This is a genomic window from Sphingomonas sp. R647 (assembly GCF_020177055.1).
In the GTDB taxonomy this organism is placed as follows: Bacteria; Pseudomonadota; Alphaproteobacteria; order Sphingomonadales; family Sphingomonadaceae; genus Sphingomonas.
In genome coordinates this window covers 57,672-173,014 of record NZ_JAIQXT010000003.1, presented here as the reverse complement: position 1 = coordinate 173,014, position 115,343 = coordinate 57,672, and the positions used below count along the sequence as shown (strand labels likewise).

Annotated in this window: 91 protein-coding genes (1 of these 91 only partly in view); 52 read left to right on the top strand and 39 right to left on the bottom strand. The window is 63.7% G+C overall.

Annotation, left to right across the window (positions count from 1 at the left end):
- The 4 genes from K9B35_RS07745 to K9B35_RS07730 form a co-directional block, all read right to left on the bottom strand.
- Window positions 1-1,773 carry the 5' portion of an ATP-binding protein gene (locus tag K9B35_RS07745; protein ID WP_224921260.1) on the bottom strand. Its footprint begins 270 nt before the window's first position, so the window shows 1,773 of its 2,043 coding nt (coding positions 1-1,773); it begins with the start codon at window positions 1,771-1,773; its stop codon lies beyond the left edge, outside the window.
- A 359-nt stretch (window positions 1,774-2,132) separates the two neighbouring features.
- A complete protein-coding gene (locus K9B35_RS07740; protein WP_224921259.1) occupies window positions 2,133-4,085 on the bottom strand; it encodes a hypothetical protein in 1,953 nt (650 codons plus the stop codon).
- A gap of 1 nt (window position 4,086) precedes the next feature.
- Window positions 4,087-9,507 (bottom strand): DEAD/DEAH box helicase, encoded by a 5,421-nt coding sequence (locus K9B35_RS07735; protein WP_224921258.1) that lies wholly within the window; start codon window positions 9,505-9,507, stop codon window positions 4,087-4,089.
- 14 nt (window positions 9,508-9,521) lie between these two features.
- Entirely contained in the window at window positions 9,522-12,587 is a 3,066-nt protein-coding gene (locus tag K9B35_RS07730; protein ID WP_224921257.1) for a hypothetical protein, read from the bottom strand.
- A gap of 161 nt (window positions 12,588-12,748) precedes the next feature.
- On the opposite strand from K9B35_RS07730, the gene K9B35_RS07725 reads away from it, so the two are divergent.
- The 7 genes from K9B35_RS07725 (at window position 12,749) to K9B35_RS07700 (ending at window position 19,301) form a co-directional block, all read left to right on the top strand.
- On the top strand, window positions 12,749-13,786 hold the full coding sequence (locus tag K9B35_RS07725) for a phospholipase D family protein (RefSeq protein ID WP_224921256.1): 1,038 nt from the start codon (window positions 12,749-12,751) through the stop codon (window positions 13,784-13,786).
- A gap of 108 nt (window positions 13,787-13,894) precedes the next feature.
- On the top strand, window positions 13,895-14,155 hold the full coding sequence (locus K9B35_RS07720; RefSeq protein ID WP_224921255.1) for a hypothetical protein: 261 nt from the start codon (window positions 13,895-13,897) through the stop codon (window positions 14,153-14,155).
- Between the two features lie 2 nt (window positions 14,156-14,157).
- Window positions 14,158-15,336: a DNA cytosine methyltransferase gene (locus K9B35_RS07715; protein WP_224921254.1), complete on the top strand. Its 1,179-nt coding sequence runs from the start codon at window positions 14,158-14,160 to the stop codon at window positions 15,334-15,336.
- 14 nt (window positions 15,337-15,350) lie between these two features.
- Window positions 15,351-16,400, top strand: coding sequence for a DNA cytosine methyltransferase (locus K9B35_RS07710; protein ID WP_224921253.1), 1,050 nt, complete (start codon window positions 15,351-15,353; stop codon window positions 16,398-16,400).
- A gap of 191 nt (window positions 16,401-16,591) precedes the next feature.
- Window positions 16,592-17,797 carry a restriction endonuclease gene (locus K9B35_RS07705; protein WP_224921252.1) on the top strand — a complete coding sequence of 402 codons (1,206 nt, stop codon included), beginning with the start codon at window positions 16,592-16,594 and terminating at the stop codon, window positions 17,795-17,797.
- A gap of 62 nt (window positions 17,798-17,859) precedes the next feature.
- Window positions 17,860-18,342, top strand: coding sequence for a hypothetical protein (locus K9B35_RS20355; protein ID WP_412103458.1), 483 nt, complete (start codon window positions 17,860-17,862; stop codon window positions 18,340-18,342).
- A gap of 656 nt (window positions 18,343-18,998) precedes the next feature.
- A complete protein-coding gene (locus K9B35_RS07700) occupies window positions 18,999-19,301 on the top strand; it encodes a hypothetical protein (RefSeq protein WP_224921251.1) in 303 nt (100 codons plus the stop codon).
- A gap of 1 nt (window position 19,302) precedes the next feature.
- Here the strand turns inward: K9B35_RS07700 and rtcA are convergent, their stop codons facing one another.
- From rtcA to K9B35_RS07675, 5 genes are all read right to left on the bottom strand, one after another.
- The gene (gene rtcA, locus K9B35_RS07695; RefSeq protein WP_224921250.1) at window positions 19,303-20,316 is read right to left on the bottom strand and encodes an RNA 3'-terminal phosphate cyclase; all 1,014 of its coding nucleotides are present in this window, start codon (window positions 20,314-20,316) and stop codon (window positions 19,303-19,305) included.
- The gene (locus tag K9B35_RS07690) at window positions 20,313-21,107 is read right to left on the bottom strand and encodes a nucleotidyltransferase domain-containing protein (RefSeq protein WP_224921249.1); all 795 of its coding nucleotides are present in this window, start codon (window positions 21,105-21,107) and stop codon (window positions 20,313-20,315) included. The genes rtcA and K9B35_RS07690 overlap by 4 nt, the downstream gene beginning before the upstream one ends.
- Window positions 21,104-21,538 carry a hypothetical protein gene (locus K9B35_RS07685; RefSeq protein ID WP_224921248.1) on the bottom strand — a complete coding sequence of 145 codons (435 nt, stop codon included), beginning with the start codon at window positions 21,536-21,538 and terminating at the stop codon, window positions 21,104-21,106. Before K9B35_RS07685 ends, K9B35_RS07690 begins: the two co-directional genes overlap by 4 nt.
- A 35-nt stretch (window positions 21,539-21,573) precedes the next feature.
- Window positions 21,574-22,800, bottom strand: coding sequence for an RtcB family protein (locus K9B35_RS07680; RefSeq protein WP_224921247.1), 1,227 nt, complete (start codon window positions 22,798-22,800; stop codon window positions 21,574-21,576).
- A gap of 636 nt (window positions 22,801-23,436) precedes the next feature.
- Window positions 23,437-24,987 (bottom strand): TROVE domain-containing protein, encoded by a 1,551-nt coding sequence (locus K9B35_RS07675; RefSeq protein WP_224921246.1) that lies wholly within the window; start codon window positions 24,985-24,987, stop codon window positions 23,437-23,439.
- 297 nt (window positions 24,988-25,284) lie between these two features.
- Here K9B35_RS07675 and rtcR point away from each other — a divergent pair, with 297 nt between their 5' ends.
- The 6 genes from rtcR to paoC all read left to right on the top strand — a co-directional run bounded on the left by rtcR (window position 25,285) and on the right by paoC (window position 31,300).
- Window positions 25,285-26,883, top strand: coding sequence for an RNA repair transcriptional activator RtcR (gene rtcR, locus K9B35_RS07670; RefSeq protein WP_224921245.1), 1,599 nt, complete (start codon window positions 25,285-25,287; stop codon window positions 26,881-26,883).
- A complete protein-coding gene (locus K9B35_RS07665; protein ID WP_224921244.1) occupies window positions 26,859-27,134 on the top strand; it encodes a hypothetical protein in 276 nt (91 codons plus the stop codon). The genes rtcR and K9B35_RS07665 overlap by 25 nt, the downstream gene beginning before the upstream one ends.
- Window positions 27,121-27,375, top strand: a complete 255-nt coding sequence (locus K9B35_RS07660) for a hypothetical protein (protein WP_224921243.1) — start codon at window positions 27,121-27,123, stop codon at window positions 27,373-27,375. Before K9B35_RS07665 ends, K9B35_RS07660 begins: the two co-directional genes overlap by 14 nt.
- 146 nt (window positions 27,376-27,521) lie before the next feature.
- Window positions 27,522-28,151, top strand: a complete 630-nt coding sequence (gene paoA, locus K9B35_RS07655) for an aldehyde dehydrogenase iron-sulfur subunit PaoA (protein WP_224921242.1) — start codon at window positions 27,522-27,524, stop codon at window positions 28,149-28,151.
- Window positions 28,148-29,098: an FAD binding domain-containing protein gene (locus K9B35_RS07650; RefSeq protein ID WP_224921241.1), complete on the top strand. Its 951-nt coding sequence runs from the start codon at window positions 28,148-28,150 to the stop codon at window positions 29,096-29,098. Before paoA ends, K9B35_RS07650 begins: the two co-directional genes overlap by 4 nt.
- 3 nt (window positions 29,099-29,101) lie before the next feature.
- The gene (gene paoC / locus K9B35_RS07645; RefSeq protein WP_224921240.1) at window positions 29,102-31,300 is read left to right on the top strand and encodes an aldehyde oxidoreductase molybdenum-binding subunit PaoC; all 2,199 of its coding nucleotides are present in this window, start codon (window positions 29,102-29,104) and stop codon (window positions 31,298-31,300) included.
- Between the two features lie 25 nt (window positions 31,301-31,325).
- Here the strand turns inward: paoC and K9B35_RS07640 are convergent, their stop codons facing one another.
- Window positions 31,326-32,249 carry a LysR family transcriptional regulator gene (locus K9B35_RS07640; protein WP_224921239.1) on the bottom strand — a complete coding sequence of 308 codons (924 nt, stop codon included), beginning with the start codon at window positions 32,247-32,249 and terminating at the stop codon, window positions 31,326-31,328.
- Window positions 32,250-32,442: 193 nt separating this feature from the next.
- Here K9B35_RS07640 and K9B35_RS07635 point away from each other — a divergent pair, with 193 nt between their 5' ends.
- From K9B35_RS07635 to K9B35_RS07625, 3 genes are read left to right on the top strand one after another with little or no spacing between them, the layout of a single operon-like run.
- Window positions 32,443-33,567: a cobalamin-independent methionine synthase II family protein gene (locus K9B35_RS07635; protein WP_224921238.1), complete on the top strand. Its 1,125-nt coding sequence runs from the start codon at window positions 32,443-32,445 to the stop codon at window positions 33,565-33,567.
- Complete coding sequence (locus K9B35_RS07630) at window positions 33,564-33,953, top strand: nuclear transport factor 2 family protein (protein WP_224921237.1); 390 nt, start codon at window positions 33,564-33,566, stop codon at window positions 33,951-33,953. Before K9B35_RS07635 ends, K9B35_RS07630 begins: the two co-directional genes overlap by 4 nt.
- A gap of 14 nt (window positions 33,954-33,967) precedes the next feature.
- Complete coding sequence (locus tag K9B35_RS07625) at window positions 33,968-34,717, top strand: IclR family transcriptional regulator (RefSeq protein ID WP_224921236.1); 750 nt, start codon at window positions 33,968-33,970, stop codon at window positions 34,715-34,717.
- Window positions 34,718-34,751: 34 nt separating this feature from the next.
- Here the strand turns inward: K9B35_RS07625 and desA are convergent, their stop codons facing one another.
- Together desA and K9B35_RS07615 are read right to left on the bottom strand one after the other, a co-directional pair.
- Window positions 34,752-36,143 carry a syringate O-demethylase gene (gene desA, locus K9B35_RS07620; RefSeq protein ID WP_224921235.1) on the bottom strand — a complete coding sequence of 464 codons (1,392 nt, stop codon included), beginning with the start codon at window positions 36,141-36,143 and terminating at the stop codon, window positions 34,752-34,754.
- Between the two features lie 19 nt (window positions 36,144-36,162).
- The gene (locus tag K9B35_RS07615; RefSeq protein WP_224921234.1) at window positions 36,163-36,882 is read right to left on the bottom strand and encodes an alpha/beta fold hydrolase; all 720 of its coding nucleotides are present in this window, start codon (window positions 36,880-36,882) and stop codon (window positions 36,163-36,165) included.
- A 116-nt stretch (window positions 36,883-36,998) separates the two neighbouring features.
- Here K9B35_RS07615 and K9B35_RS07610 point away from each other — a divergent pair, with 116 nt between their 5' ends.
- From K9B35_RS07610 to K9B35_RS07600, 3 genes are all read left to right on the top strand, one after another.
- Window positions 36,999-37,886 carry a methylenetetrahydrofolate reductase gene (locus tag K9B35_RS07610; RefSeq protein ID WP_224921233.1) on the top strand — a complete coding sequence of 296 codons (888 nt, stop codon included), beginning with the start codon at window positions 36,999-37,001 and terminating at the stop codon, window positions 37,884-37,886.
- Entirely contained in the window at window positions 37,883-38,737 is an 855-nt protein-coding gene (purU, locus tag K9B35_RS07605; RefSeq protein WP_224921232.1) for a formyltetrahydrofolate deformylase, read from the top strand. Before K9B35_RS07610 ends, purU begins: the two co-directional genes overlap by 4 nt.
- Window positions 38,738-38,802: 65 nt before the next feature.
- The gene (locus K9B35_RS07600) at window positions 38,803-42,225 is read left to right on the top strand and encodes a PAS-domain containing protein (RefSeq protein WP_318245961.1); all 3,423 of its coding nucleotides are present in this window, start codon (window positions 38,803-38,805) and stop codon (window positions 42,223-42,225) included.
- On the opposite strand, the gene K9B35_RS07595 is transcribed toward K9B35_RS07600, so the two are convergent.
- Entirely contained in the window at window positions 42,199-42,825 is a 627-nt protein-coding gene (locus K9B35_RS07595) for a response regulator transcription factor (RefSeq protein ID WP_224921231.1), read from the bottom strand. The genes K9B35_RS07600 and K9B35_RS07595 overlap by 27 nt on opposite strands.
- A 458-nt stretch (window positions 42,826-43,283) precedes the next feature.
- Here K9B35_RS07595 and K9B35_RS07590 point away from each other — a divergent pair, with 458 nt between their 5' ends.
- From K9B35_RS07590 to K9B35_RS07560, 7 genes are all read left to right on the top strand, one after another.
- Complete coding sequence (locus K9B35_RS07590; protein WP_224921230.1) at window positions 43,284-46,409, top strand: TonB-dependent receptor; 3,126 nt, start codon at window positions 43,284-43,286, stop codon at window positions 46,407-46,409.
- On the top strand, window positions 46,409-47,659 hold the full coding sequence (locus tag K9B35_RS07585) for an alginate lyase family protein (protein WP_224921229.1): 1,251 nt from the start codon (window positions 46,409-46,411) through the stop codon (window positions 47,657-47,659). The genes K9B35_RS07590 and K9B35_RS07585 overlap by 1 nt, the downstream gene beginning before the upstream one ends.
- A 16-nt stretch (window positions 47,660-47,675) precedes the next feature.
- Window positions 47,676-49,628 (top strand): sialate O-acetylesterase, encoded by a 1,953-nt coding sequence (locus tag K9B35_RS07580; protein WP_224921228.1) that lies wholly within the window; start codon window positions 47,676-47,678, stop codon window positions 49,626-49,628.
- Between the two features lie 90 nt (window positions 49,629-49,718).
- Window positions 49,719-50,087, top strand: a complete 369-nt coding sequence (locus K9B35_RS07575; RefSeq protein ID WP_224921227.1) for a response regulator — start codon at window positions 49,719-49,721, stop codon at window positions 50,085-50,087.
- Window positions 50,084-52,309: a sensor histidine kinase gene (locus K9B35_RS20285; RefSeq protein WP_224921226.1), complete on the top strand. Its 2,226-nt coding sequence runs from the start codon at window positions 50,084-50,086 to the stop codon at window positions 52,307-52,309. Before K9B35_RS07575 ends, K9B35_RS20285 begins: the two co-directional genes overlap by 4 nt.
- Window positions 52,306-52,959 carry a response regulator transcription factor gene (locus tag K9B35_RS07565; RefSeq protein WP_224921225.1) on the top strand — a complete coding sequence of 218 codons (654 nt, stop codon included), beginning with the start codon at window positions 52,306-52,308 and terminating at the stop codon, window positions 52,957-52,959. Before K9B35_RS20285 ends, K9B35_RS07565 begins: the two co-directional genes overlap by 4 nt.
- A 157-nt stretch (window positions 52,960-53,116) precedes the next feature.
- Window positions 53,117-53,278 (top strand): hypothetical protein, encoded by a 162-nt coding sequence (locus K9B35_RS07560; protein WP_224921224.1) that lies wholly within the window; start codon window positions 53,117-53,119, stop codon window positions 53,276-53,278.
- 11 nt (window positions 53,279-53,289) lie between these two features.
- Here the strand turns inward: K9B35_RS07560 and K9B35_RS07555 are convergent, their stop codons facing one another.
- Together K9B35_RS07555 and K9B35_RS07550 are read right to left on the bottom strand one after the other, a co-directional pair.
- The gene (locus K9B35_RS07555) at window positions 53,290-54,882 is read right to left on the bottom strand and encodes an MFS transporter (RefSeq protein ID WP_263622416.1); all 1,593 of its coding nucleotides are present in this window, start codon (window positions 54,880-54,882) and stop codon (window positions 53,290-53,292) included.
- 126 nt (window positions 54,883-55,008) lie between these two features.
- Entirely contained in the window at window positions 55,009-56,310 is a 1,302-nt protein-coding gene (locus K9B35_RS07550) for an Hsp70 family protein (protein ID WP_224921222.1), read from the bottom strand.
- Between the two features lie 267 nt (window positions 56,311-56,577).
- On the opposite strand from K9B35_RS07550, the gene K9B35_RS07545 reads away from it, so the two are divergent.
- Genes K9B35_RS07545 through K9B35_RS07530 form a run of 4 tightly spaced genes read left to right on the top strand, consistent with a single transcriptional unit; the run spans window position 56,578 to window position 59,382 of the window.
- Window positions 56,578-57,183: an SRPBCC family protein gene (locus K9B35_RS07545; protein WP_224921221.1), complete on the top strand. Its 606-nt coding sequence runs from the start codon at window positions 56,578-56,580 to the stop codon at window positions 57,181-57,183.
- Window positions 57,183-58,379, top strand: a complete 1,197-nt coding sequence (locus K9B35_RS07540) for a zinc-dependent alcohol dehydrogenase (protein ID WP_224921220.1) — start codon at window positions 57,183-57,185, stop codon at window positions 58,377-58,379. Before K9B35_RS07545 ends, K9B35_RS07540 begins: the two co-directional genes overlap by 1 nt.
- 5 nt (window positions 58,380-58,384) lie before the next feature.
- Complete coding sequence (locus tag K9B35_RS07535; protein WP_224921687.1) at window positions 58,385-59,179, top strand: SDR family NAD(P)-dependent oxidoreductase; 795 nt, start codon at window positions 58,385-58,387, stop codon at window positions 59,177-59,179.
- A complete protein-coding gene (locus K9B35_RS07530) occupies window positions 59,176-59,382 on the top strand; it encodes a hypothetical protein (protein ID WP_224921219.1) in 207 nt (68 codons plus the stop codon). The genes K9B35_RS07535 and K9B35_RS07530 overlap by 4 nt, the downstream gene beginning before the upstream one ends.
- A 79-nt stretch (window positions 59,383-59,461) precedes the next feature.
- Here the strand turns inward: K9B35_RS07530 and K9B35_RS07525 are convergent, their stop codons facing one another.
- The 3 genes from K9B35_RS07525 to K9B35_RS07515 all read right to left on the bottom strand — a co-directional run bounded on the left by K9B35_RS07525 (window position 59,462) and on the right by K9B35_RS07515 (window position 62,832).
- Window positions 59,462-60,904, bottom strand: a complete 1,443-nt coding sequence (locus tag K9B35_RS07525) for a mannitol dehydrogenase family protein (protein ID WP_224921218.1) — start codon at window positions 60,902-60,904, stop codon at window positions 59,462-59,464.
- The gene (locus K9B35_RS07520) at window positions 60,901-62,382 is read right to left on the bottom strand and encodes a UxaA family hydrolase (RefSeq protein ID WP_224921217.1); all 1,482 of its coding nucleotides are present in this window, start codon (window positions 62,380-62,382) and stop codon (window positions 60,901-60,903) included. The genes K9B35_RS07525 and K9B35_RS07520 overlap by 4 nt, the downstream gene beginning before the upstream one ends.
- 159 nt (window positions 62,383-62,541) lie before the next feature.
- Entirely contained in the window at window positions 62,542-62,832 is a 291-nt protein-coding gene (locus tag K9B35_RS07515) for a hypothetical protein (RefSeq protein ID WP_224921216.1), read from the bottom strand.
- A 329-nt stretch (window positions 62,833-63,161) separates the two neighbouring features.
- On the opposite strand from K9B35_RS07515, the gene K9B35_RS07510 reads away from it, so the two are divergent.
- The 3 genes from K9B35_RS07510 to K9B35_RS07500 are packed head-to-tail and all read left to right on the top strand — an operon-like array spanning window position 63,162 to window position 65,258.
- On the top strand, window positions 63,162-63,449 hold the full coding sequence (locus K9B35_RS07510) for a PqqD family protein (RefSeq protein WP_224921215.1): 288 nt from the start codon (window positions 63,162-63,164) through the stop codon (window positions 63,447-63,449).
- The gene (locus K9B35_RS07505; protein WP_224921214.1) at window positions 63,439-64,383 is read left to right on the top strand and encodes an HPr kinase/phosphorylase; all 945 of its coding nucleotides are present in this window, start codon (window positions 63,439-63,441) and stop codon (window positions 64,381-64,383) included. Before K9B35_RS07510 ends, K9B35_RS07505 begins: the two co-directional genes overlap by 11 nt.
- The gene (locus tag K9B35_RS07500; protein WP_224921213.1) at window positions 64,380-65,258 is read left to right on the top strand and encodes a sulfotransferase domain-containing protein; all 879 of its coding nucleotides are present in this window, start codon (window positions 64,380-64,382) and stop codon (window positions 65,256-65,258) included. Before K9B35_RS07505 ends, K9B35_RS07500 begins: the two co-directional genes overlap by 4 nt.
- Before the next feature lie 204 nt (window positions 65,259-65,462).
- On the opposite strand, the gene K9B35_RS07495 is transcribed toward K9B35_RS07500, so the two are convergent.
- Window positions 65,463-67,247 (bottom strand): asparagine synthetase B family protein, encoded by a 1,785-nt coding sequence (locus tag K9B35_RS07495; RefSeq protein WP_224921212.1) that lies wholly within the window; start codon window positions 67,245-67,247, stop codon window positions 65,463-65,465.
- A gap of 214 nt (window positions 67,248-67,461) precedes the next feature.
- Window positions 67,462-68,505, bottom strand: coding sequence for a formylglycine-generating enzyme family protein (locus K9B35_RS07490; protein ID WP_224921211.1), 1,044 nt, complete (start codon window positions 68,503-68,505; stop codon window positions 67,462-67,464).
- 269 nt (window positions 68,506-68,774) lie between these two features.
- Here K9B35_RS07490 and K9B35_RS07485 point away from each other — a divergent pair, with 269 nt between their 5' ends.
- The 4 genes from K9B35_RS07485 to K9B35_RS07470 all read left to right on the top strand — a co-directional run bounded on the left by K9B35_RS07485 (window position 68,775) and on the right by K9B35_RS07470 (window position 73,933).
- Complete coding sequence (locus tag K9B35_RS07485) at window positions 68,775-70,112, top strand: MFS transporter (protein ID WP_224921210.1); 1,338 nt, start codon at window positions 68,775-68,777, stop codon at window positions 70,110-70,112.
- Between the two features lie 12 nt (window positions 70,113-70,124).
- Window positions 70,125-70,976 carry a class I mannose-6-phosphate isomerase gene (locus tag K9B35_RS07480; protein WP_224921209.1) on the top strand — a complete coding sequence of 284 codons (852 nt, stop codon included), beginning with the start codon at window positions 70,125-70,127 and terminating at the stop codon, window positions 70,974-70,976.
- Between the two features lie 45 nt (window positions 70,977-71,021).
- The gene (locus K9B35_RS07475) at window positions 71,022-72,602 is read left to right on the top strand and encodes a sulfatase (RefSeq protein ID WP_224921208.1); all 1,581 of its coding nucleotides are present in this window, start codon (window positions 71,022-71,024) and stop codon (window positions 72,600-72,602) included.
- A 98-nt stretch (window positions 72,603-72,700) separates the two neighbouring features.
- Window positions 72,701-73,933, top strand: coding sequence for an ROK family transcriptional regulator (locus tag K9B35_RS07470; protein ID WP_224921207.1), 1,233 nt, complete (start codon window positions 72,701-72,703; stop codon window positions 73,931-73,933).
- A 13-nt stretch (window positions 73,934-73,946) separates the two neighbouring features.
- Here K9B35_RS07470 and K9B35_RS07465 read toward each other — a convergent pair whose 3' ends face one another.
- Both K9B35_RS07465 and K9B35_RS07460 read right to left on the bottom strand, forming a co-directional pair.
- Entirely contained in the window at window positions 73,947-74,873 is a 927-nt protein-coding gene (locus K9B35_RS07465) for an ROK family protein (RefSeq protein ID WP_224921206.1), read from the bottom strand.
- Between the two features lie 25 nt (window positions 74,874-74,898).
- On the bottom strand, window positions 74,899-78,330 hold the full coding sequence (locus K9B35_RS07460) for a glycosyl hydrolase 2 galactose-binding domain-containing protein (protein ID WP_224921205.1): 3,432 nt from the start codon (window positions 78,328-78,330) through the stop codon (window positions 74,899-74,901).
- 381 nt (window positions 78,331-78,711) lie between these two features.
- Between K9B35_RS07460 and K9B35_RS07455 the strand changes: the two genes are divergently transcribed.
- Window positions 78,712-81,855, top strand: a complete 3,144-nt coding sequence (locus tag K9B35_RS07455) for a TonB-dependent receptor (protein WP_224921204.1) — start codon at window positions 78,712-78,714, stop codon at window positions 81,853-81,855.
- Entirely contained in the window at window positions 81,855-83,150 is a 1,296-nt protein-coding gene (locus K9B35_RS07450; protein ID WP_224921203.1) for a hypothetical protein, read from the top strand. The genes K9B35_RS07455 and K9B35_RS07450 overlap by 1 nt, the downstream gene beginning before the upstream one ends.
- On the opposite strand, the gene K9B35_RS07445 is transcribed toward K9B35_RS07450, so the two are convergent.
- Window positions 83,132-83,344: a sigma-70 region 4 domain-containing protein gene (locus K9B35_RS07445; RefSeq protein WP_224921202.1), complete on the bottom strand. Its 213-nt coding sequence runs from the start codon at window positions 83,342-83,344 to the stop codon at window positions 83,132-83,134. The two genes, K9B35_RS07450 and K9B35_RS07445, sit on opposite strands and share 19 nt — an antisense overlap.
- On the opposite strand from K9B35_RS07445, the gene K9B35_RS20350 reads away from it, so the two are divergent.
- Window positions 83,344-83,568: a helix-turn-helix transcriptional regulator gene (locus K9B35_RS20350; RefSeq protein ID WP_412103457.1), complete on the top strand. Its 225-nt coding sequence runs from the start codon at window positions 83,344-83,346 to the stop codon at window positions 83,566-83,568. The two genes, K9B35_RS07445 and K9B35_RS20350, sit on opposite strands and share 1 nt — an antisense overlap.
- Window positions 83,569-83,580: 12 nt before the next feature.
- On the opposite strand, the gene K9B35_RS07435 is transcribed toward K9B35_RS20350, so the two are convergent.
- Entirely contained in the window at window positions 83,581-83,883 is a 303-nt protein-coding gene (locus K9B35_RS07435) for a hypothetical protein (RefSeq protein ID WP_224921201.1), read from the bottom strand.
- A gap of 669 nt (window positions 83,884-84,552) precedes the next feature.
- Between K9B35_RS07435 and K9B35_RS07430 the strand changes: the two genes are divergently transcribed.
- The 4 genes from K9B35_RS07430 (at window position 84,553) to K9B35_RS07415 (ending at window position 86,862) form a co-directional block, all read left to right on the top strand.
- Complete coding sequence (locus K9B35_RS07430) at window positions 84,553-84,711, top strand: hypothetical protein (RefSeq protein ID WP_224921200.1); 159 nt, start codon at window positions 84,553-84,555, stop codon at window positions 84,709-84,711.
- A gap of 108 nt (window positions 84,712-84,819) precedes the next feature.
- Window positions 84,820-85,656, top strand: a complete 837-nt coding sequence (locus K9B35_RS07425) for a hypothetical protein (protein WP_224921199.1) — start codon at window positions 84,820-84,822, stop codon at window positions 85,654-85,656.
- The gene (locus K9B35_RS07420) at window positions 85,653-86,495 is read left to right on the top strand and encodes a sulfotransferase domain-containing protein (RefSeq protein ID WP_224921198.1); all 843 of its coding nucleotides are present in this window, start codon (window positions 85,653-85,655) and stop codon (window positions 86,493-86,495) included. Before K9B35_RS07425 ends, K9B35_RS07420 begins: the two co-directional genes overlap by 4 nt.
- 67 nt (window positions 86,496-86,562) lie before the next feature.
- The gene (locus K9B35_RS07415; RefSeq protein WP_224921197.1) at window positions 86,563-86,862 is read left to right on the top strand and encodes a PqqD family peptide modification chaperone; all 300 of its coding nucleotides are present in this window, start codon (window positions 86,563-86,565) and stop codon (window positions 86,860-86,862) included.
- A 20-nt stretch (window positions 86,863-86,882) separates the two neighbouring features.
- Here K9B35_RS07415 and K9B35_RS07410 read toward each other — a convergent pair whose 3' ends face one another.
- The 5 genes from K9B35_RS07410 to K9B35_RS20345 all read right to left on the bottom strand — a co-directional run bounded on the left by K9B35_RS07410 (window position 86,883) and on the right by K9B35_RS20345 (window position 91,807).
- Window positions 86,883-88,742 (bottom strand): asparagine synthase-related protein, encoded by a 1,860-nt coding sequence (locus K9B35_RS07410; RefSeq protein ID WP_224921196.1) that lies wholly within the window; start codon window positions 88,740-88,742, stop codon window positions 86,883-86,885.
- Window positions 88,733-89,791 carry a sugar-transfer associated ATP-grasp domain-containing protein gene (locus tag K9B35_RS07405; RefSeq protein WP_224921195.1) on the bottom strand — a complete coding sequence of 353 codons (1,059 nt, stop codon included), beginning with the start codon at window positions 89,789-89,791 and terminating at the stop codon, window positions 88,733-88,735. Before K9B35_RS07405 ends, K9B35_RS07410 begins: the two co-directional genes overlap by 10 nt.
- A 167-nt stretch (window positions 89,792-89,958) precedes the next feature.
- Entirely contained in the window at window positions 89,959-90,801 is an 843-nt protein-coding gene (locus K9B35_RS07400) for a hypothetical protein (RefSeq protein ID WP_224921194.1), read from the bottom strand.
- A gap of 15 nt (window positions 90,802-90,816) precedes the next feature.
- Complete coding sequence (locus K9B35_RS07395) at window positions 90,817-91,434, bottom strand: 2OG-Fe(II) oxygenase (protein ID WP_224921193.1); 618 nt, start codon at window positions 91,432-91,434, stop codon at window positions 90,817-90,819.
- Between the two features lie 100 nt (window positions 91,435-91,534).
- Complete coding sequence (locus tag K9B35_RS20345; RefSeq protein ID WP_412103447.1) at window positions 91,535-91,807, bottom strand: DUF6538 domain-containing protein; 273 nt, start codon at window positions 91,805-91,807, stop codon at window positions 91,535-91,537.
- 711 nt (window positions 91,808-92,518) lie between these two features.
- On the opposite strand from K9B35_RS20345, the gene K9B35_RS07390 reads away from it, so the two are divergent.
- A complete protein-coding gene (locus tag K9B35_RS07390) occupies window positions 92,519-93,151 on the top strand; it encodes a tyrosine-type recombinase/integrase (RefSeq protein WP_224921192.1) in 633 nt (210 codons plus the stop codon).
- Window positions 93,152-93,339: 188 nt separating this feature from the next.
- On the opposite strand, the gene K9B35_RS07385 is transcribed toward K9B35_RS07390, so the two are convergent.
- Window positions 93,340-93,738, bottom strand: a complete 399-nt coding sequence (locus tag K9B35_RS07385; protein ID WP_224921191.1) for a VOC family protein — start codon at window positions 93,736-93,738, stop codon at window positions 93,340-93,342.
- A gap of 360 nt (window positions 93,739-94,098) precedes the next feature.
- On the opposite strand from K9B35_RS07385, the gene K9B35_RS07380 reads away from it, so the two are divergent.
- On the top strand, window positions 94,099-95,070 hold the full coding sequence (locus tag K9B35_RS07380) for an NAD-dependent epimerase/dehydratase family protein (RefSeq protein WP_224921190.1): 972 nt from the start codon (window positions 94,099-94,101) through the stop codon (window positions 95,068-95,070).
- A gap of 161 nt (window positions 95,071-95,231) precedes the next feature.
- Window positions 95,232-95,468 (top strand): hypothetical protein, encoded by a 237-nt coding sequence (locus tag K9B35_RS07375; RefSeq protein ID WP_224921189.1) that lies wholly within the window; start codon window positions 95,232-95,234, stop codon window positions 95,466-95,468.
- 344 nt (window positions 95,469-95,812) lie between these two features.
- Here K9B35_RS07375 and K9B35_RS07370 read toward each other — a convergent pair whose 3' ends face one another.
- The 4 genes from K9B35_RS07370 to K9B35_RS07355 form a co-directional block, all read right to left on the bottom strand.
- Window positions 95,813-97,126 (bottom strand): hypothetical protein, encoded by a 1,314-nt coding sequence (locus K9B35_RS07370; protein WP_224921188.1) that lies wholly within the window; start codon window positions 97,124-97,126, stop codon window positions 95,813-95,815.
- Window positions 97,095-98,147 (bottom strand): hypothetical protein, encoded by a 1,053-nt coding sequence (locus K9B35_RS07365; protein WP_224921187.1) that lies wholly within the window; start codon window positions 98,145-98,147, stop codon window positions 97,095-97,097. Before K9B35_RS07365 ends, K9B35_RS07370 begins: the two co-directional genes overlap by 32 nt.
- 399 nt (window positions 98,148-98,546) lie before the next feature.
- Window positions 98,547-98,960 (bottom strand): hypothetical protein, encoded by a 414-nt coding sequence (locus tag K9B35_RS07360; protein WP_224921186.1) that lies wholly within the window; start codon window positions 98,958-98,960, stop codon window positions 98,547-98,549.
- Window positions 98,950-102,687, bottom strand: a complete 3,738-nt coding sequence (locus K9B35_RS07355) for a CHAT domain-containing protein (protein ID WP_224921185.1) — start codon at window positions 102,685-102,687, stop codon at window positions 98,950-98,952. The genes K9B35_RS07360 and K9B35_RS07355 overlap by 11 nt, the downstream gene beginning before the upstream one ends.
- A gap of 1,049 nt (window positions 102,688-103,736) precedes the next feature.
- On the opposite strand from K9B35_RS07355, the gene K9B35_RS07350 reads away from it, so the two are divergent.
- The 3 genes from K9B35_RS07350 to K9B35_RS07340 all read left to right on the top strand — a co-directional run bounded on the left by K9B35_RS07350 (window position 103,737) and on the right by K9B35_RS07340 (window position 108,468).
- The gene (locus tag K9B35_RS07350) at window positions 103,737-104,627 is read left to right on the top strand and encodes a glycosyltransferase family 32 protein (RefSeq protein ID WP_224921184.1); all 891 of its coding nucleotides are present in this window, start codon (window positions 103,737-103,739) and stop codon (window positions 104,625-104,627) included.
- Window positions 104,628-104,707: 80 nt separating this feature from the next.
- Window positions 104,708-106,840, top strand: a complete 2,133-nt coding sequence (locus K9B35_RS07345) for a family 16 glycosylhydrolase (RefSeq protein ID WP_224921183.1) — start codon at window positions 104,708-104,710, stop codon at window positions 106,838-106,840.
- Window positions 106,837-108,468 (top strand): carbamoyltransferase C-terminal domain-containing protein, encoded by a 1,632-nt coding sequence (locus K9B35_RS07340; protein WP_224921182.1) that lies wholly within the window; start codon window positions 106,837-106,839, stop codon window positions 108,466-108,468. Before K9B35_RS07345 ends, K9B35_RS07340 begins: the two co-directional genes overlap by 4 nt.
- Before the next feature lie 157 nt (window positions 108,469-108,625).
- Here the strand turns inward: K9B35_RS07340 and K9B35_RS07335 are convergent, their stop codons facing one another.
- Window positions 108,626-109,192: a hypothetical protein gene (locus K9B35_RS07335; RefSeq protein WP_224921181.1), complete on the bottom strand. Its 567-nt coding sequence runs from the start codon at window positions 109,190-109,192 to the stop codon at window positions 108,626-108,628.
- Between the two features lie 116 nt (window positions 109,193-109,308).
- Between K9B35_RS07335 and K9B35_RS07330 the strand changes: the two genes are divergently transcribed.
- Window positions 109,309-110,448: a VIT domain-containing protein gene (locus K9B35_RS07330; protein ID WP_224921180.1), complete on the top strand. Its 1,140-nt coding sequence runs from the start codon at window positions 109,309-109,311 to the stop codon at window positions 110,446-110,448.
- Window positions 110,449-110,688: 240 nt separating this feature from the next.
- Window positions 110,689-112,224 (top strand): YfaP family protein, encoded by a 1,536-nt coding sequence (locus K9B35_RS07325; protein WP_224921179.1) that lies wholly within the window; start codon window positions 110,689-110,691, stop codon window positions 112,222-112,224.
- 129 nt (window positions 112,225-112,353) lie between these two features.
- On the opposite strand, the gene K9B35_RS07320 is transcribed toward K9B35_RS07325, so the two are convergent.
- The 4 genes from K9B35_RS07320 to K9B35_RS07305 all read right to left on the bottom strand — a co-directional run bounded on the left by K9B35_RS07320 (window position 112,354) and on the right by K9B35_RS07305 (window position 115,279).
- The gene (locus K9B35_RS07320) at window positions 112,354-112,593 is read right to left on the bottom strand and encodes a helix-turn-helix domain-containing protein (RefSeq protein ID WP_224921178.1); all 240 of its coding nucleotides are present in this window, start codon (window positions 112,591-112,593) and stop codon (window positions 112,354-112,356) included.
- Between the two features lie 587 nt (window positions 112,594-113,180).
- Window positions 113,181-114,092: a HEPN domain-containing protein gene (locus tag K9B35_RS07315; RefSeq protein WP_224921177.1), complete on the bottom strand. Its 912-nt coding sequence runs from the start codon at window positions 114,090-114,092 to the stop codon at window positions 113,181-113,183.
- 60 nt (window positions 114,093-114,152) lie between these two features.
- The gene (locus K9B35_RS07310) at window positions 114,153-114,386 is read right to left on the bottom strand and encodes a sigma factor-like helix-turn-helix DNA-binding protein (RefSeq protein ID WP_224921176.1); all 234 of its coding nucleotides are present in this window, start codon (window positions 114,384-114,386) and stop codon (window positions 114,153-114,155) included.
- Window positions 114,383-115,279 carry an ArdC family protein gene (locus tag K9B35_RS07305; RefSeq protein ID WP_224921175.1) on the bottom strand — a complete coding sequence of 299 codons (897 nt, stop codon included), beginning with the start codon at window positions 115,277-115,279 and terminating at the stop codon, window positions 114,383-114,385. The genes K9B35_RS07310 and K9B35_RS07305 overlap by 4 nt, the downstream gene beginning before the upstream one ends.
- Window positions 115,280-115,343 lie beyond the last annotated feature (64 nt).

Sequence of the window (115,343 nt, the reverse complement as noted above, 5' to 3'; positions counted from 1 at the left end):
TGAATCCGGATTGTCTAGTGCGATGAGCGTAGCGTGGGGAGGCAATTCCGAGATCACAAGCGGTGAGTGAGTTGCGATAATAAAGTGACATCCTTCGTACGCTTCGAAGGTTTCTAAAAGCAGTCCGATGTATTTGACCTGCCACTCCGGGTGCAGGCTGATCTCGGGCTCATCTATCAGAACAAGGCTTCCGTCTTGTATCTCCGACGCAAGCGACAGCAGGGCCGTCGCCATGCCGAGTTGACCCGAACTCGCGCGCTTTAGATCGGTAACCAATCCACCATTCTGCTCCACTTCGACGGCGCGCAGCTGAAGAAATCCCGACCGCCGCAATCCCTGGAAAGCGGCAAACAGATTATCAAGTTGCCCTCCGTCTCCAAAATCCGCGGTTAGGCGGATGAATCCATTTTGGGAGCGCGCTCCAACTTGGTTTATTGCATTAGCGATTTCGTCCTCCGAAAACTCTTCGGACTTCACCAGTTCGCTCGCGCGATGGAAGATCGCTCGATTTTTTATGACTCCCGGCGCCAAGATGGACTTACCAGCTGCTGCGACAGCACTAACATCCTTCGAAATTCTGACACGATAGACGACGGTAATTTTCGGAACGAGATCTAAAAATTCGAATACACGCCCAATACGGGCTCGCTTTACAGCTGGATTGCTAGACCTCTCGAACAGGCTGTTCAAAGAACGGAAGAGCAAATTTTCGATAGATGCTTTGTTGGTACGGTCCCGGAGCCCAAGATAGCGATAGCGAGACGGCTGCTCCTCTCCGCTCGAAGAGCGCGATAGTTCGGGGACGTGAAATTTATCAAACGGCGTGATCGTCAACGCTACAACTCTTTGAGGCAGTGGCGCGTCCCCTAGCTCAATCGGAGTTCCGTTCACGGTGACATCGCAGTCACCGTTAGGTTTACGGATGAGCTCGCATATCTTCTCGCCTATTCTGTATCGGAGTCGCGCTAAAGGCATTGCGCGAAGCCGATTCCGGCGTCGGGTTGCAACTAACTCCAGACCGATGAATGTATCTACGATCGCACTCAAGAGATGGCTTTTGCCAGTCCCATTTCGCCCGATCACCGCCGTTAAGTGATCGCAGTTGGGCGGCGCTGCCGCGGCGGGACGATGATCGAGTTTGATTTGAGGATGCATCCACACGGGATTTTTCCGCCACAGGGTGGCGATGTTGACCGCCGCCGCCTCCACTTCCAGCAACTCAAAATCGATGCCCTCGGAAGGCGGTGCATGCCCAAGGTCTGGCTTGTCAGAAAGATCCACATTGCCTGCGTGAACAGCGGTGTGCGCCAAAACATAATCTGCGAGTTTGTCCCTGCGAACCGCGACGGCGATTTCGCGATTCGACTTCTGCTGAGCAGCGAAGCCGCGAGTAGCGGCAAGAGCCATCGTAGCCTCGCCGATTTGAATCGATGGTGACGAGCCTAGCGAACCGTCGTGATAGGCAATATCGAATCCCGCAAAAACCTTGTAAGTCTCGCTCCAACCAAGGATGAGCGTGACGCCATGCGGTTCTCGCTCGAACGCCTGTATCCCGCTTGTGATCTGGATCCTGAATTCATCGACACTTCGCGATGCACCGCCATGGGTCGTATTCCAGATATAAGTTCGAACCTTTACCGATGAACTTCCACTTTCGATCTCAAACCGAAATGGATGCTCATCTCCTGATGAAGTCGCTGTGATTGCGCAGCCCGAGCGCTCGAGCGAGTCAACAATGATGTCCAATAATCTCTTTTTCGAGAGTCGAGCCATTTATGGATACCTTCGTCGCGGTCGGAAGGCGCCCACGACAAGCGCATCGCGTCCCCCCCCGGCTTGATGGATGCCAGATCGAGTGGCTCTTTGCCAATGGCAACAAGTTGCTGCCTTTCGCCGTTGATGGCAGCACCAACGCAGATCCATTAGACAAGGAGTGTCGTGGGCTCAGCCGTTCGCAGCCTCAAGGCAGTTCCACGGCGACCACTATGCGTAGCGCCCGTACCACCCGAACGTTGGTGCGGTCGGCATTTTTGGACCCTTGGCCCGTGTACCGTTGTCTTGTCTCCACCGAGTGCCGGCCCTGTATCATTTGCATGGGCTAGAGCGTCCGGGCGTGCCCGCCGCCCTAACCGTTAGGGCGTCCAGCTGACGATATCTGGCATGGCGCGCGCAGCACGTTCCAGCACGCGGCCAATTTCGCTGTCGCGTCGCGTCACATTCAACACAAGCGTGTCCATCGCGCGTGACAACGGAATCATCATCCATTGTGCGGCGCGTTGCCGCGCAGCCTGCTCGGGCAGCACGAGCGAATCGGCTAAGACATCGGCGCCAGCCGCCAACCGCCGCTCCCAGAAGCAGTCGAGAGCCGCGGCGATGACGGTCCAGCCTTCTAAGCCTCGGCAACTTTCATAATGTACGATGCGTGGGGCCATCACGTCGCGCGGCATGTCTCTTCGAGCATCATAGCTTGTCCCATCCCAGCAACTGAACCCTTGGCTTGCGAGAAAGCTGGCAGCCTTGCTCAGCCCATCTGCGCCAACCCGCGCAAGCTCAGGATGCACCACATACAAAAGATCGATAGGGCTGTTCCCGGCCTGTTTGGCTTCCGCAATCAAAGTATGATGAAGCGCTGCCGAGCGTAGCAGGTCGCCTTCCACAAGCAGCGCCTTACCGCCGGGCGCCTGGTCATTCGGACGCAGGTTCCAGCCGGGAACGCCGAGCTCGCCAGCCACGAAGCGCGTGAAGCTTGCCAGGTTGCTTTTCATCCGCAGGCTGTCGTGGAGTGGCTCAACCCGCACCGCACGCCCCGCCGCGCCATAGCGCCAGCTGGCGACATCGCCCCGCACCAGCTGATCGATGCCATCGGCGACGACGATCCGTTCCGGGCCGAAGATCGAGCGGATGATCTCCACCTCGCTCGGCGGCCAATCCTGCCCCTCATCGATAAGCACATGGTCGAAGAGAAAAAGATCTGGTTCGCGAGTCCGGAGCCCGGCCAGCTGCTCCTCGCTGATATCTCCAGCCGCAATAAGCTCGGCGAGCATTCGCGCACGCGCTGGATAGTCGGACAGGAGATCCTCATCCTCCCGCAAAAGGTCGAAGCGTTGCAGCACCCGGCCGACCAGCGTGATGACAGTCTCGACGCGGATCCCGCCCGCGTCATCCGCGCCAGGAATGGCCGTCAGCGCCATCAGGCGTCGAAGGTCGGCGGCCAAGGCCTGGTTATAGGTTAGCAGGAGCGAGCGGGCGCCGCGCTCATGAAAGGCGCGCGCCGCAAGATTGAGGAGCAGGCTGGTCTTTCCGGTACCGCCATGGCCACGCAGGATAAAGGCTTTCTGACCGAGATCGTCTTCAAGCGTGTCAAGCTGAGGTGCACGCTGAGCGAGGCGCTCCATGCGACGGCGGTCAAGCTTTGTCGGCTGCAACGGGATGAAAATCGGGAGCCGCTCGAGCCGGTCAGCAAGCCCGTCGTTACAGCACGACAGCGACGGCACCGTGCCGCCAGAAAGCCATGGCTGCCGCATCTCCGCCAAGGTCGTCAGGATCGACGCCAGTCCTTGGTTCCCGGCCAGGATGTTGTGCGGCCGACGTGGCAGATCCGCATCTTCGACATTCTGAAGCGCCACCAAGTTGATGACGCGCGGCCGCTCGCCAAGCCGCTGGTCGCAGTCGCTGAGAAAGGAGAACATCTGCTCGACAGCTTGCTCGGTTGCACTTTTCCAACCGTCCTGGCGGTAGCGCACCGACACTCCCAGTCCGTCAAAGCGTACGTCGCGCGGATCGTGGCTCTTGAGCTCGATGGTAAGGACCAGGTTGCGCAGACTGATATCGCCAAGATGCTCACGAGCGCCGTCGGGCGATTGGATCAAGACCTTACGGCGTGGCCGAAACCGCCTGCCGTTCAGGCGCGCAAGGATCACCAGGTCGATATCCTGCACCCGGCCGCCAAACACCTTCGCGCAGCTAGCAATCTTGATGACGTCACTGCTTTCCTCAATGTCTGGCCAAGCCTGGCGCAGCAATGCGGCAAGGCGCTCGGCATAGCGCGTCTCATCGCGGTCCTCGGGGCCTATGATCTCAATCATCTCATGGCACCGAAGGCTGGGCGAGCTTCAGGAACGCCTTCTCGGGCGAGCGGCGAAGCTGCCATAGATCGAGGAAGTCGATGGTCACATCCTCGCCTTCGGCAAGGATCGCGTTCACCGCATCATGCTGATCCCTTGTCCAATGGGCCATCTCGTTAAGGCCGCGCCAGAGCGGATGGGTCAGCACCAGCACGGACGCAGTCTCGGGGGCGCGCAAGGTCATCAACCCCGCCGCTGGTCGCGCCTCGATCGGCATTCTGTCGCTGCCGATCGTTCGCGCAAAGGCGTTGGCCTCCTCCTCCTGGAGCCCCAGCCAGCGCTGTGTTGCCAAGGGCAAGCCAGCGGCAAGATCGGCAGCGTCCAGCGCAAGCCGCCAGTCAAGCAGCGAATGAAGGAAGCGGTTATCATAGCTGCGCAAGCAATCAGGGCAGGAACTGTCGCAATTGCGCTGATGGCGTGGCGATTCGAACACCTCCGCCGATCGCATGCGCATCGCCTCAAGCACCTCTGTCATGAGCGTCGCGTTCGACAGCTGGCGTGCATAGCCAGCGCCATTTTCGAGCGCATCTGCAAGGAAGATACGTCGCGTCTGGCTCGCACCGACGCGGAGCCCCTGCAGACCCGCCTGAAGCTCCGCAGGGTCGATGTCGAGGACCGTGCCTGCTGCTCGGCGAAGCAGTTCGGTGAACGACCAGATCAGCGCGAGGCCGGCGGGCACCGCCGGGACATCGATCACATCGTCGGGCCCGGGAATACGGCTCGATCGAAGTCCAAGCAGGAGGATGTCGGTGGTCTTGATGCTGCCGATTGCGATACGCAGATCATTGCGGGCCGTGCGGTTGGTGAGATCGACCTTAGGCGAGTAGAGCGCTGGGTCCCATGCGCACAGGCTGCCATCGCGTTCCTGCGCGAGTGAGAAGAGCTGGCCATTATTGTCGTTCAGCAGCACGACCGGCACGCTTGGCATGGGCTGGAGTGCAAGCCCGCCAACCAACGTCTCGGGAGCGTCCGGCGGCATCAGCCCAAGCTGCGGCGGCGGCAGCATAGGTCCACGCTCAGCCTGCTCATCATAGTCGATCGCGCGGTAGGTAGTGCGAAACCCGCGCGGTTCATGGAGCGGCACAATCTCGGTTACGTTGCCGCATACCGTACACGGTCCGGGCTGGCTCGCATCAAGCTCGGTCGCCTCGCAGATCCTGCAGCGCGACAGCATCGCTTGGGGGCCGAGCGGGTCAATCGGCCTTACCGTGCGGCCGCTGAATTCAAAGGCTGTGAAACCACAGGCGACGTGAATCTCTTTGTCCTTCAGGGTCTCAGACCCCGGCGCGAAGCTAGAGATTGCCATGTCGAGCGGCCGATCCGAGATCTTGGCGTTATCCTCGTCACGCCTGCTACGCGGCCAATGTCCGTAGAGCGGGCGCACCCGGGTGGGGAAACCGAACATCGGCAGAAGGCCCGCAGTTGCGAGCAACTCGCTCAGTTCATCCTGGATCAGGCGAGCATCGTCCACAGCGCGATCAATATCTGCCGCCAGCTGCTCACGCGCCCATGCCGACAGCCTGACAATGCGGGCGGCAATATCGCCCGGGCTGCACGCGAGCAGGCCAGCCACGACGTCGGGCACCTCAGGCGCGCCTGACAACCATGCTGCGATCGGCGCTCGGTACTGCTGCCGCCAATCTGCGCGGCGGCCAAAGCTGCCATGATTGCTGTCCTTGGTACGGATCGGCCGTTGATCAGCGGGCAACGACAGGTAGGCACGCCGAAGTAACTCTGCAGCGATCACCCGCCGGACGATGTCGTCCTGTCGAAGGTCAAGATAGGGCTGTGGCGGTGCGTCCCCGGTCATGCGCTGGGCATTGTTGAAGTAATAGTCGTCATGGGTACGATCACGGCACAACGTCACAGCGTAGGAGAATGGCTGCCCGGCTCGGCCGGCACGACCGACGCGCTGCTGATAGTTGAAGCGCTGCGGCGGAACATTTGCCATGACGACGCTTTGCAGCGAACCGATGTCGACGCCGACCTCCATGGTGGTGGTCACGCTCAGGACATCGATGCTGCTCGTCAGGACATTCTCGCGCGGAGGATCGAGCAAGGCACCCTTGAACTGGCGCTGGCGTCGTCGTTGTTCCTCAAGCGGCTTGGTCTGCCCGGTAAGCTCCTCGACGCGAAGCCGATGTGCCGGCTGGCGCGACAACCAGCCATAATAGTCGTCCAGATCGTCCCCACGCGGGATCAACTCAAGCTCGGTGCCGTGGCAAGCGTGGTTGGTGCAGACCCCGGCGCTGCGATGGCAATGGACGCGAGCGCAACGCGTGCAGCGATAGGCAGCATCGCTCGCCGGCAGGCGAAAGGCCAGGCTGAGATCTGCGGTACGCTCAGTGCGAATTCTCCATTCTGGGCTGATAATCCCACCAGATTGCAGCGTGTCCTGGACCTCCTGCTTGAGCTGGGCCGCATCGACGCGAAGCCTTACAGCAACCGCAGCAAGATAGTCGCGCAGGCGCGTCGGCATGTCCTGGTTGACGAACCCGCCGCGTCCAGCAGTTGGATCCTCGCTAAAGCCCTTGAGCAAGCCGATGATGCGGATCGACGAGGCAAGCACCTCGGCAGCTGCGCTGCCGGGCAGCGAGATCGCGCGCTCAAGCGGCTGAACCGGCGCAAGAAATGCCGCGCCGATCGATTCCAGGTCGCGCCCCGCACGATCGAAGATCACATCAGCAAGCTCATGGGCAAGGATCAGCTGGTGCGTTCTAGCGCCCCGGCTGCTGCTGCCCGGCGGCAGCCGGCTCCATTCCCCGCTGGGAGCATCGTAGAACTGCCACCAGTCGATTCCCTCAATCTTGCGCAAGGACACTTTGGGGCCGGCAGGGTTTACGCCCAGCGACACCATCTCGCGCTCAATCTCCTGTAACACCTCACCCCAGGTCGGATCTGGCGAGGCCGCCAGTTCACGCTGAAAGGCCTCGATCAGCGCCAGTTCCTCGTCATCGGCGGCGCCGCGCGCCGCGAGCCGATAGGCAGCCCAGGCGTCGGGATTTTGCGAGCGGCCTCGTGCAAGGCGCTCTGCTTCCTCCCCTTCGAGTTGTACGCCGCTTGCCGCATCGCGCATCAACATCGCAATCGAGCGCTGCTGTCGCGGCGCGATCGCTCGGCGCAGCAGCTGGCGCAGAAGATCGCGGAAATGGTTATGCTCGAGCCCGGCGCCAACCTTTGCTGCATCATCTCGGCTGTCGGTGAAGACGATTGTTCGCGCCGCTGCGCCATTGTCGCCAAGGGTATCTACAAGCCGATCCGTAAGGATCTGGGTGACCTGCCCAGTGCCAGTGGTGTGCGCGCGGATCGGGGTTCGCACCACGCCGCCAAAATAGACCGCTGCCTCCTTGTTATAGCCAGTCTCCGAGCAATGTGGGCAGCGATCCGGGAGTGCGGGAATGATTGCCCGGTCATGCTCGGGCTGGCGCGCGACGCGGAGATAGCAGCCAGTCGGCGCCTCCGAGCGTCTGGCCTTACGAAGCAGGCCTAGCCCATGGTCCAGCATGGCATCTTCGAACGAGAAGCGAACCGGACGCTGCGCGCCCGGGGGCGTCTTGGTCCAGCTTGGCGTCGTCGGTGCCGGTCGAGGCCAGTACCACATATATTGATCGTATCGCCGCCGGAAAACGAGCTCGACCTCGCGGGCCGGCACGGATCGTGGCCCCGCGTTGAGGTACCATTGATCGGGCGTGGCTGCGCTGGCGCTATCGCTGCTGACAAAGCCGCCAAGCGACGGCTCGCCGCACTGGAAGCAATAGAGAAGCTCAAGGACACGCGCGCCGCAGCCGCAACGCGCCCGCGGAGCGGGATAGAGCTTGCCGATGCGCCGCTCCGGGCTTCGGAAGGATTCCTCCACCTGGTCGCAGTTCGGGTTAGCGCATGCCCAGAAGCCACGGATCATGCGCACCATCGCATGGGCTCGAAAGCGGGGCGCGCCAAAGCCCGCGTCGCGCTGCCCTATCGCGGCGAGCACTGCCTCCATGGCATCCACTGCCTCTGGGCCGCTCGGCACGTCGAGCAGGGCGTCGCGTACCTGGCTGATAGGCTTGGGCCGGCTGTCGCCATCGCTCAGCGCAGCGCCGGCCAGCGCTTCGATCAGCCCGTCGCTCGCAGCGGCTTGCGCCAGCGTCGCGTCGTCGGCAGTTCGCAGTGCGGCAAGCCTTGAGGTTACGAGCCGGCGGTGGGGCGGCACGGGCGCTGGATCTCCCTCGATAATCTCGAAGCTCTCCTGCGGCACGCCAAAGAATTGCTCGACATAGTCCCGGCCCGCCTGGCCATCGAGGCTAGCGCTGGTCGCGATGCAACGCAGCTGGGGTGAGGTCGGCGCGAGTCCGAGCCGCCGCAGGAGGTTGCGGACCACGAGCGCAACCTCCGTGCCTTGCGTTCCGCGATAGCTGTGCAGTTCGTCGACGACCAAGGTCAGGCAATGATCAGGGTCTGACGCGAGCCATTGCCGCGTCGAGGCGAATATCCGTTCTTCCGCGTCGCGCATCAGCATCACGTTGAGCATCGACAGATTGGTGACGAGGACGTCAGGGGCGGCCATCACCATGTCCCAGCGCGTCAGCATCTCGCCTGAGCGTGGATCGGAAAATTGCGAGACAAGCTCTGCTTCGCGCCCAGCGATGGCGCGATGTTCTGCCTCGATGCGGCGAAGGTCCGCTGCCACCTCCTGGGTTGGCGGATTGTCCAGCAGGGCCGGCAGTGTCTGCGAGCCAAGCGTGGCGCCTGTATAGCGCCCGAAGAAGAATGATGGCGCGCCGGACCGGTCTACCGATGCCTGCAACGCACGCCGTAGCCGTGACACTTGGTCCTCGACCAGCGCGTTGGTCGGATAGAGGACGATGGCGCGTACTGCGCTTGGACGATGGGATCTGCTGCGTAAGTGCGGCCACGTCCCTTGCGCAGCCGCGTCCTCCCACCAAGGCTCGATCTGCGCGGGAGTGCCCCAATGCTGCGATTCCATCAGGAGGCGTGCGAGTATCGGCAGCAGGAAGCATTCGGTCTTGCCCGAGCCCGTGCCTGTCGTGACGACGAGATTGCGGCGGCTCGCAGCAGCGGGCGCCAGCGATACCATGAGCGCTTGCGCCTGATGGGTGCGCAACCTGCGCTCGGGCGCCCCTGGAAACAGCATGTTCGACAGCTTGGAAGCAGACGCGGGATCAACGCCAGCAGCCGCGCAAGCATCGGCGATGGTCGGGCCCTCAGGATAAGGAAGCAATGTCTCCAGAAGCGGCTCCTGGAAGATGAGCCCATCCTCCTCGAGCAAGCGGCGGCGCTCGGCAACCAGCTGCGGGTCACGAAGCCAGAACGCGGTATCGAAATAGCGGAGATAGCCTTCCTTCAGCGCATTGTAGAGGCTGGTCGGCGTCGCGCGAGCCATTTGATATCCTTAGGCTAGAGACCAAGCGAGCGCTGGATATGACCAGCAACTTCGGGGGGGACGGAGAGATACTGGATTGACCAACTGTCGCGCCGTACCAAGGCTGGAGCGCCTGAGCAAAGTGTCGCGACGCGGTCGAGCAACCCGGGCAACTCGGCCCCGATCGGAACAGACAGGACGCCACCGACGGGATCATACGCGACCAGTGGCGTACCAGCTTGCGCTGCCGCAATATGCTTCGCACTCAGCGGATCCGTAATCCGCATCATGCCGTCCTCACCGTGCTGAACTACCCCGCAAAGGCGCGCATAGTGCTGGACGCGATAAGCGCCGGCGCCACGGCCGTCGCCCGCATCAATCCATTGGCGCGACCCGAGGTCGAGGCGCTCGACACGATCACCGCCGAGGCGAAACAACTCCGCTGCCGGGAGCAACGCCTCTAACGGCACAAGCCGCTGCGCCAACCGCTCTGAGAAACGCTCGCTGATCGCCACGAGGAAGCCCTGCTCCTCAAGATCGGTTACGATCTCGAGGAGCGCATCCGGGTCGTTGGGACGAATTCGGACGACGGGAAGCCCTTCTGCCTCTCCCTCGATCGACGCAGCTGTGCCAGCTGCAGCGAGCAGCGCTCCAACCAGCCGATCCGAGCGCGACCCCGCGAGAACCCAGCTAGCATCGCTTGCCTCGACCAAGGTCGCGGGCGCCACTTGCCAGCTGGCCGGCCGTTGGGTTCGCGGGTCGAGAGCAATATCGAGGTGCCCGAGCGCCGCCAACGCGCGCGCTGCTTCGGGTGCGAGATAGGGTTGATCGGGGGCAAGGGACTGGGTCATCTCGCGCAGCATCGCCCAGCTGCCTGAGCCGATATAGCTCAAGGCATCGAGCATGAGCGCCAGCGTGGGCCGCGACCAAGTTCTCGGCCCGGCGGCCGGCAGCCGCGCACGGGGGCGTTCCGGCTGCCTCAGGCCGCCAGGAGCCCGACGGAGTGAGGATCCCGCCCGGCGCATTGGACCGCTGCGCCGCCATTCCTCGCGGTGACAGTCCTGGCACTCCATATGCTTGAGCGTGTATCGGTTGTCCTCTGGTGCAGCGCGATCGATGATCCAGTGATGGTGCCCCCGCAGCGCGCATGGCATGGCGAAGGGCGCCGAGGCTGGCAGTATCTTTTCACGCGCAGGAGGAGGCGCCAGCGCGGGCGCGAGCGCCGTTGCAAGCGATGGCGCGTGCTCGGGAAAGGTTAGGGCCTCTCCCTCGAGCAACGCGCCTTGGACAAAGGGGGCATCATCGTCGAGCAGCGGGGTCGCGGTTACCAGCCCGCGCGGCGCATCGAGGAGATAACCGACCTGGCTCGCCATTTGAGAGCGTAGAGGGCGTGGATGGCTAGCGGTGCGAAGCCGGAACGCGACCTCATCCACCCGGCGGCTGCTGCCCTTCGCCTCCGCGACATCGAGGGTCGCGAGATAGTCACCGCTGGCCATGCCAAGCCCTGCGAGCGTCAAGCTGGCGCGGCCGTCCGCGACGGCCACTGGCAGTCCACCGGTTCCTTCGTCGAGGGTACGACGCTGCTCGATCGCGAGGCGCAGCGGCCGCTCCGATGCAAGCGTGGCGGCAAGCTCGGGTAGCGCATCCGCGTGCCAGGTCTGGCGCCCGAGCCGAAGCCCACCATCGAGCGTGATGACGTCAGCCCGCAACGGCGACAAAGCAGCGAGCACGCCCAACGCCTCATTCTCGGGACTGTCCGCGAGCATGACCTCGAGAAACGCGACCCAGCCATCCGGCAGCCCATCAAGCGTCCGAGAATCATGCTTCTGATAGCCTGGGCGTGCGTAGCGCTCGAGATGTGGCTCGACCTTGGCCAAGATATCGGCATGCGCGAGGACAATGCAGCGCTCCAGAAGCTGCGCCCTGGTCACCTCGTGCCACAGCGCATCGCGCTCATCATAGGTTAGCACCAGGATAGGATTAGGCGAGCGCGACACCAAGGCCGTGGCGCTCTCTTCACGTGCGAGGGTGAACGCGCCTGCGAGCAGCGCGCCCGGTAAGAGCGCGCTCCACGGTTCCAGCGCGCATAGTTCGCTGCCCCGCATCGCTGCGATCTCAAGGCGTCCGTCCGCGCGCGCAAGACCTTCGCGACCCGTCGCATCGGTTGGATCGACGATACGATAGCTTCCGATAACCCGTGACTGATCCGCCTGGCATGCAAGGAACAAATCAATCGCTGGCAACGCACCTGCAGTCAGGTCACCGCGCCACAGCAAGGGAACGCGGCCCGAGGCGCGCTCTTGGGCGACTTGCATCGCGGGACCTGCCCAAGCCTCGAGTTCGCCGCATGCGATCAGCGTGATGCGGCGCCGAACCTCTTCATTCCCCCAGAGCCGTTTCAGGCGAGTTGGTGCGCCGGAGTGCGACAGCCAGTGATCAAGATATTGCTCCATCTCGAGCGGCGCCATCCGTCGCCCCGGTCTAAGCCCATACTCCTCGAATGCATCCCCGAGACGGAGCCGATCCTGCGCGCTGACCAGTGCCTGCGAAATTGGGTATCCAATGTTCACGCGCCGATCGGTGACCTGGGCGGATGGGAGCCCGAGCTCGCCGTCCCACTGCAGCAGCCAGTCGTTGAGCAGCTGCCACAGTTCAACCGTGTCCTTGAAATGGCGCCGGATTCTCGCGGCGAGCGTGTCGCTGGGCTCTAGGAGCGCGAGCAGCCGGCTATAATAGTTATGCGCGGCGTGCTGGGTGTCCGTGACCATCGCCTCTGCGCCAAGAACCAGAACGGCCAGCAGTGCCAGGAAGGGTGGCGGCTCGCGCATCCCATCGCTGGCCCACACATCCGCTTCGGCTAGGTGCCACAAGAATGGCGTGTCGATCTGATCCCAGCCAAGCGCTCCCGATACTGAGGCGATGAGATTTGTGCGCGCATCTGGCGCCGGCACGTCGGCGAGCAATGCCGCGCTCGCGAGGAGGTCCGTCTCGAGGTAAAGATAGACAGGGGTCTGGGCTCGAGGCTCGCTGAAGAGCACCGTGTAGATGGCACCGTTCCAGCGGCGATAGCGCTCGAGCGCAGCATCGCGCAGGTTGCTCAAGGTGTGATTTCCCTCCCGCGCCTATCGTTGAGCAAGCCGCTTTGTTGTGCAACCAAAGAAATAGCCAATCGCGCTCAAGTTGTTGACTTACACTATTAAAGCATCGTCAACATTGGTCTGGGCGTAAGTGAGCGGGTTCTGCTTGCAAGGAGGATCGATCGTTGCCGGCGAGCAAGCACAGGGCGGCCGAAGCAGCTTTCCTCGCAGGGGAGAACCTCAGCGACGCGATTGGGGATATTATGGGCGGAGCCAAGGCTCGGTGCGCAGTCGCGTTCCTCGGCAAGGGAGCCGATACGCTTCTCGCCCCCGCTAGCATTCCAACCGATGCGCGGATCATCTGCGACATCTCGCTGGGGGGCACCAACCCTAAGGCGCTTACCGCCCTGGGCGCACCACGCAGTGCGAGGTTGCGTTGTCTCGATGGACTTCACGCCAAGGTCTATATCTCCGATCGCGGCATGATCGCCTGTTCGGCAAATGCATCAGGCGGCGGCATAGGCTTTGGCGTGGCCGCCTCGTTGATTGAGGCAGGAACCCTGCACCCAGCGGGGAGCGCGGCGTGGGTCGATGCAGCGTCCTGGTTCGAGGGCCTTTGGGCTCGCGCTCGCCAGGTCGGCAAGACTGAGCTCAGCAGAGCGGCAGCGCTGTTCAGCCCCGGCGCACCACCTGCCCGCGCGGCTAACCCGATGTCGCTGCTCGACGCCATCCTTGCCAGCCCGGACCGGTTTCGTGGGGTAGGCCTGGTTCTCTCCGCAGGGTCCACCTCACCACCGGCTCGGGACGAGATTGCCGCAGCCAAGATCGCTGCAGACGCAGCTGGGCCCCTCCCCCTCCTCACCCGCGCCGAGAAGGCAGCAATCCGCGCCTGGAATCCTGGCAACGTGTTTAGCAATTGGAGCCGGGTGGAGATCGATGCCTGGCCGGGCCGTTTCATCTGCGCCCATCGCGCGAGCACAGGCACTTTCCGATATTATTTCTACGAGCGTTCCTATGTTGTTGGCCTTGATGCTGATGTCGGGGCGGTTCTGGCGAGCCGGAACAGGACGATGCGCGCGAGCCTTGGTCTGAAACATGGCACCGAGGCGATGGCGCGCACCGATGCTCGGCGCCTGGAAAGGCTGCATGCCGGCAATCCGCGGCTCATCGAGACCGCAGACAAGCTTGTGGTTGAGCTTCGCGCGCTTAGCCGCAAGCGCTGATGCCCAAGGTGCATCTGTGAAGCTACATCGTGCCGGGGTGGCCATGACCGATATCGCGACGCATGCGGCGCTTGACGTAACGCTCTACAAATTTATCTGATTCACTATATGTTCTTCTATTGCACCAACCTGGTGCATAGTGCAGTAACTTGCTGCAAGTTGCAGCGGAGGATGGGCGTGGCGGTAATTGCGGAAGAGGGCGTGGCACGAGTGACTGCTTCGCTGTCGCGAGGCCAGGAACAGGCGCTCAAGGACCTTGCGCATAAGCACAAAGTGAGCGTGGCGTGGCTCATCCGGTACGCGGTCGACCAATTGGTAGAACAGGGTCGCGAAGCTCAGTTGCCGCTCGACTTCGCACGGCGCGGCTAACCATGGCGCTTCTCGATCCTCTTGCGGAGCCTCGGAGCGCCGAGGCGGGCCGCACGGCCGCGAAGCCACTTCCTCGCGGAAAAGCACGGATGCCCGTCATAGATCTTTTCGCGGGCGCTGGCGGCCTCAGCATTGGTGCGACCGACGCAGGCTGCGAGGTTCGCGCCTGCGTGGAACTGGACGCCGTTGCCTGCAAGACGCTTCGCGCGCACGAGCGCTACCATGGCGCGGTTGTCGAAGGCGATGTCGCCGCAATCACCGGGCTGGATCTGCGTCAGGCGGCTCGGCTGGCGCCCGGCGACCCCTTGATCGTTGTTGGCGGGGCCCCCTGTCAGCCATTTTCGAAAGCTGCTTACTGGGTCGAGGACGGCGAGGAATCGCGCTATCGCCGTGCCCGAGCGGCCGGCTTGCCGATGGCGAAACCATCTGCGCCAACCGAGGCGCGTCCCGATGCGCGCCGGACGCTTGTCGAGGAGTTCTGGCGGCTCATTTTTGAATCGAACGCTGATGGCTTTGTGTTCGAGAACGTGCCGAGCATCAAGCATCCACGAAACCTGCCGGTGCTCAATGGTTTTAAGCACGCGGCCGAGGCGGCTGGCTATCAAGTAACCCAGGTCACGGCCAACGCCGCGGAGCATGGCGTCGCGCAGACCCGCGAGCGCGTTTTCCTGCTCGGAGCCAAGCGTGGCGCGCCGCCAGCGCCAGAGGCGACGCACACGCTGAAGGGCGAGCTAGGCTTCAAGCCTGCGCTCACCGCCGGCGAGGCGCTTCAGGGCTTTGACAGGCCGCAATTCTTCGAGCCGGAGGAGATCGTCACGGGACGCTGGGCTGAGCATCTTCGGACCGTGCCTCCAGGTGGCAACTACAAGGCGCACACCGCGTGGGCGGGTCACCCCAACCCGACGTTCGAGACCGAGACCAGGTTCTGGAACTTCCTGCTGAAACTGTCGCCCGAGCGTCCCTCTTGGACCATCGCCGCTTCGCCGGGGCCTTGGACTGGGCCGTTCCACTGGGCAAATCGGCGCCTGCGCTCAGTTGAAATGGCCGCACTGCAGGGCTTCCCCGAGGGATATCACCTCGTCGGCAGCAGGCGCGAGCGCGTGCGCCAGATGGGCAACGCCGTGCCGCCGCCGCTCGCTCGACGGATGGTCGAGGCGGTTCTCGCCACGGTTGATAAGTAAAGGGGCGGGACGAAATGCGTAGCATCAGCTTGTTCAGCGGCTGCGGCGGCCTGGACCTTGGCCTCCACGCGGCTGGATTCGAGACCGTGCTTGCATCGGACTTCGAACCGCTTTGCGCTGAGACCTGGCGTCGCAGCTTGCCTGCCACGCCATTCATTGTCGGCCGGATGGGAGCGCTGACGCGCGCCGACATCGCTGCGCATCTCGGCGGATCTATCGGCGAGATTGATCTGGTCGCTGGAGGTCCGCCTTGCCCGCCTTTCTCGAAGAGCCGTTTCTATCGGAAGGATATGCCGCGCGCGCTTGAGGATCCTAATGGCTGGGAGACCATCAACGGCTATCTCAACATGCTCGACTGGGTTCGTCCCCGGGCGTTCATCCTCGAGAATGTGAAGGGCCTTGCCTACAAGGTTCACGCCGAAGCACTGGCGACGATCATCGAGCGGGCGGAGAAGCTTGGCTACAAAGTCACCACCGATGTTCTCAACGCAGCCAACTACGGCGTGCCTCAGATTCGCGAGCGCTGCTTCGTGGTTGGATCACTGGACGGACGGGTGACCCTGCCTCCGGCAACTCATTCGAGCGACCCGGAATCCTCACTGCTTCCCTGGGTCACCGCGGGCGAGGTGCTTGCAGATCTCGACACCGATGAGAACGCTGGCGATGAAGGGCACTTCGCTGGCGGACAGCATCATGACCTGCTCCGGCAGGTGCCGCCCGGTGACAACTATCTCTACTTCACCGAGAAGCGCGGTCACCCAAGCCCGAGGTTCAAATGGCGTGGCCGCTATTGGTCGTTCCTGCTGAAGCTCAGCCCTGACATGCCGTCCTGGACGATTCAGGCCCGGCGCTCCAACAATATGGGGCCGTTCCACTGGCGCAACAGGATCTTGAGGATCAGCGAGATCAAGCGCCTGCAGACCTTCCCCGACGGCTTTGAACTGGCTGGCACGATCGAGCAGCAATGGCGTCAGATTGGAAATGCTGTCCCGCCCAAGCTCGCCGCGGCGGTAGGCCGCAGCGTCGCGGAGGCGATCGGCGCGCCGCGTAGGGATGCTGCATGAGGCGCCTGCCATCCTTCAACGACTTTTCGCCCGGCATCATTGGCGATGTCCGGCGCCCGCTGGAGATTCTTGATCAACTCGCGCCAGACATGACGGCCGTGGTAGTGGAATGGGATAGGGCATTCTTTGGTAGCGCGGGCAACAAGCGCGCCGGCACCAACATTCCCGCAACGCTCTCGAGCCTTGGGCTGATGACGCGAACGCCCCTCGCGCTGACGGAGGCTGGCAAGGCGATCCTCGCGGCACCCGATAGCGTCGAGGCTGCCCGGCGCCTGGCGCGACATGTGGTCGATACGCGCAATGGCATGGCGATCATCGACGCTGTCCGTTCGCTGAACCTGCGTGGCGACAGGCTCAGCAAGGATAGCCTGAAGCGCGAGCTTGAGGTGATCGGTATCGAGGGCCTCTCGAACGCGACGACAGACCACACGACCTTGCTCAACTGGATGATCGAGGCTGGGCTGTTCAGCCGCGAGGGATTGTCCAATCCACAGCCCAACGAGGAGGTGATGAAGACGGCGCTTGGTATCTCGGCGTCGGAGCGATCGAGCTTCGCCGAGCTTCCGCTTGGCCAGCAAATCTTCCTTCAGGTGCTTCGGCGTGTCGCCGAAGCGAATGGCGGGGCCGAGATCCCTGCGAAGCAGATCATCGACGAATGCCTGCGCGACCATCGCGCGCGGTTCGACGAGGATCAGATTCGCGCCAAGGTCATCAAGCCGCTGGCCGATGCCGGCTGGCTCGAGGTTCCTGTGTCCGGTGCTTCAGGCGGTAGGGGCGGGAAGAGCGGCCCGATTGTCCCATCCGCCAAGCTGATGAGCATCCCGATCGAATCCGTCCTGCCCGACTTCGATCAGATCGTGCCCGCAGATCTTCGCGCGAAGATCGATCTGCCGCGAGCTGAAGTGCGACGTCTGCTTGAGAGCAAGCAGACCTATGATCGCGGACTTGGTCTGGAGCTTCTCGCGCTCAAGATGATCCTCGATATCGGCCTTGAGCCCAGGGCGTTCCGCTTGCGGAGCCGCGACACCGCCTATGCCGAGGTGGACTTGACCGCCGAAGGTAAGAACCTGCTGTTCTCCCGCTGGAACTTCCAATGCAAATGCGTCAGCGGGAAAGTGAGCCTTGGCGATGTCGCGAAGGAGGTCGGCTTGGCAATCTACTCGAAAGCCCATGTCGTAGCCGTTGTCACGACCAGCGACTTCTCGAGCGAGGCGATCTCCTACGCGCGCGAGGTTTCCAACGCGACCCACCTACAATTTCTGCTCATCAACGGGGCCGTGGTTCGCAGCTATCTCGACAAAGGCGCGGCGGTGCTGCTTGATCATGTCGCGGCGAATGCGGCGAGCGTGATGGCCCAAAAGCGTAGCCAGCCGATCGCACCGGAGGAGGGTAGCTAGTTGCTAACGCCAGAGAAGGAGGAGTTGCTCGCGCGCGTGGCGGATGCCCTCCACCTCTCGGGCTGGCAGGTGCGTGGCTCGACTATGGCCACCCGGCGAGGGTAAGCCTTTTCAGGAATGATGATGCCGCCGTTACGGTTGACGCTTGGGTTCACATTTGGAAGTTGATCCTAGGGGGACGCAGCGCGTCGCGGCCGCTCGAGCGGCGAATCCAGCCGACGGGAATCGGTAATGCCTTCCAAGCGAGCGCAACGACACGTACCCTCATTTTCGGCGGGTCGGCCGAAACGGAAGTCTTTGCTGCTTTTGATCATTCCTATCACGCCGGTATCTTTGGAAAGTCTCCGTCGCTTCAAACGGATCTTCCAGCCTTGGAAGATGCCGCTCGTGACGGCCTAGGCGTCTTCGCCAAAAGTACGGGCGAGCTCTCGATTGCCGTACGGCCCGACATGCTTGGCACGTATCTCGAACAGATGGAGGCTCTGCATGGGTCTGGAAAGGACCCTGCCCAACTCGATGTGCTTCGGCGAATGGCGACCGGTTAGACGGCAGAAGCCACTCGCCGATCCCGCAAGGTTCCGAGCGGAACATGCTCAGTACAAAATCCAAAAACAATCACGTGCGGAATCGAAAGGACAGCCGTGGACATTCGCCACAAATATCCCTATAAGTTTCATTGTCGGAAATAGAAAGGTTTGAAGGAATTGGGACTCGAACCGAACAAGCGAAGGGTTTGAGTCGTTATTTTTGGTGGCATGTGATTTGAAGATTTTTTGTGTTTGATTTTCACCATAAGCTATTGCCAGAAATTATTTAGTTCTCTTCTGGGCACCAGCCACCCATTCGCAGCATGTCGCGCGAATGGGCTAAAACCCCGGAAAACCTAGACTTTTTCCCGATCAGGGTCCCGGCACGTCCGCAATCATTCGCGTCCAATCAGGGGAATTTCTGGGGCTAGATTTTGCCGACTCCCGACGGCGTGCATGGCGCGACGGGCAAGACGGTTCTGGACCGGACTCTAGCAGGGCGCAAAAGCCAGCAGCGGAACAATGTCTTGGCCATTGCAGCGACCGGGTTGAAGCGCCCCCCACGTCGTATCCGTGCGTCCCAGAGCCGCGCGGGTGGCCCGCGTGGTAGCTTCTGGCCCGCCGGTGGCGTTCAGCCTCTTGGTCAGCTTGGGACAGCCTCGTTCTCCAGCGCCATGCCATGGCTGACGCGCGCGAGTTGCTCGCCGGCGACCTCGACCGCTGGCGCGCGCAAGATTCCGTCGATGGTCTGGCTGGGCACAATTCACCCTTCGCCGAATGAAGCGGACGAGTGGCGCAAGATTCTCGTCGAGCGCCGTTGTTCAGGCCGCCTGTTCCCAGGCGTGCTGCTTGAGACCGATTTGACTGAAGTGGTTCTTGTTCTTCTTGGGTTTTACGGGCGCCGCCTGCCCGGCGCCCCAACTGGGACGGTCGATGATGACCGCGAATTCGCCACGCCCACGCACCGACCATGCTGAGTTAGCGCCACTCCACGCGATGTGTCCCGTCCGGCTGGTCGCGAAACACGCCGTGTCGCCCGATGAAGCGTTCGATCACGTCGCGCGCGGTCAGGCTGTGCTGGCTTGGCTTGACGGTGGTGAACGCCCCGCCGCCGGCAAGCGCGAACGGCAGCAACAGCTGGTCCTGCAGATACGGTCCGGCAAAGGCGTTCGACGCCAGATATCCGGCCATGCGCCCCGCCGCCATCTTCGCCACGCGTTCGGCCGGGACGCCGAGCTGGCCAAAGCCGCTGACGACCTCCGTTACGTGGTCGAACGCCGCCTCGATCAGCACGATGTTGCCCGGTCCCTGTTCCTCGGGAAGCTCGCGCACGGCAAAGCTCTCCTCCGGCCAGTCCAGCGCCTTGCGCGCCGCGGCGATCTCGCGATCGGCGATTTCGAACGGCAGCGCGGCGAACAGCGCGGTCACGCTGCGTTCGCGCAACGCGCCGCGATCCACGCATTCGATCGGCGCAAGCGGCGCCGGGGTGATGTCCACCTCGATCCGCCCGCCGCCGCGCGGATAGAAGCCGTGGCGGATCAGTCGCGCCTCGACGGTCGGTCCCATGCGGTTGATGATCGGCAGGAACGTCTTCGCGATGAACTCGAACGGCGGAGCGAGCATGTTGTGCGTGCCGCCTTCAAGGACCAGGCGCGAGGGCGCATCGGCGAGGACGAGCGGCATCAGCAACGTCTGGAGGACGAGGCCCGTGCTGCCCGCCGTGCCGACCGCAAAGCGATATTCGCCCGGCACCACCTTGCCCGGCGTGAAGGCGATCTCGGACGCGCCGACCGCGAGGCCCTCGCACGTGGCGTTGCCCAGCGCGCACGCGGCCTCGACCGCAGTGACGTGCTGGCGCATCAGCCCCGGCTTGGAACGCTTGCCGCGCGCGTTGATGATGCGGAAGGGCTGGCCGGTGATCAGCGACAGCGCGCACGCATTGCGCACCACCTGCCCCCCGCCTTCGCCTTCCGATCCGTCGATGATGATCATTGATTTACCAGTTCCAGAAAAAGGTCATTGGCGCGCGCAGCCCATTGCTGAGAGGGCGCACGCACCGCGAGTTCGGCGGCGCGGCTGAGTTCGTCGGCGATCAGCGCGTCGAGCAGCGGCACGCGGGTACCGTTGCTGCGCTCGTTGGTCCGCGCCTTGGCCGCGACCAGATCGTTGATCGCCGCCTCGGTCTCGGCCGGCAGATCCGCCAGCGCGACCAGTACCTGCAGGTTCATCGGCGGACGCCGGTCGGGATGCAGGCGCAGCACGCGGATCGCGAGCGCCGGGCGCAGCGCATAGAAATATTTCTTCACCGGCACATCGCCGCCATCGTCGAGCCAGCGATCCGCCGCGGTCCGCCCGAGCCGCGCATAATGATGCGCGAGTGCACGCGCATCGAGCATCGCGTCCGCGAGCGCCGTGAACCGCGCCACGAACGGATCGTCGGGGCGATAGCGGATCGGCGATTCGATCCACTCGCTAACCACCGCATTCGACTTGAGCAGCAGACCGAATGCCTTGCGGATGTCCCAGCCGTTGAGGTCGATCTCATCGACGATCGGCCGCTCGATCACATCGCGGCCCGGCGATAGCGACAGATACCAATCGCGCGGCCGGACATAGATGAAGCGGACATCGTAATCGCTGTCAGGCGAGGGAAAGCCCCACGCGCGCGACCCCGACTCGACCGCCATCAGCACGCGCACGCCCTCCTCCGCCTCGATCGCTGACAGGCGGCGTTCGATCTCCTGCCGGATGGCGGAGGGGATGGCGGTGTTCAGGTCAGTCATTCGTAATTCCAATAGTCGCTCGTATCGGCCCGCATCGTGGTTGTGCCGGGTTCGGGAATGAAAAAGCGCGGCCCGATGCAGTCCTCATGCAGCGTGCCGATTTCTGCTTTGCAGCGGCATATCTGGTTTCGGCCATGAAACCCGGCCGTTCCGCAACAACCGGTCAGGCGACTGGCATCCTGAATATCGGCGACTCTTTCTGTCCGGTCGTCCGGGTTCAGCCAGAATTGCGGCGAGAAATTCAAGTGCTCGCCCTGCATCCAACCGTGCGGCACGGGCTGCACCGATCTGTAGGCCACACCCTTAATCGCGATGTCCCGCCCATCCTTCGACAATCCGCGCATGATATCTGCCTCAACAGCTGGGCGGATCTCCAGCGGCGCGCTCAGACGAATACGACAGCGATTGCAGTAGAGCGCATGCAAGGTCATCGGTTCACCGGGGGCTTGGTGGTGTCCGCCAAAAGCTAACCTTTGACGCACACCACCTGCTTCAGCGTGTGGACGATCTCCACCAGATCGGCCTGGGCGGCCATCACGGCTTCGATCGGCTTGTAGGCGCGCGGCGTTTCGTCGATCACGCCTTCGTCCTTGCGGCACTCCACGCCCATCGTGTCGGCGATATGCTCGTCGAGGCTCACCAGCTTCTTCGCCTCGGTGCGCGACATCACGCGCCCCGCACCGTGCGAACAGCTGTCGAAGCTCTCGGCATTGCCAAGGCCGCGGACGATGAACGATTTCGCGCCCATTGACCCCGGGATGATCCCCATCACGCCCTTCGCGGCACGCACCGCACCCTTGCGGGTCACGAGCACATTCTCACCGAAGTGGTTCTCGCGCTGAACGTAGTTATGGTGGCAGTTGACCGCCTCCATCTCCGCGTCGAACGGCTTGGCGATCTGGAGCCGCAGCGCCGCGATCACGTTCGCCATCATCACGCGCCGGTTCAGCGCCGCAAAGTCCTGCGCCCAGCCCACCGCTTCGACATAATCGTCGAAATGATCGGTCCCTTCCGGGAAATAGGCGAGGTCCTCATCGGGCAGGTTGATGTGCCATTTGCGCATGTCCTGCTTCGCCAGTTCGATGAAGAAGGTGCCGATGGCATTGCCCACGCCGCGCGACCCCGAATGCAGCATCACCCACACCCGCGCCTCCTGGTCGAGGCACAGCTCGATAAAGTGGTTGCCGGTGCCGAGCGTGCCGAGATGGACGAGGTTGTTCGTCTTCTCGAGCCGCGGATATTTGTCGGTGATCCGCTTGAACCGCGCCGCGAGCGTCGACCAGGCCTCGACGATATGCGCCTGGGGTTCGCCCCACGCGCCCTTGTCGCCGCGCCCGCCGCGCCCGGACGTGCGGCCGTGCGGAACCGCACGCTCGATCGCCGCGCGGATGCCCTCCAGATTGTCGGGCAAGTCATGCGCCATCAACGAGGTGCGCGCCGCCATCATGCCACAGCCGATATCGACGCCGACCGCCGCCGGAATCACCGCGCCCTTGGTCGGGATCACCGATCCCACCGTGGCGCCGATGCCGACATGCACGTCGGGCATTGCCGCGACATGCTTGAAGATGAACGGCATCTTCGCCGCGCGCGCCAGCTGCTCACGCGCCTTGTCATCGACCGGCACGCCGCGGGTCCAGCTCTTGATCGGCACGCCGCCTTCGACGTGGCTGTATTCGAAACTCTGGGTCATGGTGACCTCCTGCTTGCAATCATGGTGCCGGCGACGAGCATTGGCGAGACGTTTTCCTGAGCTACTCGGCTTGCGCCGGGGCGGACTTGAACCGACGACCTCCCGCCGTTCAGCGGGTGCTCTGACCCTGTAGTCTCACCGGCATTCGCCGGCGTTGCGTGGGTACTGGCGACGAGGGTGGCGAGACATCCGGGCCGAAGCCCGGCGGGGATTCGAACCCCTCAGCCCGAAGGCCTTTACCGATGTAGTCCCGCCGGCATTCGCCAGCTTCAGTGATGGTCACGGCGACGAAGGGTGACCGGACGGTTACGCGCTCTGCCGCTGAGCTACGGGCCCCCAATGGTGGACCCGGCGGGATTCGAACCCGCGACCTCGGGATTAGCAGTTCCATGTAGTCCGGTCGGCATTCGCCGTGATGTTCGTCCGGGCGACGAGGGGTGGCGGACTTGCTCTACCGCTGAGCTACCCGCTTGCGCGGGGCGGGATTCGAACCCGCGACACATGTAGTCCAACCGGCATTCGCCCTAAAATTGCGTGGCCGTGGCGACGAGGGGGGGGGTGAGACCTTACCGACGCGGGAGTCCCCGCAGCTTCGGTCCCTGGATGTAGTCCCACCGGCATTCGCCACGGCCTTGTTCAAACCTCCGTCTGCTTGACGATGCTGACCCAGTCGCGCGTCTCGCCACGGGCGAAGCGTGCGACGGTGTCGAACACCGCGTCGGAGAAGCCCCCGACATTGAGAATGTCCGCCCGACCGGAAGCCTGAGTGGTTCCGTAGGGCTGGATGTCGATGCACACGAGCTTTGCGCCCGGGTTGCGCCGCTTGATCTTGTCCCACTGGCGCATCGTCTCGGTCGCGCCGAGGCGGTTCTGGTCCACCCACGACTCATTGTCCGACACGATCACCACCAGGTCGACCGCCGCGTTTTCCGACACCAGCTGCGCCAGCGGTGCCGACACGCTCGTGCCGCCGCCGCCAACCGCCGCCAGCTTTGCCGCGTTGACGGCGAGCCGGGCGCGCGGATCAAGGTTCAGGCGAACCACGCGCTGCTCGAACGGCAGCACACGGGCCTTCGCATTGGTCCGCAGCATCGCCGAAGCGACCAGAGCAGCGATGTCGATGCACCGCACCTTGGTCGTGGCGCCCTTGCGGACACCGGTGACCGGCGAGCTCATCGACCCCGATACATCGGGGCACACGACCACGTTGCCGCGGATCGCGGGCACGTTGCGCAGCGACGCTTCCAGCGCATCCTCGAGCGCGCCCTGAACCTTCAGCGGCACGCCTTCCCCGACCGCGTTCAGCGCCATCAGCAACTGATAGGGGAGCACGCGCGCCTTGGTCAGCGCCTCCGGATCGGCCAGCCGCGTTGCAACCGCTTCGGTCACCCCCTTCACCCCAAACGCGCCATTGCGCGCCAGCGCGTTGAGGTTGATCCGCAGCGCCTGCCACCCCATCCGACCCGCCAGCTCGCCCCACTGCACATCGCGCAGCGGAAAGGCGGTGAGCCATTCGAACGGCACCGGCGGCAGCGCGATCCCCCGGGGATTGCGCTTCCACGTCTCGAACGCGGCGATCTCGGCCGGCAGCGCGGCGACATCATAGGGCTTGCCGATCAGCCAGCCATAAAATGCGCGCCGTTCCGCATCCGCGGGCTTGGGGTGCACCATCCGCACGATGTCGGCGAGCGAAGGCGCATTGCCCGTCGCGGCCGCCATCAGGTCGCGCATCGACGCCTGCTCCAGCCAGCGCTGGACCAGCCGCTTCGGACGCGATCCGAGGGAGGTGCGCCCGACCTGACCCGAGCGCAGGATCTGCACGAAGTTGCGCAGCATCCGGCCATTGTCGATCACGCGACCAAAGACGCGGACCGACAGATCGGGATCGGCAACCGTCAGCCATGCGGCGATCAGCGCCGGCATGTCCTTCATCGCCCCCGACTTGCGGGCATAGACCGCGACCTGCGCCGCATAGAACGGATCGACCGCGGCAAGCGCATCGAGCATCTGCTTCAGCTGCGCTTCGGCGGATGCGTAATAGGCGTCACCCATCGTGCCGGTTGCCGCAAGCTGCGCCAGCAGCGCTTCCGGCCCATAGGCATAGGCCGGCGCGTCTTCCCGATTCACCGTGTCGGGTGCCGGAAGCAGCTTTGCGATCGCCGAAGCGAACAGTCCCTTGTTAGCCATCGTCCAACTCCCTTGCTTCGAGCACCATCTGCGCCCGATTGAAATTGCTCGGGGGCGACCAGCCCATTCCGGTCGCCCCGCGTTCCGCGCGCCGGCTGGAAGGTTCGACCGCTTCCATTCGACACGGATAGCTTCGCAGGAGCCGTGCCAGTTTTGCGACATGGTGCCACGGAATGGTTTAAGACATTGATATATTTTGATTAAAATTGTCTATCGATAGCGATCGGCGAAAAGCAGCACTCACAGCTGCTGAAAATTCATATCGCAATGGATCGTATCTTATCCTACAGGATAAGCATGAAACCTTTGGTAGTGATCGGCTTTCTCGGCTCCACACTCGATGCCAGCAAGTTCGGGCCATCGCGTTGGGGCAAGTGGCGCCCCTCCGTCGCGCTGACGATGCATGAGGATCTGCGCGTCGACCGCTTCGTGCTGCTCCACAGCAGCAAGCATGGCCGCCTCGCCGACTATGTCGCGGAGGATATCGCGTCGGTCTCTCCCGAAACGCGGGTCGAGCCGCAGCGGATCGAGTTCACCGACCCGTGGGATTTCGAGGAGGTGTACGGCAAGCTGCTCGATTTCGTGCGCGGCTATCCGTTCGATCCGGAGGCCGAGGATTATCTGATCCACATCACCACCGGCACGCACGTCGCGCAAATCTGTCTCTTCCTGCTGACCGAGGCGCGTTATCTGCCGGGCCGATTGCTGCAGACCCAGCCTGCGGCCAAGCTGGAGAGCGGCAGCGCCCCGGGGCGCTGGACGGTGATCGACCTCGATCTGTCGCGCTATGACAGCATCGCGACCCGCTTTGCCGCAGTCAGCGCGGAAAGCGCCTCATTCCTCAAATCGGGGATCGAGACGCGCAACGCGGCCTTCAACCGCATGATCGACGAGATTGAGCGCGTCGCGCTGCGATCCAAGGCGCCGATCCTGCTGATGGGGCCGACCGGGGCGGGCAAGAGCCAACTGGCGCGGCGCATCTACGAACTCAAGCGGCTCAAGCACCAGGTCGCCGGACCGTTTGTCGAGGTGAACTGCGCCACGCTCAAGGGGGACGGCGCGATGTCGGCGCTGTTCGGCCATCGCAAGGGCGCCTTCACCGGCGCGGTCGCCGATCGTCCGGGCCTGTTGCGATCGGCCGACAAGGGCATGTTGTTCCTCGACGAGATCGGCGAGCTGGGTCTGGACGAACAGGCGATGATCCTGCGCGCGATCGAGGACAAGCGCTTCCTGCCCGTCGGCGCGGACAAGGAGGCGGCGTCGGAGTTCCAGCTGATTGCGGGGACGAACCGCGACCTGGGCGAAGCGGTAGGCGCGGGCGCCTTTCGCGACGACCTTTATGCGCGGCTCAACCTGTGGACCTTTCGCCTGCCGGGACTTGCCGATCGGCGTGAGGATATCGAACCCAATCTCGATTATGAGCTGGACCGGTTTGCGGAGCGTGAAGGCGACCGCGCCAGCTTCAACCGCGAGGCGCGCCAGCGCTATCTCGCGTTTGCGACCGGACCGGATGCGCAATGGCCCGGCAATTTCCGCGACCTTGCCGCGAGCATTACCCGAATGGCGACGCTGAGCCCCAAGGGCCGCATCGACAGCGAATGTGTCGATGCGGAAATCGAGCGGCTGAGACGTCTGTGGTCAGGGCAGAGCGGCGGCAATGCCGACGCGTTGACGGATCTGCTGGACCCCGAAGCGCTGGACGCGATCGACCCATTCGATCGCGTGCAGTTGGCAGAGACCGTGCGCGTCTGCCGGCGCAGCCGCTCTCTCTCTGAAGCTGGCCGTGCACTCTTTGCGGCGTCCCGCGCGCGCCGCAGTTCCGCAAACGACGCCGATCGTTTGCGAAAGTACCTCGCACGGTTCGGATTGGATTGGACCAGGGTTCAATCCAATTAAACGCTTATCTGCCACCGGATCCCGAGATCGACCAGCTACGCCGCGTCGGCACGGATGGTCGGGCGGTGCCGCTGGATACGGTTTCTCCGATCCTCTTTTCGGAAACGCTGCGCGACGTTGATCTGTTTGTCGCTGTCACCCGCGTCGCCAACGCCCCCTTGGGCCGGTTCGACGACGCGCATCGACGACCCGAAATGACGCCTTTGGTCATGTGGCGGATCGGGTTAGAAACCCGCGATGGAAAGCTCTGAATTCAAAGCTGGGCGGGCCGAGGGTCTTCGGGACGCGCTGGAAATTATCGAGGCGCTGCTGGCCGCCGAAGAGCTGAAGCTTGACCTACCCGCGCCCTACCCCACCCGCACGGCGCGGCGTACCCGGTGGCAGGCCTATCGCAATGCGGCGTCGCGGTTGCGAACGCGGCTTACCCGTGTGGCCCGCGAGACGCCAGTATCTACTCAGATCGACGCAAAGCTGAAGAAGCTGGGCCTTTAACCTTGCAGCCAGAAGCGATGCCGCGGTGAACCGCGCGGGGATAACTCTGAGCGGCACTCACCACAGCATCTTATGCAAGCCCGGTAACAATTTCCCGCTCGGTACGTTACGGCGGGGGATTGGCGTGAAACGGAGGGCTGCGAACCATGAATGAGCGGGACTTGCTCAACCTTTCCCGGCGTGGTGTTCTCGCCGCCGGAGCCGCTGGCGTGGCCGCCAGCCAGGTTCGCACCGCGGCGGCGGCACGCACTCAGGCCGTGGAGAGCAAGATGCCTGTCACTCTGACCGTCAATGGCAAGCCGCGTGAACTCGATCTCGATGTCCGCACCACCCTGCTCGACGCGTTGCGCGAGCATCTCAAGCTGACCGGCACGAAAAAGGGCTGCGACCATGGCCAGTGCGGCGCGTGCACCGTCATCGTCAATGGTGAGCGGATCAACAGCTGCCTGACGCTCGCGGTGATGCATGACGGCGACGCGGTGACGACGATCGAGGGGCTGGGAACGCCCGAGAAACTCCATCCAATGCAAGCTGCCTTCGTCAAGCATGATGGTTATCAGTGCGGCTATTGCACGCCGGGGCAGATCTGCTCGGCGGTCGCGGTGCTCGACGAGATCAAGCGCGGTATCCCGAGCCATGTCCAGGACGACGTGGCCGACAAGCCCCGCGCCACCAACATCGAGATGCGCGAGCGGATGAGCGGCAATCTGTGCCGCTGCGGTGCCTATTCGAACATCGCCGAGGCAATGGCGGACGTTGCAGGAGCCAAGGCATGAAGGCGTTCAGCTATGCGCGCGCCAGCTCACCCGCTGAAGCGGCGGCGATGGCGTCGCGGATTCAGGGTGCGCGCTTCATCGCGGGCGGCACCAATTTGCTCGACCTGATGAAGCTGGAGATCGAGGCTCCGACGCACCTGATCGACGTCAACCATCTCGGCCTCGACACGATTGCGGCGACCGACGATGGCGGGCTGCGCGTCGGGGCGATGGTGCGCAACACCGCGCTCGCCGCCGACAAGCGCGTGCGGCGCGACTATGCGGTGCTGACCCGCGCGATCGTGTCCGGCGCGTCGGGCCAGCTGCGCAACAAGGCGACGACCGGCGGCAACCTGCTCCAGCGCACCCGCTGCCCCTATTTCTACGACCCCAATCTGCCGTGCAACAAGCGCAAGCCCGGCAGCGGCTGTGCGGCGATCGGCGGATTTTCGCGGCAATTGGGCGTGATCGGCACGTCCGACGCGTGCATCGCCACCTATCCCGGCGACATGGCGGTAGCACTGCGCGTGCTCGACGCGGTGGTCGAAACGGTGAAGCCCGACGGCACGACCCGCGCAATCCCGATCGCCGACTTCCACCGCTTGTGGGGCGACACCCCGCATATCGAAACCGCGCTTGAGCCGGGCGAACTGATCACGGCGGTGACGTTACCCAAACCGCTTGGCGGCAAGCACATCTATCACAAGGTCCGCGACCGCAGCTCCTATGCCTTTGCGCTGCTATCGGTGGCGGCGGTGCTGCAGAAAGACGGCACCGGCCGCGTCGCGTTTGGCGGCGTTGCGCCCAAGCCATGGCGGGTGGAAGAAGCGGAAAGCCTGTTGCCGAAGGGCGCGCGCGCGGTCGTTGCCCGCGCCTTTGCGGATGCCCGCCCGACCGAAGAAAACAAGTTCAAGATCACCCTCGCCGAGCGCACGCTCGCGGGCGTGCTTGCCGATGCGAGGAGCTGACCCATGGAGTTCAACGCCCCGGCCGGGACCAATCTGTTCGACAAGGCCAAGATCGTCGGCAAGTCGACGCCGCGCATCGACGGCCCGCTCAAGACCACTGGCACCGCCCCCTATGCCGCCGAGCGCCACGATGTCGCCGCCAACCAGGCCTATGGCTTCATCGTCGGATCGGCGATCGCCAAGGGACGCATTACGTCGATGGACACCAGCGCCGCCAAAAGCGCGCCGGGCGTGATCGCCGTCGTCGCCGCGCCCGAGACCAAGCCGGTCGGCAAGCCGCAGTTTAACAATGCGCCCTTGTTCGGCGGCAGCGAGATTTCGCACTATCATCAGGCGATCGCCTGCGTGGTCGCCGAAACGTTCGAGCAGGCGCGCGCCGCCGCCGCATTGATCCAGACCCGCTATGATCGGGCAGAGGGCGCATTCGACCTGGAGAAGGCCGCACCCGACGCGCCGCTGGCCAAGGGCAGCGGCGACAAGCCCGACCGCAAGACTCAGGGCGATTTCGACACGGCGTTTGCGGCAGCCCCGGTCAAGCTCGACGCGCGCTACCACACCGCCGATGAAAGCCATGCGATGATGGAGCCATTCGCGACCATCGCGGCATGGGAGGGCGACCGGCTGACGATCTGGACGTCGAACCAGATGATCAACTGGGCAAAGCGGTCGATGAGCCAGATTCTGGGCATCCCTGCCGAGAATATCCGGGTCGACTCGCCCTATGTCGGCGGCGGCTTTGGCGGAAAGCTGTTCGTTCGCGCCGACGCCGTGCTCGCCGCGCTGGCGGCCAAGGCGGCCGGCCGACCGGTCAAGATCGCGATGCAACGCCCGCTGATGGCGAACAACGCCACCCACCGCCATGCAACCATCCAACGGCTGCGCATCGGTGCGGAGAAGGACGGGCGCATCACCGCGATCGCGCATGAAAACTGGTCCGGTAACCTGAATGGCGAGGATGGCGAGAACGGCACGCTGCAGACGCCTAAGCTCTATGCCGGGGCCAACCGCCTGACCGCCAACTATATCGCCACGCTCGACCTGCCCGAGGGCAATGCGATGCGCGCGCCGGGCGAAGCGCCCGGGCATATGGCGCTGGAAGTCGCGATGGACGAGCTCGCTGAAAAGCTCGGCATCGACCCGGTCGAACTGCGCATCCGCAACGAGCCGGAGACGGTGCCGAGCAACCCGCAGCGCAAATTCTCCGACCGTCACCTCACCCGCTGCCTGCGCGAAGGCGCCGACCGCTTCGGCTGGGGCAAGCGCAATGCCAAGCCGGGCGTGACGCGCGAGGGGCGCTGGCTGATCGGGATGGGCGTCGCTGCTGGCTATCGCGGTGCCCCCACGATGAAGTCGGCCGCGCGGATCAAGCTGGGCGCGGACGGACGCATTACCGTTCAGACCGACATGACCGATATCGGCACCGGCAGCTACACGATCATCGCACAGACCGCGGCGGAGACGATGGGCGTCCAGCTTGATCAGGTTTCGGTCGAGCTTGGCGATTCCGACTTCCCCGCCGCTGCCGGATCGGGCGGACAATGGGGGGCGGCGAGTTCGACCGCCGGCGTCTATGCCGCCTGCCTCGTGCTGCGCCGCGCGATCGGCGAGAAGCTCGGCTTCGATGGCGATGCCGCGGTGTTCGAGGATGGGAAGATCAAGCTCGGCAACCGCACCATCGCGCTGAGCGATGTCGGCGCGATGTCGGCGGAAGGCGAGATGAGCTACGGCGCGTTCAAGCGCGACTATGACGTCGGCACCTATGCCGGGCACTTCGCGGAGGTGGCGGTCGACGCCTATACCGGCGAGACGCGGATCCGCCGGATGCTCGCGGTGTGCGACGCGGGTCGCATCCTCAACCCGCTCTCGGCACGCAGCCAGGTGATCGGCGCGATGGTGATGTCGGCGGGCGCCGCGCTGATGGAGGAGTTGGCGGTCGACAAGCGCTTCGGCCTGTTCATCAACCACGACCTTGCCGGATATGAAGTGCCGGTCCATGCCGATATTCCGCATCAGAATTGCGTGTTCCTCGACACGCTCGACCCGGTGATCGGGCCGCTCAAGGCCAAGGGCGTCGGCGAGCTCGGTATCTGCGGGCCGGGCGCGGCGGTTGCCAATGCCGTCTACAACGCCACCGGCATCCGCGTGCGCGAGTACCCGCTGACGCTCGACAAATATCTCGACAAGCTGCCAGCGATTGCCTGAGCGCAGCGGCGCGGTGTGAACCGGGTCAGCGCGCTTGTATGGCGTGGTTGGCCCCGGTGCTGACCACCCGTTTCAGCCTCTCGCACAGCCATGCGAGGCCGCGATCCATAGCGCGGGCGCTGTGAAACTGCATCATCTCGCGCATTAGCGGGAGGGGCACCGGCGGCTCCTGAATGACCAGATTCAGTTGCGGGGCGAGTTCGCGCGCCAGCCGTTCGTGCATCAGCGCGAGACGCGTGGTGCCCGGCAGGATCCACGGCACCTGCGAGAATGCGGCACAGACGATCTCAACCCGCCGCTGCTCGCCCTGCCCGCGCAGATAATTGTCGATGAAGGTGCCGTCGCGCGACACGCTGGTCGCGACATGGCCGCTGGCGAAATAGGTCTCCGCGTCCAGCGGGCGCTGCATCGCCGGGTTGCTCGCGCACCCGACCACGACATGCCGCTCCTCGAACAGCAGTTCGCGGGGATGATCGGGGCTCAGAAACTGTTCGGGCGAGATCAGCAGGTCGATTTCGCCATCGTCGAGCAGTTCGAGAATGTCCGATCGCGGCAGCGTGATCTCGATCCGGATATGCGGCGCTTCCTTGTGCAGCATCCGCAGCGCCGGGCCGAGCAGCACGGTGGTGATGTAATCCGACGCGACGATGCGGAACGTGCGTTGCGACTGGGCGGGATCGAAGCGCATCCCACTCGCCAGGATCGCACGCATGTTGAGCAGCGCAGCGGACACGTCGGGCGCGAGCGACAGCGCCGCAGCGGTCGGCACCATCCGCTTGCCATGCTGGACCAGAATGTCATCGGCGAAGGATTCACGCAGCCGCTTCAACGCCGCGCTCATCGCCGATTGGGTGAGGTTGAGTCGCTCCGCCGCGCGGGTGACGCTCCGCTCTTCAATCAGGACATCGAACGCAATCAACAGGTTGAGGTCGAAATGATCGAGGCGCATGCATCAATTCCATTTGTGAATTTTCGCCAGAACCAATCGATATGCTGAGTCATGCCGCTTGGCTACGCATTCCGAGGGCGAACCGATCGCCGCCAGCGCGGTCACCGGCGACGCTCGGTTCAATTTCGCAAGTATGATGCTTGCACATCCATGAAATAATGCCATCACGGCCGCTCAATCAGGGAGACGGTGGATGATCGCGACGACGCATGTGGGCAGCCTTCCGCGCGGTGACGAACTGACCCCGCTGCTGCTCGCCCGCGACAAGGGTGAGCCCTATGATGCGGCGCTGTTCGACACGCGCGTTCAGGCGGCGGTCGATGCCGCGGTGGCGCAGCAGGTCGCGTGCGGGGTCAGCATCGTCAGCGACGGTGAATTGGGGAAGGTCGGCTATTCGACTTATATGATCGAACGGCTCGAGGGGTTTGGCGGGCATATCGACCGCCGCCCCGCCGCCGATCTCGCCGCCCACCCCGACCTTTCCCGCAAGCTGTCGGCGATCATGGGGTCGCAGGAATTTACCCGCGCATCGTGCATCGGCCCGGTGCGGCTGCGCACGCTCGACCCGCTGCACGACGATATCCGCCGCTTCCGCCACGCGCTCGACCAGGCTGGCGGTGGCGTGCGCGGGTTCATGAACGCGGCCTCGCCCGGCCTGATCACCGCATTTCAGGTCAACCGCCATTACCCCTCGCACGAGGCGTATCTCGCCGATCTGGTCGATGCGATGCGCCCGGAATATGAGGCGATTATCGCCGCCGGGTTCGACCTTCAGCTCGATTGCCCCGACCTTGCCATGTCGCGGCACACCGGATTTCAGGACCAGAGCGACGCCGAATTTCTGGCGACCGCCGCCGCCAATGTCGAAGCGCTCAACGCCGCCACCGCGAACATTCCCGCCGACCGGATGCGGATGCATGTCTGCTGGGGCAATTATGAAGGGCCGCATGATTGCGACATCGCGCTCGACAAGGTGATCGATATCGTCCTCGCCGCACGCCCGGCAACGGTCCTGTTCGAGGCGGCGAACCCGCGTCACGAGCATGAATGGACCGTATGGCGCGACGCAGCGCTGCCCGACGACAAAAAGCTCGCGCCGGGGCTGATCGACACCTGTTCCAACTATGTCGAGCATCCCGAGCTGATCGCCCAGCGGATCGAGCGTTACGCGCGGATCGTCGGCAAGGACCGGGTGATCGCCAGCACCGATTGCGGCTTCGGCACCTTTGCCGGCTATGGCAAGATCGATCCGGATGTGACGTGGAAGAAGCTGCGCGCGCTGCGTGAGGGCGCGGATCTGGCGGACGCGCGGCTGTGAGTCCGGACGCCGCCCGCGCGATCGAGGCGGACTGCGCCAAGCTGGTCGCACGCTACGCCAATCTCAACGATGCCGCGCGCTGGGCGGAGCTGGCCGACCTTTATGCCGAGGATGGCCGGATGAGCCGTCCGACCGCCCCGGATGACTGGATCGCAGGGCGTGCGGCAATCCTGGCGGCGTTCCTCGCCCGCCCTGCGCGCACGACGCGGCATATCTGCTCCAATGTCGTGATCGACGTGATCGATGCGGAGCACGCGGTCGGCGAATCCGCGATGCTGCTGTTCTCCGGCGACCGCCCACCCAAGGTCGGCAGCTTCCACGACCGCTTCATCCGCACCGATGCCGGATGGCGATTTGCCGAGCGCCGGGGTAGTCTGATCTTCTGAACAACGGAAGCCGAATGACCAAACCCACCCAGCCGACGGTCAAGTCCGCGATGCGGACGCTCGACATCATCGAATATGTCGTCGGCAATCCTTCAGGCGTGGCGGCGCAGGACATTGCCGCCGCGCTGCAGATCCCGGTCAGCAGCCTGTCCTATCTGCTCGCGACGCTGTGCGAGCGGACCTATCTGCGGCGCGAGGGTCGCCGCTACCTTGCCGGGGCGGGGCTGGACCGGCTGCGCATGCCCGCCAGCGCAATGTCGATCGAGGACCGCGTGGCGCCGCAGGTGCGCGCGCTGCGCCGGTCGCTCAACGAAACCACGTCCTTCTTCACCGCGACCGATTGGGAGATCGAGGCGCGCGTGACCGAGACCGCCGAACAGGCGCTGCGCTATTCGGTCAGCGTCGGCGCGCGCACGCCGATGCACTGCATGGCCGCGGGCAAGGCGATCCTGTCGAGCTTCGACGAGGCGACGCTGGCGCGCTATTTCGCGCAAGCCGACCGCCCCCTCTTCACCCCCCGCACCGTCGCCGACGAAGCGACGTTGCGCGCTCAGGTCGCGGAGGTGCGCGACACCGGCTTCGCGCTGACCGACGAGGAATATACGCTGGGCGTCTGCGGCATTGCCCGCGTGGTGCGGATCGATGGCGTCGCCGTGGGCGCGCTCGCGGTGGCGCTGCCCAAGCTGCGCCATACTGCGGAGGCGCGCACACAGATCATGGAACGCCTAACCGCCGCCTGCGCCGCGATCGACGCAGGGGCGTAGCCGGGCAGACCACTGGGCCTGCCCGGCACAATCATCACCCGCGCGTGCGCCAGCCCTCGGCATAGGAATCGCGCGCGACTTCCGAATAGGGCGCGGGGGCGACGGTCGCCTTGATCTCGACCTGCACGTGCCGCTCGACGGTCGGCTTGCGCGTGCCGCCATCGGGCTCGCCCCAGACAAACGTCACTTCGGTACCCGGCTCGGCGACGTCCGCGTCGACCATCGCCAGCGTCAGGAAGCGGCCTTCATTGGCGGTGTAGCCGATCCAGGTCGAGATGCCGACCGGGCGGCCATCCTTGAGCACCGCGTCATAAGGGTGCATCGCATAGACCGCGCTCGGGAAGTCTAGGAACTTCGCGCGATCGCCCTTTTGCAGCATCGAGCTCATCACGCGCAGCATATCCTGCGTATCGAGCGCCAGCGTCACCTTGCGGCGATGCGGCTGATCCTTCATCCGCTCAAGCGCCTCGCGACCGATGAAATCATGGTCGAACTTGACCATGTGCCCATATCCCAGGTCCCACGGCGTCAGATAGTAATCCTCGATCTTCTCCGACACGAAGCTGCCGCCGACCGACGCCCCCGCCTCATAGGATTTGGCCGACAGCCAGGCACGATAGTCGGCGAGCGAGTCGCCGGTGTAGATCGCGGGCAGCGGCGAGGGGATCCAGCCCGATTCCAGCGTGTTCGACGCATAGGTCCGCCCGCCGCATAGCGTGAGGCCAAAATCCTTGCCCGCTTCGATCAGCGCGTTGCGGACCGCGTCATAATCCTTCCACGGACCGAACAGCTCATAGCCCGGCTGGCCGACCATGCCGTGACGCAGCGCGCGCACTTCGACGCCGGCGATCTCGACCGGGGCCATGTGGAAGAATTTGAGCTCGGGCGGGGTCGTCCCCATCGCCTTTTCGAGCACCGCCATCGCGTTTGGGCCCTGAAGCTGGAAGCGATAGTTGCGGCGATTGTCCTTGTCGGCGCGCGCGGCGGTGCGCTCGTCGCGCTCGACCTTCACGTCCCACTTGCCCGATGCGGCATGGAATTCGACCCACTCGATCGACGGCGCGCGGCCGACCAGCTCGAACGTGTTCTCTTCAAGATAGAACAGGATCACGTCGCCGATGACATAGCCATCGGGGGTGACCGGCGCGAACTGCTTGGCGCGGTTCGGCACGAAGCCCTTGAAGCTGTTCGGCGCGAGATAGTGCAGCATCTCGAACGCGTCCGGCCCAGTCACGAGCAGGTCGACCATGTGGAAGCTCTGGTTGAACAGCACGGCAGCGTTCGCCCACGACAGCTGTTCGTCGCGCCAGTTGGAATATTCCGCCGGAACGCCCGGATAGGCATTAGGGCCAACCTGCTGGTTGCGCAGGAAGTCGACGATATTGGCCTGTTCGTCGAGCAGGTTCTGAAGCGTCTTGTCGGTCATGGTCGTGCCTCTCCTAAGGTCAGGTTGTGAGGGGCGTGGCGGGGACGCGTGCGTCCAGCCATTCCCGGATCAGGGTGTTGAAATCTTCGGGCTTCTCGGCCGGTGCCATATGGCCGGCACCGGGAATGATATGGAGCGCGGCGCCCGCGATCCGCGCAGCGATCGCCTGATGCTGGGCGACGCTGGACCATTGATCCTCGGCACCGACCACCACCGACACAGGACAGGCCAGCGCCCGGAGTACTGCGTCGGTATCGGGGCGGCGCAACAGCGCCTGAGTCTGCGCCTCGAACACCGCTTGCCCTGCGCGCAGGCACATCGCCCGTAGCGCCTCCATCAGCGTCGCATCGGCGCGCGCAGCGTCACCGACCATCGGCGGCAGCCACGCATCGACCAGCCGGTCGAACCCCTCGCGGCGGCCAAGGTCTCGCAGCGCATGGCGGCTGTCTGCCTCGCCCTCGCGCACCCCATGCACGCCGGTGTCGGCGATCATCAGCCGGGTGACGCGATCGGGTGCGCGGGCGACGACCTCCAGCGCGACCCGCGCGCCCATCGAATGCCCGATCAGCGCGAAGCGGCCCGGCACTGAGGCAAGGACATGCTCCGCCATCGCCCCGATCGTGTCCGCACCGGCATAGTGATCATCGATCGCGCGCGCATGCGGGAACGCCGCCAGCGTCGCCGCGAACATGCCCGCGTCGCACATCAATCCCGGCAGGATCAGCAGGTCTTCGCGCAAGTCCGTTTCAATCCGCATACGTGAATTATTCGTCTATGCGAATTTGAGTCCGCGCGCTAGACGGCAAATGCCCGCAAACATCGCAGGGCGAAGCTCCACTCAGGACGAGGAATCCGGTGCCCCCTCCCCTCATCCACCCCAACTGGTCCCGCCCCGCCACTTCGGCGATCGACGGCTATTCGATCGAGATCACCGCCAAGGATGCCGATGCCCTGCGCACAGTCGCGCCGCGCATCCCGCCGGCAACGCCGATCGCCATCGCCTTCCTGCCCGGCGAGACCCTCGACGCACGGGTGCGCGCCGCGCAGACGATCCGCGCGCTGGGGTTTGAGCCGATGCCGCATTTCTCCGCGCGGCGGATCGGGTCGGGCGCAGAGTTCGAGGATTATCTGGCCGCCGTGGTCGAACAGGCCGGGGTGCAACGCTGCTTCGTCGTCGCGGGCGATCCGTCCACGCCCGCCGGGCCGTTTGCGGACAGCGCGTCGCTGATCGCAACCGGGACATTCGAGCGCAGCGGCATCCGCGCGATCGGCGTCGGCGGCCATCCCGATGGCCATCCCAACATGACGCAGGCCGAGTGTTTCGCGGTGCTCGACGGCAAATGCCATGAGATTGCGCGACGCGGCATGGCCCCGCTGATCGTCACGCAGTTCGGCTTCGACGCCGATGCCGTGGTCCGCTGGCTCAGCGAGTTGCGCCGCCGGGGGATCGACGCGCCGGTGCGGCTCGGCGTGCCGGGACCGGCCGGGATCAAGACGCTGATGCGCTTTGCCGCGCTGTGTGGCGTCGGGGCATCGACCGCCGTGCTGCGCAAATATGGGCTGTCGCTCGGCAATCTGATCGGAAGCGCTGGCCCCGATCGCTTCGTCGCAATATTGGAAGCCGCGCTGACGCCCGACCATGGGCCGGTGCGACTGCATTTCTACCCCTTTGGCGGGCTCGCGCGCACGCTCGACTGGATCGACGGCTATGCGCGAGCGACAGGACTGGACCCGAGCGCATGACCGAGACCTGCACCATCACGCTCCACTGCACCGACCGCCAAGGCATCGTCGCGGCAGTGGCCGGGTTCCTCACCCAGTCGGGCTGCAACATCGTCGAATCGCAGCAATATAATGACGCGATCACCGGCGGCTTCTTCATGCGCACTGTGTTCGACGCGCCAGCGGGCGAGGTCGCCGCGATCGAGGGCAGCTTTGCCGACCTTGCCGCCGACTGGGGCATGGAGTGGAACTTCCGCGTCAATTCGCGCCCGACCCGCGTGCTGTTGCTGGTTTCCAAATTCGACCATTGCCTCGGCGATCTGCTCTATCGCCAACGCATCGGCGAGCTGACGATGGATGTCGTCGGCATCGTCTCGAACCATCCGCGCAGCGCACTCGCGACGTCGATGATCGGCGACATCCCCTATCACCACCTCCCGATCACGCCCGACACCAAGCCGGCGCAGGAGGCGCAGATCAAGGCGATCGTCGAGGAAACCGGCGCAGAGCTGATCGTGCTCGCGCGTTACATGCAGATCCTGTCCGACGATCTGTCCGCATTCCTGTCCGGGCGCTGCATCAACATCCACCACAGCTTCCTGCCCGGCTTCAAGGGCGCCAAGCCCTATCACCAGGCGTATCAGCGCGGGGTCAAGATGATCGGCGCCACCGCGCATTATGTCACCGAAGACCTCGATGAAGGCCCGATCATCCATCAGGACGTCGAAGCCATCTCGCACGCCGACACGCCCGACGATCTGGTGCGCAAGGGCCGCGACATCGAACGCCGCGTGCTGGCGACTGCAGTCCGGTACCATCTCGAGGACCGCGTTCTGCTCAACGGCGCACGGACGGTGGTGTTCAAGGCGTAATCAGCCCGGAGGCCAGCTAGCCTCAGGTTGAAACCCGGCTATGCTCGCCGTCCTATGACGACGAGTTGCAGCAGACGGGGCCCGATCGCGGTCAATCCGACGGGACCGGCCAGCGCGCCGACCGGCGCGGGTCCGCGATGAGCCTCGGCGTATCCTCCTTCTTCGCGCTGGCGCTCGTGCTGCTGATGTTCGCGGTGGCAGCGTTCGTCGAACGCAAGCCCGATGGCATCGATCGCCCCCGACTGCGACGCCATGCCTATACGCTGGCGCTGGGGGTCTATTGCACCAGTTGGACCTTTTACGGCGCGGTCGGCAGCGCGGTGCGCGATGGGTGGAGCTATCTGCCGATCTATGCCGCGCCGATCCTGTTGCTGCTCGCTGCGCCGCGCCTGTTGCGCCGACTTGCCGATGCCGTGGCGGAAGAGCGCGCGACGACGGTTTCCGACTTTATCGCGGCGCGGTTCGGCCACGACATCGTGGTCGCGCGGCTGGTGACGATGATCGCGCTGTGCGGCACGATCCCTTACATCGCGCTGCAGCTGCGCTCGATCGGCGCCGCGCTGTCGATCGTGTCGGGCGCGGATGTCAGTACCCAGACGATGCTGATCGCCGCCCCGGTGCTGGCGGTGTTCGCCGCGCTGTTCGGCGCGCGCAAGTTCGAGCTGGCCGGGCGCAGCGAGGGGCTGCTCTACGCAATCGCGCTGGAATCGGTGATCAAGCTGATCGCGCTGGTGCTGGTCGCGGGCATCGCGGTCGCGGTCATCGTCAACGCCGATGCGGCGTCGCTCAATCGCGGCCTTGAAGGGTTCCAGCAGAGTTTCCGCGCCGATCGCATCTCGCTGGAGGTCGCGGTCATCTTCCTGATCGCGATGCCCGCAATCCTCGTCCTGCCACGCCAATTCTATATGGGCCTGGTCGAGGCGCGCCGGCCCGACGATTTCGTCCGCGCCCGCTTCGGGTTCGCTTCCTATCTCGCGATCATGGCGCTGGTCGTCGTGCCGATCGCACTGGCCGGAATCATCCTGCTCGACCCCGGCATCTCCGCCGATCTCTTCGTGCTGGAGCTGCCCGCCGCGCGCGGTCAGGCGCTGATCCTGACGGCGGCGTTGCTGGGCGGCGTGAGTGCAGCCGCGTCGATGGCGATCGTCGATTCGACCGCGCTGGCGACGATGGTGTCGAACGACCTGCTGTTTCCGACCTTGATCCGCCGCCGCGGCCTCGATTCCGCCGGGGAGTCCGGCGCGATGGGCCAGCGGATGCTGTCGCTGCGCCGCCTTACCATCCTTGCGATCATGGCGCTCGGCCTCGGCTGGGCGCTGCTCGTATCGTCGCAGGATTCGCTCGCGTCGATCGGCCTGATCGCCTTTGCGGCGATGGCGCAGTTCGTGCCGCACCTGCTGCTCGCCGCGACCGGCAAGGGCCGCGATCCGCTGGCGGCCCGCGCGAGCCTGACCATCGGCTTCCTGCTGTGGCTCTATACGCTGGCGTTGCCCCCGGTCCTGCCCGCCAGCTGGATCGCCGCGCTGTCGGGCGGGCCGGCCGACCCGGTCAATCTGCTCGGCATTGGCGCCGCCTCCCCGCTCACCCATGGCGTGATCTGGAGCATCGGCGCCAATCTGATCGTGTTTGCCGCGATCGCGGCGCGCGGGATCGGCGCGCCGCAGCTGCCGCGTCTGTTCGGCGCCGAGCGATCGATCAGCAACCAGCGCGACCTCGTCCTGCTGACCGGCAGCTTCGTCGGGCATGAGCGCGCCGAACGCGCGTTCGAGGACGTCGATCCGCTCGCGCCGGTGGATCGCCGCACCGCCAGCCGTGCGCGCGCGCTGATCGCGCAGGTCGTCGGATCGTCCTCCGCCCGCGCGCTGGTCGCGTCCGCACTCGCCGGAAACCGGCTCAGCCTGCAGGATGTCGCCCGCCTGCTGGATGAGGGCGGCGCGAGCCTGCAATTTTCCCGCAAGCTGCTCGCATCGACGTTCGAGAATATCGATTCAGGGATCAGCGTCGTTGACGCCGAACTGAACCTCGTAGCGTGGAACAGCCGCTATCTGGAGCTGTTCGACTATCCGCCGGAGCTGGTTCATGTCGGTGCCCCGATCGCCGACCTGATCCGCCACAATGCCCGGCACGGCGATTTCGGACCCGGCGAGATCGAATATCATGTCGAAAAGCGCCTTGGCCATTTGCGCTATGGCCAGCCGCACAGCTTCGAGCGGCGCCGCCACGATGGCAAGACGATCAAGACTGTCGGCGGGCCGATGCCCGGCGGCGGCTATGTCATGTCGTTCACCGACATCAGCGAGGAAGCGCGGATGCGCGCCGAGCTGCGCACCACGCTGGAAGAACTGGAGCGCCGGGTCGAGCAACGCACGAGCGAACTGAGCGAAGTCAACCGCCGCCTCGCGCTGGCCGACCGCGACAAGACGCGCTTCCTGGCAGCAGCCAGCCACGATCTGCTGCAACCGCTCCACGCCGCGCGCCTGTTCACCGGCGCGCTCGCCCGCGATGCCGCACCCACCCAACAGACGCTGGTCGCACAGGTCGAAAATTCGCTCGTCGCGGCGGAGGATCTGCTGCGCTCGCTGCTCGACATCAGCCGGCTGGATGCGGGCGGCGTGACGCCGGAGCCGGTCGCGATCGCGCTTGCACCGTTCCTCGCCGATCTGGTCGACAGTTTCCGACCGACCGCCGCAGCGCAGGGCCTGAAGCTGCGCGCTACCGCGCTGCGCGGCACCGTCCAGTGCGATGCCGGGCTGCTCCGTTCGGTGCTGCAGAACATCATCGCCAACGCGCTGCGCTACACGCAGGCGGGCGGCGTCGTGGTGGGAGTCCGGCGACGCGGCAGCCACTGGCGCATCGATGTCGCCGATAGCGGCGTGGGAATCGACGCCGCGCAGATCCCGCTGATCTTCAATGAATTCGCCCGATTGGGCGCGGTGGAGGTCGAGGGGCTCGGGCTCGGCCTGGCGCTGGTGCGGCGGATCGTCCCGCTGCTCGGCGGCGACATTGCGGTCCGCTCGCAGCCGGGACGCGGCAGCTGCTTCAGCCTGACCCTGCCCGCGCAAGACGCCGCCCCTGACGCGCCCGCCCAGCCGGCTCCCATGACGCAGGGAGTTGAGCGCGCGCTCACGGTTCTGGTCGTCGATGACGATGCGCGGATCGTCACGGCGAGCCTCGCGTTGCTCGACGCGCTCGGCCATCGCGGCGTCGGCGCAGAGACGATCGGCGACGCCCTGCACCATGTCGACCGGATCGATGCGGCGCTGGTCGATTATCAACTCGCGGGCGGAGAAACCGGCGTGACGCTGATCGCCCGGCTGCGCGCCGCGCGAGCAGACCTGCCAATCCTGCTGGTCACGGCAGAGACGACGCCGGAGGTGCGCGCACAGGCCGGAGCGCTGGGGGTCGAGATGCTCACCAAACCGGCCACGCCCGCCGCGATCGATGCCTTCCTGCGCCGCGCTTCAGCCCTGCGAGTCGATCCCCAGTGACCGCGCGACCAGCGCCGCCTGGGTGCGCGTGCGCACATCCAGCTTGCGCATGATCGCGGTCATGTGAACCTTCACCGTCGCCTCGCTGATGTCGAGGCGGTGCGCGATCTGTTTGTTCAACTGTCCGTCGAGCACAGCAAGCAGCACCTTGAGCTGCATCGGCGTGAAGCCCGCGACGGTCTTGCGCACCTGATCCATCGGCTGGTCGGCCGGCGGCTGCTCCAGCGGCGCATCATGGTTGAGCGCGCGCGCAATCGCCTGTTCGATCGTGCCGAGGTCGCAGCCCTTGTGCAGGAACCCGACCGCGCCGAACGCCCGCGCCTCGGCCGCTGCCTCCGTACCTGCGCTGGAGACGACCAGGATCGGTACCTTGGGGCATTCGGCGTGCAGCAAGGCGATCCCGGAATAGCCGACCGCGCCGGGCATCTTGAGGTCGAGCAGGATCAGCCGCAAATCCTGCGCCGATGCGGCGGCGGCAGCGGCGGTCGCCAGCGTGCCGGCCTCGATCATGCGCGCACCCGGGATGATCCGCTCAACCGCCAGCCGCAGCGCCTGACGGAACAGCGGATGATCGTCCGCGATAAGAACCGACCCGCTCAAGCCGCGCGCTTCCGGCCCGTCGCGCGGGCTTCCGGCTTTGAAAATACCGGCTGCGCCGCTGGCGTCATGCGTCCCTCCGTCCCCATCGACCCGATCGACGATCCATACTCTACCGAATCGCCGGAGTCATGCTGAACGGGGATGAGATCGCGGCAGGTCATGCACTTACGACTATGGTCGCAATCGCGCGGGAATGTAAGTTGTCCTACAATCCAGCTTGCCTCATGTCGCCAGCGACGCATAGAAGGCGCATCGATCGGGAGGGCGAACAGGCCAATGGCTCAGATGGATCACGGACGGATCGCCAGCGCGATGATCGCCCCGCGCACCTGCCCGCCCCAATCGCCCGAACCGCATTCAACAGATTGAACGAACAGGCGACGTGCCGCGGGTCGCAAAACCATAATCGCGGATGACACCGGTATCAGATCGGCTCAGACACTTAGGGGAGTGACAGCATGAAGAAATTGGCTCTTGCGATCAGGGTCGCGGCGCTCGGTTCAACCGCGCTGATGCCGACGGCCTATGCGCAACAGACCGAAGCCACGCCTGCCGACGAACCCGAGCAGGAAGAGGAAGTGGTCGTCACCGGCATCCGGGCGTCGCTCGAAAACGCGCTCGATATCCGCCGCAAGGCCGACGTGATCCTCGATGGCATTTCCGCCGACGATATCGGCAGCACCCCCGACCTCAACCTCGGCGAAGCGCTGCAGCGCATTCCCGGCGTCCAGATCAACCGCTCCGCCGACCGGCGCGACGCGTCGATCAGCGTGCGCGGCCTGCCCAGCCAGTACACCAAGACCACGGTGATGGGGCAGAGCATCGCGACGCCGACCTTCGGTACGCGCGGCAATGGCAATCCGTTCGGCATCTTCGACGCGGCGATCTTCAGCGGCGCGGACGTGATCAAGTCGTTCACCGCCGAAATTCCGGCGGGCGGTCTTGCCTCGAACGTCGACCTGCGCCTGCGCTCCGCCTTGTCGCGCAAGGAGGGGTTCGTCGCCCGCGCCGAGCTGCAATATGAAGAGACGACCGAGGACGCCAACCCCGGTTACTTCCTGTCGGCAGTCAAGCGCATCACGCCCAATTTCGGGGTGTACGCCACCGGCTCCTACGCGAGGCAGAGCTTTCGCCGCGATACGATCCGGGTCAATTCCTACACCTCGTTCACTCAGGCGCGTCTCAATCAGCTCGCGCTGACCAATCCCGCCTTCGCAATCCCCGCGACCGACGCCAGCGGCGTGGCGAACGACGTCGTGTTCCCGTCGGAAGTGCGCCAGATTTCGCAGACCAACCAGGGCTATCGCCTGTCGGGCGGCGCGGGCATGGAGTGGGAGATTTCCGACACGCTGAAGGCGCGCGTCGACGGTATCTACACCCGCCGCGACCTGTCCGACGCCAATCTCGACCTGCTGATCGCCTTCCCGCAGGACGCGACCGGCATCGTCACCCCGCTATCGGCCCCGGTCGCGCTCGGCACGTTCGATCGCGGCTCCAACGGGTCGCTCGAGAATGTCTATGTCGTCAACAACATCGCCGCGAGCGACTTTGCGATCCCGATCGGCAACCGCAACTTCCCCTCGATCGACCAGAGCTGGGCGATCTACCCGCAGGTCAATTTCCGCAACGATGACTGGGCGGTCGATTTCGTCGGCACCTGGTCAAAGGCGGTCGGCGACAAGCGCGAGTTCCTGTACGAACAGCGCATCCAGCCCAATACCGGCCGCGCCGACGTCAATGGCGACGGGATCGATGATGCGGGCAACGGAGCCTATGCGATCATCAACACCGGGCTCGGCAATTACGGCGACTTCCTGTTCGACTTGACCGTGCCGAGCGCCCTGCTCAATGTCGGTAACGGCACCTATGCGGTCAGCGCCGGCAATGCGATCCAGGCGCGCAACTCGACCCGCCCGCAGAACGTCGTGTTCACCGCGAGTGGCAATGGCGTGCGGGTGCAGCGCGACATGCTCGCTGCCGACTTCAAGGTCGAGCGCTTCGTCGAGTTCGGCCCGTTCACCAGCGTGAAGGTCGGCGCCTATTATCAGCAGGAGACTGCGGACCAGACGTTCCAGGAAAACGCCAATATCGGCACGCAGCTCAACAACCTGACCAACAACATCTTCCGCCTGAACGACGCCGTCACCTCGGGCGGCACCTTCTTCGGCGGCGGTGCGCCGGGGGCCGAGTTCGGCAATTTCTACTCGCTCAACATCCGCAACATCGAAGCGGCGATCTACCCGGTCATCAGCACGGTCCCGCCGGGCGTCACCTTCTCGCCGACCGCGGCCCAGCTGGCCGCATTCTTCCCCGAACTGACCCCGGCCGCGCGCAGCCGGGTCACCTATGCCAACATCCTCGCGCTCGCCCCGCGCAACTCGCTGACCGGGTTCATCCAGCGCTTCCCGCTCAACCGGGTCGAGGGGCAGAACTTCAACTCAACACGCGACAATCTTGAACTGTTCGCGATGACCAAGTTCGATCTGGAGCAGTGGAAGGGGCTGCCGGTGCGCGGCAATATCGGCATGCGCTATGTCCGATCGAACCTGTCGGGCGTGACCCGCGATCAGGCGCTCGATTTCTACACCGCGCTCGGCTTTACCCAGGCCGATTTCCGGCCGGGCTATTTCCTCCAGCCCGAACCCGCGACGGGCAAGTACAGCGCGTGGCTGCCCTCGGCCAACCTCGTCTATGAAATCACGCCCAAGCTGGTGGCGCGCGCGGCCTATTACGAGACGTTCGAGGCGTTCGATCTGGTCGAATTCAGCCCGGCGCCGACCCGCATCCTCGAGGACGTCGATCCCGAGGCCGGCGACACGGTCAGCGCAGTGCGGATCGACGTCAACCGCTTCGGGCTTCAGCCGCGCAGCTCGCGTGCGTTCGACCTCGGCGTGTCGTGGTACAACCGCCCGGGCAGCGTGATCGCGCTTGGCTATTTCAACAAGCGCGTGACCAACGACATCCTCACCCTCAACAATTTCTGCCCTGCCGGACAGAGCTTCACGATCGAGGGGCAGACCTTCGGTCCGCTGTTCATCGACGGATCGGGCCGGTGCCGGATCAATCAGGGCAACCCGATCGAAACCGCGAACCAGCGCATCACGATCAACCAGATCGTGAACAACCCCGACGCGATCACCGTCAATGGCCTGGAATTCCAGATCCAGCAGCGCTTCGACTTCCTGCCCGGCTTCCTCGCCAACACCGGCGGCGTGTTCAACTATACCCGCGTCCGCTCGGGCGGCGCCAATGGCACCAAACTCTACAATGTCGCCAACGATACCTATAACATCATCGGCTATTATGAGGATCGGGTCGTCCAGCTGCGCATGGCGTACAACCATGCCTCGGAGATCGAACTGGCGGGCGGGTCGACCTTCACCGGCAGTGCCAGCCGCGTGCGGCCGCGCGGACAGCTCGACTTTTCGGGCGCGCTCAAGCCGAGCAAATGGCTCGAACTGCGGCTGGAAGTGTACAACATCACCAATTCGCGGCGCGAGGAATATGAAGGCGACCCGCGCCTCAACCGCGTCGCCGATTTCGACGGCCGCACGGGTGCGCTCAGCGTGACGGTGAAGTTCTGATGCGGGGGGCGATCCGCGCGGTTCTGGCCGGGGGGCTGCTGCTTGCGACACTCCCCGCTGCCCACGCCGCGACCCCGGCACTGGCGCAGTGCAAGGGCACGGAAGGCTATCTCGCCAGCGGGCAGCGCACCTTTCTATGGCGTCCCGAATGGCTGGCGGCCCAGCGCGCCGCGGTCGCCAACGACGCGGCATTGCGCCAGCGGCTAATCCGGGGCGCAGACGCGGCGCTGCGCCGTGGTCCGTACAGCGTCACCGACAAGCCGCGTGCAGCGGGCAGCGGTGACAAGCGCGATTATCTGTCGATCGGCCCCTATTGGTGGCCCGACGCGTCGAAGCCCGACGGCGAACCCTATCGCCGCCGCGACGGCGAGGTGAACCCGGAGCGCAATGGCGACCGGTTCGACGTCCAGCGGCTCGGCGCGTTCAGCCGCGACGTCGAAACGCTCGCGCTGGCGTGGCACGCGACCGGCGACGCGCGCTATGCCGAACATGCCGCCAAGCTGCTGCGCGCCTGGTTCGTCACCCCCGCAACGCGGATGAACCCCAATCTCGACTATGCGCAGGCGGTGCCGGGCGTCTCGGCCGGGCGTCCGGACGGGATCGTCGAAGCGACGCGCCTCGTTCCGGTGGTCGAGGCGATCGGCGTGCTCGGCACCAGCAAGGCAATCACCGCGGAGGACCAGCGCGCGATCGAAGGCTGGTTCGGCGACTTCGCCACTTGGCTGGCGACCAGCCCCAATGGCAAGGGGCAGCGCGCGGCGAAGAACAATCACGGCGTCTATTACGACATGCTGCTCGGCCAGTTCGCGCTGTTCGCGCGGATGGAGAGCGTGACCCAGCGGCTGGCGCAGGATTTCCTGACCCGCCGCCTCGGCCCCCAGATCGACGCCGCCGGTACCCTGCCCGCCGAAACCGCCCGGACGCGCAGCTGGCATTACTCCGCCTTCGCACTGCGCGCCGGGGTGCAGATGGCGATGCTGGGTGAATGCGTCGGCGTCGACCTGTGGCAGGGCGATGCGAAGGCGAATCCTTTGCGGCGAGGGGTGGACTATATTGCCGGCTATCGCGCGCGGCTCGACGCCTGGCCGTTCAAGGATATCGACCTTGCCGATCCCGGCCGCCGCGCGCGGGCGCTGGCGGAGAGCGATACGATGCTGACCCTCGCGACCTGGGGCTTCCGCGATCCGCGCCTCGCCCCGCCAGAGGTGCCAGCGGCCGATTCCGGCTGGCTGATCCCCTATCCGCGCTGAACGAACGAGAGTGACGATGACCCGAACCGCCCTGATCGCACTCGCGCTGACCACCACGCCGGCGCTGGCCGGGCCGCTCACCGTCGCGCCGCATCTTTCGAGCCATATGGTGCTGCAACAGGGCAAGCCCGCGCAGTTCCGGGGCGGTGGCGCACAGGCGGGGGAGGAGGTCAGCGTCAGCTTTGGCACCGCCACCGCGCGCGCACGCGCCGACGCACAGGGCGACTGGCAAGTCACCCTGCCCGCCCTACCGCGCGGCCTGAGCGGGGCAGTCACGATCCGCGCGGCGAGCGGCGGGTCGCTGCAGCTGGACGATGTCGTCACCGGCGATGTTTGGCTGTGCTCGGGCCAGTCGAACATGGACCTGCCGGTATCGGGCAGCGCAAACCCCGACCGCACCGCGCGTGAGAGTGCGGGGCTGCCGATCCGGTTGCTCAAGCTCAAGCGCACCGCCGAGGCAAAGCCCATCCGCGATATCGTGCCGGAACTCGCCTGGTCGCGCGCCGCGCCCGACAATCTCGGCGGCTTTTCCGCCGCCTGCTGGCACATGGCGCGCGAAATCCTGCGCCACGATCCAAAGACCCCGCTCGGCCTGATCCACGCCGCCTGGGGCGGATCGACAATCGAGGACTGGATGTCGCCCACAGCTTTGCGCACCGCCGGGGCATCGCCCGAGCAACTCACGTGGCTCGACCGCTATGCCACGGACCCGGCGGCGGCGCTTGCTGCCGCAGTGGACGCGACCGATCGCTGGGCCGAACAGGTCGATCCCGGCTCGACCGGAGCCGCATGGGCCGCGCCGGGCCTGGATGACAGCGGCTGGGAGCAGATCGCGGTGCCCGGCCAGTGGGAGCGGTCGGGCATCGATGGCCTTGGCGGCTATGACGGGATCATGTGGTTCCGCACCCGCATCGCGCTGACGGCGGGCGACCTTGGCGATGGCAAGGACGTCATGCTCCAGCTCGGCCGGATCGACGAGCGCGATCGGGTATGGATCAACGGCGTGCCGGTGGGCGCGCAACTCGTCGCCGCCGAACAGCGCAGCTATCGCATCCCGGCTGGCGTCCTGCGCGCGGGTGACAACAGCATCGCCGTGCGGGTGATCGACGAAATGGGCGGCGGCGGGTTCAGCAGCCCGGCCGACGCGCTCGCGCTGGTGCTGCCGGGCGGCACCCGCAAGCCGCTGGCCGGTTCGTGGCGCTATCGCCGTGGTACCGCCGACAGCGCGTGGAAGGCAGCGCCGCCCGCGGTCCCGTGGAGCATGCCGCGCGGCCTGACGATGGCGTGGAACGGCATGATCGCGCCGCTCGCGGGCACCGGACTGCGCGGCGTCGCCTGGTATCAGGGTGAATCGAACTCAAGCCGGGCGGCAGCCTATGCCGGCGCGTTGCGGGCGTGGCGGTCATCATGGCGCGCACATTTCGCCGATCCCGCGCTGCCGGTGGTGGTCGTCCAGCTGCCCGGCTATGGCCCGCGCAGCATCCGCCCCGTCGATGCCCCATGGGCGCAGCTGCGGGAGGCACAGCGCATCGTCGCCAACGAAGACCCCGGCACCGGGCTGGCGGTCGCGATCGACCTCGGCGTCGTCACCGACATCCACCCCGCGCACAAGGACGTCATCGGCGAACGTATGGGTCAGGAGGCGCTGCGCGTCGCTTATGGCATCGCCCGCCCCACTGCACCCGAGCCGCTCAAGGCAAGCCGCACCGACGACGGCATCGCCATCACCCTGCGCTCCGCCGAAGGCCTCGCGGTCAGCGGTGCGCTGGAGCCAGTCGGGTTCGAGCTGTGCGACGCGACCGGCGCGTGCCGCTTTGCGCGCGCAACCGTACGCGGCCAGTCGGTGCTGGTCCTCGACGATGGTCGCCCGGCGAACGAAGTCCGCTACGCCTGGCAGGGCAGCCCCGCGATCAACCTCTATGCGCGCTCCGGCCTCCCGCTAGTGCCGTTCCGCATCGCGATCGACTGAAGGCCTCCCCTCCCCGCGATCTACCTGTATTTCTACGGGCATCGCATACGCGACTTTGCGGCTAGGATCGCGTGCATGCAAAGGGGGAGCATGTCGAGAGCGCTGATCATCGAGGACGACGACGCACTGCGCGAAGAGCTGGTCGACCTGCTGGAGACCTGGGGCTTCGAAGCGGTCAGCGTTGCAACCGGCGACGCGGCACGCGCGGCGGGCGATGGCCCGTACGCGGTGGTCCTGTGCGACTATAAGCTGCGGACCGAAAACGGCCTGGATGTCCTGCGATCGCTGAAGCTGCGCGGGTGCGGCGACGCACCGACACCGCGCGTCTACCTGATGACCGGTCACCTCGATCTGACTGCGGCCGCGCGCGACGAGATCGCCACCCTTAGCCTGGGGCTGCTGCTCAAGCCGCTGTCGGCGGGGGCGCTGCGTGCCATCGTGATCGGGGAAACCGCGTGATTGCGGGATTGCGCCAGGTCAACATCCCCGCAGTCTCCAGCCTGACAGCAGCAGCCGGCTGGATCGTCGCACTCGCGGTGGCGGTGTGGCTGTCGAGCAGCCGGTTCGTGCTGGCGCCCGGATTCGAATTTTATCTCGGCCCGCTCTTCTACCTCGTCGCCTATCGCTGGTTCGGCGTCCGCTGGGGACTGATCACAGCGGTGCTCACGATGGCGCCGTCGATCTGGTGGTGGGGGCATCCGGTATCGGTGTTTCTCGCCGTCGGGCATGTGCTGGCGGTCGCGCATTTTCGTCCGCGCCAGTTCAGTTTTTCGACCATCACCTTCTTCTACCAGCTGACCATCGGTACCGCCGTCGCCGGGGGGCTGGTCTATTGGCATTTCAATGCGCCGATCGAGGTGACCTCGGTCGTGCTGCTGCGCAAGATCCTGTGCGAAGTCACGCTGGCCGGAATCGCCGACATCGTCACGCTGCTGATCGTACGCGACGGCAGCGACTGCCGGCTGCGCCGCGCGCAGGTCATCTCGCTTCAGCTTTCGCTCGACGCACTGGTGTCAGTCGCGGTGTCCGGCGCGGCCACGTTGTTCCTGATCGGCACCCTCACCAATTTCGGCAATCGGCTGAGCATTCTTGAAGATCAGATCCGCGGCGTGGTCGAAGAGCTGCGGGTAAATGCGCCCACTGAGCGGTTGCCCGCCACCATCCGCGTTGCCGGGTCGGAGGCCCCGCTTTCGCTGATCGCGGTACCGACCGCCGAACTTGCCGCCGGCGCGCAACGGCTGGGCTGTTCGCGAACCGACCGCGGCATCGGCGGACCGGACGATCGCAATACCTTCACCTTCTGGATGCGCGCATGCGTTGTCGCAGACACCCGGGGTGGCGTGAGTATTCTGGTGGCGACCCGCCCGCTGGTGCTGGAAATCTTCCGCACGATCCTGACCGGGTTGTTGCCGTTGATGGCCTATCTGTTGCTGGCGGAGGTCGTGCTGTTCGGGTTCCGCCGCTCGCTTTCCCGGTCGATGCGCCTGTGGGACGATGCCGTGCAGGATTTTGCGGGCCGGCGGCGGATCGAGACGGTCGATGCGCCCTTCCTCGAATCCACCGCAGTGTTGAAGATGCTGCGCACCGCGACCGACGAATATCTCGACGCCGATCAGGAACGCGAGCGGCTCGCCCGCACGGTGGACGAACTGCGCAATGCGATCGACCTGCGGCTGATGAGCGGGCTGCGCATCGGCGACGATGCGCTGCATTATCTGGAGCTGACCCCGGGCGCCGGTGCGCGCGACGTCACCTTACCGTTCAACCCGGCCGATCGCGGCGCGCTGACCTCGCTGCGCGGCACCCACGACATCATGGCCGAGTTCCGCGTCGCGGATTCAGAGGCGCAGAACTGGTTCCTGCTGCTCGCGCATGATTATGACGCGGTGGCATGCGAATGGCGCTTCGGCTGCCTCATCCGGCTGCGCGCATCCGAAGCGATGCAGACCAAGATGCTGCACAATGCGCGGCTGATCGAACTGGGCGGCATGGCCTCCGCGCTCAGCCACGAATTGCGCCAGCCGCTGTTCACCATCTCGCTCGCTGCGGAGAATGGCGCGGCGATGCTGCAGCGCGATCCCCCCGCCTATGACCGGGCGAAGCAGAAATATGTCCGCATCCTCGAACAGGTCGCACGCGCATCGGCGATCATCGAGCGGACGTCGACCTATGCCCGCGAGGAGCGCGGCGACCGTGAGCCGACCGATCTGGTGCAGGCGATCCACGACGCTGCGCGCTTCATGCGCCCGGTGCTGCACGAACGCGGGATCGAACTGCGCATCGTCGCGAACAGTGCGATCGCCCCGTTGATGCTGCCACGGATCGGGATCGAACAGATCATCGTCAACGCCCTGCAAAACGCGGCGGATTCGATCGAGCAGGCGCGGGGCACGGGAGCGGTCGCAACTTCGATCCGGATCGAGATCGCCAAGCGCGACGACCATGTCGAAATCGCGATCCGCGACGATGGCGCCGGCCTGTCCGATTCGCTCGCCGAATCCCCGTTCGACGCGTTCAGCACCTCCAAACCTGCGGGCAAGGGAACCGGCCTTGGCCTGTTCATCTGCCGCCAGATCGTCGACGAGATCGGCGGGCGGATCGCGCTGTCCGGCAATGCGCCCGGGCCGGGCGCGACCTTGACGCTGACGTTCCCGCTTTCCTCACCATGGAGCCTTAAATGACCGCCGACGCGACGCTTGAGGACAAGGACCCGATCTACCTCGTCGATGACGATACCGACCTGCGCAACGAGCTGGCCGACGCGCTGGAGGATGCCGGGCATGTCGTCAGCGGGTTTGCCAGCGGCGAGGCGTTTCTGGCGGTCGAGGCCGAGCTGCCCGCCGGCTGTGTCGTGCTCGACCTGACCATGCCCGGCATGAGCGGGATGGAGGTCCACACGGCGCTGACCGATCGCAAGAGCGACCATGTCGTGGTCATGCTGACCGGCACCGGCAGCATCGCGACCGCCGTCTCTGCGCTGCGCACCGGCGCCATCGACTTTGTCGAAAAGCCCGCCCAGCTCGATATGCTGAAGTCCAGCATCGAAACCGCGCGTGTCCGCCGGATCGCCGCCGCCGCGACCAATGAGCGGCTGACGGCGGCGCGCGCGCGGTTCGCCGGCTGCACCCCGCGCGAACTCGACGTGCTGCACGGCATGGTGCTGGGGCTGTCGGCGAAGATGACCGCGCGCCGGCTCGACCTGTCGTTCCGGACGGTCGAAAGCTACCGCGCGAACTTGATGACCAAACTCGGCGTCCGCTCGCTCGCCGAAGTCGTGCGCATGGCGATTGAGGCGAAGCTCGAACCCGAAGGCGCGATCCTCACCGACTAACGCCTGCCCCCGCAACTTGGTTAACGCACGTTCCCGTAATGCTACGGCGCGTAATTCTCCGACATGCGCGCCACCGGCAGAAGGTCTAGTTCCGTCGCTGCGCCACCCGATCTCTGTCGGGCCGCAGGACAGACCATCAGATCCGGGAGGGGACACCGTGCAGCGACAATTCGCCACCTATTTCGAACGGCGCGCCCGTCAGGAACTCGGCCTCGCACTCGGCGCCGTATCCCCGGCCCAGCGCTCGGCCCGCCTCGCCATCATGCGTGAGTTTGAACGCCGCGCGACCCTGGCGCAGGAACGCCCCGCCTGGCCCTGAACGCCGCGCCTTCAGCTTGATCGCGTAGCGTCGGTCACCGGATCCAGCTCGCGCGCATCGGGCAGGCGCCCCGCCGGCAGCGATCCGGTCTGGCGTTCGATCCGGCGGTGCACGACAGGCGCGATGCCATCGATCTGCAACGTGCGCAGCGCCAGACTGTTTGCATCATCGGCGCGGGTGCGGCGCTGATTGTGGCGGACATAGTCGGTCCAGGTCGGCACATGATACCGCTCGATCCACAGCTCGGGCTCACCCAGATCGCGCAGCAACGTCCAGTGCCGCGCGCCGTCGCGCCTGCGAATCCGGCGGCGTTCGCTCATCACGCTGAGGAACCGGGCGATATCCGCTTCGGCGATGCGGTGTTCGATCGTGATTACGATCGGCCCGCTGCGCGGTTCGACCGGCACCCGGGTTTCGGGTTCGTGCCAGCTGTCGCGTGGATCGAGATCGAGCTGGTTGATCTCCGGCACCGCGAGCCATAGCCCCACCGCGATACCGACCAATTGCCCCAGCGCAGCGAGGAGCAGGGCGCTGGCCAGCCCGTGATGCTGAGCGATGAGGCCGAACACCCAGCTTCCCGCCGCCATCCCGCCAAATGCCGCCATCTGGTACAGCGACAGCGCCCGCGCGACGACCCATCGAGGCGAGGCCATCTGGACGCTGACGTTGAAGGTCGAGAGCGCGGTGACCCACCCCGCTCCCGCCAGCACCAGCGCGAACAGCGTCGCCACCAGCCCCGGCTGAAGCGCGACCAACCCGGCGCCCAGCGCCAGCGCCAGTGCAGCTAACCGGACCAGCGTCTCGGTCGACACCGCCTGACGCAGGCGCCGCGCACCGATCGCGCCGATCACGGCCCCGGTGCCAAAGCCGCCGAGCAGCAGGCCATAGGTCAGCGGGCCACCGCCGATCAGGTCGCGCGCGATGAGTGGCATCAGCGCTGGCAGCGCGCTCGCCGCAAACCCGAACAGGGCGGCACGCACCAGCACCACGCGAATGCTGGGCGACAGGCGGACATAGCGAATCCCCGCCGCCATCGCGACGCCGAGCCGCTCACGCGGCAGCCTGCGCGCGGGCAGGTCCGGCTTCCAACGCAACAGGACCGCGATCAGGCCGAGATAGCTGACCGCGTTGACCAGGAACGCTGCCGCCGCCCCCGCCGCCGCCACGATCGCGCCGCCCAGCGCCGGTCCGGTGCTGCGCGCGATGTTGAAGCCCATGCTGTTATAGGCGACCGCGTCGGGCAGCATCGGCCGTGGCACCATGTCCCCGACCGATGCCTGCCACGCCGGTCCGTTGATCGCGGTGCCGCACCCGATCAGGAAGGTGAATGCGAGCAGCGTCCAGGGCGTGATCCAGCCTAGCCACGCGCCGATGGCAAGGCCCGCCGACACGAGCAGCATGAAGCTCTGCGCCGCCAGCATCACTCGACGCCGGTCGAGATTGTCGGCGACCGCCCCCGCCCACAGCGACAGCAGCATGATCGGCAAGCTCACCGATGCCTGCACCAGCGCAATCATCTGCGGCGACGCCCCAAGACTGGTCATCATCCACGAGGCCCCGACCGACTGGATCAGCCCGCCGAAGTTCGAAACGAGGCTGGCCATCCACACGGCGCGGAACAGCGAAACAGAGAAGGGACCGGAGGACGGTTGCGGCATAGCCCCCGCTCAATGCCGCAAATCGGCAAGTGATCCAATCGGCTGGCGAATTCCGCCGCCAGCAGAGACTGCCTACGCGGTCCATTCCGCCAGGTCAGGCTGCGTGCCGATCAACGCCAGTCCGTGCGCGATCGACGTCAGTTCGCCGCCTGTCGCAATGCGCGTCTCGCCGAAGCGGCGTGTAAACAAGGCGCGGATCGCCGGGATCAAGGATGATCCACCGGTCAGGAATACGCGATCGATCCGGTCTGCAGACATTGCCGCTTGGTCCATGGCGTCGTCGAGCGCCGCTTCGATGCGCAGCAAGTCCTCGGCGATCCAGCTCTCAAAGTCCTTACGGCGCACCTCTGCTGCGATCGTCACGGCACCACCCTCAAAGCGGAATGGGGCCTGCTCCGCACTCGATAGGGCGCGTTTGAGCCGACCAACGGCATCATAAAGTGGAAAGCCCTGCTCATGTTCGATCAGCGCGATCATCCGACCGATGGGGACCGGGTCGAGCGCGTCGCGCTGCAGGCGCCGCAGTTCGTCGAGCGTGCGGCGGTTACGCATCAGTGCGAGGCGCGACCAGTCGGCGAACTCGGCGAAATAGCCGCCCGGTACCGGCAACTCCTTGCCAAACGAACGGTAGCTGCCGCCTTTGCCAAGCAATGGGAGCACAAGCTGCTGGACGATCCGCTGGTCGAACCGGTCGCCTGCAATCGCGACCCCGGAAAAGCCCAGCGGAACGCAGCGACGGTCAGCGCCGGGCGCGGCCACGCGGACAATCGAGAAGTCGGTGGTACCGCCACCAAAGTCGGCAACTAACAGCGTTGCAGCCTCGGTCAGCCGCGCGGCGTAGCTATAGGCGGCGCCGAGCGGTTCGTAGACATAGTGAATCTCGGTTCCGAAGCCGTCGAACATGGCATCATAGCGCTGGCGAGCAAGCGCGGGGTCAGGGCGCACGCCGGCATACTCGACCGGACGGCCCACGACGATGCGACGCGGACGATCCGTCAGCGCGGCGCCGGAATGCGCAACAAGCTTCTGCAGAAACCTTTGCCCCAGGTCTTCAAACCGGAACGGCCGGCCATAGATTTGCGCGCGTTCGAACGTGGGACTTGCGGCGACGCTCTTGAACGATTGCACAAACCGACTGTCGAACGGCGATTGCAGGAACTCCGCGATCGCCCAGGGGCCGGCGTCGTGCGCGATGCCGTTCCAGCCGCTCTCCTCTTCCCAGAAACACAGGGCGGTGCGGAATACCGCGTCGCTGGCATCGTCTTGCGCGAACTCGATCAGGCGCGATCCGCCCTCGCCATCAGCGAGTGCCGCGACGGTGTTCGTGGTGCCGAAGTCGAGGCCGAGCGCCGCGGGGCGGACGTTGCTGTCCACAAGCTTCTCCTGTGACGATGCCCAAGCCCTGCGTGCCGTCGCGCCGGGTGCAGTTGAGGCGCGGCGCTATGGCAGCACACCCAAGGGGCAGCAAGGCGGACCAGGATATCGCCGGGCATTTTGTCGAGCGGCGCGGCGCCTTTGGCGCGCCCGCTGTTCGCGATCGGACCGTCTAACATAGGTTAGAAAGCGCCCTTTTCTGCGCGAACGGGGAACGCTCCTGTCGTCTTCATCGTTGACGCGGCACCCTTTCAGCAAGGATCAGCTATGGCCGATACGATTGATCCCGCGCGCGCGGACGACGCCCCGCTTGCGGCCTCCAAACACGCCCCCGCAGCGGTGGATGCCGCGAAAGCGAGCCTCGTCGATGCGCCCGATGACCACGCCGACACGCTTGTCGGTCGCACCGTTACGATCAATCGGCCCCGCGCCGAACTGTTCGCTTACTGGCGCGATTTGACGAACCTTCCGACCTTCATGGAAAATGTCGAGCGGATCGAAATCCTCGACGACACGCGTTCGCGATGGGTGGTCAAGGCGCCAGCCGGAAAGACCGTCGAGTGGACCTCGATCATTACCGAAGAACATGACGGTGAGTGCATCGCCTGGGCGTCGGAGGACGGCGCGGACGTGCCCAATAGCGGCCGGATCGACTTCCGCGATGCCCAGGGCGACCGCGGCACCATCGTCACCGCAACGATACTCTACGACCCGCCGGCCGGCATCATCGGCAAGGTGATCGCCAAGATGTTTCAGCGTGAACCGGCGATCCAGGCGCGGCGCGACCTGCGCCGCTTCAAACAGCTCATGGAAACCGGCGAGATCGCGACCGGCGCGCGCAGCCGCGCCCAGATGGACGAAGGAAAGAACTGATGCGCGCACTCGCCTGGCATGGAAAGCATGATGTGCGCGTCGATACCGTCGACGATCCCGAAATCCTCAACCCGCGCGATGCGATCATCAAGGTGACCGCGACCGCGATCTGCGGGTCCGACCTGCATCTCTATGACGGTTACATCCCGACGATGCAGTCTGGCGATATCCTCGGCCATGAATTCATGGGCGAGGTGGTCGAGGTCGGCCCCACATCGACGCTGCAAAAAGGCCAGCGCGTGGTCGTGCCCTTCACCATTTCGTGCGGTGCCTGTTACCATTGCGGCAAGCACCAATATTCGGCGTGCGACAATGGCCTGCCTGCCGACAATCAGGACATCGGACAAGAACTGTATGGCCAGCCCATGGCCGGGCTGTTCGGCTACAGCCACATGACCGGCGGCTATTCCGGCGGGCAGGCAGAATATGTCCGCATCCCGTTCAGCGACGTCGGTCCGATCGTCATTCCCGACGGCGTGGAAGACGAAAAGGTGCTGTTCCTGTCCGACATCCTCCCCACCGGTTGGATGGCGGCGGAAAATGCGCAGATCGAGCCGGGTGACACCGTTGCGGTGTGGGGCTGCGGTCCGGTCGGGCTGTTCGCTGTGCAGTCGGCTTTCCTGATGGGCGCGGAACGCGTCATCGCGATCGACCATTTCCCCCACCGCCTCGAACTCGCCAAGCGCTTCGGCGCCGAAACGATCAATTTCGAAGACAGCAAGACCTATGAAGCGCTGCTGGAGATGACCGGCGGGATCGGCCCGGATGCGTGCATCGACTCGGTCGGGCTCGAGGCGCACGGATTGTTCGTCGATAATGTGATCGACCAGATCAAGGCGTCGACCTTCCTCGGCACCGATCGCGCCCATGTCATTCGTCAGGCGATCATCGCCTGCCGCAAGGGCGGGCGCGTATCGATGCCGGGCGTGTATGGCGGCTTTATCGACAAATTCCCGCTCGGCGCGTTCATGGAAAAGGGGCTGACGCTCAAGACCGGCCAGACCCACGTCCAGCACTACATGCCTGGCCTGCTTCAGGCGATCCTGGAGGGAAAGATCGATACGACCTTCCTGATCAGCCACACCCTCCCGCTCGAACAGGCGCCCGAGGGCTACAAAATGTTCCATGATAAGCAGAATGAGGTGACCAAGGTCGTGCTGAAGCCCGGCATGGACACCCGGATGGCAGCGGAGTGAGCACCATGGGCAACAAACTAGCAGTCATCACCGGCGCATCGACCGGCATTGGCCTAGAACTCGCGCGGATCGCGGCGCAGGAGGGATATGATCTGATCCTCGTCGCCGACGAACCGCAAATCCGCACCGTGGTGGATGAGTTCCGCAAATACGATGTGGCAGTGGATTCGGTGGAAGCCGACCTTTCGGGCGTTGAGGGTGTCGATCGGCTACTCTCTGCCACAGCCGGACGCTCCATCGATATCCTGATCGCCAATGCGGGTATCGGGACCGGCGGCCCGTTTCTGGAACAGGACGTTGCGGCCTGGCGGCATTCGGTCGACACCAACGTGACCGGCACCGTCTATCTCCTCCAGAAAGTTCTGCAGGACATGGTGGCGCGTGGTGAGGGACGGGTGCTCGTGACCGGCTCGATCGCGGGCTACATCCCCGGTGCGTTCAACGCGATCTACAATGCGACCAAGTCGTTCATCAATTACTTCACCGAGGCGTTGCGGAACGAACTCAAGGATAGTGATGGCGTCACCATCACGACCTTGATGCCCGGCGCTACGGATACGGCGTTCTTTGCGCGTGCGGGCATGCTCGACACGGAACTCGGGCAGGATGATGACAAGGCGGACCCCGCCAAGGTCGCGCAAGACGGCTGGTCCGCAATGATGGATGGCAAGGGTCATATCGTATCCGGGGTCAGCAACAAGTTGCAGGTCGCCATGTCCGGGATCGTGCCTCAATCGATCCTGGCAGAGATGCATCGCGGAATGGCGGAGCTAGGCTCGGGAAAGGATGAAGCGCTATGATTGCAGACGAATCCAGCGACGCGCGGCCGCAGCCTAACCTGTCGACCGAGCACCGGCATGCGGGTGACGCCAGCAGTCCGCGCGATACGCCCGACCGCGGCGAGGACACGCCTGGCGGCCAGTCGCCAGAAACAGGCGAGGATCGGCCGGTGGTCGGTACCGTCAAGCCGGAAGACTATCCGAAAGATCGAGCAGACGGGTGAGCCCGGTCCGGGAGTGTCGTGATGCCGCTCAAGGGACGCTTTCGCTCGATCAGCCGATCGAAGGGCGCGCCGCCTGAATTCAGCAAGCCAGCGGCTGTGCGCCCCAGTTGCGGGCCGAGACGTCGCGCACGGCCTGTTCCAGCGCTGGCATCAGCGCGTCGTCGGCCAGCATCGTGGCGGCAAGGCCAATGTCCCTCTCCGCCAGCGCGCGGGCAAATGCCGGCGCGTCGCGGTCTGCGGCAAGCTCGGCCATCGCCGCCGCATGCGGATCAGCGATCGGCGTCCCGGCCTGCGCGCGCTCGTGGAGAAACACGATCCACCCCGCCAGCGCGGTGACGATATGCCCCGGCAGCACACCCGCAGCCCGGTTCGCCGCGAGCGAGTCCCCCAGCCGGTAGGGGATCTTCTGCGACCCATCGATCGCGATCTGCTCCAGCCGGTGGACGATCGCCGGGTTGCGGAACCGCTGCATCACGTCGGCGCGATACTGATCGAGGTCGAGCCCCGGCACAGTGCCGACAAAGGGCTGGATTTCATCGCGCACCATATCATCGGCGAAGCGCGCCAGCGCGGCGTCGCGCATCGCTTCCGCCACCGACGCCGCCCCGCGCAACAGGCCGAGATAGGCGATGCTCGAATGCGCGCCGTTGAGGATGCGCAGCTTGGCCCGCTCCCACGCCGCGACATCGCTGGTCAGGATTACGCCTGCCGCCTTGAGATCAGGCCCGAAGTCGACGCCCAGATCCTCGACCACCCATTGCGCAAAGGATTCGCGCTGCACCGCCGCCGCGTCCTCAACGCCCAGTTGCGCGGTCAGGTCGGACAGGAAACTCGCATCACTCGCCGGCGTGATCGAATCGACCATCGTGCACGGCACCGCGACCTCCGCCTTGATCCACGCCGCCAGTTCGGCATCGGCCTGCCCGGCATAACCGACCAGCGCCGCGTGCAGCTTGCGCCCGTTGTCGGCCAGATTGTCGCACGGCATCACCGTGAACGGCGCCACCCCCGCCGCTCTGCGCGCCGCCAGCCCCTGGACGATCCAGCCGACCACCGACCGCGGTGTCCCGTCCCCCGCCAGATCATGGACGATATCGGGGTGGGACAACTCAAGCGTCCCATCGGGCGCAAGGCAATAGCCCTTCTCGGTCACGGTCGAGGTAACCAGCCGCACCTGCGGATCGGCGAGCAGCGCGGCGGTCTGCGCCGCATCCTCCGGTCCCAGAAACGCGCTATGCGCGCCAATCACCCGCAACGACGGGGCGGCATCGCGGATCGCCAGCGTGTACAGCCCGTCCTGCGCCGCCAGCGCATCGACCGTACCGCGCGTCCGCATCGACACCGCCGCAATCCCCCAGCGCGGGTCATCGGCCAGCAGGCGATCGATATAGGCCGCCTGATGCGCACGGTGAAACGCGCCCGGCCCGAAATGGACGATGCCGGTTTGCAGTGCAGGCCGCCCCGCTGGCGTCTCCACAGTCGCGGGCAGGCTGGACAGGGCCGCACGAGATAGGACAGTCACAGGGTTACTCCACGTTTCCAGATCGCGATCTCACGCTCGCCATTGCGTTCCGCAGCGGTTTCCTCGCCCGACGCGATGGCGATGATCCGCTGCAACAACGCCGCATCGGCCGCGTCCATGCCAGCGTCGAGCACCATGCCAGCGTCGAAATCGATCCAGCCGGGCTTGCGCGTTGCAAGGTCGTGGTTCGACGCGATCTTGACCGTCGGCACCGGAAAGCCGAGCGGCGTGCCCCGCCCCGTGGTGAACAGGATCGCGGTCGCGCCCGCCGCCGCCAGCGCGGTCGACGACACCGCGTCGTTCCCCGGAGCCTCCAGCAGCGTCAGGCCATGTGCCGCAATCCGCGCGCCATACTCGATCACATCCGCAACCGCGCTAGTCCCACCCTTCTGCACCGCGCCGAGCGATTTCTCCTCGAGCGTGGTGATCCCGCCCGCGACGTTTCCGGGTGAGGGATTTTCAGACACCGGTTCGCCATGGTCGATGAAATGCTGTTTGAACCCGTTCACCAGCGTGACGATCGCGTCGAACGTCTCGCGCGATGCCGCGCGCTCCATCAATAGATGCTCGGCCCCGAAAATCTCCGGGATCTCGGTCAGGATCGCGCTGCCCCCCGCCGCGGTCACATGGTCGGCCATGCGCCCCACCAGCGGGTTGGCGGTCAGCCCCGACAGCCCGTCCGACCCCCCGCATTTGACGCCCAGCACCAGCGCGTCGAGCCCGACCGGGCTGCGCACTGCGGTCGCGGTCTGCGCCAGTTCCTCGACCAGCGCCACGCCCTCGGCCACTTCGTCCACGCTCGCCTGTGCAACGAGGAAACGGACCGACCCGCGCCGCGCCTCGGGGATTGCGTCGATCAGCGCCGCGACCTGATTCTCCTCGCACCCCAGGCCAATGATCACCGCGCCCCCGGCATTGGGATGGCACGCCAGGCTGGCCAGGATCGCGCGGGTGCCGTCGAGATCATGGCCCAGCTGCGAACAGCCATGCGGATGCGAAAAGGCATGGACCCCATCGACCAAATGCGCGACCCGCTCGCCCGCCTGCCGCGCGATCCGCTCCGCCGTCCGTGCGACGCAGCCGACCGTGGGCAGGATCCAGATTTCGTTGCGCGTGCCCACTCGCCCATCGGCGCGGCGATAGCCCATGAACGTCGCTGCCGCTGGCACCCGTCCGGGCACCGCAGCGGCTGAGGGCGAAAAGTCGTAGCTCCCGTGCCCGCCCAGCGCGGTCGCCAGATTATGCGAATGGACATGCGCTCCCGGAGCAATCGGCTGGCTCGCCCGCCCGATCGGAAAACCGAACTTGCGCACCGGCGCGCCGGGTTCGATCGGGCGCAACGCCACCTTGTGCCCGCGCTGAACAGCGTCGGTCAGTTGCACTGTACCGCCCTCAAAGGCCACGACGTCGCCCGCTGCGCCATCCTCCAGCATCGTCAGGACATCGTCAGACGGGGCGATTTTCAGCGCCTTGGGCATTCCAGCAACTCCGGGATTCAGCAGACAAACCTTAAGCGATACATCATGCATCGTACAGCATCGCGGTCAGGTCGAAGCGCGTTCCAGCACGTTTTGCTAAAGCCGTTCACCGCCGAATAGGCGCTGAGAATGATCCGCGCAGCACCGTCTGAGTCCGGCTCAATCACGCGAACGTCGCTGTACAATATCGGACAGGCGCAGTTCGCGCACGGTATCGTCCAAAACGGCCGCGAACCGGGTTTCCAATTCGGAACGCCACTCCCCCAGATCGCGCAGCAACAGCGACGCGCGGATATACGGGCTGACAGTGCCGCCGCCGCCGTTTCCGACCGATGTCGGAGCAAAGTCATCCGCGCCGGCGATCGCGAGATCAAGCAATTGCTCAACCATGACCGAGCCCATGAAATCCGTAATTCGGCGATTCGGGACCAACTCCTCGAACGCGTTCACGGTAACGGGCACGTATCGAGTTCCGTCCAAAGGCAGGCCAATCGGGACCGCCACCCACTCTAGCTTGATGCCATGCGCTCGCAAGGACGCAGTGAGGTTCGGTGGTACTGAGGTCGATGAAGGCCATGAAACCAACGATCCTTTTGAGAGTCACTGGTGACTTTCCCTCACGCTCGATTTCTTGAGTGTTTTCATCCGCCCGAGACCGAAGCTCGTTTGCCCAAGCAGGGCTGCTCGGCGGCGGGGCGACGGCTTGTCACACGTCGCAAAACTACTATCCCCTGCGCCAAAAGTGGCAGAGCCTAACCGCGGTAGATGGAGAATTGACGATGCCGCCTGAAACCCTAGCGCCAACGCATCGCGTCTCACGTGCTCAAGGGCTGCTGACCGCAGCTGCCGGGGATAATGTCCTGATGCTGAGCATCGACAGCTCCGTCTATTGCGCGCTTGATGAGATTGCCAGCGATGTGTGGAGCAGGCTGGCGCAGCCCATGACAATTGCCGAGCTGTGCGACGCAGTTTGCCACGACTATCGCGGCGAGCGGGATCAAATTTTAGCCGATCTCCTCGAGTTGCTTACTGCTTTGCACGCTCATGGGATCATCGATGTCGTCTGATAGCGCGGCGGCGGCACAGGACAGGCTGCTGTTCGGATGGCGTGTCCGCACTGACATCGCACTGCCCGAGTGCGCCCCCTGGACAGGCGACGAGCGCGCGCCGGATTTGCGGATCACGATTGCGCCGGTGCCGCCACTGTTAGCCGAGGCGGAGCACCTTTCGCCGCTGCTGCAAGTCAATCCGGACCGCGAGGCGCGGCTTGTGATCGACGGGGTCGCGACCTTCTGGCTGCGATCGGCTGGCGAGATCGTCATCGACCCGCAAATGGACGCCGACAGGCCAGATGTGCGGACATTCCTGTACGGAACGATCCTTGGGTTGCTGTGCCACAAGCGTGGCCTGTTTCCGTTGCACGCTGCGTGCGTCGTGGTCGATCACCGTACTATTGCATTTTCGGGTGCGTCCGGCGCCGGCAAGTCGACGCTCGCCGCCGCACTGGTACGGCGCGGGCACAGGCTGGTAGCCGACGATATTTGCGCAATCGACCCTTTTGCGACCGGTGGCCCGATGGTGCGCCCGGCGTTTCCTCGCGTCAAACTTTGGCAGGACTCGTTGAATGCGATCAACGTAGATGCGAAGGGTCTCGAAGCCAATCGCTTCGGCCAACAGAAGTACAACCTGCGATTTTGCGACGCCGCGCAGTTTCAGGCCGATCCGTTGCCCCTGAATTCGATCTACCTGCTCGATCCGGCCGCTGCGCCGATCTTGGGACGCCCGGATATCGAACGTCTGGCTTTGGTGCGCGCTGCGACGGGCGTACATGAGCAAATATATCGTCGGCGGACAGCGTTGCACTGGGGCCGGGCGGCGGAACTGTTCGAAATGGTCGGGCACATCGTCGGGACGGTGCCGGTTCACCGGCTGACGCGCGGTCCCGATCTGACGACACTGGCTGATTTGGTGCGGCGGCTTGAAAGGCACGCCACGCAATGAACCAGCTACGCCTGCTCGCTTCTTATCCGCGATCTGGCAATACGTGGGTGCGGGCAGTGCTGTCTGGCCTGTTGAACGAAGATGGTGTGGTCGCGCTCAATGCACTTGGCGGGGTGGTGGCCGCAGACCGGGCACTTATCGACGAAGCGCTCGAGATCGAGACCTCGGACCTGCTTCCCGAAGAGGAAGGGCGATTGCGTGCCATGGCGTTTCGTAACTGGCAGCCAACGAGCAGCTTCCCGCTCAAGACCCATGATGCATGGCTGCAAGCACGGGGTGCCGATGCCCCGCCCTTCGCGCGAGATCAGATCACTGCGATTGTCCTGATCGTGCGCGATCCGCGCGACGTCGTCGTTTCGCTTGCGCGCTATTTCGGATTGGCAATGCCCGACGCAATCGCGGCGCTGGGTCATTCCCGCTTTACGCTCGGGGTCAGCGCGACGGGCCTGCGCCCGCACGTCGCCCAGCTTGTGTCGAGTTGGAGTGACCACGCTCGAAGCTGGCTCGACGCCGACCTGCCGCTTACGCTGGTGCGGTATGAGGACCTGGTCGCCGCACCGCATGACGGCTTCGCAGCGATCGCGCGTGCTTTCGATATTCCGGCGCCCTCCGAGCGGCTGGCGCGTGTCGTCGAGACCACCCGGCTTGATCGGCTCGCGGCGGCAGAGGCGCAGACGGGGTTTCGCGAATCTTCACGCTTCGCACCAAATCGCTTCTTCGGCGCCGGAACTCCAGGGGCATGGCGAGACGTCTTAACCGCGGCCCAAGCAGCGCAGATTGTACGGGAGCACGGCGCGATCATGGATCGGCTCCGCTATAATGATTTACGGGGCGAGGATTTGGGGGCGGTTGTTCCACAGCCCCCGATCGGCTAAACAAATCGCCCGATCAATGGCGGACGGGGGAAACGCGTGCAAGACGAACGTGCAGTGAATGCGGCTTCGGAACCGGCAAAGGTGGAAGCGCCAACGAAGGCCTGGCACAAGCCGAAGGCAGAATTCGTTCCAGTAAGTGACACGATGAACAGCCCCGGCGGTTGGCCAGATGCCGGCATCAACTATTCCTGAGCGCAGCTTCGACTAGCCGTTCGAGCCCTCGAAGCGCCGCAGGAAGCGGCCCGTCGCCACGGCCCGCATCAGTGCGAATCGATAGCTTTGCGCGACGTCGTAGCGATCCCAACCGGTGCGCGGCCAATCGCGCAACAGCGCATGCAGGCGCGGCAGGTCCAGACAAGCGCTGGCGAGCGCGCTGCTTTCCAGCCGCTCGATTTCAGCCGCGATTTCGGTGCGCGCGGCGTTGACGTGGATCGCCCAGTCGGCACCCTGCAATCCGGTCCGCGTCTCCAGCCGCACCGCGTCGGGCATTATCCCAGCCATTGCGCGCCGCACGAGCGACCGGCTCTCACCGTGCAGCAGATACTGCTCGACCGGGATGGCAAGGCAAAATTCTACCACGCGCCGGTCCGCCGTCGGATCGCAGTGAACGTAGCCGAAGCGCCGCCGTTCGGCGCGTAATGCCATGCCTGGATCGGTCCGCCGGATCACCGCCAAGCGCGGATCGCCGCCCGGTGCCAGATTGGACACATTGCCCGCCATGCCTTCCGCCTGATCGATCACGTTCAGCCGCGCCGCAAAGTCGCGACGCAGCGCCGAGAAGTCTTGCAATTGATCTTCCGGTCGACCGGCGAGGCTTCGGATCCGGCGGCGCAGTCGCAGCGGCAAGGCGGGCAGGATCGCGCGGCTGGCGAGCGCACGCCAGCTATGTCCGTTGCGATGGAGCGCCGACATGTGCTGCGCGAGCCTGACCCACTGCCCTCGCTGCGCCCATCGGGACAATGCGTCGAGCCCATGATAGCTGATCGACATATTGCCCATGCCTCCGCCCAGCATCACGGTGATCCCGCGATCCCTCGCCGCCAACCCGATTGCATCGACCCAAGCCTGGTTGATCGGGTTCATCGCGGCCATGCCGGCCGTCGCCGCGACGCGATCGAGAATGTCGAACAGCGGTGGGCCGCCGTTTGGCACCCGCACATGATCGATATTTGGCTCGGCCCCGGCAACGATCGCGGCCAGCGGCCCTTCGTCGCAAATGCGATGGTTCGGGCCGCTGCCGTCATACCCCGCCGACGGCACCGCAGTGAAGCTGGTAAGGCGCAGACCCTGCGGGGCGAGTTGGCGCGCGGTGAGCAGCGTGACACTGGAACTGTCGAGCCCCGCGCTCAAGGTACTCCCGACCGCACTGTGCCCGGCGATGCGACAACGGACCGCTTGATCGAGCAGGTTGCGCATCGTTTCGGCATAAGCGGCGTCGCTCGGTAGCTCGATTCTGGGGAGTGCTTCGGGCTTCCAGAATGGGGTCTGACGATGTCCCTGCTGGTCAAAGTGCGCGACATGGCCCGGAATGACCCGCTCGATCCCCTGATATGCGGTACGGGAATCGCTCTGCGGGAGCAGCGCCAGCCAGCGCGCAACCCAGGTTTCGTCAATCCCGCGCGGGACGTCGGGCTCCGCCAGAAGGCCCTGTGGTTCGGTCGCGAAGCGCAACGTGGCGCCGTTCCGCCAGAAGAACAGCGGTTGCGCAGCAAAAGGATCGCGCGCCAGCAGCAACCGTTGCGATGCGCTGTCCCACACCGCGCACGCGAAATCACCGATCAGCCGCGCGGCAAAGTCCTCACCCCAGCGGCGATAGGCATGCGCGACGATGTCGGCGGCGGACCGCCCCGTAACGCCCCCGGCATCGTCGAGGCGGCCATGGAACAGCGCGACGACGGCGCCATCAATTGCCAGCGTGGCGTCGTCACACACGCCCAATGTCGCGCCCGGCGCGTGGTGAAAGCGACCTTTGCCCGACCCCAGCGCCATCGCCCTTACAGATCGAGCGAGATCGACTGGCGATCCAATAATGTGCAGCGCGCCTGCTATGGCCAAGACAACGACCTCGAACGGATCCGATCGCCGCCCAACTGCCCGAATTACAGCGGATCGTCAAAGTTGGCTCGACCCGATGGTGCGCCTGAGATCGGCGGGCACCTGCACCCGATCATCGGCACCCAGGTCGAGCGCGGCGACCTTTCAGTTACATCTTCGCGCGCGGAGACGACATCTGCCTTTCATAAACCAGTCGGAACCCGACGTTTGAGGCACCGAGGCCCGGGTCTCGACCCTGACGGCTTTCAGGACGATAACGCTGACAATAGTTGGGGGCGCATAAGTAGCTGCCACCCTTCATCACCCGGCTGATCATTCCGGGATTGAGCGGATCATAGGCACCATTCTCGCTCGGTCCGCGCGGATTGTCCTGCTTGGCGGGGTCATGGCCGGGACGGTACACATCGGCGGTCACCTCCCAGACATTCCCGACCATATCGTAGAGCCCGAACGCATTGGGTTCAAAGCAGCCGACCGGCGCGATGGCCTTGAAACCGTCCTTCCCCTCATTGACCACCGGGAACACACCCTGCCAGGTGTTGGCGCGCCCAGGATCGGGTTGCTCGACATATTTCGGCGCGCCGGCGCTGGCTGCATATTCCCACTCGGCCTCGGTTGGCAGTCGCCCACCGCGCCACGATGCATATGCCTGCATATCGGTCCATGCGAGATGCACGACCGGCTCCTGCGGTACCGGGTCGGCGCCTTTCGGTCCGTAGGGCTTCTTCCAGCTGGCGCCGGGAACATAGGCCCACCAATCGGCATAATTGCGCGACGGGCGCGCGGGTGGCGTGAACACGGCAGACCCAGGCTCGAGCAGATAGGCCGGAATCTGTTCGACCGGCACGCCAAACTGCTCCGGATCGACGGGCTTCTCGGCTACCGTGACATGGCCGGTGGCGTCGACGAATTCGGCGAACTGGCGATTGGTCACTTCGTGCGGATCGATCCAGAACCCGTCGACCCGGGTTTCGCGCGCCGGGCCTTCCTCGGCATAGACCGCGTCGCTCCCCATCACGAAACTGCCGCCCTTGATCTGCACCGGTCGCGAGGGTGGGGGCTTGCACGATGTCCGGATCGCGCGTTCGGTTGCCGTAGGCGGAGTGGCAGGTTTCTGCGATGCGTCGCCGCACGCGACGACAAACAGCACAAGCGCAATCGGCCAGCCTATCATCCATGCACGGTGTTGCATCCCGGCTTCCTCCTCCTGCCAATCCCTGGAAAGGCGATATTTTATATCAAATGATTTTGGTATTCATGCGGAGTTATAAGAACAACCTCAAGCCCCCTTAAGGCGCCCACGCCCGCCGATTACCTAAATTAAAATTCTTTACACCCACGTTCCTCGCGCTATTTTCCGAGCCATAGTCAAAGAACACCCTCGTCCCCCGGTACCGTACGCGGCGCTTGATCGCCTCGACGCCATGCGGATGGTCAGGGGGGCTGGGAGAGGGAAATCGGATGGGCGAGACAGGGGCATCAGGCATCGCTCCGGGTGCGGGCACAGGTGGCGGCGCGAGGGCCTCGGCCAGTACGCAGTTCGCCTTCGCCTCGGTCACGACGCTGTTTTTCGCGTGGGGCTTCATCACCTCGCTTATCGACCCGCTGGTGGCCGCGGTGAAAGGCATTTTCAGCCTCTCCGACTTCGAGGCGCAAATGAGCGCGTCGGCCTTCTTCATCGCCTATGGCGTGATGAGCCTGCCGGCTGCAGCGCTTCTTGCGCGTCGCAAGTCGGTGACAACCGTGCTCATCGCACTCGTCACGATGATTGCCGGGTGCATGCTGATGCTGCTTGCGGCGAACCTTGCCATCTATGGCCTGGTCCTGCTGGGCCTGTTCATCCTCGCGAGCGGGATCACCATTTTGCAGGTCGCCGCCAACCCGCTCGCCGCAGCGCTGGGCCGGCCCGATCGCAGCCACTTCAGGCTCACGCTCAGCCAGGCGTTCAACAGCCTCGGCACCTTCATCGGTCCCTATCTGGGTGCGCTGCTGTTCCTGAAGGGGGTCGAGATCAAGGAAGGCGAACAGCTTGATGGCGCGGTGCGCGCGGCGGCGCTGATCGGGATCGACGCTGCCTTTCTGTGGATCGCGGTGCTGATCGGACTGCTCGTCCTATTCATCTGGTTCGCGCGCAGGCTCATTACCAAGGCCATGCCCGTCACGGCGGAGGAGGGCGCTCAGCGCTCCGTTTTCGCTCTCTTCGCTGAAGCCGCCTCGTCACGCTGGGCACTGCTCGGCGGCGGCGCGATCTTCCTTTATGTCGGCGCGGAAGTCGCCATCGGCTCGCAGATGGCGCTGTTTCTCAACAGCGAGGGCGTACTCGGCATTCCGCTCGAGCAGGCTGGCAAGATGGTCAGTCTCTACTGGGGCGGAGCGATGGTCGGGCGGCTGATCGGCTCGGGGCTGCTCACCCGGGTTCCAGCCGCCGCGCTGCTCGCTTCGTTTGCCGGCGCCGCCTGCGCGCTCTGCCTGTTCGTTGCGGTCATTGGCGGATCGGCGGCGGGCTATGCGGCGCTGTGCATCGGCCTGTTCAATTCGATAATGTTTCCGGTGATCTTCACGCTCACGCTCGAACGCTCGAGCGCCAGCAAGGAGGCGACCTCGGGGTTCCTGTGCTTTGCGATCGTCGGCGGAGCGGCGGTGCCGCTGCTGGTCGGGCTGGTATCGGGGGCGACCAGCTATGCCACTGCCTTCATCGTTCCGGCGGCGTGTTATGTCCTGCTCGTGGGCTTCGGCCTGGCGGCCCGTCGCGCGTCACCGCTGCGCAGTGGCGACGCTGGTTCTGCAGCGGGCCATTGAGGGGGACTGGCGATGGCGATGCGTCAGCTTCAGGGACACGCGGTCGAAAAAGTCTGGGGGCAGCGGGCAATCCCCGCGATCTATGCCGATACCGCAAACGCGGATGAACCGATCGGCGAGATCTGGTTCGCCGACGCCGCTGCGCCGAGTGTGCTGGTGAAACGCCTGTTCACCTCGGAAAAGCTCTCGATTCAGGTTCACCCGAATGATGATCAGGCCCGCGCCAGCGGCCATGTCTGCGGCAAGGAAGAGGCGTGGTTCATTCTCACCGCCGAACCAGGCGCGACCATCGGCGCCGGCTTCGCGCGGGAGCTTTCGGACACGGAACTGCGCGCAGCCGCGCTTGACGGCAGCATTGAGGATTTGATGGTCTGGCATCCGGTGAAGCCGGGCGATTATTTCTACGTGCCCGCTGGCACCGTCCACGCGATCGGCGCGGGTCTTTCGCTGCTCGAGATCCAGCAGAACGTGGATCTCACCTACAGGCTTTACGATTATGGCCGTCCACGCCCGCTTCAGCTCGACGCGGGCATCGCCGCCGCGGTTGCAGTGCCCTTCGCGCGCAGCCCCGTGCGCGCGATCGGCCCGGCGCGCGAAGAGCTTGTCGCGGCGCCCAGTTTCACGATCGAACGGCTTGGCGGTCCGTGCGATCATCATGTCTCGGCCAGCACGACCGAACCAGTGTGGCTGATGCCGATCGCGGCTGGCTGTACTGCCGCAGGTACCGATCTAACGCCGGGAACGGTATGGCTGGCGGATAGCCCGGTCGACATCGGGATCGAGACCGGCGGCGGGATGCTTACCGCGCGGGCCACCCAAGATCAGGCTTGCCAGGATCGATCTGAAACCGGCGCTGAAAGATAAAAGGTGAGGATAGTCATGACGAATCGTTCGCTTTGCAGGGCAGCCATGGCCGGAATCTTAGCCCCGGTTATCGCCGTTGCCGCCGTCACCTTTTCCCAGTCCGCCGATGCGCAGACGGAAAAACCGCGCCAGCGGCCCAACATCATCTTCATCCTCAACGATGACCAGCGTTACGATGCGATGGGCTTCCTCGATCCCTCACTCAACACGCCGAACATGGATCGCATCGCGCGCGAAGGCGTGCACTTCCCCAACGCCTTCGTCACAACTGCGCTGTGCAGTCCGAGCCGGGCCTCGATCCTCACTGGCCAGTACATGCACAACCACGGAATCGCGGACAACAACATCAAGTTCCGCCCCGGAACCTTCTTCTTCCCGATGGCGCTGCAGGCCGCCGGGTATCGCACCGCCTTTGTCGGCAAATGGCACATGGGCGGGCACGGCGATGATCCGCAGCCCGGCTTCGACCGCTGGATCAGCTTCAAGGGGCAAGGCGACTATCTGCCCGATGCTGGCAAGGGCCGTCCGCGCCATACGCTCAACGTCGATGGCAAGCCGGTCGAACGGCAGGGCTACATCACCGACGAGCTGAATGGCTATGCGCTCGACTGGCTTCGCCAGCAGCGCGCGGACCGGCCCTTCTTCCTCTATCTCAGCCACAAGGCGGTTCACGCCGACTTCATCCCCGCCAAGCGCCACGAAGGCACGGTGAGCCGGGACGCGATCAAGCTGCCAAGCAGCATGGCCGACACGCCCGAGAATTACGCAGGCAAGCCGCGCTGGACCAAGGACCAGCGCAATTCCTGGCACGGCGTCGAATTCCCCTATCACTCGACCCTCGACGTGGTCGATTTCAAGCAGCGCTACAACGAGACGCTCAGCGCGGTGGACGAAGGCATCGGCGCGATCATCGCCACGTTGCAGAAGAAGGGCATGCTCAAGAACACCATCGTGGTGATGATGGGCGACAATGGCTTCATGTTCGGCGAGCACGGCATGATCGACAAGCGCAGCGCTTACGAAGAGTCGATGCGCGTGCCGCTCATCGCCTTCGGCGCCGACATTCCCAAGGGCCGGGTGGTCAACGAAATGGTCGCGAACATCGATATTGCGCCGACCTTTCTATCGCTCGCCGGCGCGGCGGTGCCCGAAGGGGTGCGCTTCGACGGGATGAGCTATGCCGATCTGCTGATGGGCCGCCCGCTCAAGGGGCCATGGCGTACGACGCTCAACTATGAATATTACTGGGAATATAACTACCCGCAGACCCCGACCACCTTCGCGCTGCGCGGCGACCGGTACAAATACATCCAATATCACGGCATCTGGGACACCGAGGAGCTCTACGATCTGAAGGAGGATCCCAAGGAGATGCGTAACCTCATCGCCGATCCCAAGCTGCGTCCGATCGTCAGAAAGATGCGCGCCGAGCTGTTCGCGGGGCTCGGTCCGCAGCAGGGCCGCTCCAGCGTGACCTTCACCGAGCGGCTTGACGAAGGCTCGGTACTGCGCAACCGCAAGGGTTCCGGGCCCGGCGCGTTTCCCGATCGCTGGTTGCGGGACGGTACCGAAGGCAATCGGAACAACGGCGTGAAGGCCGAAGGCGGCAAGCCTGACCCGCGTTGATGCCAGAGTCGCGGGAGGTGCAAGAAATTGCACTCCGGCCGACAGCCAACTAGACTCATCGTGTCGGAGGCCGGCCCGAACCTGGAGAAAATGCGCAGATGTCGACAACCGAACGCAGGCCTTCAGGCGTCGGTGTATCTGCGCGCGATCGGGTCAACCTCCTCAGCAACGGGCTGTCGGGCACTAATCTCGAGCGCGGCAGCTCGCACAATCTGCGCGTGACGCTGCAGGCGATCCGGCTGAACGCACCGGTGACCAAGGTCGAGCTGGCCGAGATCACCGGCCTGACCCCGCCTTCGATCACCAACATCGCGCGCAAGCTGTCGGCTGACGGGCTTATCGTCGAGGCGGGGAAACGCCGCGGCGAGCGCGGACAGCCAGCGCTCAAGCTGGTGATCAACCCGGACGGCGCCTTCTCGATCGGGGTCAATATCGACCGCGATCATATCACGATGGTGATCCTCGATTTTCTGGGCGAGTTGCGGCTGCGGATCGTCGAGAACATCCACTTCCCGATGCCGGACCAAGTGCGCGATTTTGTCAGCCGCAACCTCGATGCGGTGCGCGCGGCGGGCGACATCGACATGAGCCGGATCGCCGGGATCGGGGTGGCGATGCCGGATGATTTCGGCGGGGTGGACCTGCCCAACCGGCCAGGCGAATTCGGCATCTGGGAAACGGTTGATCTCAAGCATCTGCTCGGCGAGCACGGGTTTGAGGTCATGATCGAGAATGACGCGACCGCCGCGGCGATCGGAGAACTCCAGTTCGGCCACGGGCGGGTCGCGCAGACCTTTTTCTACCTGCTGGTCAGCGCCGGCCTTGGCGGTGGCCTCGTCATCGACGGTTATTCGGTCAGCGGTTCATCGGGCCGCAGCGGCGAGATCGGCTTTCTGCCGATCGGCCGGGCACGGCGCAGGCCGGTCGTCCTGCAGGATGTGGTCTCGCTCTCGGGACTTTACAGCCACCTCGCCGAGGCAGGTTTCCCCGATCCCGGCCCGCTCGATCGGATGGGCACGGACGCCACCGAGGCGGCAGAGCAGTGGATCGAAAAGGCGGCAGATCTGCTGACCGACCCGCTGATGGTGATCAACACATTGATCGATCCGGATGCGATCTTCATCGGCGGACGCCTGCCGGCGGGCCTCGTCGACCGGCTGTGTGACCGGCTGGCGCTCAACTTCCGTCACCGCGGGGCGTCCCTGCCTGCGCGGGCGCCGATCCGCCGCGCTGACCTCGCCGAGGATGCCGCCGCGATCGGCGCGGCGATCCTCCCCTTCTCCAACCGTTTCCTGCCAACCCGCTCTGCGCTGATGAAGATCGACGCCTAGGAAAAAGCTGTGCTCAGGCAAGCATCGCAGCGCGCGGTGTCTGCTGACCGGCTACCGCCGCGGCAAGCGCAATCGGGCCAAGCGGACCAGCCAGATCGCCGAGCCCCGGCGGGGCAACATAGTCCTCGATCATGTCGAGTTCGGGCGAACTGACATAACCGTTGAGGCTCGCCTGGAGCGCGCGTCGGATGATGGGGAACAGCTGCGGCTGTGCAGTTATCACCCCGCCCCCAAGCAGAATCCTGCGCGGGGTCGCGGTCAGCACGAGATTGTGCAGCATCTGTGCGATGGCATGACCGACGAGGTGCCAGATCGAGTCATCCGGCGCGATCAGGCTGGCGCGCATGCCCGAACGCTGGATGATTGCCGGACCGGCCGCCAGCCCTTCGACGCAATCGCCATGATAGGGGCAGGATCCCGGCCAGCTGTCACCCGGAACCCGCGCAATGCGCATGTGCCCCAGTTCCGCATGGCCGAACCCGCAGATCGGTGTGCCGCCGACCACAAGCCCGACGCCAACTCCGGTGCCGACAGTGACATACGCAAAATCGTCGAGCCCGGCCGCCGCTCCCCAGCGCATTTCAGCGAGCGCTGCGCCGTTGACATCGGTGTCGAGCGCAAGGGGCACGTCCAGCCCGGCGCTCAATTCCTGCGCGATGCCGACGCCGCTCCAACCCGGCTTCGGCGTTTGTCCGATATGACCCCAGCGCGGCGAGGATTGATCCACGTCCACTGGCCCGAACGTGGCAATGCCGAGTGCAGCGATGTCGCGCCGGGTTTCGAACCAGTGGCGCAGAATGGCCTTGATCTGCGGCAGCGTCTCGTCGGGTGTCGTCGTTTCGACACGCTCCTGCGCCAGGATTTCACCGCTCGAAGTGGCAAGCACGCAAACGCATTTCGTGCCCCCCAGTTCGACGCCAGCCAGAACGGAATTCGCCATCACCACCCCCAAATGTCCCCCGTATTCACGGCGCTACCTTCACCGCGCCTGCCACGACATTCCAGCCGCGCACGCCGATCGAGACCGGCGCAGGCGCTGACTTTGGCGATCGGATCGTGACCTTGCGCGTCTCGCCCGGCAGCAACGACACATAGTTGTCGCTCCAATAGGCGGGGAGCACCCGCTCGCCCGCGGCATCCAGCAGCGTCAGCTTGACCATCAGGGCAGGATGGCTCCCCGGGTTGGTCAGGGTCGCAGCGATCTCCTGTTCGTCAGCATTTGCGACCACCTGCGTCGTGACGCTCAGGGCGACCGGCTGCATTGCGCTCATCGCACGATAGGCCGACGGTTCGCGGGCCAGCCAGTACAGGTTCTCGCTGAGCAGGCGACCATCTTCACCAAACAGCTCAAGCTTGGTGAGCACCACCTCTGCGCGCGCGAACAGCGCATCGGGGACCGCGTCGCCCGCTTCGGTGACGGCATAGGCAGCGGCATCGACGGCGCGGGAGCGTTCGTCCAGCAGCGTGCCGTCGAGCGCAAAGTTGCGGATCCTCACACGCCCCTTCGCGACCGGCGTGCCAAGGCTGTTAACGACCGCGACACGGCGTTCGGGCAGGTTGACTTGCACATGCACCGGCTCCGAGCCCTTCTTGGATCCGAAAAAGGCGGCGTGGGTGTCGTAATCATGGCTGTAGATCTGCCACGTCATGCTCGGCCATGCGGGATGGGTCATCCACAGCAGCCGCCCGCTGTTGCGGGTGAACAGGCCGGCATTGAACCCTTCGAAGATCGCGCGATAGGCTTCGTAATTGAGCAGCTGCGCCTTGCTTTCGAAGTCGCCGAGATCCTTCGCAGCACCAAACCGATTCTGCATCGCCCGCATGATACTGGCGACGTCGCCCGCCTTGCTCTGGTGCCAGTCGTGATAGGCCCAGCTGTCGCTGATCGGCCACTGGTCCTCGGGCGGCATCATCGTCTTGAACGCTTCGAGCGTCGGGAATGACGGTGTACCGACCTCGGTCGAAAAGCCGCGTCCGATGCGCGTGAAATAGGCTTCGGGCGGCTGGTAGTTCCACGGCCCACTGTTGGCCATGTTCACGTCGCGCGAATTGGGCAGGTAAGCGCGGGTGCCATCGATCGTCCGCACCAGCTTTTCGAGGCCGGCATTGAGCACCGGCGGCGGCACGCCCTCATTGCGGCCGATCCACAACACGATCGAGGGATGGTGCTGGAAACGGCTGACCGTGTCCACCGCATTGGCGAGGAACATCGCGCTATCGCCCGGTTCGCCGTTGTGATCCTGCGTCGAGATCCAGAAATCGTTGAGCACCAGCAGGCCGTATTCGTCGGCAAGGTCGAAGAACACGCGTTCGGTGCTCTGACCCATCCAGTTGCGGATCGTATTGACGTTGGCGTCGCGGTGAAGCCGGAAATAGGGCTCCATTCGGTCGCGCGAGACGCGCTTCATCCAGTCGTCCATGCCCCAGTTGCCGCCGCGCACCGCGATGGGCACGCCATTGACGCGGATCAGCAGGTGCGGCGCCAGCCTGGCGTCGGCGACGGGCGCGAGCGCCGGCGATCCGGCAATCTCGCGGGTGAGCGACATCGCCCAGCCGCCCTCGACCTTGCGGATGCGGTTGTGCGCGACATCGATCAGCTGTTCGCCCATGCTGCGCGCAGGGGCGACCGCCACACGCCGCAATTCCTCGGCCTGGTCGACCAGCGACAGGTCATAGCTTATTTCACGGATGCCGAAGCGGATCAGGTGGGCATCACTCACCGCACCGCCGACGCGCGCGGTCAACGCCAGCGCGTGCAGTGTCGGTGCGCCATAGCCATTGGGCCACCACAACTGTGGATTTTGAACGCGCAACTGGGCAAACTGCTCGGGCGCGAACCGCACGGTCGTGGCCGAATTGGGCGCAAGCGTGGCACTCTGGCGCAGGGCGACCTCGCCAAAACGCGCCTCGAGCTCGACCACCCGCTCCGCATCGCTATCGTTGATCAGGGGCACCGAAAAGGTCAGCTCGGCGAGCATATTGTCGGGCTTGGGCAGCACGGTGCGGACATGGGGATCGCCGATGCGCACATCCCCCGTCGCCAGCAGCACCACGTCTTGCCACACCCCGGTGTTGCGATCGCGCACGCTCGGGATCCAGTCCCAGCCTTCGCTAGCAGCGAAGGTCGGACCGTCGATGGTCATTTCCCCGCCATTGAGACCCGGGCCGGCCGTCAGCGATTCCTCGTGCGCAAGGCCGGGATGCGGCGGCGGCGAGACCCGCACCGCCACCGCGATGCGCGCGCCGGTGCTGAAGCGCTCCGGCAACACGAAGCGCCCGCGGACGAACGCCCCCTCGGTCGCGCCCAGCCGCTCGCCATTGACCCAGATTTCGGCGGCATAGTTGATACCGAGAAACTCCAGCGCATGACTCCGGCGCACGCCGCCCTCAGGCCGCGCAAATTCGGCGCGCAACCAATAGTCCTGCTTGTTCAGGCGCTCCGGGATTTGCAGGTTGTTGAGGCCAAAGGCAGGATCGGGATAGATCCCATTGGCGACATAGGTCGCGAGGATCGTTCCGGGCACGGTTGCCTGCAGCCAGCGACTGGCGTCGAAACCGGGCTGCGAAATGGCGGAAGGCAGGGCGGCCACCTCGGGCGCAGCGGCAAGCCGCCATCCGCCGACGATCCAGCGCCCTTCGCCCGCGGGCGAAAGCGCGGGGGTCGGCACGGGTGTGACGCGCGCAGCCACCGGCGGACCCTTCGCACGGCTGACCGGCAGTGTCGCGGGATCCTGCGGCGACGTGAGGCCCATTGTCTGCTTGACCTGCAACGGCCAAGTCGGGCTGCCGTTCTCAAACTGGATGCGTGCTTCGTCGGGCATTGCCCATGAGAGACGGGCCGACTGCGGCAAACTGCCTTGCCACATCACAAGGCTGGCGATGGCACCGCGGAACACGGGCTTTGCCTCCCGTCGCGGCGCCATGACCAGCGCGACCGCAGGTGCAGACAGCTGGCCGCGCAGGGCGACGGGCTGCTCGGTGCCGACCTGCAGTGTCAAGCCGCTGCCGTTCGCAGCCAGCGTGACGAGCAGCCATTCATTCGGCTTTCCGTCCACGCGGGACACGCCACGCGCTCCGCCACTGGCCGCGAAAACCCGTCCGGCGATCAGGCCGACTTCCGCAACGTCAGCCCCGGCTTGATCGACCAGCGCCATGACGGTGCGCGGATCGCGTTCGTGCACATCGACACGCACCCACGCCTTGATCGTCCAGACTGTCTGCGGCGCCATGGGAGAAGCGAAATTCTTGCGGATCGCATTGCCCGCCGGCGGAAAGACCGCATTGACCGGCCCGACCAACACGGTGCCATCGGGCGCCTGAGCGTTGAGCGCTGCATAGGGCGACATCAGCGCACAATATGCGAGCAGGAAGGCGAATGCCTTGCGCAGCCAGACCATTGACCCTCCCCTGAATGAGTCGCTTCCCGACCCGAATTACGAAAGCTATTTTTGTTATAGATGAAGAACGGGGTCAAGGGCCAATCTACGCGCCCCCTTGGAGCGCGGTCACCGATGGAGCGCGGCATCGGCTAAGCGGCGTTGCGAGGGGACACATTCGTACAGGACCCCCGGCGCCGTAACCCCGCCATTTTTAATGAAACAATTTTCTTTACTAAAGCGAATGTTCGGGTTTAGATTTTATCGCGGAAGGATCATGGGGCGAAGTCGCGACGCGCAGGATCAAGCGATCCGGGGCTCGCATAAACGGCTGAAGCTCGGGGCCCTTCGATAAAAAAACAAATGTCGGGAAAGCCGGAGATCGGCTGGGGGAGTGATACCATGAAGCGGCATCTTATCGCATCGGGCTCAAAGCTGGCCTTGGTCGCGAGCGCCTTGAGCCTCATATGCTCGGCGGCATCGGCACAGGACAGCGCGACGAGCGGCAGCGGCGAACCGGCGGTGGACGTCGACCAGACCGCAGATTCGCAGGACGTGATCACCATAACCGGCGTGCGTCAGTCGATCGAAAGCGCCATCGATGCCAAGCGCGACGCGAGCGAGATCAAAGACGTCATCAACGCTGAAGATATCGGTCAGCTCGCCAACGACAATGTCGCCGAAGCGCTCCAGCGTATCACGGGCGTACAGGTCAACCGCGGCAACGATGGCGAGGGTCGGCAGGTCCAGGTCCGCGGCCTGTCCGAGAACAACGTCACGATCAACGGCGCAACGCCCTCAGGCACCGGGGACGTCGATCTGAGCAATGGCAACGATCGCAGCGTCAATTTCCAGGACCTTCCCGCCGAGCTTTTTTCCGGGGTCGAGATCCTCAAGGCGCTTAGCGCCGACCAGATCGAAGGCTCGCTGGGCGGGACCATCAACCTGCAGACGCGCGCGCCACTCAGCGGCAAGCGCAATTTTATCGTCAACCTGTCGGGCACCGCCAAGTTCGCGGAAGTTGGCGAACTCAGCCGTCAGGACGTCAACCTCTTTGTGCAGAAGAAGTTCGAGGACACCCCGCTCGGCGATTTCGGCGTGATCCTCAACGTCGGCTACAAAGAAATCGCAAGCTACGCCTACGTCTATGGCGGCAACGAGGTGATCGACGCGCCGGGAATCTGGACCCGCAGGACCGGCGACGTCGATCCGCCCGCAAGCGTTGGCGCCAACCAGACGGCGCTCAATTACAACTTCTTTCAACTCGCCACGATCCCCAATGCCACAGGCGGCGGATCGCGGCCAAACCCGTACCGCTACGCGATCGACGATCCCAACGGCGACGGGGTGAGCGATGCGAATGACGTGTACTACATTCCCGGCGCCTTTGGCGTGTCCGAGCGCGTGCGCGACGACACCCGAAAGTCGTTCAACGGCACGCTGCAATGGAAGCCAGCACCGAACATCGACATCCGCTTCGATGCGGTTCTGACCGATCTCGACGAGAGCCTGACCGGGGCGAACATGAACATCGTCTCCAACATCCCGCGTTCAGGGATTCTGGTCGGCGGCCCGGGTGCAACGTTCGAACAGGTGGGTACCTCGGCGGGCTTCGGTGACGTCTATGTGCTGACGGGCGGGCGGCTGGCATCCTTTACCACGCGCGTGGGCGCCGCGCCCTCGATCAGCAAGGTCGCCCGTGAATCGCAGCAATTCTCGGCTGAGGCAACGTGGGACGTTTCCGCCAGCCTCACCCTCTATGCCAAGGGCAGCACCTCGCGCGGCAAAGCGACGACGCTCGACTTTGGCCAGCTCAGCGCCAGCATCGAACAGCAAGGCGGCACCAATCCGCGCTTCAACAACCAGGATTTCTACAACATCGTCGACTATCAGCGCGGCGATAACCTGATCCCGAACGTCATCTTCTACGAAAACCCCTTCCCGTCTTCGGCTTATGGGGTCAACGGCGTGGTGGCCGAGGCCGACCTAGTGAGGCTGAACCCTGGCGATTTGAGCTACAACCGCTACCGCTACCGCCAATTCCAGCGCAATGCGGCCGACACCGAAAACACCGACGATTCTCTCCGGTTCGATGCAACGTGGGAATCGGACATGGGCTTCCTCAAATCGGTCCAGGCGGGCTTCCGCTGGGCCGAGCGCAGCTTCGAGCGCGCCCGTTACGAGAACCCCAATGAAGGCGGCGGGGTCGCGGCGGTGCTCGGACAGGGCGTGCGCGACCCGGTGCAGTCGATCAACATCTGGGCGGTGCCGCTCAACCCTGCAAATACCAGCGATACAGGCGCGGCGGCGACGTCGACCTTCCTCACACAATGCCTCAACACGGCCGGCAACCCGGACATCCTCCGGCGCTTCGGCGGCAATCTGCCGATGACCTTCGGATCGACCGCAGGGTGCGACGTTTCTGCCGTTACGCAGTACTTCAACCTGTTCGATATCCGCGCCGCCAACCCGGCGAGCGGATCCGGCTTCTACGAAGTCATCGACGAACGCTTCCGCGTCACCGAGGCCACGCTGGCGGGCTATCTGCGCGCCAACTTCCGCACCGAGATCGGCAGCGTACCGATGTTCGGCAATGTCGGGCTGCGCTATGTCGAGACCAAGACCGCCTCGTCGGGCTATCTGCTCAATCCGGGCACGCCGGTGAGCTACAGCACGGTCACGTTCCGCAATCGCTATGACGACTGGCTGCCCTCGGCCAACCTCAATTTCGCCCTGAGCAAGCAGGTCGTCGCGCGCCTCGCCTATTCGCGCACCTTGGGACGGCCCGCACTGACCCAGATTTCGCCGGGGCTGGAGTTGACCCGTTCCGACGTCGACCCCGATTTTGCTGGCTTCGGGGTGGCAGGGAACCCGTTCCTCGACCCGATTCACTCGGACAATTTCGATGTCTCGCTGGAGTGGTATTACGGCAAGGGCAGCTATCTGTCCGTCGCGGGCTTCATCAAGAACATCGACACCACGGTCTTCCGGGATCCGGTGCCAACATCCCGCGAAATCAACGGCGAGCTGTTTTCGGTCACTACGTTCGGGAATTTTGGCGGCACCAAACTCAAAGGCGTGGAGGTCGGCACAGCCCATGCCTTCACCTATTTGCCAGGGCCGCTCAGACACCTGGGCGTGACGGGCAACTTTACCTATATCGGCGAGAGCAGCGACCTGCGCGATCAGGAAGGCGACCCGATCAGTCGGCGCGGATTGTCGAAGTTCACCTATAATGTCGGTGCCTATTACGACGACAAGAAGTTCAACCTGCGGCTGGCCTATAACTGGCGGTCGGCCTTCACGCGCCGCGAGATCGTACAGCTCGGCTTTGGACGGCCTGAGGCACTGCCCGAGATTGAAGCGGCCCGCGGCCAGCTCGACTTCGCGGCGCGCGTCAACGTGAACCGCAACCTGCGCTTCACCTTCGATGCGGTGAACCTCACGAACACCGGCACCGTCCGCTACCTGAAGTACGAGCAGCTGTTGAACTATGTTTCGGTGGCGGGGCGCCGCTTCAACCTCGGCGCGCAGGTGAACTTCTGATGCAGTGGAGCCATCATCGCAGGACCGCGCAGAGCCTGGTCGCAGCCGTGGTCCTTTCGCTGACCCTGAACGCGCCTGCCCTGGCGCAGGGGCAGCCGCGTTGCGCCGCAGATCCAGAAGCGGCGGCGCGCAGCTATAATTACATCCTCGGCACGCAGGCCATCGGCGGCCACTATCAGCATGGCACGGGCAATCGCCTGCTGGAGCAGGCACAGCAGGTAAAGGGCATGGGCTCCAACCTGCTCAAAGTCTCGCTGGCCCGAGCCGCCGCGCCGAACTACGGATCCGTCGAGGCTGCGCGCAAGGCGAAAACGACACTCGAATATGTGCAGGCCTCGCCCGAGCTGCAGCAAGCGCTCGACATGGATTTCACCTTGTACCAGGCATGGGTCCATTCGTTCACCGATGCCAATTGGCGCGACGGGGTCAGCATTGCCGAGGCGCGGCTCTATTATGAAGAAATATATGCCCTGACCGCCTGGCTGCTGAAGCGCTATTCCGGCACCGGCAAAGTCTTCATGCTCGGCAACTGGGAAGGCGACTGGCTGCTTCTTGGTGGCCAGAAGCGCGAGGCCGACCCCTCTCCGACTGCGGTCGAAGGCATGGTCGCATGGATGAAGATCCGGCAACTGGCGATCGACAACGCGCGGGCCGCGGTCGCCCACAAGGACGTCGCAGTCTATCACTATATCGAGGTCAACCTCGTCAAAAAGGCGATGGCAGGCCGCGCAAGCATCGCCCTGTCTGTCTTGCCCGAAGCCAATCCCGATCTCGTGTCATACTCGGCCTATGAGGCGATCAAGCAATCGCCCGAGCCCGACCTGACGTCGATCCGCCAACCGCTGGAGCAGACACTCGCATATCTCGAGGCACAGCTGCCGCCGAAAAAAGGCCTGCCGTTCAAGCGCCGCGTGTTCATTGGCGAATATGGCTACCACGCCGACAAGTCCAAGCCGCTGACCGTGAAGCAGCAATATATGAAGAGCCGCTTCGTCATGGAGAGCGCGGTCGCGCTCGACCTACCCTTCGCGCTGATCTGGCAGATGTACAACAACGAATATGCCAAGAACGGCACCTCGAAGGAGATGTCGCTGATCGACGAGAGCGGGCGCAAACGCGCGCTCTATGCGCTGCACCAGACCTATCTGGCGGAAATGCAGGCCTTCGTCGCACAGTCCTGTCGTAAGACTGGCACGCTTCCAGCCCGCGAGGCGTTCCGGGCGCGGGCGCTGGAGGTGCTCAAGGCCGCAGATTTCGAGAAGATGGAAGCGCGGGCTCAATCTGCAGCGGAATGAGGCCGATAGATATTCCCCGGCGTGAAATGCTGTTCCACTTCGACAACGCTGAGTTCCATGCGCTCGGCGACCGCTGCATAGGGCTTATCGTCGCACCGGATCGCGAGAGCGATTTCACGCCGCAGTCTGGGCATCTGCTGCAACCCGGCCTCCAGCCGCTTGATGATCTGGGGATCGGTGAGGTTCTCGCTCACTGCGCCTCCCCGGATGGAGCGAAGGCGAGCAGAAAGTCCTCTGCCTTGCTGGCCGCACTCGCCGCCCGGAAAATCGCGCGCTCGTCATCGCGCGCGCTTCCGCTTCGTCCTTCGGCGTAAACACGTTCCCAAAGAACATCCAGATCGGCACGCGCTGCGCCGGCTGGCGGGAGTCCGCGATCGACGCTTGGCTGCGCAATCCGTTCTGTCACGTCAAAGATTGAACGCCGGACCTGCTAGTCGAAGAAGAAGACCAGCGCGATCGCGATCAGACCAAAGATGGGCAGAACGCGCTCAAACGGAAGCTGCACATCCGAACGCTTTGTCGCGGAGTCGGGAACACCCCCGCCATTGCGCCGCTTCAATTCGTCGCGATGGATCTTCGCTAAGGGTATCCCAGGATCGCCCTGTGGTGCAAGCCGGTCAGGCGCCCCATAAAGCTGCGGCACCTCGCTCAGAAGATCCTTCTCGAGTCCCTTCGCCGCCTCTGCCCGCTGCTTCAGGCTGGCGTGAAACTCATCGGCATTCTTCGGCGACATTATAGCGCTCCTTCGCCGTAAACCCGCGCGATCGTTCGAAATGGCTCAAGGGTGATTGCCGCCCACATCGCGTCATGAATAGGCTGGCGTGCTTATCGATCTGTGAACACACGCCTCGTGCGCCGTTAGTCGATCAGTGCGCGCGCCCGTTTCAATCAGACCCGTGCCCAAACGGGCGCAGAGCGAACGCAGCGAGACCGGGTGATCGATACACATGCAACAAGCGGCAGCGCCATACCCGCTTTCGACGCTTGCCGCAGAAAGCCAGCTGATACGCATCGGCCCAGCCAATTCGAGGACAACTGCGCCATGCGCACCGCTCCGAGCGCGGTAGGGCTCTCGACCGCTTTGCGCCCTTCGCGACCGTTCACCCGATCAGATCCAGGCCCCAGAAGCAGCCATTGAATTCACCTTTCCACCGCCTTGCGCGACAAGATGCGCCGAACCGGTCACTACCAAGCCAATCGGCAGGGTCGCGCAGTCTTGCATACCGACTCACAGCGGATACATAATCCGGACTCGCCACTGGCAGGCAACGCGTCCGGCTTAACGAGGCGCCGGTGCGGCCCGCCTGTTCCAGTATCTTGTTCAACCCGATTCGTGCTGTTAGGCGTGCGCCGATTGGCGGGGCAGACTTGCTATCCGAACAGCGGGGACGATATGAATCAGATGGACGATAACGCTCAGCCGACGGACAAGAAGACTTGGAACCGCCCCGAGATGAAGGCGTGGAACAAGCCTGAGATTCGCGATCAGAGCATCAGCAGCGCGACCGCCGGCAAGCCCAACCAGTGGCCAACCGAAGCGTCGCCGGGCACCGGCTCTTAATCTTACCCAGGCTTCAACCTGAACTATTATTCGATCTGCGGCCTGTCGGTCTCATCCGCGATTCCTCTTCCCGGAGGATGGCCGGATTCCCCAGTTGGCGAGCCAGACGTGCGGGTGCGCGTCGGCGTCATACCCGATGATCCGGAAGCGCCCGACTATATCGGCCCGACATGGCGGCTGGTCGGGCGGCGCTTTTATCTTGAGGTGCCCGGCGTTGTCCGGCTGATGGCCGAGGATGGACGCGAGATCGTGGCCGAGCCCGTCGAGGGGGCGACCGACGCCGATCTTGCGCCCTTCATCCTGTCGACCGGCGTTGCCGCCATTCTGCACCAGCGTCGGTTGCTGGCACTGCACGCCGCGACAGTGGCGTGGCAGGGCCGCGCCATCGCGATTTGCGGTGCGACGGGGATGGGGAAGTCGACATTGGCCGCGACGCTCTGCCGGGCTGGTGCCAGCTTTGTCGGCGACGACATCGCCGCGATCCGGATCGACGAAAACGACGGCGTTCCCACGGTCTGGCCGGACGGACGACAGCACCGGCTATGGGCCGACGCCATCGAGCACCTGTCGCTGACGGAACGGCAGGGCGCTCCGATCCGAAGCCATATGCGCAAATACCATGTCTCGCCGACATCGCCGGCGGAACGCACGCACGACGCCCTGCCGCTTGCCGCCGTTATCCTGCTTGCATCGCGCGATGGGACCGTGCCGCCCGGTCCGCCCCGGATCGAGCGGCTGCCACTGGTGGACGCAGCGCCGATGCTGCGCGGAGAAATCTACCGCCCCTATCTTGCGCGTCGCATGGGCCATGACCCGCTCTTGTTCGTCCAGATCGCGACCCTGTTGAACCGGGTGCCCGCGTTCCGGCTCGATCGCACGCGCGGCTTGGAGTATCTCGACGCGGGCGCAGCGCTGGTATTGGACGCGGTGGCAGGCGCGACGTGATCGCCGGACCGGTCTGGCTGGCGTCATATCCCAAGTCGGGAAATACCTGGCTGCGCCTGCTGCTGTCCAACCTGCTGTGCGGGCAGTCCGATCCGGAGGATATCAACGAACTCAGCCTGGCCGCGCATAGCGTGGTCAACCGGCACGTGATCGAAGACGCGACGTTGATCGACAGCTTCCTCCTCACCCGTGACGAATGCGACAGGATGCGCCCCGCCCTGATGGAGGAAGCCTGGCGCGAGGCGGCGGATCAGGATCTCTTCATCAAGCTGCACGATGCCTATTGCCGCTTCAGCGACGGGCGCCCCGTGCTAGGGCGCGGGGCGCGTGCGGCGCTCTATATCCTGCGCGATCCCCGCGACGTCGCGGTGTCACTGGCGTTTCACACCGGCAAGCCGATCGCGACGGTCGTGAGTCAGATCCTCTCCGCGAGCACGCGCATGGGCGGCACCAAGCCGCACCATGAGCAGATTTCGCAGCGCCTGTTGGACTGGAGCGGCCATGTCCGCAGCTGGATCGCACAGCGCGATGTGCCGATGCATGTGCTGCGCTATGAAGATCTGCGCGCCGATCCGGAGGGCCGTTTTGGCGAGGCGGTCGCTTTCCTGGGATTGCAGGTGACCGAGGACGAACTGGCAAGGGCGGTGGCCCAGTCCGATTTCGGCCGGTTGCAGCGCCAGGAGGCCGAGAAAGGCTTCCGCGAACGCCGTCCCGAATCGACAGCGCCCTTTTTCCGGGCGGGACGGGTCGGAGAATGGCGCGACGTCCTGACCCGTGAACAGTCCACCGCGATCGAGGCGGCGCATGGCGCAGTGATGGCCGAGTTCGGATATCTGTGAATAGTCATGAAAAGGCGATATGCGCCGCCCCCGCACTCAACTGGACCGCAAAAGGACGAACCGCGAAATGACTGAAGACACCGGAGGCACCCTGGTGCGCCGCACCGACGGGCTTATGTCGGCTGCGGTCGGCGACGAACTGCTGATGATGAGCGCCGCTGAAGGCAAGTATTTCAACCTGAACGATGTCGGCAGCCGCATCTGGGAATTGCTGGCTCAGCCGGTGAGTGCAGAAGCGCTGGTGGCGGCCCTGACCGCTGAATATGATGTCGATGCCGATACGGCACGCGAGCATGTTGCAGACTTCCTCGCCGCGCTGCGCGAACGCGGCCTGGTGACTTCGGCGGGTGAGACAGCCGCGGCCTGAGGCGCAGAGCCCATGGCTGCTCAGCCGTGCTGCTCCAGATAGGACATGACCCGGAAGGCGCGGGTCAGGCTGCCGGCCTGATCGATGGCGGTCCAGTCGCCTTGGCCCGTGTCGATGGTCCGTGCCAGGTCGTCTGCCGCGGGCAACGACGCCAGCCGCGCTGCGACAGCGTGCAGGTCGAACAGGTCAGTGATCGCGTCATGCTGCCGCCACAGCATAAGTCGCTCGGTCAACAGCGGGCGTTGCGCAGAGACATGGACCGGATCCTCGACCACCAGATCGAGCTTCGTCCGTTTCCAACGGACCGGCTCCGGCAGAATTCCGGCCATTGCGTCGCGGAAGACCCGTCGTGACCAACCCTCGCGCACGAACAGCGCGCTGGGCAGCGACAGGGCGAATTCGACGAGGCGGCGATCCAGCATCGGGAAGCTGACGCTCATACCGTGGCGGGCGGCGAGCATCGCCCAATGCTCCGCCCGGCGCGTCAACCCGTGGCCGCTCAGCAGCGAAAGTCTGATCTGCCGCGCCTGTCCCCGCCGCACGGGCGGCGTCAGGCACCGATCGGCGAGCTGTTCGGGCCGCAGCAGTTCAGCGGCCAGCTCGGCGATGCCAGGCGCGGGATTTGCCCTGCCCAACGCACGCTCGGACAAGCTCCGCAAGCCATCGGGCAGCAGGAACGGCGACAATGCGCTCCAAGCCGCCCCGAGCGATCCCAGCGCGCGCAGCTCCGATGCAAGATAGCCCCAACGCCCCGCAATCAGCGCCTCCGCCAGCACACCGCGCCAACCATAGCTCGCCGCTTCATCGCCCCCCCACCCTGACAGCAACACGCAAGCGCCCTGGCGGTTCGCGTGCGCAAGCGTCTGGCTGTCCCGATAGGAGGGGTCCGCCGGGAAGAGCTGGTCTCGATCCATCACCGGCAGCGCGAACGCCGCCGAATCGACCGTGCGTATCGGGTGCCAGTCGATGTCCGGCTCTTGCTGCAATACGGGCGCGAGATACGCGCCATCCCCGCCAAAGCGATAGTCGCCAAAGGGATTGGGGGCGTGCGAATAGGCGAGAAGTCGGCGTCCCGCTGGACGCAACGCCCGCGCCGCGATGATGGCGATTGCCGAGGAATCGAGACCGCCGCTGAGATGCGTCGCAACCGGCCCCGCCACTGGCAGCCGGCGATGGGCGGCCGCCGCCATCAATCGCGACATCTCTGCCGCAGCATCGACAGGATTGATGCGAAGCGAACCGACCGATGCGGGGTCGAGCGACCAATGCCGCCCCGACCGGACGGAGCCATCAGCTGTCAATTCCAGCCAGCTGCCGGGGGCCAGTCGCTGGACGCCCTGAAACAGCGACCGTTCCGGCCCATCGAACTGGAACAGCAATTCACCGACCAGGAAATCCCGGTCGACTTCCCGCGCGAGCAACCCCGAAGCGTGCAGCCCGCGCGGCAGAGACGCGAACACGAACAGATCACCCGGGCAATGGGCGAAGAAGAAGGGGCGGACACCGAACGCGTCGCGCGCGCACAGCAACCTGCGGTCGCGCCGGCTCCACGCGGCGAGCGCGAAGTCGCCCGCCAGTACGCCAAGCCCCGCCGCGCCCCGTTCAGCAAGCAAGGCCGCCAGTCCGGCGTCACCGCGGATCGTATCGGGTTCATCGAGCCGTGCGTCAGCGGCCAGGATCACGCCATGATCGCGCACCGGTGAACCCTCGCCTTGCGGTGCCGGGCCGAAATCCAACGTCAGCAGCGCGACCGGGCCATCGACCTGCATCTCGACCCGGGGACTAAGCCCCGGTTCGGTCATCGCCGCCGCCATGGCGTGCAGCCGGGACGGGTCGGCGGGACGGCCGTCGAGATGAAGGAAGCCCGCGATCAGCCGCATCGCGACCCGCCCTCCAGATGCTCCAGCGCGATTCTGGTCAGCGCCGTGTCGCCCAGCGGCACGCCATCGCCCAGCTGATGGTTGAATTCGCCCCAGCCATGGTTGGTTTCGATCAGCAACGGCCCCGCATCCGTGATTGCGACATCCCAGCCCAGGAAGATGAAACGGGCGAATTCCGGGACGCTGCCATGGGCGCGCGCGACCAGATCGATCGTGTCTCGCCAGAATGGCACAACCGCTCCCGCCAGAACCGCACCGGTATCGGGATGATCGGCAATCGGATGACGGCCGCGTAGCCGGGGGCTGCGCAGGTCGCCCGCTTCTCCGACAGCCGCAAAAATCTGCCTCCCCGCCAGACCGCCATAAGGAAGTTGTGCCATCGCATCGACGACGGTCACGCACCCGGCACGGTCGATCCCGGTGATGATCCGAAACACGACCAGCGATCCATCCGACAGAGGGGCGAGGGAAGGATGGGTCTCCAGACAGGGCTGAACGATGCAATCGGCTTGCGCCCATTGCGCCACCAGCGCTGCCGGGCTGCATGATGCGCCGTCCCAGGCGTGGCGATACTCGGCCCCCTCCCGCCGCCATCTTGCCGCGCCCGACCCGCGGCTGCCCGCCAGATCCTTGACCCACAAATCGGGCGCGTCGGGCAGATAGGGGGATGATGGCACGCACTGGCTGCGGTTGCGGAACACCGCCAGCGTCGGGATGCGCGGCAGGCCATGGGCGCGGCAGAGCTCCGCGAACCGTGCCTTGTCCTGCACATCGTCGCCAACCGCACCGGCCCGTCGGTTGAGATGGGCCATCATCACCGCCAACTCCGGTTCGTAGAGGCTGCGCGCGATCCGGTCTCGGCGACCGCGGTCATGCAGGCGGTAGGCGACATAGTTGCGCGGCGGCACGTTGTTGGACCAGGCTTGCACCAGCATATCGGCGCCCCGCGATACCCAGCCCCATGCGCGCGTCGGACGATCGGCGACGGGCATCCGGACCAACTGATGCCAGGTCTCCCACACCGCACCCAGCGGCCAACCGAGCGTCATGATGGTTCGCAGCAGCTCGCGCCGCCAGACCGGATGACGCGCGAACATGGCACGCCGGATTTGGTGACGCAGCTGTCGTACGGGGTGATCGCCCGGCCACGGCATGAAGGGAAAGCCGCTCCCGACCAGCCTGCGGACCAGCGCTGCCGCGCGCCGTCGGCGACCGCTCAATCGAGCGGCCCGGCGAAATCGGCGTTTACATAGTGGAGCAGCAACGTCCAGCAGGTCTCGTCCGCCGGCAACTGCGTGCGACCGTGCGGTAAGTCGCGCCCACGGAACAGGATGCCGCCGCCCAGAGTCTGGAAACAGTCAATCGGCTCTGCGTCCGGGCGGGGATAGATCTGGATCGCCCAGGGCGAAACGCCGTTCTCCGGTACCGGGTGATGGTCGATCAGCACGGACAAGGTATATTCGCATTGCGGCCGATCGGTATGGACCGGCAAGACGGCACCTTCGCGATAGAGTGAGGCGTAGCAATAGCTGGGCTTGACCGGCACCCCGACAAGCGCCTCCACCGCCGGAAGCAGCGCCCGCTGCACCACCCGCCCGGCGGGATCATTATGCAGCTGCCACCGATCGACCTGTCCATCCGACGTTCCGACTGCACCGTTATCGATTGCCGCCCGGTAATGGCGAGCCAGGATGTCAACCATTGCGGGGGTGAGGCAGTCGGTCAGGAGGGCGAACCCATCGCGCGCGAAATCGCCCGATGCGGTCGCGAAGCGGGCCGGCGCGAACGTCTGCGCCACTTCAGCCGGAAGGACGATCAGGCCGCTCGCCCAGAGCGCAAGTGCCAGTTCTGGCGAAAGGCGATCGAGTGCGCCCTGATTCGTCGCGATGTCCAGCGCCGCCGCAAAGGCGGGTTCGCCAGCACGTTCGAGCACTGTTTCGGTAAAGCCGTTCACCGCCGAATAGGCGCTGAGGATGATCCGCTCAGCACCGCCTGAATCGGACTCAACCACGCGAACGTCGCTGACGGGGTTGCGGATGAATGGGGTCGGGGCGCTCATCGTCCTGCCTTAGGTCTATCGCGCGCTGCGGTACCAGCAATTCAGTGCGAAACGACTATCGGCAAAGGCTCCCGACGCGCACGACACCCGCCTCACTTCGTGCGGGACCCAGGACGGGAACAGGATGAACGTATCGCAGGCGGGCACGATGTCGGTGTACGATCTAGTGCCGTCCGCCGCCGGAGCAATCGCGTGCAGACGCAATTCGCCGCCATCGAACCCTTTGGGATTGCGGTAAAAATAATAGACACCGGTCAAGGCCCGATCCGATTGCGCGTCCGGTCGCGCCGTGAACGTATCGATATGCTCGCTGTAAAACGCACCGTCATTATGCGCGACCAGTTCCAGCTCCAGGCTGTGCAGCGCAATATCGGACAGACGCAGTTCGCGCACGGTGTCATCCAGAACGGCAGCGAACCGGGTCTCCAGTTCGACACGCAATTCCCCCAAATCGCGCAGCAACAGCGATGCGCGGATATCCGGACTGACGGTGCCGCCCCCGCCGTTCCCCACCGATGTCGGAGCAAAGTCATCTGCGCGGGCGATCGCGAGATCGAGCAACTGCTCGACCATGACCGAACCCAGGAAATCCGTAATTCGGCGATGCGGGACCAAGTCCTCGAACGCATTCACGGTAACGGGCACGTGTCGAATTCCGTTCAAAGGCAGGTCAGTCGGGAACGCCACATTCTATCTCAATGCCATGCGCTCGCAAGCTGGTCATTTCGTCGTGCTAGAACCCGAGGCGGCGCAGCGCGACATTCAGAGTGTTGTCCGAAAGGGGCCGCTCGGTCAGGTGAAGCGCTGGGAATAGAACCTCGCTTTCCCGAGCGAGCGAACAGATATCCTGAAGGAGGCTTCGGCGGGCGACGGTTAGCGAGGCTGTGCCCAGAGATCTGCTGATGTGACTCGATCCGATGACTTGTCTGAGATCGGAAGGCACCCGCACCCGACACTGATACATCGCACCTCGACGCCAAATGTCGGAAGGCCATCTGTGCGACACCCGTGTGTGACAGTTCGGCCTGTCATTTTCACAAACATCTGAGAGGCTTAAGCTCTGACCGGATGAGGAATTGTGCGACTCTCGTGTGCGACAGACAGCACGAAAACGTGGGTTAAGAGGTTGGTTTTCTGTGGTTTTTTGGGAACTGGTGCGCTTACAGGACTCACATCAGCCCCTGTAACGCACAGAAAAGCTAGGGTTGTAGCCCACGGCAAAATCCGTGGCCCCTTCGTGGCCCACCCAAAATTCGGTCCCCACTTAAGCCTCGAACCCGTGCCGAATGAAGCACCGTGCATAGGTTCGCAATGCCGTGCGACGGAAGTCAGACCCTGCCCAACCGACTCGTCAACCAACCCCTTTGGGAGTGTCGGCATCGACCTTTTTGCCCGGGGCTAGCCGCTTCGTCGCCCTCTTCCCCCGACGACTCGTAGTAATCATGCCGCTTGATCGCTTGGCAGGTCGTAAATCATGGCGCTTTTTCACGATCAAATTTCCACTACCCCACACTTTCCTCCATCGAGGCAGAGATGTGATGGATCGCGACGGCATCGAATGGCCGCTTTGCGCCCTAATCTCGGTCATTTGGCCAATCGCCAGCGTTTCCTGAAAGCGGTCATAACGGGCGGCGTGAGTAACGTCCGCTTATGATTGATGCACGTCGATCGTCAGCCGTTGTTTGTTCTTGGCCAATCTCGGCCAAGGAGAAGGACGATGACCTACTCTCACCTTGATCCTGCAATGCAGAACCGTGTCGCATGGAATGCTGGCAAAGCGGTCGGCACGAAGCGTCCCCTCACCCAGAAACAGATCTGGGCGATCCGTTTCTTCCTCGATCGCGAAGCACGGCTGCGGGATCGGACGCTGTTCGACCTCGCCATAGACAGCAAGCTGCGCGGCTGTGACCTCGTGAAGCTGAAGATCGGCGATCTCGTAGCGGGGCCTGATATTCGGACCCGCGCGCTGGTGATTCAGCAGAAGACGGGACGCCCTGTGCAGTATGAAATTGCCGCAGACGCTCGCACCAGCCTGGCGGCGTGGCTTCAGCGCCGCGGTGGCGCAGCCGGTGACCATGTTTTCCCCAGTCGCCTGAACCGCGGCTGCCCGATGAGCACGCGCCAATACGCCCGGCGTGTGGACGAATGGGTCACAGCCATCGGACTGTCGCGTGAAGACTACGGCACGCATTCGATGAGGCGCACGAAAGCCGCCATGATTTACAGGGCCACCGGCAATCTCCGGGCAGTGCAGATCCTGCTCGGGCACAGCAAGATCGAGAACACCGTCCGCTATCTGGGTGTCGACGTAGAGGATGCGCTCATGCTCGCCGAGCGAACCGAAATCTGACTATCGAGGCGGCTGTCGGGCATTGCCCGACGGCCGCTATTGGTGGGCGCGGGGCGCCTCAGGCTCCACGGAAACTGGGTGGAAAGCGGACATGCGGCGTGCCGTTTGCTCTGCTGATTGCTACACCTTTGCTGCCCATCCCCGATGGAGACTGGCAGCGCCTTCAGGCTGGCTTGCCATATTCGCGATTACTTGGGGAAATGGATCCCACAGAGTTTGTTGCCGTCGGGATCACGAAAATAGGCGAGCTCAACCCTTCCCAACGAGGCAGTTTCGCGCGGTCCGGGAGGGGCTTCGATCGAGGTGCCGCCAGCGGCAACAGCTGTATCGTGAAGCTCCTTCACCTGCTCAGGCGAGTCGCAGGAAAAGGCGACGGTGCTGCCGTTGGCAACGCTCGCCGGTTCGTCGTTTATCGGTTGGCTGACGATAAAGTTGGTTCCGTTGCCGTTATTATAGATCAAACGGGTATGTCCGCTGTCAGCGATGTTCCGCGCCCCTTCGCCTGCACCGAGGGTGCCGAGCACGGTGTCGTAGAAGCGCTTTGACCGCTCGATGTCATTCGATCCAACCATCGTGTGAAACAACATTTTCATTCTCCTACTCAGGATCGTGCTAGAGTGCGATTGAGGTATGGAACTTACATGCGCGATCTGCCCGGTCCGGAACGCTAGCAAGTTTTCGCCGCGACTTAATTGCGAGCTGCAAGAACCTTCTTGCCCACAACGGGTGCTCGATGAACAAGATTGAACGGTAACCTGGTTGCTTCAGGTTGACCATCCGTCGGCGACTTTGGGGTCGGCACCTGAAGGACTGCTTTTCCGCAAGCGCCCCGATTTCCTGCCATTCAGGTGCCGACCCCATTGCTGCCATTTGATTTGATCGCGATCTATATTTAAAGCGGACGCAATTCCTCATGGCGATAATCGAATGCGACGGGTGCAAACTGCATGCGTGTTTTACTGACAGGGGCATCAGGCTGGTTAGGCAGGTTTCTCGCACCGGCATTGCAAGGTGCAGGGCATCAGCCAATCGGTCTAGATGTTGCGCCAGGTGAACACACCCAGGTCGTCGGATCGATTGCCGACTCTGAATTGGTCCAGCGGATCTTTTCGGAATTTGAAGTCGAGGCCGTGATCCACGCCGGGGCTCTCCACAAACCTGATATTGTGCGGCAGACAACCCAGGCGTTTATTGACGTAAATGTGACCGGAACATTGAACCTCCTGACGTCGGCCATCGAGTCCGGTGTCGGCAGGTTCGTCTTTACCTCGACCACCTCATTGATGATTTCGCAAGCAATCCGTAACGAACAAGGGACAGCTGCGGTTTGGCTCGACGAGCAAAGCGGCCCTCTTGAGCCACGCAACATATATGGCGTGACAAAACTAGCCGCTGAAGGACTGTGTCGCGATGCATTCCTCAATCATGGCCTGCCCTGTATCGTCTTGCGCACCTCGCGCTTTTTCCCGGAAGATGACGATACGCACAGCGTACCGAGCGGCGAAAACCTAAAGGCGAATGAGCTACTGTACCGACGAGCAACGGTCGAAGACATGGCAACTGCTCATATTCTTGCGCTCGAACGCGCGCCCCAGATTGGCTTCGATATTTTCATTATCTCAGCACCGACGCCGTTTACGCAAGAAGATGTGATCGATCTGAAGCGCGATGCCGCTTCGGTGGTTGAGAGATGCTTCCCAGGCGCCTCTGCCCTTTATGCAGCAAGAGGTTGGAGTTTGCCCAAAACGATAGGGCGAATCTACGACCCGTCTCGCGCCCAGGAGATCCTTGGCTTTCGTGCAGGCACCGATTTTGTCACTGTGCTTGAAGCCTTAAAGCATGGCCATGAACTTCCATTTGCGCACGACCCCACCTATTTGCCACCACATGCCGATCTCAGCTTTGCGACGGCTGGATAACCCGACTATCGCTCAATAGCTGACTTTCGCCTTTCCACCCAATTTCAGCGGTTCCCGCGCTCGTGACGCGATCCCAAATGCGGCTAGGCCGCAAACGACCCAATTGCGGACATTGGTCTTGAGTGACATGCTGGTGGCGCATTAAGGAGCGCTAGTCACTGATGGGATTGTCGGCTGAACTGCGTTGGTTAGAACATCGCGACCGCTTGGCCGCAGACCTCGGCGATGCCGCTACCGTCCTTGTTGAGATACCGGGCTGGGAACCAGTGAACTTGGATGAAGGACTGCGTTGGCTGCGAGCTTCCTACTACGAGGCGTTTAAGGTCGATCATGAAATTGTTCGCTCTGGAAAACAGGCGGTGGTGCGCTTCCGGTCGTGGGAAGCTTGGGACGGTTGAGTAACTGACACACTGCACCGGCGGCTTCCCACCCAAGTTCCGCCGCCAGACGCCGTCCTGGGGCCGCCCGAAAGCCGACCTGCCGCTATAATCAGTTCCTAGCCAGGACCTGCCGTGCAGCAACCGGCCCAGAAGCAGCCAATATCGCGTGCCCCCTTCTCCAATAGCGGGAAGTGGGCCGGTGGCGGACCTGCAGCTTTTGGGCGACCGACGCGCGATAGCTGCCATTGCCAATCGATATCTTCAGTCGGCTGCTCGCGACCGAGCGTCTGCCGTCCCGTTCGTAGGCAGATGAAGCGCCCTTATGTGGCGTTGAGCCTTCCACGACGTCGCAGCTTGTCTTGCTACGTCCAGATTTTGGGGAAGATCACAACCGTCGAAATTATCAACGTGATGAAGCCGCCGATTCCCGCCACCCAGAACAGTGACGCTTCGGCTCGACCGGTCGGTGTGAGTACCAGGGCCTGGTATTCTGATCGAGGCAGATAGCGATACAGCCGGGGTTGCCAACCGCGGCGGAGGTCACGCTGCAGCCAGGTAAACTGAAGGCCTGACAAGATCACCATAAAAACGTAAGCCGCAGCGACGATCATGATCGCGATGATCAAGTTGCCAGATGCGGCCGAAGTGACCCGAGCGGCCATCAGGCCGATGCCCACGGCCAACGCTGCGGCCACGGCTCCCGCGATCTGCCGCGTGGCTTCGGTGACCTTGGCGGTTTCCTCGGTCACGGCCTTGCGGAGATCCGCAAGGGCCTTGAGCGTTTCGCTGCTCAGCTGAGCGAGCGCAGCCTGATAGGCGATTTTCGCACCGTCCAAGGCGGCTTCCGCGTGTTCGCGAAGATAGATCTCGGCGCGATCGGTCTCTATTCCGCTGCGAGCAACTTCGGTGGCGAAAAGCGCATGTCGCATCTCTGCTTCGCGAGCGTTCTCGAACACCCAACGGACGCCGCGCTGCAGGTTCTTGAAACCATCGATGCTGAGCTCGGAAAGAACTTCGGTGACGTCCGCGCTGACGTGGAGCGCCAGCCGCGGCGGTCCATTGAATTTGAGCGAGCCGTTCACCGGATCGATCTCGTCTGGCACAGCGTGAAGTGTATGCACGGCTGCGGCCGCCATCCAGATACGGAAAGTGGAGTTGTCGAAAGGGCCGCCATCGACGTCGCGAAGCAGCCATGTGCGAACGTCGCTCGGAGCCCGTGCCTGACCGTTGTATTCGCGAACAAGGGATCGCGGGCTAGCGGTTTCCTCGGCGGGCTCGAATGGAGTGGCGGCTTCATCCCAGCTGGTGAACCGAACGCCGAGCGTCTCGAAGGGGCGCGATAGCCGAGCGACTTGGCAGACTGATGCGCTGGGCTCGGCGAGCCATGCGGCAAAGCCGACATCCGTCAGGATACGAGCCGCGTCGATGCCCGCAGGCGGTTTGACGATCGTCACGCGGAACGGAGCCAGATCCTCGTCCAGCTCGTCTCGGGTCCATGATTCGTTCGCTTGGTCGAAGATCGTGAGCCGCCACCCTTCCCCCTCGACGAGCCCGCAGAGCTCGCGCGTTTGTCGAGCCGAGAGGTTCGACGCGCTTACCGTATCAGCGGTCTCGACGACGAAGGCGCCAAGCCCCGGGAGCCGATCAAGCCAGCGGGCGAGTGTTGTCGCGGACAACGCGGTCCTCCGTGACGTGTCTCGTCGTGATCGTAATCACCTGGCCGCCGTCGTCAGTGTTGACGCGGCGCACCGTACGTTCGTCGGCGTCGTCCGGATAGATCAAGGTTACACCCTCCGTCGTCTTCACCTGCCGGGTGGGCGGGCGCTGAAGGATCTGCCCGCTGGGCGGAAAGGCCAAGCCTTCCAGCTTAGCGGATCTGAGCTTTCGTCTAGTGCGCGCCTGGAGTTGCGACCGAGTGCCTTCGTCCTCGGGATTGCCAGCGGCCGCGAGGATGGCCTCATGCACGGCATCCTCGTCGATCTGCTGCCTGTCCCGCAGCGCAGCTTGCGCGCGCTGGATCGCTCGCGGCACGTTCCGGTCAGGCAGCACGTCCTTGCTTTCGATCAGCGTCTGGCGGACCACATCCTTTACGGCTTGGGTCAGTTCGCTGTCGCTGCGTTCGCGCCGCACGTGGAGGTAGCTGGCGAAATAGTCGCCGATGGCGGGCGCCGCCTTCATCCGGTCCAGAGTCGAAACGGCATCTTCAACGATGCCGTCGATTACCCGGATCATCGCGGACTTCTGAATGGCCTTCTTCTCCGCCACAAACGCCTGAAGAATGCGCCGCAGCAGACTGCCTTCGTCTGCATCGGCTTGTTCGATGACTTCCTGATAGTCGTATTTGATCAGGCTATAGATGGTGACGTCAGGCTCGTCGCAGCTCAACTCAAATATGAAGAGCGCCCCGGGCTTGTGTCCTCCGTGATGCAGTCTGGCGAACTCCCGCGACAGCGACTGCGCCCCCGCCTCGAAGGTGACCTCACCCCGTGCCATCTCGCCGATCTTCGCCTTCACCGCAGATTCAGGCTCGAACGAATAGACGCTTGCCGCGTCGGTGTTGCGGATGCGCTCGATGAAGAAATCCGGATGTTCGACCTCCCGCGCCAGCTCAGGGTTGAAGGGCCCGTCTCGAACCACATGGAGAATCATGTGCTCGATCTGGAGCGACGCGAATTGCTCTTCCGACAGAAAACCCATGTGCGACCTCTCTTTGTGCGCTGAACGCTAGTCGCAATCAGCGCGCTCTGGCAGTGGCATTCGCAACCGATATGGCAAAGGCCGTTGGAACAGAAGGTGAACGGACAGCTGCTTTCGGAGTTGGGTGTCAATCCGCTGAACGGCTGAAATTGGGGCGTATTCCTGACCGGCCGGTTATGCCATAGCGGGTTGGCTGCTCATGGGCCGGTTGCAGACTGGCAATAATCAGCTCCTGAACGCCGGAAAGCGGACACACCTACCGGTACTTTCCGGCTGACTGGCGGATTCCACCAACTCCTCTCGGATCGCTCCATTCGATATCGCACCGCGCCGGTGCGATCCGGGCTGATCAAGGCGACGCACCTGCGCGACGTTCTGCGCATGGGTGACCCTTATGGATCAAACCACGGCATGCTTGGGGCACTCGCAAAGCTTGTCCAAAAACAAGGACTGGACACAGTAACAACTGATGGTAGCGAGCGGTAACGGGACGTTGGCCCAGACGCTCGCAAGCCCGTCACAGACGGCCTTGGCGAGCGCGATGGTCTCGCCATGCTCGGCCTTCACATGGCAATATCCAAAGGTGATGCACGCCCATTCCTCGAGCGCTGTTCGGCGACTTTCGAGCACGCGTTCTAGGATATTATGGAACGGACGGCCATTCTCAATGCCGCGATACGGACCATCCTCATCGGCAAGCATCCAGGTCGGCAGATCTTCGATCTCTTGTGAATCGAGACCCACATCGATCTGGTCGAGCAAGTAGGTCGGGTCTCGCCACATCGCCTCGAGTTGTGCGTCATCATTGCTCATTCGTAGGCACTCCCGATGTGGACATGATGGTTCCGCCGTCACCAAAGCCCGCAAGGTATCCCCAGTATTGCGGTGCGCTCAAGTACGGGTCTGCCGACAGTGAAAGGCAGAGACGCGAAAGCGCTTGATCAAGGGCCTCGCCGGATTGGCAAGCGGTCGCCATCCACTCCATGAGGCGAACGCCGATCACAGATTGAAGAGGTCGACTCGAACCCGCGACGTAGCGGACACCTGCCTCGACGAGTTTCACTGGCACGCCGCGAACCTCTCGCTTTCGAAACGCACTGGAAGCGTCAAGCGCGAGGCCGGAACAGGCGCTGAGCACGACAACTCCACCTGTAAATCGACTAGAGCGGCTGCGCGCGGCGATTTCCGGTACGCCGAGACGTCCGTCTTCTGCGATCAGCGCAATACCACCTTCGTCTACCATGCCGTGACAGAACACGAAGCTTACATCCCGGCGGTGGAGAGCTCGCAAGATGTTGTCGACGGTGGCCGAGAGTTCACGTTGCACCGCGATGCCCGCACCCTCAAGCATCGCTGCTGTTCGTTCCATGCGTGCCCGGGCGCCATAGATCGGATGGAGTTCGGGCCGCCAGGCTGGTCGGGCCGCAAGCAGGAATGCGGCACCTCCAGAGGCAACGTCAGCGGGAGTTCGCACTGGCGCCGACGACGCGCGCAGGCTTGAGATAGTATGCACGAGATTGATACCCATGGCGCCTTCGGTGCGACCGAGCGCGATTAGCAACGCGGGGCCCGGTTTGCTTACTCGTAACGCCATCCAGGGAACTTCGTACAAATAGGCCTGGGGAGCGATAAACAAACGATCAAGACGATCGCGTGAGATAGCCGCGGCGATCTTGTGACCAACAAGCTCGTCCCCGAGTATTTCAAGCACGCCTGAGGATGCCCCTGCCACCTGGGCGAACGTCCGCGCGGCGCTGCCGATGGTCTGTCCGATCAATGCTCCCGAGGTAGCCTCGAACACATCGGCGACGGTTTTGATGGATTGATATGTTTCTTCCAGCGGCATGAGGTGAAACGAAATTTCGCCATCGGGGGCACAGTAAATGCACGCCCAAAAGCCAGCTTTGAAGTCGCTATCTGGAAAGAGTTCATAGACGAGCACGCCTTTGCGTCCTGGCAGGTCTGCAAGAATTGCACTGGGCCTTGCGGGAAGGAGCGCGAGCGCTGCTTCGACGCCATGGTCTGAAAGAGGGGCGTTGCTACGGACCTGAGTACGAGAAAGCTCAATCAGCCCCAGCACTTGAGTAAGCATCTCTTGATCGGGCGGTCCTTTAGGCGAAATCGCCGCGAACAATCGAGCAGCGGCGGCTCGCGAGTAGGCTCGAGCGCGTTGTTCCAGCCGATCATCGGGTAAAGAACCTTGATGGTCGCGGGCTTGGCGCTCAAGCGCCAGAGCAAGCGATACATATGCATCGCTGGCACCAACACAATCGCCGGAAATCTCGCGAAATTCAGCGATCCTGAGCGAGAGATCGTCGCTGGGTGGAATGACCAGGCAAGCTGCATCGATCGCCTGTTTGAAAGCAACCCGAGCTTCATCGAGTTCCTTGGAATCATCTTGGCTGCGTAAGAACTTATGGCAGTGTGCCCGGGCCTTCAGCATTGCAAAGCTCCGAGTGCGCTCCGGTATGTCCCGGATGTTGAGGTCGGTAGCCGCCGATTCCGCGATCGAAATAAGATGCAACGCCAAATCAGGATGTAATTTGTCGGTAGCACCTACCATCTCGACGAAGAGATTTAGCCAGAGTTGCCAATGCGCGTGCTCGGCAGCGTGGTCGAGTGCGGCCGCGAAGTGAACGAGATATGAGTTTCCAGACACGACCAATCGGGCGGCGCCGTCGCCTTTAAGCTTGTCCAGGCATAACAGGCCGCCAGCCTGAAGGGTCTCCACCAACTCGCTAGCAGACGATTTAGCGCCTTTGTCTTTGTCGTAATCTTCGATCTGAAAGTTCGGCTCAAGCAAGGCGCTTGCACCGACCTCTTCGAGCAACTCTTCTGGCGTTCCAAGGTAGGCGGAAAATTGCCCGCCAGGCCCTTCTCGGCTCGGAGGCGGGAGAAGTTTGTGGAATACGGCCAGGATCAGTGGCGCCACGGGATGACGCTCGGCAGCGAGCCGTGCTCGAAGCGAGAGCGTCTTTCCGAGCAGGTCCGAAAAAACCTTTGGAGGAAGCTCTGTGCCCCTTATGTCGGCGACAAGGTCGTCGATCTCGCTATCGCTGACCGTTGTGAAGGTTGATGCGGTGATGAGCATTTCGGTGCGAATCCTCAATGCATCCTCGCGAGAACCGGCGACGTTAAATTGCTCTACGGCCACAGCCGCAAATTGCTGCGACAGAGCAAAACTGCGAGCGTGACGGCAATGCGAGCCGACAACATCGAACAGACTGGCGAGAAACGGAATACTGCCCACACTAGCTCGAAATTCTCCCACGTCGCGCATTGAGAATAGACGATTAAGCAACTTCGCGGCGACGATCGCGCCATCGCGAAATGCATTAGAATCGTGAAACAGTGTCGCTAGAACCCAGTGAGCACCCAACCGGGCTTCGAAGTCGCCAAAGCGGACTGCGATTGCGACAAGCAACTCAAGGACCGCTTGATCGTCAGGCGTATACATCCGGCGATCGCGGTGCTCCTTAACTGGATAGCATAGTGCAATTTGCCACGGCCGATTACCGGTCGCGGCGAGATCCACGACGTGCTGCAGCGTCAGCGGGCTCCCGTCAAAATCGGCGAACCTACCTTCAGGCAGGTTAGCGACAACGACCGCCCGCTCTTGGGCAAGGTGTAGCAATCTGTCGGCTTCAGAAACGTCGCCGAAGTTCGGCACAGTCTGCGACGGTGCCAGCAAGGTACCTAAGGCATCCGCGACGACCTCAATGCGGTCGAGCGTTTCCTGCGAGACCGACTGTCTCGCCAAATGTGCTAGATGCTGCTCGCAAGCGACTGACAGGTTGAACAGGAATGGCTTATATGGGCCGACGTCGTCGACGGTCTGGTGCATTTCGAAATCATCGGGCGGCCCGCCCGCATTACATTCTGCGATGAACTCAGCAATGTACGCTAACAGCGACTCGATGGCCTCCGGCGAAATTTCAGACTGTTCTGCTGACTCCGCATAAGCTTTTGCCACCCGCACCAAGGCCATCAAAAACGGAACGGACGACTGCTCAATTCCGACGAGGCGGTTACAAGAAAGTGCGACGTAATCCTCTACCCACTGCCGCGCTCGTAATTCAGGGTCGACCATATCCCGACGTACAAGGAAACACCTATCGATGCTGGCCTGAGCGGCGTAGGTTTCATCATCCCAAGTAAGCACTTCGATGACCGAGCGGTAGTCCTCAACCGAGACCGGGGGTAGCGTCATTGCGGCCCAGTCGAGCTCAGGGCGCTCGGTCCGAGCACGATTAAGACTTTGCTCTAGCCAATAGTCATTCGACGCGGCGTTGACGTTTGCGACGGCGAGTACGGATCGATTGCGCTGAAGATCCAGGCAGAGATAGCCTACCCACAGCCATGCATCGTTCGTGCAATTGCTGCAGGCTATTTTGTTGATATTCCCATTGCGAATTTCGGGAGGGACATCACGCAGCCCATCGACAAAGGTGACTTGGACTAAGCTATCCACTGGCAGGGGCCTGCCGCAATTTCCACAGCATGGCGCCTCATCGAAATATATCAACAGATGCTGTGCCATTAAGCGCCCCTCCTATTGCGCCTTTAAAAGACAATTGCCGCAGGCGAGTGAAAGATGCCCCAATACTTTCTCTGTGGCGATAATGCGCGATCGCCCCCTCAACTCCAACCTCAACAAGCACCCGTGCGTTGCGGCGGTGGTCGCGCTCCAGCCAATGGAGATAGCCAACCACGCGATCAGCGGCAGCTTTCGGGCTTACTATTGGCACGCGAGAACGACTGGGTTTAGGGCGCGTTGCCGACGGGCAGGTTGTGACGAAAGCAGACTGGCCGCTGGTCGGCCGTGAGCGGACTGGCAGCTTGTGGCGCTGCATTAGCGAAAGCGGACCCAGCTTTTTGGTAGGCGTCGTCTGAAGATGCATCCGCCTACCGACGTGACTAAACAACCGCTGATCACGTGCGGGCCAACCGACCGGTCCGTTACAGCGATTATAGAAGATCGACGCAAGTTCTGCAGGTTACGGCTGTACAGTTTGGCGCCGCCAGCTTTCGACCGCCTTTACGAGATCACCGGCGCAGTCGGCACCTGCCCAGCAGTCCCAGAAGTCGATTGTGCCAGACAGCGGCTCATTGACTGGCGTCGCGATGCGGATACGGGTCGCCGAGGATAATGACGGGCGTAAGCGCAAGAGCCCGCTGCGCCAACTCGGTGATCACATCGAAGTCGGATTTCAACGTAAGGCCCTCCCCGGCAGTCGGATAGCACCGAAGGGCCTGAAGTCTAATGCCCGCCGGTCGCTGTAAAGCGGAATTCTTCGTCGCAGAGGCGGCGGGCCTCGCCCTGCCGACATCTGTCGGCAGCTTTCGGCTTTTGATACCGGAACGCCGCAACTATGATCGACTCGGACGATGCGCCCTAACGTGCGGCTAACCAGTGACGCGCTCGCGGCGGCGCGCGGTCTGCGCCAATGACGTTCGCCAACCTACATCGCCGGGCGATGGCTGCGCTTGCCCGGTCGCGCGCAGGCGGGCTAACGTTCTCGCGCCGGGTCCGGACATGGCCCCAGCCTGAGAAGTTTGCCAAGGCTTGAAGCCAGTGCAAGTTCGATGATGGGGAGACGCTTCAAAGTGGATATTGGCCCTGTAACAATGGCGAGTAGTGCTGATCCTCTGACCCCGTTAGAACGCGATCGCTCGAATTTCGTCCGCGGGTTGGTGCAGCGGCGCGGGGACGCATTGGGCACGCCCTCCCGCTATGCACGGCCGACGCCAAAGCGGATCGTTCAGTTCTGGGATGACCTCGAGCGCCTTCCGCCAGACGTCGAGAATTGTATGAAGTCGTGGAGGCGACTGGAACGTGTTGGCTTCGAGCTGGATGTATTCGATAGGGACGCTGCTCGATCCTTCATCGGCGCTCGCCTTGGAGCGCGCCATGAAGCTGCGTTCGACAGGTGCTACCACCCGTCCATGATGTCGGATTACTTCCGCTATTCATTCGTACTGGTCGAAGGCGGCTTCTACATCGATGCCGACGACGTCTACCACGGTGCGCCGATCGGCCATCTCTTCGAAGATGGCCGCCTTAAGCTCCAGCCATTTTGCTACGACATCCCTACGGGCCAGATGGTGGAATCATCGATATTTACCGAGCCGGGCGCGGACCGGCCAGGTTGGATCTTCTATTTCAACACCACGCCTCTCATCGCAGCACCTCAACACCCGATTGTCGAGAGGGCGCTGCTCAACGCAACGGCATCATTGGAAGCACATCCTTCGAACGTTCTGCCGGAAGTCCAAGCCTCGACCGGGCCCGGAAATCTAACTCGGTCCGTCTTCGAAGTTATCAGTGAAGCAAGATCATCGGAATCATTCCTGGTCGCGCATGATTGGGAGATGATTTCGACCAGCAAGTGGCCGTTGAGCTACCGCAATGATTCACGAAATTGGCGTCTCTCCAACCAGCAGGAATATCGCGCGGCATCGTCGTTGGAGGAGCGATGAACCCGCTTCGCAGGCCAGCAGTGACTCTCCGCTGGATTTTCCGGGTCGCGTACAGTCTTCGTAGACTCCTCCCCAAGCAGATGGCGAACTGCTTCGGGCCTCGCCAAGGCCACGAGGATCGCACCATCGGGAAAATCTATGTGATCAATCTAGACCGCGAGCCCCGGAGATGGTCGCGTGTGAAAGAAGAGCTTGGTCGCATCCAGGACCGTCTTGGTAACGATCTCCGCAGCCTGTCTGAACGATATGCTGCTGTTGACGCGAGGAACTTTTCAAACGGTCCTCCCGAAGACGGCCAGGTCGATCCGCACTACACTTTGTCCGACCAACTTTTCGTGGAACCGCAGCCAAAGACACTCCCGACGCGGTTCGCGCTGGAAGCCCCCATCGCGATGACAGAACCAGAAGTTGCCGTCGCACGATCGCATATCGGAGTTTGGAAGCGGGTTGCCGAAGGGGCCGAGGAATATGCGCTCGTCCTCGAGGACGACGTATGGTTTCACCCAAGCTTCGCGCGAGATCTGGACCACGCTTGGCAGGACATGAGGGGCGCCCATGAAGGGGCCGGCGGCATCGACATTGTCTACGTCTCGTACATGGAAGCGATGCACGGCGCTCCAAAGACCTTTCACTCAAGTCATGTGTTCAGGCCAGAACGGGGGCTATGGTACCTGTCGGGGTACATCCTCTCGCGACGCGGGGCGCGCAAGCTCCTTGATGCACTGCCCTGCCGTGGGCCGGTCGATCTTTGGATCAATCACCAGTTCAGCAAGCTGAACGTGTTCGCTACTAGGCGATCGATCGTGCGCCAGCGAAGGGATAGCATATCGACAAATAGCTACTCCATTCTACCTGCACTCTCCGGGATCGGCGCCATCAACAGCGAGGGTGCGGCGCTATTCCACGCTCATCCGCTTGGCGCTCCCGTGTTTGGCTTTGGACCGCCGGGATCGGGCCAGTCATCGCTGGCAATGGCGTTGTCCATGCTTGGCTATGCATGCTGCAGCGACTTGCGCCGCTTGCCGGCGCTCGAGTGGAATCGGCTCTGCGCGGGACGCCCCGATCGCGCATTTGGCGCCTATGTCAACGTGGGGTCGCTCACAACAGAGATCGAGCACCTCCGCCATCTGTATCCGCACGCCAAGTTCGTCATAACGACGTGCTCGAGCGATGCGGACGATCCGGTCTTTCAGGAGATCCGAGCACGGCTTAAGGGCGCGGACGTCGCCTTGCTTGACACTGGCAAGGCCGATGCCTGGCGGGTGCTGTGCGAACATCTCAGATGCGTGCCACCTCTAAGCCCATTCCCTCACCTTGATGACGTTGGGCAACGCGATATCGTCGAGGGGCGAAGCGAAGGTCTCCGGCTCCCGGTACCTGCCAAATCGAAGTGGGATCGTTCGCCGTGGATCGTAGCGCCAAAGCATGATGATTGGACGGGCATCGAGGTTGCGACCGAGGATTGCGGCGGATGGGTCTATATCGATTGTGGCGAGGGGATCGACCCGCAGCATTGGGTTGCACGGTCGGATACTTTTACCGGCAACCTCGCATTGTTCCGCCACTTGAACGTCGAATATGATAGCGTCGAGGGGGCGAAGTTGCAGGTCCGGCAAGAAGACCTCGGCGTGCGAGGGTATAGTGCAGGGGCCATCACGAGTCACACCGACTATCTTTTCGGCAGATTTGAGGCCGCTTTCCAGGCATCTGACGTGCCGGGTGTGGTCACCGGCTTTTTCCTCCACCGAAATTCACCTCACCAGGAAATCGACATCGAAATTGCGGGGAATAGGCCGAACCGCTTGCTCGTGAACGTTTTCTATAATCCGGGCGAGGACGGCGCCCGGTTCGACTATGGCTATCGGGGCTGCCCATGCCAGATCGATCTTGGCTTCGACGCTTCGAAGGGGTTTCACCGATATGCGATCGAATGGACACCGCATGAGATCCGTTGGCTGGTAGACGGCATCCTGGTCCATCGTCGGGTGCTATGGAATCCAACCCCAATCCCCCACCTGCCTATGAAATTGCATCTCAACGCGTGGCCATCTCGGGCCTCGCAGCTTGCAGGGCGCCTCCGAAATCGACGCCTACCTGCCACGGTTCGGGTGCGCTCGATACACGTCCTTGGATGTGGGCCAATCTTACCGAAGTCGTGTTCTGGAGCCGATAGCGGCTCGAATGGGACGATCCTCGAGGCAGTGTCGACATGAAGATACTTTCCTATAATCCCGGCCATGACGGTGCATTTGCCTACATAGAGGACGGCCGCTTAGTGTTCTCCTTGGAAGCTGAGAAGGGCTCGGGGTATCGGCATTCTGCCGTTACCGTGCCAGATGCCTTCGATGCCCTTGGTGAGCTCGCTAGTGTCCCCGACGTCCTTTGTAAGGGGGGGTGGTGGCAAGATGGACCACCCCAAGCGGGAGGGGGCGCGGTTGGCTATCATGGCTTGGAATGCGGCAAGGTCCGCACAGGCCGGAAACGGTTCCTCGGGAAGGAAGTCGATCTCTTCTCTTCCTCCCATGAGCGGTCGCATCTGCTGTGCGCGTTTGGAATGTCGGGACTACCAAAGGGCACTGCGTGCTACGCATTGCTCTGGGAGGGCAACATCGGCGCATTCTATGAGATTAGTGCTGGGCTGCACATCACGAAGTTATCGAACGTTCTGCCGGAGCCAGGACATCGCTATGCGTTGCTCTATGCACTGGCAGACCCAACTTTCGACAAGCGTAGCGCGGAGTATTCAAGGCTCTCGGACGCCGGCAAGTTGATGGCGCTCGCCTCATTCTCAACACGAACGCAGGCAACTCACTCCGAAGAGTTGATCATGGACTTCTTGCTGCAGGATTGCGAGCACATCAGGCCTCGGGACTGTGAGGCTCTCCAAGACCTCACCCACTACAATGTTGGGACGGATGATCAGGAATTCAGAAATTTTGCCGGTATATTCAGCGACCGGCTGTTCGATCGATTTCACCAATTTGCTAAATCAGACTTGAAGCGTGGCATGCCCCTGCTGATCGCGGGCGGGTGCGGCCTTAACTGCGATTGGAATTCCAAATGGCAGGGATCTGGCCTGTTCAGCGAGGTGTTCGTGCCTCCGGTCGCCAACGACTCGGGTTCGGCAATTGGCACTGCCATCGATGCCCAGTTCCACTTCACGGGTGACCCGAAGATCTCGTGGGATGTATATTCAGGCCTGTCCTTTGCGCTCGACGAACCTGTCGACCGCGCCAAGTTCGACAAGTTGGAATCCAGCGTCAATACCGTCGCAGAGATGTTGTCATCCGATCTTATCCTAGGATGGGTCAGCGGTAGGTACGAGATAGGTCCGCGCGCGCTCGGAAACCGCTCCATCTTGGCAGCGCCATTCAAGGACAGCACCCGAGAGCGATTAAACATCATCAAGCAGCGGGAGCAATTTCGCCCGATCGCGCCAGTTTGCTTGGAGGACGATGCTAAAACATGGTTTGGGTGCGAGCACCCTAGCCCCTTCATGCTCTTCACCTATCGGGCATCAACGACTGACCTTGCCGCAGTCACCCATGTAAATCGCACCGCTCGCATCCAAACTGTATCCGAACTAAGCAACCGCCCCCTGTTCGAGGTGCTAAATGCTTTCAAGGACCTAACGGGATTTGGCGTATTGTGTAACACGTCCCTTAATTTCAAGCACAAAGGCTTCATTAATAGCGCTTCAGATCTATCGAAATATACCTTGCAGCATCATCTCGACGGATTTGTCATCGACGGGCAAATCTACATGCGCAAGTCGTCGGTCGGTTACCAAGCCTATCTATGTAGTCGTTCGGAGCGCGTTCAACGTCATAGCGAACCTTAAATTTTGAATTAAATAAGTTGAGTCCGCGGCCCTCGCGAACGAACGGCTGCTTTCAAGGTCGCGCGGGAACAGGCTGAATGGCCGATAATGGGGCGCTTAGCGGCCGGTGCGGCGCCGGAACTCCATAACCTCGAGAGGCTGGATCTTTTGCTGTGCCTCAGTCGTGCATTTCGAGACGTGTAATCTCTCGTTCCAGATTGAAGTGTGCCTGACTCTCGAGATGCCGAAACGCTGTCGTCCTGAAAATTTGGCGCTCGTTGAATTTCCTGAGGATTCCAGCGCGTGCGGGTCGGTAAACTTCATCTGGCACGAACGCATATTCCAACCTGATCTGTTCAGCATAGCGGTCATATGACCCGGCGCTCGAGCCGATGATGCCAAGGTCCAGATCATTGAAAGCATCCGTCAGTGGATCACCGCCTGTGTGATGCTTGCTGTCGAGGATCAGCCGGACGACAAGATCGATGTCGATATCCGGCGGGAGGTCCGCGCGGGCCTGATTGGCGGAACGCTCTTCGTTATCTGATGCGCGCGGATCATAGATGATGTCGTGCAGCCAGATCGCCGCGATCATTTCGCGGCTCGATCCGTCATAGTGACGCAGCATCTCCTTGACGTGGTTGAGGGTGTGATAGTGACGGTGAGGCTCGTGAAGCTGTTCCAGCCATCGCTGCGTGATCGCCTCGGACAGGCCGAGCAGCGCCAAACTCTCGTCGAGTGTCATGATGCGAGCCTAACCCGCCTACTCGTCCAACGATAGGCTTTGATGACTGAACCGAACGCGGTCGTGATTGCGTGTCCAGACAAAGAAGGTCACTCTCGTTCAGATGGGAGACACGAATGATTTGGGCCAGGAAACTCGTGCTCGTGCTCGGTTTGGCGCTGGGCATGGCACAGCCACAAGCATTCGCTCAGATCAATCCCACCTTGAGCGAGTCTGAGCGCGGCATCAAACGCGGCGATGGCGATGATGCTGCCCGCCATCTGCGGATCGAACAAATGCACGTCACGGCACATGTCATGGGTCGTACTGCCGATATCTCTCTTGAGCTGGTGATCGCATCCGACAATGACGATCCCTATTCGGCGACGCTTTCAATGGCGATGCCCCCCGACGCGGTGGTGACGGGCTATGCGCTCAATGTCGGCGCTGTGCTCATACCCGGCCAGCTCCTCGAACAACCCAAGGCCCGCGAAATCTTCGAGGACGAGGTTCGCGAGGACATCGACCCTGGCCTGGCCGAAGTCGATGCGGGGAACCGCTTCACCACCCGCATATATCCGATCGACCGCAAAAACCCTCGTCGCTTCCGCATGCTATTCACGGCGCCGTTTGACCCCGAGCGCGGAATCATATTGCCGCTGTCGCGCGATGCTCCGATCGGCGTCCTGTCGATCAACGTCACGATTGATGGATATGACGTGGCGCCGATCGTGCGCTTCGCCGGCAAGCCGACAAAGCTCGACCGCGCCGGCGCGAGCTGGACCGGAACCGCGCGTTTCGAGCAGGCAGTCATCCGTGATGGGCTCACGATTGAAGAGGGAACGCTCGCCAGGCCCTTGACGCTCGCACGGCACAGTGGCGGCGAAACCTTTTTCACGATCGCGGACCATTCTGATCAGGCAACCACCAAACCGAAGCCGGGCCGGCTGCGCGTTTACTGGGATCGCTCGCTTTCGCACGGTCGCGGTGCACCGAAACTTGAGGCAGAGGTATTGGCCCGTCTAGCCGACGCCACAACGCCTACCGCAATTGATCTGGTCACGTTTGCGAGCGACCGGCCCGAGATAACGACCGTGCAGAATATAGCCCAGCTGCGGGCTGCTCTGACAGCCGTCACCTATCGCGGCGCGACCTCACTCGCCGGGCTCGACGGGGTCTCGCTGCCGCCAGCGAGCCACTGCATTCTCGTTTTCGATGGTCAGGTGACGATCGACCATTCTGCGCCGTTCATGCCCGATTGTTCCTTGTCGGTGTAGTCGGCCGCCACCGATGCGGACGGAGCGCGGCTTGGCCGCATCGCTCAGGCATCAGGTGGCCGCTTTATCCGTGTCGTCGAAGGCAGAGCGGCAGAGGCGGCAGCGACGCTGGCGGATCGAGCGGTCACTCCCATCGCGGTGCGCGATTCTGCTGGCCGGCGCATCGCATTCCGCGCGCTTCCCGCCCGGTCTGGAAGTTGGCTCCTCGTTGGACGCTTGCCATCGTCAGGCGGGCTTCGTGTGGACCTCAGCGACGGTAGCCAGCGCCACTATGGTCTGTTGGCCGGCAAGACTGTTTCGGCAGACGCTCCCGCTGCCTTGTGGGCGGCGCAGGAAGTGCAGCTGCTCGGCGATGACCCTGGCCGACACCAAGCCAAGGTCGACCTCGCCCGTCGCTACCAGGTCGCCGGCCCGGCAATGGCGTTTCTAGTACTGGAAAGCCCGGATCAATATCTGCGCGCCGATATTGCACCGCCCGCCGGTTTTTCGCCCGAGTGGGTGGAGCGATATCTCAAGGAGAAGCGCGAAGACGCGGTAGAAAAGGCCGATGCCCGCAAAGAGCGTTTCGCATTTGTGATAAAGGCATGGCAGGAGCGCAAGTCATGGTGGAGCCAGCAACGCTTCGCTCGCCGACCGAAGGCACGGCCCGCTGGAGAGATCCTGCCGGCGGCTTTCTTGCCACCGCCCCCACCTCCCGCGTCGGTTTCATCACCGATGGCGGTGGAGGAAAGTGCTGGCGAGGTGATTGTCACGGGCATGCGCAAGGAAGAGCTTCCCCGCCCCGAGTCCGGACGGTCTGCAGCCGGTAAGGCAATCAAACTCGACCTCGACGATATGATCGCCAAGCGTCCTTATATTGTCGCGCTCAATGCTGCGGCTGCTCCCGTCCGATTGAAGGTGATGGCGGAACAGGAACGAGCCTATGGCTCGGTGCCGAGCTTCTATCTCGATACCGCCGAATGGTTCCGGCTGAAGGGGGACGCGGGGGTAGCCGAACAGCTTCTACTATCCGCTCTCGAACTTCCGCTCAGCGACGACGAGACGCGTCAGATCGTCGCATTTCGGTTGGAACGCGATGGGCGCTACGACCGAGCGATCGAACTCGCCGAACGTCTCGCCGCCGCGAACGCCGAGTTCCGTCCCCAGCCGATACGAGACCTCGCGCTCGCACTGGCCGCACGCGGTCGCGCCAATGGCACTTCTGGGCGGGCTGATCTCGAACGCGCGTTCCAGTTACTCACGGATGCCGCATTGAACCCGGCGTCATCGGATTTCGACGGGTTTGAGGTCATCGCACTGATGGAGGCAAACGCGTTGATCGCCGATATCAACGCAGCAGGTGGCCGCTGGACACTCGACGACCGGCTCGTTGCGTTGCTGGACACGGACGTGCGTATCGTGATCGCCTGGACTGCCGACGATGCCGATATCGACCTATGGATCGACGAGCCCGGCGGCGAGCGCGTCTATTATCGCGATACGCTCAGCAGCGCTGGCGGCCTGATTTCAAATGACATGACCGACGGTTACGGGCCCGAGGAATATGCCATTCGTCGGGCTCCGCGCGGCACCTATCGTGTGCGTGTCAACGGCTATGACGCGGACCGGCTCAATCCCAACGGTCCGGGCCATGTCCTGGTGCGTCTGATCCGAAATTTTGCGCGGCCCAGCCAGACTGAAACACTCGTCGATGTCGACCTCTCGTTTCAACAAGGACGGGACCGTGACGAAGAAGAGGAAACCAAACCAATCGCGACATTGACCGTCGGTCGTTAGTCCAGCGACAAGCGGTCAATTGCAAGGAAGGGCCGCGACCAATGGCAGCTTGCAAGGTCACCAAGCGCGCCGTTCAACGGCAGCCATTGGGAGCGCCTAGCAGCCATGAGCGCGTGTGTTGAGCTAACTTCAACTGAACTTCCGCAGCTTGCACACCAACGCGCGCAGCCCATCGACCGGAACGAGCGTCGCATCTCCAAGCTTCACGATCTCGATATCGACCGACGCGATCAGTTCGTAAAATTTCGACCGACCGATGCCGAGCATCCGGGCGGCCACGGGAATGCGAACCGTCAGTGGTTTTAGCGACAACGGCGCGTCGATGGCGAGCGGTGTTTCGAACAGATCAGGTTGGCTTGGGCGGGACATCCCGAAACTCCTCTCGATGCGGTCCGGTCTCGAGCCAGCCGCTGCCCCTCGGCGGCCAGTTCACATCGATTATCGGCATCAAAGCATCCGGGCGCCACGGGCTATCTGCACGCCACGCCCGCCTCTTCTACGCCATTCCCGGCCTAGGCCGACGGCGGCGCCCGATCGGCGCGCTGTTCATCGCGCCAGTGTGGTCCGGCAGCGTCGCAGACTGGCGTAGGTTGCCATCGCCTTAGCCCTTGATTCAAATAGAGAATTCAACAGAGGCGACGGCAGCCGATGGTTAGCGCCGTCGCAAATTCACGTTCAAAAACAACCATATGCGCACCGACCGACGGCGGCGCCTTTATCTCGCAATCGTAATCCCCCTCCCGAGACCCCTCCGACCCGCTCCTCAAGCGATGCCCCTCACCCGAGCAAACGGCGACTCGCGGCGCCAGGCACTCGGCTCCCACTGGTCATCGCGAGCGCCGATCTCGGCCTGCCGAATCTTGGGGAAATCGACGGGGTCGAGCCGCAAAGCGGCGCGCTTTCACCGTGCCGGGAGGCGCAAGAATTGACGCGAGAGATGGACGATCAAGCGCGGCCTAAGCAGCAGTCGCGAGTGTCTCGATCCGCTGTTCGCAGGCCTCGCGAACGAGCGTCTGCAGCACCGAAATCCGCTCGGAAATCCACTCCAATTCTTCCCCAGTGATGCGGTACGAACGCGAGTAGCGCGCCTTCACATAGGCGTCGCGCAGCAGCGAATAGCAGCGCTTCTGGACACGGGTGTCGCGTGGCCACACCGCCTTGAGCGATGGCTCGAGCTGCTCGGCCATGTCGCGCAGTCGGTTCAGATTATGGGTCTTCGGGCTGTAGAGTGTGCGGACCAGAAACAGGCAGTGGTAGAAGCGCTCGGTCGCCTGATGGAGAAGAAAGGCAGCTAGCTTTCCCTTGCCTTTGCCCAGCGCATCCGTCGCGCTTTCAAGGAAATCCTCAGCGCTCTCGAACCACTCCTCATAATAATCCCGCGTCTCCTGCAGCGCCTGTTCGGGAGACAGCGGCTGCGGCTCGACGAACGCAGATCCCGGCTCGTCAAACAGGACGATGCCCTCGCGCAGGATGTCCATGAAGAAGTAGCGTCCAAGCCGCAGCTTCTCGTTCACGTCGTCGATGTCGTGGTAGATCAGGCTCACCGGGGTGCGCAGGATCTGCCCCGCCGATAGCTCCTCAAGCAACTGCGCCTCGGCCTTCTCCCAGTAGTCGGCGATGTCGGTGAACTCCTCGCGGTTGACCACCACGAGCAGGTCATAATCCGAGAAATAGCGCCCGACGGGGTCCTCGATCCAGTCGCCGCGCGCATAGCTTCCGAACAGGATGATCTTGAGCAGCTGGCCGCCGCGCGTGCGCACCTGGGTGCGTCGCGCGGTCGCGAACGCGAAGTGCTCGCGCAGCACGTCGACCACGTGCGCCAGCTCGCGGCGCTTGCCTTCGGGCAGATGGTCGAGGTCGGTGTTCATCGCGCCAGACTCGCGCTTTGAGCATCAAATGCCAAGCAGATATGTGCGCCGATGGCGGGTCTACGACCCGTCATCGGCGTTGGTGCAGCGCATGATGTGCAGCATGGCATCGGCCATCGCGCGCTCGACTTCGGCAACGGTGATGCCGAGTTCGTCCGCGATCGCAGTGTAGTCCATGTCACTATAGCGGTGCCGATCGAACACCGCGCGGGGCAGCGGTTCGATGGTCGGCAGCGCACCCGCGATGCGCAGCGCCAGCTCCGCAACCGACCCTTCCCGCGCGCGCGCGGTCACGACACCGCCCCCTCTGGCGCGAATGCCAACAGGTAGTCAGCGGCCTTGCTGGCCGCACTCGCGGCCCGGAAAATCGCGCGCTCATCATCACGTAGCACCGCAAGCCATGAGCCGATGTAATCGGTATGCCGCACGGTCGGCGCGATCGCCAGCGACGCGCAGACGAATGCGCTCGCCATCTCCGCGACCAGCTCCTCGCGGGCATAATCCGCACTGCCGAACCCGCCGCGCTGGTTACGGTCCAACCGGCTGCTGTGCCCGGTCCAATGCCCAAGCTCGTGCAGCGCGGTGCGATACCAGTTGATCGGCTCGCCGAACGCTGCCTGCGGCGGCACCGCGACATAGTCGCCGCACGGCGAGTAATAGGCCTCACCTCCGCCAACCCGAAAGTCCGCGCCGCTCGCGTCGATCAACGTCCGAACTTGCGGCAGAATATCGACCTCGTTCTGCACCTTTGACAGCTCGGTAAGCTGCTCGGGCAACCCCTCGCACTGCGCGACATTGAACACCGTAAACCGCTTCAGGAACGCCAGCTGCCGCGCCTCGCGATCCTCGTCGCGCGCGCGTTCCGCTTCATCCTTCGGCGTGAAGCGATCGGCATAACAGACGGTCGTGCCCCGCTCGCCCTTGCGCACAGTGCCGCCCGCTACCTGTGCCTGCTTGAAGGTCAGCCAGCGCTGCGATGCATAGCCGCCCTCGACCACCGCAGCCCAAAGGATCAGCACATTGATCCCCGAATAACGGCGCCCGGTGACCGCATTGGCGGGCATCGCGCACCCGCACGAAGCCGCATCCCAAGGCTGTACCCAAGGCAGCCGCCCTGCCTCCAGCTCGGCAATCACCCGCGCCGTCACCTCGGCATAGAGGCTCGCACGCTCGTTTCCGATCTTCATCGCTCCTCACTCCTTCAAACCACCGCAACCGGCGCCGGAATGGCGGGGGTGGGCGGCAGGAGCG

Bases quoted from the DNA above. Each gene is read 5' to 3' on its own strand.
- K9B35_RS07740 (WP_224921259.1), bottom strand. From the start codon at position 4,085: ATGATTGAGATCATAGGCCCCGAGGACCGCGATGAGACGCGCTATGCC.
- K9B35_RS07735 (WP_224921258.1), bottom strand. From the start codon at position 9,507: ATGGCTCGCGCGACGCCGACCAGCCTCTACAATGCGCTGAAGGAAGGC.
- K9B35_RS07720 (WP_224921255.1), top strand. From the start codon at position 13,895: ATGTTCTTCTATTGCACCAACCTGGTGCATAGTGCAGTAACTTGCTGC.
- K9B35_RS07715 (WP_224921254.1), top strand. From the start codon at position 14,158: ATGGCGCTTCTCGATCCTCTTGCGGAGCCTCGGAGCGCCGAGGCGGGC.
- K9B35_RS07710 (WP_224921253.1), top strand. From the start codon at position 15,351: ATGCGTAGCATCAGCTTGTTCAGCGGCTGCGGCGGCCTGGACCTTGGC.
- K9B35_RS07705 (WP_224921252.1), top strand. From the start codon at position 16,592: ATGACGCGAACGCCCCTCGCGCTGACGGAGGCTGGCAAGGCGATCCTC.
- K9B35_RS07700 (WP_224921251.1), top strand. From the start codon at position 18,999: ATGCCATGGCTGACGCGCGCGAGTTGCTCGCCGGCGACCTCGACCGCT.
- rtcA (WP_224921250.1), bottom strand. From the start codon at position 20,316: ATGATCATCATCGACGGATCGGAAGGCGAAGGCGGGGGGCAGGTGGTG.
- K9B35_RS07690 (WP_224921249.1), bottom strand. From the start codon at position 21,107: ATGACTGACCTGAACACCGCCATCCCCTCCGCCATCCGGCAGGAGATC.
- K9B35_RS07685 (WP_224921248.1), bottom strand. From the start codon at position 21,538: ATGACCTTGCATGCGCTCTACTGCAATCGCTGTCGTATTCGTCTGAGC.
- K9B35_RS07680 (WP_224921247.1), bottom strand. From the start codon at position 22,800: ATGACCCAGAGTTTCGAATACAGCCACGTCGAAGGCGGCGTGCCGATC.
- K9B35_RS07675 (WP_224921246.1), bottom strand. From the start codon at position 24,987: ATGGCTAACAAGGGACTGTTCGCTTCGGCGATCGCAAAGCTGCTTCCG.
- rtcR (WP_224921245.1), top strand. From the start codon at position 25,285: ATGAAACCTTTGGTAGTGATCGGCTTTCTCGGCTCCACACTCGATGCC.
- K9B35_RS07660 (WP_224921243.1), top strand. From the start codon at position 27,121: ATGGAAAGCTCTGAATTCAAAGCTGGGCGGGCCGAGGGTCTTCGGGAC.
- paoA (WP_224921242.1), top strand. From the start codon at position 27,522: ATGAATGAGCGGGACTTGCTCAACCTTTCCCGGCGTGGTGTTCTCGCC.
- K9B35_RS07650 (WP_224921241.1), top strand. From the start codon at position 28,148: ATGAAGGCGTTCAGCTATGCGCGCGCCAGCTCACCCGCTGAAGCGGCG.
- paoC (WP_224921240.1), top strand. From the start codon at position 29,102: ATGGAGTTCAACGCCCCGGCCGGGACCAATCTGTTCGACAAGGCCAAG.
- K9B35_RS07640 (WP_224921239.1), bottom strand. From the start codon at position 32,249: ATGCGCCTCGATCATTTCGACCTCAACCTGTTGATTGCGTTCGATGTC.
- K9B35_RS07635 (WP_224921238.1), top strand. From the start codon at position 32,443: ATGATCGCGACGACGCATGTGGGCAGCCTTCCGCGCGGTGACGAACTG.
- K9B35_RS07625 (WP_224921236.1), top strand. From the start codon at position 33,968: ATGACCAAACCCACCCAGCCGACGGTCAAGTCCGCGATGCGGACGCTC.
- desA (WP_224921235.1), bottom strand. From the start codon at position 36,143: ATGACCGACAAGACGCTTCAGAACCTGCTCGACGAACAGGCCAATATC.
- purU (WP_224921232.1), top strand. From the start codon at position 37,883: ATGACCGAGACCTGCACCATCACGCTCCACTGCACCGACCGCCAAGGC.
- K9B35_RS07590 (WP_224921230.1), top strand. From the start codon at position 43,284: ATGAAGAAATTGGCTCTTGCGATCAGGGTCGCGGCGCTCGGTTCAACC.
- K9B35_RS07585 (WP_224921229.1), top strand. From the start codon at position 46,409: ATGCGGGGGGCGATCCGCGCGGTTCTGGCCGGGGGGCTGCTGCTTGCG.
- K9B35_RS07580 (WP_224921228.1), top strand. From the start codon at position 47,676: ATGACCCGAACCGCCCTGATCGCACTCGCGCTGACCACCACGCCGGCG.
- K9B35_RS07575 (WP_224921227.1), top strand. From the start codon at position 49,719: ATGTCGAGAGCGCTGATCATCGAGGACGACGACGCACTGCGCGAAGAG.
- K9B35_RS07565 (WP_224921225.1), top strand. From the start codon at position 52,306: ATGACCGCCGACGCGACGCTTGAGGACAAGGACCCGATCTACCTCGTC.
- K9B35_RS07555 (WP_263622416.1), bottom strand. From the start codon at position 54,882: ATGGCCAGCCTCGTTTCGAACTTCGGCGGGCTGATCCAGTCGGTCGGG.
- K9B35_RS07545 (WP_224921221.1), top strand. From the start codon at position 56,578: ATGGCCGATACGATTGATCCCGCGCGCGCGGACGACGCCCCGCTTGCG.
- K9B35_RS07540 (WP_224921220.1), top strand. From the start codon at position 57,183: ATGCGCGCACTCGCCTGGCATGGAAAGCATGATGTGCGCGTCGATACC.
- K9B35_RS07535 (WP_224921687.1), top strand. From the start codon at position 58,385: ATGGGCAACAAACTAGCAGTCATCACCGGCGCATCGACCGGCATTGGC.
- K9B35_RS07530 (WP_224921219.1), top strand. From the start codon at position 59,176: ATGATTGCAGACGAATCCAGCGACGCGCGGCCGCAGCCTAACCTGTCG.
- K9B35_RS07520 (WP_224921217.1), bottom strand. From the start codon at position 62,382: ATGCCCAAGGCGCTGAAAATCGCCCCGTCTGACGATGTCCTGACGATG.
- K9B35_RS07510 (WP_224921215.1), top strand. From the start codon at position 63,162: ATGCCGCCTGAAACCCTAGCGCCAACGCATCGCGTCTCACGTGCTCAA.
- K9B35_RS07505 (WP_224921214.1), top strand. From the start codon at position 63,439: ATGTCGTCTGATAGCGCGGCGGCGGCACAGGACAGGCTGCTGTTCGGA.
- K9B35_RS07500 (WP_224921213.1), top strand. From the start codon at position 64,380: ATGAACCAGCTACGCCTGCTCGCTTCTTATCCGCGATCTGGCAATACG.
- K9B35_RS07495 (WP_224921212.1), bottom strand. From the start codon at position 67,247: ATGGCGCTGGGGTCGGGCAAAGGTCGCTTTCACCACGCGCCGGGCGCG.
- K9B35_RS07490 (WP_224921211.1), bottom strand. From the start codon at position 68,505: ATGCAACACCGTGCATGGATGATAGGCTGGCCGATTGCGCTTGTGCTG.
- K9B35_RS07485 (WP_224921210.1), top strand. From the start codon at position 68,775: ATGGGCGAGACAGGGGCATCAGGCATCGCTCCGGGTGCGGGCACAGGT.
- K9B35_RS07480 (WP_224921209.1), top strand. From the start codon at position 70,125: ATGGCGATGCGTCAGCTTCAGGGACACGCGGTCGAAAAAGTCTGGGGG.
- K9B35_RS07475 (WP_224921208.1), top strand. From the start codon at position 71,022: ATGGCCGGAATCTTAGCCCCGGTTATCGCCGTTGCCGCCGTCACCTTT.
- K9B35_RS07470 (WP_224921207.1), top strand. From the start codon at position 72,701: ATGTCGACAACCGAACGCAGGCCTTCAGGCGTCGGTGTATCTGCGCGC.
- K9B35_RS07465 (WP_224921206.1), bottom strand. From the start codon at position 74,873: ATGGCGAATTCCGTTCTGGCTGGCGTCGAACTGGGGGGCACGAAATGC.
- K9B35_RS07460 (WP_224921205.1), bottom strand. From the start codon at position 78,330: ATGGTCTGGCTGCGCAAGGCATTCGCCTTCCTGCTCGCATATTGTGCG.
- K9B35_RS07455 (WP_224921204.1), top strand. From the start codon at position 78,712: ATGAAGCGGCATCTTATCGCATCGGGCTCAAAGCTGGCCTTGGTCGCG.
- K9B35_RS07450 (WP_224921203.1), top strand. From the start codon at position 81,855: ATGCAGTGGAGCCATCATCGCAGGACCGCGCAGAGCCTGGTCGCAGCC.
- K9B35_RS07435 (WP_224921201.1), bottom strand. From the start codon at position 83,883: ATGTCGCCGAAGAATGCCGATGAGTTTCACGCCAGCCTGAAGCAGCGG.
- K9B35_RS07430 (WP_224921200.1), top strand. From the start codon at position 84,553: ATGGACGATAACGCTCAGCCGACGGACAAGAAGACTTGGAACCGCCCC.
- K9B35_RS07415 (WP_224921197.1), top strand. From the start codon at position 86,563: ATGACTGAAGACACCGGAGGCACCCTGGTGCGCCGCACCGACGGGCTT.
- K9B35_RS07410 (WP_224921196.1), bottom strand. From the start codon at position 88,742: ATGCGGCTGATCGCGGGCTTCCTTCATCTCGACGGCCGTCCCGCCGAC.
- K9B35_RS07405 (WP_224921195.1), bottom strand. From the start codon at position 89,791: ATGACGCTCGGTTGGCCGCTGGGTGCGGTGTGGGAGACCTGGCATCAG.
- K9B35_RS07400 (WP_224921194.1), bottom strand. From the start codon at position 90,801: ATGAGCGCCCCGACCCCATTCATCCGCAACCCCGTCAGCGACGTTCGC.
- K9B35_RS07390 (WP_224921192.1), top strand. From the start codon at position 92,519: ATGACCTACTCTCACCTTGATCCTGCAATGCAGAACCGTGTCGCATGG.
- K9B35_RS07385 (WP_224921191.1), bottom strand. From the start codon at position 93,738: ATGTTGTTTCACACGATGGTTGGATCGAATGACATCGAGCGGTCAAAG.
- K9B35_RS07380 (WP_224921190.1), top strand. From the start codon at position 94,099: ATGCGTGTTTTACTGACAGGGGCATCAGGCTGGTTAGGCAGGTTTCTC.
- K9B35_RS07375 (WP_224921189.1), top strand. From the start codon at position 95,232: ATGGGATTGTCGGCTGAACTGCGTTGGTTAGAACATCGCGACCGCTTG.
- K9B35_RS07365 (WP_224921187.1), bottom strand. From the start codon at position 98,147: ATGGGTTTTCTGTCGGAAGAGCAATTCGCGTCGCTCCAGATCGAGCAC.
- K9B35_RS07360 (WP_224921186.1), bottom strand. From the start codon at position 98,960: ATGAGCAATGATGACGCACAACTCGAGGCGATGTGGCGAGACCCGACC.
- K9B35_RS07355 (WP_224921185.1), bottom strand. From the start codon at position 102,687: ATGGCACAGCATCTGTTGATATATTTCGATGAGGCGCCATGCTGTGGA.
- K9B35_RS07350 (WP_224921184.1), top strand. From the start codon at position 103,737: ATGGGGAGACGCTTCAAAGTGGATATTGGCCCTGTAACAATGGCGAGT.
- K9B35_RS07345 (WP_224921183.1), top strand. From the start codon at position 104,708: ATGGCGAACTGCTTCGGGCCTCGCCAAGGCCACGAGGATCGCACCATC.
- K9B35_RS07340 (WP_224921182.1), top strand. From the start codon at position 106,837: ATGAAGATACTTTCCTATAATCCCGGCCATGACGGTGCATTTGCCTAC.
- K9B35_RS07335 (WP_224921181.1), bottom strand. From the start codon at position 109,192: ATGACACTCGACGAGAGTTTGGCGCTGCTCGGCCTGTCCGAGGCGATC.
- K9B35_RS07330 (WP_224921180.1), top strand. From the start codon at position 109,309: ATGATTTGGGCCAGGAAACTCGTGCTCGTGCTCGGTTTGGCGCTGGGC.
- K9B35_RS07320 (WP_224921178.1), bottom strand. From the start codon at position 112,593: ATGTCCCGCCCAAGCCAACCTGATCTGTTCGAAACACCGCTCGCCATC.
- K9B35_RS07315 (WP_224921177.1), bottom strand. From the start codon at position 114,092: ATGAACACCGACCTCGACCATCTGCCCGAAGGCAAGCGCCGCGAGCTG.
- K9B35_RS07305 (WP_224921175.1), bottom strand. From the start codon at position 115,279: ATGAAGATCGGAAACGAGCGTGCGAGCCTCTATGCCGAGGTGACGGCG.